Annotated in this window: 81 protein-coding genes, 1 tRNA gene and 1 pseudogene; 22 read left to right on the top strand and 61 right to left on the bottom strand. The window is 36.0% G+C overall.

The window, feature by feature from the left end:
* The first annotated feature begins 639 nt into the window (after nucleotides 1-639).
* Nucleotides 640-1,746, top strand: a complete 1,107-nt coding sequence (locus F5ESL0261_RS00405; RefSeq protein ID WP_122051753.1) for a serine hydrolase — start codon at nucleotides 640-642, stop codon at nucleotides 1,744-1,746.
* A 180-nt stretch (nucleotides 1,747-1,926) separates the two neighbouring features.
* Here the strand turns inward: F5ESL0261_RS00405 and F5ESL0261_RS00400 are convergent, their stop codons facing one another.
* Nucleotides 1,927-4,767 (bottom strand): DUF3427 domain-containing protein, encoded by a 2,841-nt coding sequence (locus F5ESL0261_RS00400; protein ID WP_122051752.1) that lies wholly within the window; start codon nucleotides 4,765-4,767, stop codon nucleotides 1,927-1,929.
* A gap of 73 nt (nucleotides 4,768-4,840) precedes the next feature.
* Complete coding sequence (locus tag F5ESL0261_RS00395; protein ID WP_122051751.1) at nucleotides 4,841-5,668, bottom strand: exodeoxyribonuclease III; 828 nt, start codon at nucleotides 5,666-5,668, stop codon at nucleotides 4,841-4,843.
* A 326-nt stretch (nucleotides 5,669-5,994) separates the two neighbouring features.
* Here F5ESL0261_RS00395 and F5ESL0261_RS00390 point away from each other — a divergent pair, with 326 nt between their 5' ends.
* Nucleotides 5,995-7,005 carry a D-2-hydroxyacid dehydrogenase gene (locus F5ESL0261_RS00390; protein ID WP_034978727.1) on the top strand — a complete coding sequence of 337 codons (1,011 nt, stop codon included), beginning with the start codon at nucleotides 5,995-5,997 and terminating at the stop codon, nucleotides 7,003-7,005.
* 89 nt (nucleotides 7,006-7,094) lie between these two features.
* On the opposite strand, the gene proC is transcribed toward F5ESL0261_RS00390, so the two are convergent.
* From proC to F5ESL0261_RS00375, 3 genes are all read right to left on the bottom strand, one after another.
* Nucleotides 7,095-7,862 (bottom strand): pyrroline-5-carboxylate reductase, encoded by a 768-nt coding sequence (proC, locus tag F5ESL0261_RS00385; protein WP_158595172.1) that lies wholly within the window; start codon nucleotides 7,860-7,862, stop codon nucleotides 7,095-7,097.
* 13 nt (nucleotides 7,863-7,875) lie between these two features.
* Complete coding sequence (locus F5ESL0261_RS00380) at nucleotides 7,876-8,739, bottom strand: aldo/keto reductase (RefSeq protein ID WP_046331391.1); 864 nt, start codon at nucleotides 8,737-8,739, stop codon at nucleotides 7,876-7,878.
* A 64-nt stretch (nucleotides 8,740-8,803) separates the two neighbouring features.
* On the bottom strand, nucleotides 8,804-9,514 hold the full coding sequence (locus F5ESL0261_RS00375) for a YjjG family noncanonical pyrimidine nucleotidase (protein WP_122051749.1): 711 nt from the start codon (nucleotides 9,512-9,514) through the stop codon (nucleotides 8,804-8,806).
* A 193-nt stretch (nucleotides 9,515-9,707) separates the two neighbouring features.
* Between F5ESL0261_RS00375 and F5ESL0261_RS00370 the strand changes: the two genes are divergently transcribed.
* From F5ESL0261_RS00370 to F5ESL0261_RS00345, 6 genes are all read left to right on the top strand, one after another.
* On the top strand, nucleotides 9,708-9,893 hold the full coding sequence (locus F5ESL0261_RS00370; RefSeq protein ID WP_034978719.1) for a hypothetical protein: 186 nt from the start codon (nucleotides 9,708-9,710) through the stop codon (nucleotides 9,891-9,893).
* 258 nt (nucleotides 9,894-10,151) lie between these two features.
* Complete coding sequence (gene nrdJ / locus F5ESL0261_RS00365; protein WP_122051748.1) at nucleotides 10,152-12,386, top strand: ribonucleoside-triphosphate reductase, adenosylcobalamin-dependent; 2,235 nt, start codon at nucleotides 10,152-10,154, stop codon at nucleotides 12,384-12,386.
* A gap of 23 nt (nucleotides 12,387-12,409) precedes the next feature.
* Complete coding sequence (locus tag F5ESL0261_RS00360; RefSeq protein ID WP_122051747.1) at nucleotides 12,410-12,796, top strand: DUF4430 domain-containing protein; 387 nt, start codon at nucleotides 12,410-12,412, stop codon at nucleotides 12,794-12,796.
* 74 nt (nucleotides 12,797-12,870) lie between these two features.
* Entirely contained in the window at nucleotides 12,871-13,263 is a 393-nt protein-coding gene (locus tag F5ESL0261_RS00355) for a DUF4430 domain-containing protein (protein ID WP_122051746.1), read from the top strand.
* Nucleotides 13,264-13,271: 8 nt separating this feature from the next.
* Nucleotides 13,272-13,790 (top strand): ECF transporter S component, encoded by a 519-nt coding sequence (locus F5ESL0261_RS00350; RefSeq protein ID WP_045927323.1) that lies wholly within the window; start codon nucleotides 13,272-13,274, stop codon nucleotides 13,788-13,790.
* Nucleotides 13,787-14,329, top strand: a complete 543-nt coding sequence (locus F5ESL0261_RS00345; RefSeq protein WP_046331384.1) for a cob(I)yrinic acid a,c-diamide adenosyltransferase — start codon at nucleotides 13,787-13,789, stop codon at nucleotides 14,327-14,329. Before F5ESL0261_RS00350 ends, F5ESL0261_RS00345 begins: the two co-directional genes overlap by 4 nt.
* Before the next feature lie 76 nt (nucleotides 14,330-14,405).
* Here F5ESL0261_RS00345 and F5ESL0261_RS00340 read toward each other — a convergent pair whose 3' ends face one another.
* Complete coding sequence (locus F5ESL0261_RS00340) at nucleotides 14,406-15,269, bottom strand: NAD(P)-dependent oxidoreductase (RefSeq protein ID WP_109585680.1); 864 nt, start codon at nucleotides 15,267-15,269, stop codon at nucleotides 14,406-14,408.
* Nucleotides 15,270-15,715: 446 nt separating this feature from the next.
* On the opposite strand from F5ESL0261_RS00340, the gene F5ESL0261_RS00335 reads away from it, so the two are divergent.
* The gene (locus tag F5ESL0261_RS00335) at nucleotides 15,716-17,461 is read left to right on the top strand and encodes a 1-deoxy-D-xylulose-5-phosphate synthase (protein WP_122051745.1); all 1,746 of its coding nucleotides are present in this window, start codon (nucleotides 15,716-15,718) and stop codon (nucleotides 17,459-17,461) included.
* A gap of 33 nt (nucleotides 17,462-17,494) precedes the next feature.
* Nucleotides 17,495-18,361 carry an alpha/beta hydrolase gene (locus tag F5ESL0261_RS00330; protein ID WP_122051744.1) on the top strand — a complete coding sequence of 289 codons (867 nt, stop codon included), beginning with the start codon at nucleotides 17,495-17,497 and terminating at the stop codon, nucleotides 18,359-18,361.
* Nucleotides 18,362-18,366: 5 nt separating this feature from the next.
* Here F5ESL0261_RS00330 and F5ESL0261_RS00325 read toward each other — a convergent pair whose 3' ends face one another.
* Nucleotides 18,367-18,720 carry a MerR family transcriptional regulator gene (locus F5ESL0261_RS00325; protein WP_045927319.1) on the bottom strand — a complete coding sequence of 118 codons (354 nt, stop codon included), beginning with the start codon at nucleotides 18,718-18,720 and terminating at the stop codon, nucleotides 18,367-18,369.
* A gap of 290 nt (nucleotides 18,721-19,010) precedes the next feature.
* Between F5ESL0261_RS00325 and F5ESL0261_RS00320 the strand changes: the two genes are divergently transcribed.
* On the top strand, nucleotides 19,011-19,889 hold the full coding sequence (locus F5ESL0261_RS00320; protein ID WP_122051743.1) for a LysR family transcriptional regulator: 879 nt from the start codon (nucleotides 19,011-19,013) through the stop codon (nucleotides 19,887-19,889).
* Nucleotides 19,890-19,975: 86 nt separating this feature from the next.
* Here the strand turns inward: F5ESL0261_RS00320 and F5ESL0261_RS00315 are convergent, their stop codons facing one another.
* From F5ESL0261_RS00315 to F5ESL0261_RS00265, 11 genes are all read right to left on the bottom strand, one after another.
* Nucleotides 19,976-20,755: an ABC-2 family transporter protein gene (locus F5ESL0261_RS00315; RefSeq protein ID WP_199699930.1), complete on the bottom strand. Its 780-nt coding sequence runs from the start codon at nucleotides 20,753-20,755 to the stop codon at nucleotides 19,976-19,978.
* Nucleotides 20,755-21,525, bottom strand: coding sequence for an ABC-2 family transporter protein (locus F5ESL0261_RS00310; RefSeq protein WP_122051741.1), 771 nt, complete (start codon nucleotides 21,523-21,525; stop codon nucleotides 20,755-20,757). The genes F5ESL0261_RS00315 and F5ESL0261_RS00310 overlap by 1 nt, the downstream gene beginning before the upstream one ends.
* Nucleotides 21,522-22,469 (bottom strand): ATP-binding cassette domain-containing protein, encoded by a 948-nt coding sequence (locus F5ESL0261_RS00305; protein ID WP_122051740.1) that lies wholly within the window; start codon nucleotides 22,467-22,469, stop codon nucleotides 21,522-21,524. The genes F5ESL0261_RS00310 and F5ESL0261_RS00305 overlap by 4 nt, the downstream gene beginning before the upstream one ends.
* Nucleotides 22,470-22,602: 133 nt before the next feature.
* Nucleotides 22,603-23,496 carry an EamA family transporter gene (locus tag F5ESL0261_RS00300; protein ID WP_045928682.1) on the bottom strand — a complete coding sequence of 298 codons (894 nt, stop codon included), beginning with the start codon at nucleotides 23,494-23,496 and terminating at the stop codon, nucleotides 22,603-22,605.
* Between the two features lie 280 nt (nucleotides 23,497-23,776).
* A complete protein-coding gene (locus F5ESL0261_RS00295; protein WP_122051739.1) occupies nucleotides 23,777-25,000 on the bottom strand; it encodes an ABC transporter permease in 1,224 nt (407 codons plus the stop codon).
* A complete protein-coding gene (locus F5ESL0261_RS00290) occupies nucleotides 24,993-25,889 on the bottom strand; it encodes an ABC transporter ATP-binding protein (protein ID WP_122051738.1) in 897 nt (298 codons plus the stop codon). Before F5ESL0261_RS00290 ends, F5ESL0261_RS00295 begins: the two co-directional genes overlap by 8 nt.
* A 220-nt stretch (nucleotides 25,890-26,109) precedes the next feature.
* A complete protein-coding gene (locus F5ESL0261_RS00285) occupies nucleotides 26,110-26,787 on the bottom strand; it encodes an NAD(P)H-binding protein (RefSeq protein ID WP_122051737.1) in 678 nt (225 codons plus the stop codon).
* A 108-nt stretch (nucleotides 26,788-26,895) separates the two neighbouring features.
* The gene (locus F5ESL0261_RS00280; protein ID WP_122051736.1) at nucleotides 26,896-28,341 is read right to left on the bottom strand and encodes a glycoside hydrolase family 1 protein; all 1,446 of its coding nucleotides are present in this window, start codon (nucleotides 28,339-28,341) and stop codon (nucleotides 26,896-26,898) included.
* The gene (locus tag F5ESL0261_RS00275) at nucleotides 28,334-28,678 is read right to left on the bottom strand and encodes a PTS lactose/cellobiose transporter subunit IIA (protein WP_122051735.1); all 345 of its coding nucleotides are present in this window, start codon (nucleotides 28,676-28,678) and stop codon (nucleotides 28,334-28,336) included. Before F5ESL0261_RS00275 ends, F5ESL0261_RS00280 begins: the two co-directional genes overlap by 8 nt.
* A gap of 8 nt (nucleotides 28,679-28,686) precedes the next feature.
* Entirely contained in the window at nucleotides 28,687-29,925 is a 1,239-nt protein-coding gene (locus F5ESL0261_RS00270) for a PTS sugar transporter subunit IIC (protein WP_122051734.1), read from the bottom strand.
* A gap of 15 nt (nucleotides 29,926-29,940) precedes the next feature.
* Nucleotides 29,941-30,261, bottom strand: coding sequence for a PTS sugar transporter subunit IIB (locus F5ESL0261_RS00265; protein ID WP_045927300.1), 321 nt, complete (start codon nucleotides 30,259-30,261; stop codon nucleotides 29,941-29,943).
* Nucleotides 30,262-30,463: 202 nt separating this feature from the next.
* On the opposite strand from F5ESL0261_RS00265, the gene F5ESL0261_RS00260 reads away from it, so the two are divergent.
* A complete protein-coding gene (locus tag F5ESL0261_RS00260; protein ID WP_122051733.1) occupies nucleotides 30,464-32,359 on the top strand; it encodes a transcription antiterminator in 1,896 nt (631 codons plus the stop codon).
* A gap of 104 nt (nucleotides 32,360-32,463) precedes the next feature.
* Here the strand turns inward: F5ESL0261_RS00260 and F5ESL0261_RS00255 are convergent, their stop codons facing one another.
* The gene (locus F5ESL0261_RS00255; RefSeq protein WP_122051732.1) at nucleotides 32,464-34,443 is read right to left on the bottom strand and encodes a PTS glucose transporter subunit IIABC; all 1,980 of its coding nucleotides are present in this window, start codon (nucleotides 34,441-34,443) and stop codon (nucleotides 32,464-32,466) included.
* 208 nt (nucleotides 34,444-34,651) lie between these two features.
* Here F5ESL0261_RS00255 and treR point away from each other — a divergent pair, with 208 nt between their 5' ends.
* Nucleotides 34,652-35,383: a trehalose operon repressor gene (gene treR / locus F5ESL0261_RS00250; RefSeq protein ID WP_122051731.1), complete on the top strand. Its 732-nt coding sequence runs from the start codon at nucleotides 34,652-34,654 to the stop codon at nucleotides 35,381-35,383.
* Nucleotides 35,380-37,032, top strand: a complete 1,653-nt coding sequence (gene treC / locus F5ESL0261_RS00245) for an alpha,alpha-phosphotrehalase (RefSeq protein WP_122051730.1) — start codon at nucleotides 35,380-35,382, stop codon at nucleotides 37,030-37,032. The genes treR and treC overlap by 4 nt, the downstream gene beginning before the upstream one ends.
* Before the next feature lie 54 nt (nucleotides 37,033-37,086).
* Here the strand turns inward: treC and F5ESL0261_RS00240 are convergent, their stop codons facing one another.
* Nucleotides 37,087-37,980 carry a LysR family transcriptional regulator gene (locus tag F5ESL0261_RS00240; protein ID WP_122051729.1) on the bottom strand — a complete coding sequence of 298 codons (894 nt, stop codon included), beginning with the start codon at nucleotides 37,978-37,980 and terminating at the stop codon, nucleotides 37,087-37,089.
* A 120-nt stretch (nucleotides 37,981-38,100) separates the two neighbouring features.
* Between F5ESL0261_RS00240 and F5ESL0261_RS00235 the strand changes: the two genes are divergently transcribed.
* Nucleotides 38,101-39,906 (top strand): FAD-dependent oxidoreductase, encoded by a 1,806-nt coding sequence (locus tag F5ESL0261_RS00235; RefSeq protein WP_122051728.1) that lies wholly within the window; start codon nucleotides 38,101-38,103, stop codon nucleotides 39,904-39,906.
* Nucleotides 39,907-39,917: 11 nt separating this feature from the next.
* On the top strand, nucleotides 39,918-41,729 hold the full coding sequence (locus tag F5ESL0261_RS00230; RefSeq protein WP_122051727.1) for an FAD-binding protein: 1,812 nt from the start codon (nucleotides 39,918-39,920) through the stop codon (nucleotides 41,727-41,729).
* 315 nt (nucleotides 41,730-42,044) lie between these two features.
* Here F5ESL0261_RS00230 and F5ESL0261_RS10245 read toward each other — a convergent pair whose 3' ends face one another.
* The 4 genes from F5ESL0261_RS10245 to F5ESL0261_RS00220 form a co-directional block, all read right to left on the bottom strand.
* Nucleotides 42,045-42,176: a hypothetical protein gene (locus tag F5ESL0261_RS10245; protein WP_255409662.1), complete on the bottom strand. Its 132-nt coding sequence runs from the start codon at nucleotides 42,174-42,176 to the stop codon at nucleotides 42,045-42,047.
* Between the two features lie 34 nt (nucleotides 42,177-42,210).
* A complete protein-coding gene (locus F5ESL0261_RS10240) occupies nucleotides 42,211-42,342 on the bottom strand; it encodes a hypothetical protein (RefSeq protein ID WP_255409661.1) in 132 nt (43 codons plus the stop codon).
* 139 nt (nucleotides 42,343-42,481) lie between these two features.
* Complete coding sequence (locus tag F5ESL0261_RS00225) at nucleotides 42,482-42,748, bottom strand: DUF2087 domain-containing protein (protein ID WP_158595171.1); 267 nt, start codon at nucleotides 42,746-42,748, stop codon at nucleotides 42,482-42,484.
* A complete protein-coding gene (locus F5ESL0261_RS00220; RefSeq protein WP_122051725.1) occupies nucleotides 42,738-44,336 on the bottom strand; it encodes an ABC transporter ATP-binding protein in 1,599 nt (532 codons plus the stop codon). Before F5ESL0261_RS00220 ends, F5ESL0261_RS00225 begins: the two co-directional genes overlap by 11 nt.
* 140 nt (nucleotides 44,337-44,476) lie before the next feature.
* On the opposite strand from F5ESL0261_RS00220, the gene F5ESL0261_RS00215 reads away from it, so the two are divergent.
* On the top strand, nucleotides 44,477-45,322 hold the full coding sequence (locus F5ESL0261_RS00215; RefSeq protein WP_122051724.1) for an Rgg/GadR/MutR family transcriptional regulator: 846 nt from the start codon (nucleotides 44,477-44,479) through the stop codon (nucleotides 45,320-45,322).
* Here F5ESL0261_RS00215 and F5ESL0261_RS00210 read toward each other — a convergent pair.
* From F5ESL0261_RS00210 to F5ESL0261_RS00170, 9 genes are all read right to left on the bottom strand, one after another.
* A complete protein-coding gene (locus F5ESL0261_RS00210) occupies nucleotides 45,319-46,188 on the bottom strand; it encodes an ABC transporter ATP-binding protein (protein ID WP_122051723.1) in 870 nt (289 codons plus the stop codon). The genes F5ESL0261_RS00215 and F5ESL0261_RS00210 overlap by 4 nt on opposite strands.
* Before the next feature lies 1 nt (nucleotide 46,189).
* The gene (locus F5ESL0261_RS00205) at nucleotides 46,190-47,452 is read right to left on the bottom strand and encodes a tellurium resistance protein TerC (RefSeq protein WP_122051722.1); all 1,263 of its coding nucleotides are present in this window, start codon (nucleotides 47,450-47,452) and stop codon (nucleotides 46,190-46,192) included.
* Nucleotides 47,449-48,567 carry an ABC transporter permease gene (locus F5ESL0261_RS00200; protein WP_122051721.1) on the bottom strand — a complete coding sequence of 373 codons (1,119 nt, stop codon included), beginning with the start codon at nucleotides 48,565-48,567 and terminating at the stop codon, nucleotides 47,449-47,451. The genes F5ESL0261_RS00205 and F5ESL0261_RS00200 overlap by 4 nt, the downstream gene beginning before the upstream one ends.
* A 346-nt stretch (nucleotides 48,568-48,913) precedes the next feature.
* Complete coding sequence (locus F5ESL0261_RS00195; protein WP_122051720.1) at nucleotides 48,914-50,380, bottom strand: DUF4874 domain-containing protein; 1,467 nt, start codon at nucleotides 50,378-50,380, stop codon at nucleotides 48,914-48,916.
* Between the two features lie 14 nt (nucleotides 50,381-50,394).
* A complete protein-coding gene (locus F5ESL0261_RS00190) occupies nucleotides 50,395-51,822 on the bottom strand; it encodes a DUF4874 domain-containing protein (RefSeq protein WP_122051719.1) in 1,428 nt (475 codons plus the stop codon).
* A 14-nt stretch (nucleotides 51,823-51,836) separates the two neighbouring features.
* A complete protein-coding gene (locus F5ESL0261_RS00185; RefSeq protein WP_122051718.1) occupies nucleotides 51,837-52,847 on the bottom strand; it encodes a LacI family DNA-binding transcriptional regulator in 1,011 nt (336 codons plus the stop codon).
* A 266-nt stretch (nucleotides 52,848-53,113) separates the two neighbouring features.
* The gene (locus F5ESL0261_RS00180; protein WP_045927286.1) at nucleotides 53,114-53,947 is read right to left on the bottom strand and encodes a PTS system mannose/fructose/sorbose family transporter subunit IID; all 834 of its coding nucleotides are present in this window, start codon (nucleotides 53,945-53,947) and stop codon (nucleotides 53,114-53,116) included.
* Nucleotides 53,937-54,770: a PTS sugar transporter subunit IIC gene (locus tag F5ESL0261_RS00175; RefSeq protein WP_122051717.1), complete on the bottom strand. Its 834-nt coding sequence runs from the start codon at nucleotides 54,768-54,770 to the stop codon at nucleotides 53,937-53,939. The genes F5ESL0261_RS00180 and F5ESL0261_RS00175 overlap by 11 nt, the downstream gene beginning before the upstream one ends.
* 2 nt (nucleotides 54,771-54,772) lie before the next feature.
* Nucleotides 54,773-55,264: a PTS sugar transporter subunit IIB gene (locus tag F5ESL0261_RS00170; protein ID WP_045927284.1), complete on the bottom strand. Its 492-nt coding sequence runs from the start codon at nucleotides 55,262-55,264 to the stop codon at nucleotides 54,773-54,775.
* Nucleotides 55,265-55,430: 166 nt separating this feature from the next.
* Here F5ESL0261_RS00170 and F5ESL0261_RS00165 point away from each other — a divergent pair, with 166 nt between their 5' ends.
* Nucleotides 55,431-55,823 (top strand): hypothetical protein, encoded by a 393-nt coding sequence (locus F5ESL0261_RS00165; RefSeq protein ID WP_046331355.1) that lies wholly within the window; start codon nucleotides 55,431-55,433, stop codon nucleotides 55,821-55,823.
* A gap of 109 nt (nucleotides 55,824-55,932) precedes the next feature.
* On the opposite strand, the gene F5ESL0261_RS00160 is transcribed toward F5ESL0261_RS00165, so the two are convergent.
* From F5ESL0261_RS00160 to F5ESL0261_RS00140, 5 genes are all read right to left on the bottom strand, one after another.
* On the bottom strand, nucleotides 55,933-57,504 hold the full coding sequence (locus tag F5ESL0261_RS00160; RefSeq protein WP_122051716.1) for an ABC transporter ATP-binding protein: 1,572 nt from the start codon (nucleotides 57,502-57,504) through the stop codon (nucleotides 55,933-55,935).
* A gap of 187 nt (nucleotides 57,505-57,691) precedes the next feature.
* Entirely contained in the window at nucleotides 57,692-58,150 is a 459-nt protein-coding gene (locus tag F5ESL0261_RS00155) for a hypothetical protein (RefSeq protein WP_122051715.1), read from the bottom strand.
* Nucleotides 58,137-58,352, bottom strand: a complete 216-nt coding sequence (locus F5ESL0261_RS00150) for a helix-turn-helix transcriptional regulator (protein WP_122051714.1) — start codon at nucleotides 58,350-58,352, stop codon at nucleotides 58,137-58,139. Before F5ESL0261_RS00150 ends, F5ESL0261_RS00155 begins: the two co-directional genes overlap by 14 nt.
* A 125-nt stretch (nucleotides 58,353-58,477) precedes the next feature.
* Nucleotides 58,478-59,434: an NAD(P)-dependent oxidoreductase gene (locus F5ESL0261_RS00145; RefSeq protein WP_122051713.1), complete on the bottom strand. Its 957-nt coding sequence runs from the start codon at nucleotides 59,432-59,434 to the stop codon at nucleotides 58,478-58,480.
* A 290-nt stretch (nucleotides 59,435-59,724) separates the two neighbouring features.
* Nucleotides 59,725-59,940, bottom strand: a complete 216-nt coding sequence (locus tag F5ESL0261_RS00140; RefSeq protein WP_045927272.1) for a hypothetical protein — start codon at nucleotides 59,938-59,940, stop codon at nucleotides 59,725-59,727.
* A gap of 284 nt (nucleotides 59,941-60,224) precedes the next feature.
* Here F5ESL0261_RS00140 and F5ESL0261_RS00135 point away from each other — a divergent pair, with 284 nt between their 5' ends.
* A complete protein-coding gene (locus tag F5ESL0261_RS00135; RefSeq protein WP_122051712.1) occupies nucleotides 60,225-60,773 on the top strand; it encodes a hypothetical protein in 549 nt (182 codons plus the stop codon).
* A gap of 84 nt (nucleotides 60,774-60,857) precedes the next feature.
* Here the strand turns inward: F5ESL0261_RS00135 and F5ESL0261_RS00130 are convergent, their stop codons facing one another.
* The 9 genes and pseudogenes from F5ESL0261_RS00130 to F5ESL0261_RS00090 all read right to left on the bottom strand — a co-directional run bounded on the left by F5ESL0261_RS00130 (nucleotide 60,858) and on the right by F5ESL0261_RS00090 (nucleotide 70,403).
* Entirely contained in the window at nucleotides 60,858-61,577 is a 720-nt protein-coding gene (locus F5ESL0261_RS00130; RefSeq protein WP_122051711.1) for a MurR/RpiR family transcriptional regulator, read from the bottom strand.
* A gap of 27 nt (nucleotides 61,578-61,604) precedes the next feature.
* Entirely contained in the window at nucleotides 61,605-62,909 is a 1,305-nt protein-coding gene (gene celB / locus F5ESL0261_RS00125) for a PTS cellobiose transporter subunit IIC (protein ID WP_034978658.1), read from the bottom strand.
* Between the two features lie 539 nt (nucleotides 62,910-63,448).
* Nucleotides 63,449-64,372, bottom strand: coding sequence for a type II toxin-antitoxin system antitoxin SocA domain-containing protein (locus F5ESL0261_RS00120; protein WP_122051710.1), 924 nt, complete (start codon nucleotides 64,370-64,372; stop codon nucleotides 63,449-63,451).
* A 13-nt stretch (nucleotides 64,373-64,385) separates the two neighbouring features.
* Entirely contained in the window at nucleotides 64,386-64,676 is a 291-nt protein-coding gene (locus F5ESL0261_RS00115; protein ID WP_122051709.1) for a type II toxin-antitoxin system MqsR family toxin, read from the bottom strand.
* A 278-nt stretch (nucleotides 64,677-64,954) separates the two neighbouring features.
* Complete coding sequence (locus F5ESL0261_RS00110) at nucleotides 64,955-65,227, bottom strand: hypothetical protein (RefSeq protein WP_109585641.1); 273 nt, start codon at nucleotides 65,225-65,227, stop codon at nucleotides 64,955-64,957.
* 140 nt (nucleotides 65,228-65,367) lie between these two features.
* Nucleotides 65,368-65,874: pseudogene (locus tag F5ESL0261_RS00105) on the bottom strand (ATP-binding cassette domain-containing protein); the annotation flags it as partial.
* A gap of 64 nt (nucleotides 65,875-65,938) precedes the next feature.
* Complete coding sequence (locus tag F5ESL0261_RS00100; RefSeq protein ID WP_233560877.1) at nucleotides 65,939-66,991, bottom strand: Fic family protein; 1,053 nt, start codon at nucleotides 66,989-66,991, stop codon at nucleotides 65,939-65,941.
* A 225-nt stretch (nucleotides 66,992-67,216) separates the two neighbouring features.
* On the bottom strand, nucleotides 67,217-67,504 hold the full coding sequence (locus F5ESL0261_RS00095) for a hypothetical protein (RefSeq protein ID WP_199699929.1): 288 nt from the start codon (nucleotides 67,502-67,504) through the stop codon (nucleotides 67,217-67,219).
* Nucleotides 67,505-68,411: 907 nt separating this feature from the next.
* Nucleotides 68,412-70,403, bottom strand: a complete 1,992-nt coding sequence (locus F5ESL0261_RS00090; protein ID WP_122051708.1) for a DUF262 domain-containing protein — start codon at nucleotides 70,401-70,403, stop codon at nucleotides 68,412-68,414.
* A gap of 765 nt (nucleotides 70,404-71,168) precedes the next feature.
* Here F5ESL0261_RS00090 and F5ESL0261_RS00085 point away from each other — a divergent pair.
* Entirely contained in the window at nucleotides 71,169-71,543 is a 375-nt protein-coding gene (locus F5ESL0261_RS00085) for a hypothetical protein (RefSeq protein ID WP_122051707.1), read from the top strand.
* A gap of 252 nt (nucleotides 71,544-71,795) precedes the next feature.
* Here F5ESL0261_RS00085 and F5ESL0261_RS00080 read toward each other — a convergent pair.
* Nucleotides 71,796-71,868 (bottom strand) — tRNA-Thr (locus F5ESL0261_RS00080).
* A gap of 154 nt (nucleotides 71,869-72,022) precedes the next feature.
* On the opposite strand from F5ESL0261_RS00080, the gene F5ESL0261_RS00075 reads away from it, so the two are divergent.
* Nucleotides 72,023-72,724 carry an MgtC/SapB family protein gene (locus tag F5ESL0261_RS00075; RefSeq protein ID WP_122051706.1) on the top strand — a complete coding sequence of 234 codons (702 nt, stop codon included), beginning with the start codon at nucleotides 72,023-72,025 and terminating at the stop codon, nucleotides 72,722-72,724.
* 117 nt (nucleotides 72,725-72,841) lie between these two features.
* Nucleotides 72,842-74,041, top strand: a complete 1,200-nt coding sequence (locus tag F5ESL0261_RS00070) for a DUF2974 domain-containing protein (RefSeq protein ID WP_045927258.1) — start codon at nucleotides 72,842-72,844, stop codon at nucleotides 74,039-74,041.
* A 77-nt stretch (nucleotides 74,042-74,118) separates the two neighbouring features.
* On the opposite strand, the gene F5ESL0261_RS00065 is transcribed toward F5ESL0261_RS00070, so the two are convergent.
* From F5ESL0261_RS00065 to dnaA, 13 genes are all read right to left on the bottom strand, one after another.
* Complete coding sequence (locus F5ESL0261_RS00065; protein ID WP_122051705.1) at nucleotides 74,119-74,277, bottom strand: CsbD family protein; 159 nt, start codon at nucleotides 74,275-74,277, stop codon at nucleotides 74,119-74,121.
* 168 nt (nucleotides 74,278-74,445) lie between these two features.
* A complete protein-coding gene (dnaB, locus tag F5ESL0261_RS00060; RefSeq protein WP_109585633.1) occupies nucleotides 74,446-75,825 on the bottom strand; it encodes a replicative DNA helicase in 1,380 nt (459 codons plus the stop codon).
* 36 nt (nucleotides 75,826-75,861) lie between these two features.
* Nucleotides 75,862-76,317, bottom strand: coding sequence for a 50S ribosomal protein L9 (gene rplI / locus F5ESL0261_RS00055; RefSeq protein WP_034978644.1), 456 nt, complete (start codon nucleotides 76,315-76,317; stop codon nucleotides 75,862-75,864).
* A gap of 12 nt (nucleotides 76,318-76,329) precedes the next feature.
* Complete coding sequence (locus F5ESL0261_RS00050; protein WP_122051704.1) at nucleotides 76,330-78,351, bottom strand: DHH family phosphoesterase; 2,022 nt, start codon at nucleotides 78,349-78,351, stop codon at nucleotides 76,330-76,332.
* 251 nt (nucleotides 78,352-78,602) lie between these two features.
* Nucleotides 78,603-78,845 carry a 30S ribosomal protein S18 gene (gene rpsR, locus F5ESL0261_RS00045; protein WP_034978630.1) on the bottom strand — a complete coding sequence of 81 codons (243 nt, stop codon included), beginning with the start codon at nucleotides 78,843-78,845 and terminating at the stop codon, nucleotides 78,603-78,605.
* Nucleotides 78,846-78,867: 22 nt separating this feature from the next.
* Entirely contained in the window at nucleotides 78,868-79,389 is a 522-nt protein-coding gene (gene ssb, locus F5ESL0261_RS00040; protein ID WP_045927255.1) for a single-stranded DNA-binding protein, read from the bottom strand.
* Nucleotides 79,390-79,443: 54 nt separating this feature from the next.
* On the bottom strand, nucleotides 79,444-79,737 hold the full coding sequence (gene rpsF, locus F5ESL0261_RS00035) for a 30S ribosomal protein S6 (protein ID WP_034978626.1): 294 nt from the start codon (nucleotides 79,735-79,737) through the stop codon (nucleotides 79,444-79,446).
* 201 nt (nucleotides 79,738-79,938) lie between these two features.
* Nucleotides 79,939-82,425: a DNA gyrase subunit A gene (gyrA, locus tag F5ESL0261_RS00030; protein ID WP_122051703.1), complete on the bottom strand. Its 2,487-nt coding sequence runs from the start codon at nucleotides 82,423-82,425 to the stop codon at nucleotides 79,939-79,941.
* A gap of 9 nt (nucleotides 82,426-82,434) precedes the next feature.
* Complete coding sequence (gyrB, locus tag F5ESL0261_RS00025; RefSeq protein WP_122051702.1) at nucleotides 82,435-84,399, bottom strand: DNA topoisomerase (ATP-hydrolyzing) subunit B; 1,965 nt, start codon at nucleotides 84,397-84,399, stop codon at nucleotides 82,435-82,437.
* Complete coding sequence (recF, locus tag F5ESL0261_RS00020; RefSeq protein ID WP_122051701.1) at nucleotides 84,389-85,528, bottom strand: DNA replication/repair protein RecF; 1,140 nt, start codon at nucleotides 85,526-85,528, stop codon at nucleotides 84,389-84,391. Before recF ends, gyrB begins: the two co-directional genes overlap by 11 nt.
* 5 nt (nucleotides 85,529-85,533) lie before the next feature.
* Nucleotides 85,534-85,743 (bottom strand): S4 domain-containing protein YaaA, encoded by a 210-nt coding sequence (gene yaaA, locus F5ESL0261_RS00015; RefSeq protein WP_109585629.1) that lies wholly within the window; start codon nucleotides 85,741-85,743, stop codon nucleotides 85,534-85,536.
* Nucleotides 85,744-85,970: 227 nt separating this feature from the next.
* Nucleotides 85,971-87,101, bottom strand: a complete 1,131-nt coding sequence (dnaN, locus tag F5ESL0261_RS00010; RefSeq protein ID WP_122051700.1) for a DNA polymerase III subunit beta — start codon at nucleotides 87,099-87,101, stop codon at nucleotides 85,971-85,973.
* A gap of 172 nt (nucleotides 87,102-87,273) precedes the next feature.
* Nucleotides 87,274-88,641: chromosomal replication initiator protein DnaA (dnaA, locus tag F5ESL0261_RS00005; RefSeq protein ID WP_052697024.1), on the bottom strand; the 1,368-nt coding region annotated here is incomplete at its 5' end.

Below are 88,641 nucleotides of genomic sequence, written 5' to 3'. Positions count from 1 at the left end.
TCGGATTTATTTGCTTGCGAAATTGACTTCGCTCTTTTGTTTTGGGTTCTGTTAAACCCGCACATTTTTGCGAAAACATTGTTCAGTTTTCAAGGTACTACCTGCTGCCTTCTTTAAAACAGCTTTTTTATTTTCCCAGATTCACGCGCTTTTGTCAAGCACTTTTTTCTGGAACCTGTTTGCCGTCTTCCCCGACAGCGTTTATTATCTTACTAAAGCAGCTCGCTTTTGTCAACTGCTTTTGCTCGATTTTTTGTGCTGCCTCTTAGGCCTCTTGCCTTGCGGCTCATTGCCCGACGACAGTTATTAATACTAGCAATTATTTTTGCCTTTTGCAAGTCTTTTTTATCATTTTTTCTGTTAAAACCAAAAAGCCTTAACTATCTGGCACTTTTAAGAAAAAGTAAAACCTCTTTTTCCAAATATTTCATTCGCATTACCCTTGGTATTCTTTTGTGAGAGTTTTAAATGGTTAAAAGCACCACTTTTCAATGTCATAATAAAACAAAGTATTTTCAGACGAATTACAAACGTTATCTAAATTTAATCTTTTCGTATTCCCCAAATTAATTTTAAAGTCTTATAATACTACTATATTTTAAGGAGAAAAGAATTATTTTGAAGCATAAATTTATTACAATGGTGGCTTCCCTAGTTATTGCTGCCTCGCCTTTAGTTACTGCAACCAGTCAGGTTAGTGCAGCAACTGCCACTAATAATAAGCAGACTGAAATGTACAATTTTGTTAGAGATACTTTTAAAAAGCACAATGTTCGTGGCATAGTCACAGTAGTACAAAACGGGGTTCCACAAACAATCAGCTACGGTTATGCCTGGTATGGCAAAAGAATTGGTAATGGCAGCAGCAAAATTGTTTATCCCACCGCTTCACTGCAAAAAGTAATTACTGGTGCAATGATAGTTCAACTAATTAATGAAACCAAGGGCACCAAAGACGAATTTACTCAATACACCAAAATATCTCGCTGGTACCCTAACCTCAAGAATGCCGATAATATTACTTTAGGAAATCTACTGACCCATACTTCTGGAATTATGGCTACTAAAACAGAAATAGACAGAGGCTATAATTATTCAGAAGACAATGCTATTAACTGGGTGGTTAATAATATCAATGCCTCAGCATCTGACATAATAGGTAATTATCACTACAATAATAGTAACTATATTTTACTCACCGGTATCATTAGGCAAGTTACAGGCAAGTCTTACGAAGATAACTTGCAAACCCGCATTATTGATAAGCTAAATTTGAAAAATACTTATCTTTACCAAAACATCCCTAAGAAAATGACTGATCCAATTTCATACTATTCAAATGGGAGTAAGAACTATCAAAAAGCAACTTATCTCAAAAAAAGCTTGGTTTCACAAATTCCTGGTGCTGGCAATCTTTTTACTACCACAGCAGAATATTACAAGATTCAGGTGGGCTTAACAGACGGCACAGTTTTAAATAAAGATGATTTCTATTATTTGACTCACCTAAAAAGCAAAGTAGTTAACTATTCAGGTGGAATGTACCTATACAATAATGATAATATTAGAAACGCCTATGGCAGCTTTAAGGGACAGCATTTTGGCACCTGGGTGCAGCTAACTGCTGATAATCAAAATGGAATTGTTATGTTTTTAAATCAAACTAACGATAATGAAAATGATCAAAAAGATGTAGGATACGAAATCCTGAAACGTATCAAACCTAATACTTTTGTAGAGCGCTAGGTTTTTATCAAAAAATTAGCTAAAGTGATTTCCTACTTACATATCAAAAGGACTAATAAATCAGCATTTATCAACGTGATTTGTTGGTCCTTTGTTTTGTAATAATCCTTTAAATATTTAAAAATATTACTTTCTTTTCTAACTCAAAAAGTCTAAGAAGTTCAACTCTTAGACTTTTTCTTATTCATCAAATAGTAGCTCATACATTTTTGTACTCAATGGCTTTTCTAGCAGCAAGTTCATCCCTACCGCAGCTTTTTTCTTTGGCCCCAGTAATTCTTCCTTGACCGTATCCTTTTGAATATCTACCTGTCCTAAATAGTAAAATTGCTTGCCAATCGCATCGCTCTTCTTAACAAAAAGCAACAGCTTCATCTGCGGAGTATTAAGCAGCCTTTGAACTTCATCTGATTCTAGATGACGGGGCGATCTCGTATACCAGCGCAAACAGCGACCGTCTTCTAGCGTATTATGGTACAAAGCATTGCGCTTTTTAGTCGAATCTTTTTGATAAGTAATAAAAATAGGCGTTTCGTTTTCGTCTACACGATAGCCATACATAGGTGCGGAAACATCTTTGGGCCAGTTTAACAACCGACAAACATCTTTACGATCATATTGCTGGTAAAGGGTAAATTGTTTGTGATTGTCATAGTCTTGATTAAGTGCCAAACCCGTTTTAATCACATCTCTAAATAATTTCCTAAAAGTTTCATTTTGGTTAAGAGATAGTGCCAATATTGGTGCTAATGAATAGTCAAACAAATCAATTTTGACTATAAGGGGTTGACCGCCATACTGGTCTTTTTTCGTTGTCTTGCCTTGTTTGATGTCAAAAAAGTTCAAAGAAAGAATATCTTCTACTGAAGTCAGGACCTTTTCATTAACGTAAGCACCATAATCATGCAAGACTTGCTCAAATTCTTCTTGACTAACCTGCTTTTTTTCTAAAAGCAGCTGCAATAGTATTAGTTCATGTGGTCTTTTCCCATTTAATAATTCCTTGGTAACAAAAGACAAAACGCCATCTTCATAATCACTTAGCTTCACAGGTTCACCCATTTTAATCAAGAAGCCGCCATAATGCTCAAGACTATGATTATTGGCAAAAACCATGGGAGAAGTTGAGCCATAACGGTAAAAATCAAATAACAGGGGCGGACGTCCTATCTTTTGCGCTAGTTCTTGGTAAGACTGCCGTAATTCTTTAATGCTGTCCAATTTAATCTTATCAAGCGAAGCCAAAATTTGGGCAGAAGCAATTTGACTAAAGTTAATTGTTGAAACATCGATAAAACTGGGGAGTACGCTTTCCTCGCGTGCCTTATCCTGCGAGCGGCTGTCATCCTGATTTAAAGCAATTGGAATTAAATAATTATTTTTATAGTTACCAATAAAGTCGATGACCGTGACATAATCTTTACCGGGATATTTACGCAAACCGCGACCCAGCTGCTGGATAAAAACAATACTGGACTGCGTATTGCGCAACATAATTATCTGATTTAAAGCTGGAATATCAATTCCTTCATTAAAAAGGTCAACCGTAATAATGTAGTCAATTTTGCCTTGTTGCAGCTGGTTGACAACTTGCAGTCTTCTTTTTTCACTGTCTTCATTAGTTAAAGCGATAGCGGGATGCTCACGGTCTGAAAAAGCCTGCGCTAATTGACGCGCTTCTTCTTGGCGACTGCAAAAAACCAGCCCTTTGGCTTGTGAACCGCAGTAGCCATAGTAATCCAACTGTTTTAAAACATAATCAACACGCTCTGGCGCAAGCAGTCTGCGCAAGTTGGTAGTTTCGTCAATCGTTGCACCATCTACTTCATAGTCCTCAACGCCAACATAATGAAAAGGTGCAAGCATCTTTTCTTCCAGTGCTTCACGCAAGCGGATCTCATAGGCTAAATTATAATCAAATAAGCGGTAAACATCCTGATCATCCATTCTTTCCGGCGTAGCAGTCATCCCCAGCCAAAATTGTGGCTTAAACTTGGCAAAAATACGCTGATAACTTGGTGCAGCCGCCCGGTGAGCCTCATCAATCAAAATGTAATCGAAAGTTGTTGCCTCCAAGCTGTCAAGTATATCTGTCTGGCTTAAAGTTTGCACTGTAGCAAAAACATATTTGCAGTCAATCTGATGCTTATGTCCTGTTAATAGCCCATAATCAGATGACTGGCCACCAATCACTTGGTAAAAACTTTTTAAAGCCTTTTTGGCAATTTGCTCGCGGTGGACAACATAAAGAAATTTATGAGGCTTAAAGTCTTTGACTGCAAATGCTCCCAAATACGTTTTGCCTGTTCCTGTTGCTGAAACTACCAGGCCGCGTTTTTGCCCGCTATCAATTAGTCCTTTTAACTCATGCAAAGCTTCTTTTTGCATTTCATTAGGTACAATTTTAGCTTTTTCATTTAATTGAGCCCCTGATTGCGACTGTGGTTTTACCCAATTTTGTTCATATTCTGCTATCCAACTTTCAGATAAGGGCATACTGTTTCTTTTTAATTCATGTAACTGCTGGGCAATCTGCACAGTTAATGTAGCATTATTCTTTGAGCTAATCTTCAAAGCCCACTCACAGTTACTGAGCAAAGCTGCCCGGGTAAAATTAGCGCTGCCGATAACTAAAGTCTGCCAATCTTCGTGTTCAAAAAGATAGCCTTTAGCATGAAAACCGTTTTTAGAGGTGATTTTAACGCTTAAATTGGGAATTTTTAACAATTCACGGAAAACTTTAGGGTTGTTAAATCCTAAGTAGTCACCTGTAATTAAAGTACCCGTAATATTTCTTTTAGCCAAATCAGCCATGACTACTTTAAACGGAACAAGCATGTCTTGAGTAATAAAAGCCACTGCCCAGGTAAAACTGTGGCAGCTAAGAAGCTCTTGACGCAGCGTCAGCCAGATATTCTCCTGTTTGTTATTTTGCAACAGTTTTGGTCCTAATAATTCATGTCCTGGATAGCTGGGATCATACAAACCGTTAAGAATGGCATCCTGCAAAGGCTCATTCATTCAACATCACCTCAAAGCTATTTTACACAAAAGAAAAAGAAACCCAACCCTTTGGATCTCTTTTTATTACTATTTATAAATCTATTTCCAATAAAATTGGGCAGTGATCGGCGCGCTCCCCAGTATCCATCATCTCGGAACGCTTGACCTTATCAGCAATTCTATTGCTTGTCAGCCAATAATCAATTCTCCAGCCTGAATTATTAGCCTTAGCAGTCCTTACACGTTGAGCCCACCAAGAGTAAACTCCCTCAACGTTGCCATTTATTTTTCTAAAGGTATCGGTGAAGCCGGCCTTAAGCATTTTAGTAAAATCTGCTCGCTCTTCATCTGTAAAACCGGCAGAATGATGGTTTGTATCCGGATGTTTCAGGTCAATTTCATGGTGGGCACAATTATAATCTCCACTAGCTAATACCGGTTTTTCCTGATCCAACTTTTGCAAATACGCGATATATTTTTCATCCCATACTTGCCGTTCACTCAAGCGCTTTAGACCATTACCTGAGTTTGGCGTATAAACTTGGGTCACAAAATACTCAGGAAACTCCAAAGTAATAATTCTGCCTTCATGATCCATTGGCTCTGGTGCACCAATCACAGGATAAGTTACTTTAGGCTTAAGTTCTTTTTTGTATAAAAACATAGTACCGGCATATCCTTTACGAGCTGGTTCTTCTGATGAGCGCCATACTATATCATATTCTGGAAACTCCTTGGTTAATATTTCCAAGTGTTTTTTGGTAGGTCCAGTTGAGCGCAATTTTGTTTCCTGGATTGCGACAATATCGGCATTTTGAGCATGTATTTTTTCTAAAACCTGGCGTGTTGCCACGGCACGTGAGGAAGTTCCTGTTAAAGCTGCATTAAGTGAATCAATATTCCACGAAATTAAGATCATTTTCTTCTCCTTATTAATCATTTCTTTCATTATATAGTTTTTTCACAGGGACTCAAAATTTCTATGATTTTTATCAGTATTATTTTTTACCAACTTGCACGTAATGCCATTAAATTTGCTGTTATATTTTTCACTACCTTAGAAAAAAATATTTGTAATTTTTTTGTTTTGCTATAATCCCTTTTGCAACATAAATGTAAGCGATTACCGATATAGCAGTATTTTTTAAAAAATAATTTTTTCACATTTTTATATTTTTCAATCACGTTAAGCAAGTGTATAATAGCACAAGAGACAACAATAATAATCTTTGGAGGTTAGATTTTATGACTAAAATTTATGCTTACGCCATTCGTAAAGATGAAGAACCATATGTACATGAATGGAAGGAAGCTCACAAGGATGTTGATGTTGATTTCACTGATCAACTTCTCACCCCTGAAACGGCTGAATTAGCTAAAGGTGCTGATGGTGTTGTAACTTACCAGCAACTGGATTACAAGGCTGATACTATTGAGGCATTAGACAAATTAGGTATTCACAACTGGTCAATCCGTAACGTTGGTATTGACAATATTGACCTAAAGAAAGCTAAGGAATTAGGCTTTAAGATCACTAATGTTCCGGTATACTCACCAGATGCCATCGCTGAACACGCTGCTATTCAAGCTGCCAGAGTTTTGCGCCAAGACAAGGTTATGGACGAAAAAGTTGCTAAGCATGATCTGCGCTGGGCACCTACAATTGGTCGCGAAGTACGTGACCAAACTGTTGGTGTTGTAGGTACTGGTCATATTGGTCAAGTATTCATGAGAATTATGGAAGGCTTTGGCGCTAAGGTTATTGCCTACGATATCTTCAAGAACCCAGAATTAGAAAAGAAGGGTTACTACGTTGATGACTTAGATGAACTTTACGCTAAGTCTGACGTTATTTCACTTCACGTTCCTGATACTCCAGAAAATGTTCACATGATTAACGATGATTCAATTAAGAAGATGAAGGATGGCGTTGTTATTGTCAACGTTTCCCGTGGACCATTAGTTGATACGGATGCAATTGTTCGTGGTCTTGACTCAGGTAAAGTTTTTGGCTTCGTAATGGATACTTACGAAAATGAAGTTGGTATTTTCAACAGTGACTTCAGTGGTAAGGACTTTCCTGACAAACGTTTAGCTGACTTGATTGCACGGCCAAATGTTTTGGTAACTCCACATACAGCCTTTTACACTACTCATGCTGTTCGTAACATGGTTATCAAGGCTTTCGACAACAACTTGAAGCTAATTAAGGGTGAAAAAGCTGATACTCCAGTTGATTTAGACAAAGAGTTTTAGTCTCTAAACTTATTTTCCCTTCTTAAATACACTTTATTGTCAAAAAAGACATCAGATAAATTTATCTGATGTCTTTTTAATTGATTATTTTAATTAGCAGAAGCATTTATTGCCTGAATCAGCGCGTTCCTAAACCCTTCTTCTTCAAGTTTAGTTACGCCTCTAATTGTCGAACCGCCTGGCGTAGTAACTTCATCTTTTAACTCTTCGGGCAATTTTTTACTAGCGAGTGCTAACTTACTTGTGCCTAAAAGCATCTGGTTAATGATTTCGTATGATTCGGCTCGGTTAACTCCATTCTGTACTGCGGCATCACTTAGAGCTTCAACCATTAAATCAACATAGGCAGGTGTGCAACCAGCTACAGTACCATATATGCCCAACAGATTTTCAGGTACAACGTAAACAGTTCCCATTTGGGTAAAAATATTTTTGACAGTAGTGATTACTGCCGGCTTTTCATCAGGTATAAAGCTGGCAACTGTAATACCTGCACCGATTTGTACCGGTGTATTGGGCACTATTTTGCCAAAAGAAGTTTCTGCTGGCAGCTTTTGATTAATTTGAGTCAGATCACCACCGCCAGTTGACAGGATAATGCCGTGATATTTTTGCCCTAAATTTTTGATGATTGTTTCAGTGGCAGATCCGCCTACCGCTACTATAACTGCTTGACAAGCATTAAAGTCCTCATAATTATTAATCAAGCTTAAGTGACGTTCAGCTGCCATTTTTTGCGCAGTGTGATGGCGTCCACCGTCAAAAACATAAATGTCTTCACTAGGATTTTGGGCATTCAACAAGCCCTCAATAATTGCAGAGCCAATTTTACCAGCTCCAATAAAGCCAATTTTCATCAACAAGCACCTTTTAAAAATCTGTTTGGTCTGGATCATTTGCTACTTGGGCTGCTCCATGCAAACCATCAAGTTTTGCCATATCAGCCGCAGTAATAGTAAAGTCAAAGACCTGCAAATTAGCTTCAAGGCGTTCGCGGTGAACTGATTTTGGTAGCGGAACAAAACCATGTTGCAATGACCAGCGTAATAAAACTTGTGCTGGGCTTTTATCATAATGTTGTGCAATAGAAACTACCGTATCATTGGCAAACAAACCACCTCTACCTAGTGGCGAATATGCCTCGCTTAGAATACCAAGTTCTTTATTATAAGCCGTTACGTCTTCTTCCATATCACTAGGGTTGAGATAAATTTGATTAACAGCAGGACGAATCTTAGCGGTTTTTAGAAGCTCATCCAGGTGCTTACGTCTAAAGTTAGAAACGCCAATTGCGCGAATTTTTCCTGCTTGAACTGCCTCTTCCATTGCTTGCCAGCTTTCCGCATTCAATTCAGCCCAGTGATCACGCACTGGGGCCGGATTAGGCCAATGGATCAAGTACAAATCAAGATAATCTAAATCCAGTTTAGTTAAACTTTCATCAATTGCTGCTTTAGTTTTCTGGTAACCGTGATGATCATTCCACAACTTAGTCGTCACAAATAAGTCACGCCTGTTCACTCCACTTCGTTTAATGCCCCGACCAATGCTTTCCTCATTGCCGTAGGCAGCAGCAGTATCAATTAAGCGATAACCGAGACTCAGCGCATCCTCAACGGTTTTTTGAGCAACTTCACCATCAGGAGTTTGCCAAGTTCCCAGTCCGATAACTGGGATTTTGACGCCATTATTTAATTCATAAGTGTCATTTAAAGATTGAATTTTGCTAGTCATAATTTTTCACCTCTCACCACTATTATACCGAACTGAGCTATACTTCTACAGCAAAAAATAGCAATTACTGCGGCTGTTTTTGAAAGTCGCTTTTTAGTAAAGTTACAAATTGCGGATAAGTGGTTACTTCATATAGCGGATGCAGGTTCATCTTATTCTTGCGCCTGCGGTGGTTATACCAAATACTGTCAAAACCATATTTTTCTGCTCCTAATATGTCTGACTGCAGTCCGTCACCAAAAAAGACTGTATCTTCAGGACCAATATTGGTGTGAGCAAAAAAGTAATCAAAAATCCGAGTATCAGGCTTAGAAAAACCAGCTTCTTGCGATGTCACAATTAAGGAAAAATAATCCTTAATTCCCGCTAATTGTAAACGATGCCTTTGCATAAAGGTCTCACCGTTGCTTAAAACCGTCAAGCAATAATTTTGTTTACGGGCATACCGCAAAGTATCCGTAACTCCCGGCAGCAACTTGTACGACTCACCAAAATAAGAGCGATATTCATTCATTATTGCTAAGCCATCAACTGTAATACCCAAATTTTCTTTAATAAAATTGGTAAAAGCCATTCTACTCAGCTGCTCATAATTGATCTTGCCTTGTTCCAGCTTACGCCACAGTCCTTGATTATATGCATGGTAATCACGTTGCATCTCTTCAGTTAGCTGCCAGTGATGTGCTTTAAAGAGACTATGCAATGCAAAACTTTCCGTGGCAGCAAAGTCAATCAAAGTATCATCAACATCAAAAATTATTTGTTTATAACGCAAGCAATTTCTTCCTCTCCAAATATCCCTAAGAATATAATGCGTATTCACTAAAATTAGTGTGGAGATTCATTATAACAATATTTCACTGATAAAGAACATAATTAACTATTTTTAAATTTTGTTTACATTGCTACTGCTATTTCAAAAAATAAGATATAATATCCCTTAATTTAAGCAAAAGGAGTGATTGGGCATGTTTACATTATTATTGATTTTGTTTCTCATTTGGCTTTTGGTCAAAATGGGAATTGGGATTGTCAAAATCCTATTTTTCCTTTTAGCTTGTGCTCTTGCTTTCTTTTTCTTAATTCACTTATTCATTCCTGCAATTATTTTTCTGGGCTTAATCTTCCTTTTCTTCGCAGCAGTCAGGCATTAGTTTTACTTTAAAAAAATAAAGATATATTCAAGCATAATAAGTACTAGATTCAACTTATTGTGCTTTTTTGTTGCTCTGAATTCTATATGTTTTTTTATTACCCTCTATAACTTACTCGCACATCATTTAATGCTTTTCTCTTGTGTTTGAGAGTAAACTTTGCTCTAGAAAATACAAGATATTGTGGTATAGTTCTAATTGTAGCCATAGATGATGTGTCTGTGGAACAATTTGCTAGTTTAAGGAGTAACTTTGAATATGAAAAATACGAGCATAACCTTAGATCAGGGTTACATTGATCAAGTGAAACAAAATGTCACTCCCCATTGGGGAGAGCTTGGCTGGGTTACTTATAAAAGGACCTATGCCAGATGGCTTCCTGAAAAAAATCGTTCCGAAAATTGGGACGAAACGGTTAAACGCGTAATCGAGGGCAACATTAATTTGGATCCCCGTCTTAAAGATTCTCCTTCGACAGAAGTAGTCAACGAATTAACAAACGAAGCTAAGGATTTATTTAAACTGGTTTACGGCCTTGGCGCAACGCCTTCTGGTCGTAATCTGTGGGTTTCTGGTACAGATTACCAAAAGCGCAATGGTGACTCTTTGAATAATTGCTGGTTCATAGCTATTCGTCCGCAAAAATACGGTGACAGTCATATAGTTCCAGATTATTTAAATCAAGATCAAGAAGCAGTTTCAATGCCTTTTTCATTTCTTTTTGACGAATCAATGAAAGGCGGCGGCGTTGGCTTTTCTGTTGTCCAAGATAATATTAGAAAGATTCCTGCAGTTGATAATAAAATTGACTTGACAGTCGTGATTAACAAAAAGAGTGCCTCATACGCAGATTCAATTAAGCTGGGTGCAACGGACAAAGACGAATGGATCAAGCAAAACGATGGTAAATCAGATTATATTTATTATAATTTGCCCGATACCCGTGAAGGCTGGGTTTTAGCTAACGCTCGCTTAATCGACGTGCACTTTAACCAAACCAATTCTGAAAATAAGACCAAACTGGTACTCGACATCAGCAGAATTCGTCCTTACGGAGCTAAGATTCACGGCTTTGGCGGTACAGCTTCTGGTCCTATGCCGTTAGTGGAAATGTTTTTCGATATTAACAACATTATTAACAACCGGGTCGGCGGCAATTTAACTTCTGTTGATTGTACTGACATTTGCAACTTAATTGGTAAAACAGTCGTTGCCGGCAACGTAAGAAGATCAGCAGAACTGGCTTTAGGCACTAGTACTGATCAAGACTTTATCGCTATGAAACAGGATAAAGATAAACTCTACCACCACCGCTGGGCCTCAAATAACAGTGTGGCAATTGATTCTAACTTTGATGAATATGAACCAATTGCTAACGGCATCAGAGAAAACGGTGAGCCTGGAATAGTTAACCTTGACTTATCTCGTAATTACGGCCGGATCATTGACGGTTATCAAAAAGATATTGACGGTGATGTTGAAGGTACTAACCCTTGTGGAGAAATTTCCCTGGGTAACGGTGAACCTTGCAACCTGTTCGAAGTATTTCCATATATTGCAGAACAAGAAAATTGGGATCTGAAAGACGTTTTCAGATTAGCGACTCGCTACGCCAAACGTGTAACCTTTAGCGACTATGACTGGGAAATTTCCCGTAACATCATTTATAAGAACCGGAGAATTGGTGTTTCCATGTCAGGTATCCAAGACTGGCTGTTAAACGATTTGGGTCACCGCGTTGTTACCGGCTTTGAAGACAGTATTGATGAAGAAACTGGTGCAAAAATCAAGAAACCAATTTACGATCCTCAGGGAATTAAAATGGTTACTGCTGCCTACCAAGCAGTCATTGCTGCTGATAAAGAATACAGTAAGACTTTAAACTGCAACGAATCAATCAAGCACACTACCGTTAAGCCTTCAGGCACTGTTGCCAAATTAGCTGGAGCTTCTGAAGGTATGCACTTCCACTATGCCGGTTACCTCATTCAAAGAATCAGGTTCCAAGCTTCTGATCCCCTGCTTAAAGCACTGGACGCCTGTGGTTACTACTCAGAACCTGATATTTATTCACCAAACACAACGTGTGTTGAATTTCCATTACGTGCTGCTCACGCTGATAGTAAAAACTTCGCTTCGGCTGGCACAGTTTCAATTGAAGAACAGTTTGCTACGCAAGCATTCCTGCAAACTTACTGGTCAGATAATGCAGTTAGTTGTACTGTTACTTTCCAAAGCGATGAAGGTGACAAGATTACTTCACTCTTTAAGCAATACCGTCATGTAATTAAGTCAACTTCACTGTTGCCATACTATGGCGGCTCACTCAAGCAAGCGCCAAAAGAACCGATCGATAAAGAAAAATACGAAGAAAGAAAAGCCCAGATTACTGGTGATGTCGCTCAAGTCTTTGCTGAGCAAAATGATGATCAAAAAGACTTGGAGTTAGTTGACCAAACTGACTGTGAATCCGGTGCATGTCCTGTTAAATAATTTGAGTAGGCGAAATTATAATTATGAAAAAAAGCAAGCTGCCAATAATTGCTAGTGTTGCAACCATTTTTGCCTTTACTTTATCCGGTTGCCAGAACAATCAGACCCAGCAAAAGCCCAAAACAAACCATAATATTTCTGTTAGCTATGTTTTAGCTACGAAAAAAGATACAGAAAAAAAGACAGTCAAAGTGCCTAAAAAGTCTACTGTTATGACTGGTTTGAAAAAGGCCTGGAAGGTAGACAGCAATAAAGGCTTCATTACTGCAATTGATGGTAAAAAACAAAATGCCAAAAAGAAAATATACTGGACTTACACCGTTAACGGAAAATATGCCACAAAAGGTGCTAACCAGCAAAAAGTCGCAAGTAACGATAAAGTCAAATTTACTTTAGCCAAAATGAAGTAAAAAGTCCGTGCAAGCGACTAAGTACGAAATATTTTAGTGCTTGCACAAAAAATTTATAGATTGGGAGTTTTTATATGAAAAAAAGCAAATTATCTGTTTTAACCGGAATTGCCACTATTTTTACCTTTACGTTTGCAGGCTATGAAACAACCCAAAACGTCCAGCAGGTTGATGCCAGTAGCAAGATTAAAGTCACTTATACTCTGAAAGTACACAACAAGACTTACAAAAAGAAGACTGTTAAATTGCCGAAGCACTCAACAGTAATGCGCGGTTTAAGAAAGTGCTGGAAAGTAAAGAGTACGAATGGTTTTATTACTTCTATTGCTGGTAAGAGCCAAAAACCAAGTAAAAAAATCTATTGGACCTACAGAATTAATGGTAAGTTCGCCCAAAAAGGCGCAGCAATCCAAAAATTAGCAAACAAAGACAAGGTTAAATTTACTTTAGCAAAAACTAGCTTTTAAAGTTTGCTATGGTACGTAATTCAACCAAGAAGTTAGCATTACTAGCGATTTTAACCGCCATGTGCGTGGCACTAAGAATTTTTAAGATTATACCTGTACCTAATGTCCAACCAGTGACTGATATCTTAATGATTGTAACTTTAAATATTGGTTTTGGTTTTGGCTTTGCCTTAGCTCTTTTAACCATGGTCGTCTCCAACATTTACTTAGGCTTTGGCATCTGGACTGTATCACAGGTTTTAGCTTACGGCGGTTGCGTTTTAACCGTTGCTTTGCTAGGTAAATTTACACCGCTTAAGAAACACTTTACTTTACAATTAATTCTCGCCGTTTTTCTTGGCTGGGAATATGGCTGCTTTGTCGACTTCGGTATGTCTATTTTTGGTGGTTTTAACGCCTTTTTAGCATATTGGGCCGGCAGTCTAGTCTTTGACACTTATCATGCAATTGGTGATTTAGTATTTTATCCCATTTTATACAAACCACTAAACATTGCTCTAGATCATTATAAACGGAGGCTGTTATGACAATTAAAATTTATACCAAGGTCGGCGATCAAGGTTTCACTAAACAGGTTACCGGTAAAATGGTTCCTAAATATGATTTGCAAATTGTCGCCGTTGGTGATATTGATGAGCTTGATTCATATCTCGGAGTTGTAATTGCCAACTTGTCTGCCAAATGTCAAAAATTGCATGATCCTTTACAGAATCTGCAACGTGACCTATATGAGCTTGAAAGTGATATTGTTGTCAAAAGGCATGAAGAAATTACGACAGAAAAAGTGGAGAATTTAGAAAAAGAAATCGACAACCTCAATGAACAAATTCCTAAAACAACCCATTTCATTCTACCTGGCGGTTCGGTTACTGCTACACATCTGCATTATGCACGTACAGTGGCCAGACGAGCAGAACGCTCAATGGCTAAGTTGAACGCTGAGGAGCAAAAACTTGCTCCTGCTTGTTTAAAATATATCAATCGCCTGTCAGATTATCTTTTTATCTTAGCGCGCTACGCCAACGTCTTAGATGGTGTGCCAGAGGTCAAAAGTAAAATCAAATAATCTTACTCATATTAAAAAAGCGGAGTAGTTTCAATTACGAAACTATTCCGTTTTTAGTTTATTTAAAATTAATACTTTACTGCCACCACAGTTTGATCAATCCCTGTGTACCTAGGTCGCCTAAATGCTTTTCATCAACCAAAATCTCATATAACTTTTTAGCTTCTTCAGTAGCAGGTAATTCAATTTTCATTTCTTTAGCTGTCTCTAAAGCAATGCGTAAATCTTTCAAAAAATGTTTACTGAAAAAGCCTGGGGTATAGTCACCTTTTAAAACTCTCGGACCGTAATTACTTAGACTCCAGTTAGCAGCACTACCCGCACCGACGGTTTTGAGAACTGTTTCTAGGTCAAGGCCGGCCTTTTTGGCATAAACAAGCATTTCTGTCATACCAGTCATCGTACCTGCAATCATAATTTGGTTTGCCATTTTGGTATTCTGACCTGCACCAGCTGGTCCAAAATAGTGAACTTGCTTGCCGAAATCCTTAAAAACAGGTTCCAAGTTTTGATAAGCAGATTCATCTCCACCAACCATGATGGTCAAGGTACCATTTTTAGCGCCCAGGTCACCACCAGAAACAGGAGCATCCAGTACTTTAGCACCCTGCTTTTCACCTGCAGCAAATATTTTTTGTGCTAAAGCTGGTTTTGAGGTTGTCATATCAACCAGGTTTTTGCCTTTGACATCAGCCTGCAAAATGCCGTTATCGCCGAAATAAACTTGTTCAACATCTTTCGGAAAACCTACAATTGTAAAAATCGTGTCTGCATGTTCAACAACAGCTTTAGGATTTTCACACCAAGTAGCACCTTGAGCAACTAAATTATCCGTCTTGCTTTTTGTCCGGTTATAGACCCATAACTGATGACCGGCTTTCAACAAATTAAGACAAATTGCATTGCCCATTACGCCAGTGCCAATAAAACCTATTTTCATCATCAACATCTCCCTTATAAAAACGTTTTCTCGACAACTTAATCATACCACTAACTTATCTTTAATAAGCAAGTTTTTTATTTATTTAGGTTTTCGTTAACAAATATTTTGGCCTGGGTACCATATTCCGGCATCGCCCAACAATGTAAAATTTTTAACTGCCTTTTTACCTATTAGCAAATTGCTTTTCAAATCATAAATCGGGATTAAATCAATTGCAAATGCACCTAGTAATTATAGTTTAAACAGTGCCATATCATTTTTAAATAAAAAATTTTAGTTTGCTATTTGACTTAACCTTAACATTAAGTACTACAATTTTAATAATTATAAAATTTTATGTTGCAGGTGAGAGCAATTCACACAATTGTTAGCTCACTCTCACAGGAAAGTATTTTATAATTATTAATAAAGATTGAATAAATTAGTGCAGGAGGCACTTGATAATGAACAAACATGAAGATTTTTTACTAAACCAGATTGCCGGACCCAAAGATCTTAAAAAATTAAGTATCTCTGAAATGGAAAAATTAGCCCAGGAAATTAGAACTTTAATTTTAGAAAAAGATGCAGCTGAAGGCGGACACCTTGGTCCCGACTTAGGAATTGTGGAGGCCACAATTGCCTACCATTATGTCTTTAATGCACCCGAAGACAAAATTATTTGGGACGTTTCGCACCAAACATATCCCCATAAAATGTTAACAGGACGGGCACAGGCCTGGCTTGATCCCGACCACTATGAAGACGTTACTCCATATTCTAATCCGGACGAAAGTCCTTATGATTATTACTCAATCGGTCACACTTCAACTTCTATTGCCCTAGCCACAGGCATGGCTAAGGCGCGTGACTTAATGGGCAAACATGAAAACATCATGGCTTTGATCGGTGACGGTTCCATGACTGGCGGACTCGCCTTTGAAGGTTTAAACAATGCCGCAATTGAAAAACATAACTTGGTAGTTGTAGTTAATGATAATCAATGGTCAATTGATGAAAATGTTGGCGGCTTAGTGATTGCTCTAAAGAAATTACGTGATTCAAACGGTCAGACAGCAGAAAATCCCTTTACAGCTATGGGCTTTGATTACCGCTATGTTGCAGACGGTAATAACCTTGCTGATATGATTGCCGCTTTTAAGGCAGTTAAAGACGTTGACCACCCAATTTTATTACACATTAATACGCTTAAAGGCAAAGGCTATAAGCCAGCAGTTCTTGATGAAGAAGCTCACCACTGGGTCTCACCGTTTAATTTAGAAAACGATCAGCCACTTGCTCCAGAAAGTCAGGGTTCTACTACCAATTCAGTTGCTCTTGATGTGATTAAAAATGAGATTAAAGCAGGAAAAAATGTCATGGCCATAGATGCCGCCATTCCGGGTGTCTTTGACCTTGATGATTTTAAAAACGAATTTCCAGATCATTACACTGACGTTGGTATTGCTGAACAAGAGTCAGTTGCTTTTGCCACTGGGTTTGCCAAAGAAGGTGGCATTCCAGTTCTAATGGAAAATTCTACTTTCCTACAACGTGCTTTTGACCAACTTTCTCACGATACGGCTGCCAATGATCTGCCTGTCGTAATGTTAGTTGCGGGAGGACGAATTTCTAATCAATCTAAGACACACTTGGGCATCTTTGACCAAGTAATGATTTCTAATTTACCTAATTGGATTTACTTAGCTCCTACTACGCTAGAAGAAGAAAAAGCAATGATTAAGTGGGCAATTAACCAAAGAAAACACCCCGTTGCTATTAAAATGCCGGCCAATGTGCCAGACTCAGACGAACAAACAGTAGCGACTGATTATTCAGAAATTAAGTATCAAGTTAAACCAGGTAAAGATGTGGCAGTTTTGGCACTAGGAGATTTTTATCAATTAGGTAAAGACGTGGCAACTAAATTAGGAGCTACCCTAGTTAATCCACTCTCTGCCAATATTTTGGACAAACAAGCACTGAACCAGTTAGCAGCTAATCACCAATTAATTGTTACTCTTGAAGATAACTCTCTAGATGGTGGTTTTGGTCAAAAAGTGGCATCCTACCTTGGTAAAACCAAAGTTAAAGTACTTAATTACGGTCAAAACCGCGTTTATACTGACCAAACTCCAGTTAAAGAAATTTACCAGCAAAATCATTTAACTATTGAGCAAATTGTGGCGGATGTGCAACAGAATTTATAATTGCAAACTATGGCTGCAAGGGGCTGATTAATAATGACCAGAAAGCGTAAGGCCATTCTTTTTAGTACATTAATAATAGTCATACTGCTATCAAGCATTTACTTTTTAAAAAATAATTACCAAAAAGAAAATGGTGCCAGTATTCGCATCGATACGCCAACACTTTTTGTACATGGCTGGGGCAGCAGTTACCATGCTGAAGAAAGCATGGTCGCTTATGCCCAAAAACAGCATGCTACTAATTCTGTTATTCGTGCCGATGTTAGCTCTAATGGTAAAGTCACCTTAATAGGGACAATAAAAAAGCGGGCCAAAAACCCGGTAGTTGAAGTCAACCTCCAAAATAATAAGAGCATTTTGGCTGGAACAAATAATCAAATTGCTGCCATGAACAAAAGCAACAATTATATTAAAGACGTAATTAATGCACTGCAAAAAAGGTATCGTTTTAATTGCATCAATTTAGTAGGACATTCAATGGGTAATTTACAAATTGCCTATTACTTGCGCAATAATGCCACTAATTCGCACATGCCTCACTTAAATAAACAGGTTTCAATTGCCGGTCATTATAATGGCTATCTTGGAGAACAAGGGGCACCAAATAAAACTGTCTTAAATCGCGCTGGCAAACCGCAAAAAATGAGTGCAGGCTACCGCGAACTTCTAAGTTTGAGAAAAAAATTTCCTCAAAATGCTGACGTCTTGAATATCTATGGTGATATGGGGTCTGGCAGTGATGGTGACGTTACCGTTAACTCTGCCCGTTCTTACCGTTACTTAGTCAGTAAACGCGCCCGTTCATATCAGGAAAAAGAAATTAGAGGTTCTCGCGCTCAACACAGTAAACTACACGAAAATACTAAGGTTGACCGTTTATTAGTTAACTTTCTCTGGTAATTAGCTTATTGTATTTTACCTTGGTCGTATAAACTAATCTTATTTTTCAAACGAACAATAGTAGCCTGAATGTTCTGATCTTGCTTTTCTAACCTATGCAATTCTTTGACTAAAATTTGCCGTCTGGGTTTCTTAGTATCACTGCCCTGCTGCATCAATTTAGTATATTCCAGCAAATCATTAACTGGAATTTTAACTTGACGCATGCACTTAATAAAACTAATCCAGGTAAGATCTTTTTCTTCATAGTTTCTAACCCCGTGCTCTTTTTTGACTTCAGGTATCAGACCCATTTTTTCATAATACCTGAGTGTTACAGGGGTTAATTCTACCTTTTCTGCTACTTCTGATATTTTCATTATTGTTCCTCTTTTCGATAATTAAACTTAGATCTAAGTTTAAGTCTTATCTAAAAAAATATTGAGTTAAACACAGCGATTGTTCTTGCTTGTTTTATCTAATATTGATTGAAAAGTAACCTATAGTTAATAGTTATAGGCGCTTTTTATCTTTCGATTTTACCGATTAGTTAAAATTTTAGTCATACTACTTTTTTATGTAAAATACTTTTTAAACATGATCTTGTATAACTTGTTTGCATTAAAGGGACTTTTTAGCGGCAAAAACAATTTAGCAAGGAGAAGATAATATGGAACTAAGAGTTTTAAATTACTTTGTAGCCGTGGCTCAAGAAGGCAATATGACCCGTGCTGCCAGAAAGCTGCTTATCTCCCAGCCAGCTTTATCAAGGCAAATTGCTGAACTAGAAGCTGAACTTGGCGTTAAATTGTTTAGCCGTAAGTCGCGGCATTTAGCTTTAACTCCAGCAGGTCATTATTTACTTGAACAGGCACAGGAAATTTTAGACTTATCTGCTAAAACCAAAAGAAATCTAACAAAAGCTTCTTTTATTAGTGGCGACTTGACCATCGCTGCGGGAGAAAGCCTCGGGATGCAGCGGGTCATGAATGTGGTCAGCGCAATTATTAAAGAGCACCCTTCTGTTAAAATTCACCTATTAAGTGGAGACTACAGTTATGCCGAACGCAAGCTAGATAACAGGACGGTTGACTTTGCAGTCATTATCGGAAACGTTCCTTTAGCTAATTACGCCTCTTTAACCTTACCCGAAAGAGATACTTGGGGAATTTTAATGCCCGCTAATGATCCTTTAGCGCAAAAAGCAGTGATCAAACCAGTAGATTTACAAGGACGTTCTTTATTAAATTCACAGCAAGCGCAAAAAATGCACCTTTTTCAAAACTGGCTAGGAAATTATTATGATTCAGTCAATTTTATTGGCAGTTATAATTTAAATTTTAACGGTACTTTGATGGTTAAGAATCATGCCGCATTAATGCTTACTTTAGATAAATTAGCTGATACGTCTAAAGATTCGGGCATTACGTTTAGAAAATTACAGCCAGAGTTGCAGCAAGCTATCAGGGTGGTTTGGAAACACGGTGTTAATTTATCACCAGTCGCAGAATTATTTTTAAAATTATTGCAGGAATCAATTTTTGAGTAATAGGATTTAATGCAATAAAATGAAAAGAAAAAGAATTTCAGAGACTTAAAAAGCCCTGTAGCCATAAACTACAGAGCTTTTTAGTGTTAACTGCCAGTACTTTGGTATTTTTGTAAAAATACCCGCCATAACTGATAAATTATGACAAAAAAGAATACACAGGCGCCAGGAATTAATAGCAACCAGATCCACTCATGTTTAACTGCAATTTTTTCTTGTGGAATTGAAGCAACCCAGCCGATTGGCAAGATAAAAGTCATAATTATCCTTAAAACCGACGAATAGATCGCTAACGGGTATTTACTCATGTCAAAAAAGTCAAATGTTGTTTCTGCCAAGTTGGCTAAACCATTAGAAAGTAGTGCAACTATATTACCTAATACGGCCAATCCCAAAAAGATGAGCGAAGTAAAAAGTGAGATAAAAATAAACATGACCGTGATATACCACGGATTATGCAACTGCATATCCACAATTATCAACAACAAAAGCGCAACAATTAAATCGCCCCACGCATCTTCATCGACTCGTTCATTAACAAGCTGAAATAAAGGATTGACGGGTTTAATTAAGATTGTATCTAAGCGCCCGTCATGAATATAATCCGAAATGTTGAGTGCATTGATAAAAAAGCAGCGAAAAATAGCAAAAGCTAAAGTTGCCAAGGCATAAGTTAAAAGCAGCTGTGCAAAACTATAGCCTTTAATGCGGGGCACAATATTAAAAATAAATCTTAAAGCGAGGATATTAAGCAAGTTTTGAATGATCATCCCTGCTAGCGCAAAATAAAAGTCCAGGTCATAAACAGCAAGTGATTTTAAATTTACTTTTAAATAAGTGGCTAACAATTTTAAATATCTCATTATTACCCTCCTTGAATCACAGTTGAAACAACGGAGCGCTTAAACAAGAATTTAAAAAGCACGTTGAACAGGATAATGTAGAAAAGCTGGATCAAAACTACTTGAATAAATAAACTCCACGATGGCTTTTGTGCCAGCATTCCTACTGCACCAAATGAATATTGAAATGGCAAATAAGCGGCCAACTTTTTGATCACTGCCGGATAAAAATTGGCCGGAAAAATATTGCCAGCTAATACCAATAGTATTGCTTCTTTAAAAGTGGAGATGCCCCAAATACTATAAGTGTAAAAAGAAAATGTCCCTAAAAGCAGTTCCAGTTCAAAATACAATAAATACGCCAAAGTGGTTGTTACTAAGACCATTAAAATTGTGCTCACTGCAATTTGAAAATTCAGAATCCATAAACAAACTAATAAATCCACTGTACCAATCACTGCAAATTTGACAACTGAATAGCCAATGCTTTCCCACAGTAGCTGCGTTGCAAATGCTACTGGTTTTAACAGGTCAAGTGCAATATCACCAGAACGAACTTTATCATTCACATCGTAGCTGGTTTTAGGAAAAAGCACGGTCAAAAGCTGCATTAATACCAAATAACTAATTGTTTGTTTAAATTCACCGTTTGGCTTGCCAGTTAGAACAGCTTGCCACAAAAAATACTGTACGGTAAGCGAAATTAAAGATGAAAACAGCCAGAAAATCAAAGCATATTTTGAGGCTAGACCTTTTTTTATTCCTATTTTAATGAGCATTAGCCTATATTTCATTGCTGCACCTCCTGCTGTTTGAGGTGCGCCAATAAATATGCCAATTTACTGCTCTTAACTTCAATATTGGCAACTGGGATGCGGGCAGTAATTGTACTTAACACTTCTTTCAGATTTTCTTGCTTAATGCCTGCAATCTGGTATGAACCGTTTTTAAGCTGCATCATGTTGGGCCATTGCTTAATTAAATCAGCACTTAATTTATCTGCACTGGTAAACGTGACCGTTGCGGGCACATCTAATTCTGCTAGTTGTAGACTACTTTGATCTAATACCAACTGACCTTTATTCAAAATTAAAATGCGTGAGCATACTTTGGCTACTTCATCGAGATCGTGCGAAGTGAAAATGATCGTTTTGTCAGTTAATTGTTGTAAAAATTGCGTGATGCTATTTTTAGTCAGAACGTCAAGTCCAATTGTGGGTTCATCTAAAATAACCAGTTCAGGATCGTGAATAAGAGCTGCAATAAATTCAGCCTTCATCCTTTGACCCAAACTAAGGGTGCGCACCGGTTGCGTTAAAAACTCGGTAGCCTGCAACATCCGCGCTAACTTTGTTACCCGTTTGGTAAAAATATCCTCCGGTACTTGATATATTTCACGGTTGAGTTTGAAGGTGTCTATTGCGGGCAAGTCCCAGCGTAATTGGCTTTTTTGCCCGAATACTACTCCTATTTTAGCCGCATTTTTTTGTCTGTTATTAAGCGGATCTCTACCAAAAGTCTTGATACTGCCGCCATCAGGCTGCAAAATACCTAAAATCATTTTGATCAAAGTCGACTTACCGGAACCATTTAACCCCACCAAGCCAACATGATCTCCTTGATGAATTTCTAGAGAAACGTTTTTTACTGCGTCAAAAATGCGATATTCTTTGTGAAACAGCTTAGCTGCTTTCACCTTACGATACCGTTTCGCCAGGTTCTTGGTTTCAATTATCATTAATTATTCCCCAATACTTAATTCAGAGTGAAGGTTTCATCCCCAAATAAAAACCAGCACTCACCTTGAACCGGCGTTTCCAAATCATAGCGCCATTATAGCGCTTAATTCTTATTTTTCCAAACTCCTGCAGTTACTTTGAAAACAAAGCCAAGATAAAAATGGCCACAATTACCAAGATATCTGCAAATTTCATCTTTTCTTTAAGGAAAATATCGCCAAAGATGACGCTGTATAAAGAGGTCATGTTTAAAAAGATCCAGGCAATGCTTGAGTTGGGTGAAGACGTTGCCAAAGTATAAGTTACTTGCGCTAAAAGAGTCAAAACCGCCCGAGAACCATAAATCAGATAAACCTTGCCTTTAAGATTTTCAGCGCTGATTTTAAGAGTTCTATTTTTATAAATAAAAGTAATTAGGGTAATTAAACAGCGCACATAAATTGTCATGATAGTAAAAAAGACCAGATCAATCGGTTTGATTAGGCCTTTAGTTAATAACGGTGAAAGTGCAGCTTGAATAATCAATAAGGGCGCAATTACGGCAAAAGTCGTCAACAGGTTTTTCAAATTTAAATTATTGTGGCGCTGCTCGAAAACAATATAAATAACTACTATTACAGTGGAAATAATAGAAACTAAATATGAAGATTTGCTAAAGTAACCCATAGTCAGCAAAATGGCCAAAGGAATAAAAAGATCGGTCACCTTGCTCAAAAGCACAGACTGCATAATTGAAACTTTTTTGAACACATAGCTGTAACCATAGGCAACTATCTGCGCCAAAAAAGCATATAAAAGGACTTTAATAAGATAGTTGTTGGTTATTCTGGGACTGGGAAAACTGTGCAGGACGTAAATCAGGAAGAAAGTCACTAAAACCGAACTACAAATATTGTTTAAAAAGTTCACATCAATTGAGCTTTGCTTCCGATACCCCATTTGGTAACGGTCAATAACTGATATTATTCCCCTGGAAAATGAAGAAATAGTGGCAAAAATAATCAACCAAATATTACTGATAATCATGCTTCCTCCGAATGACAAATTTTGTTTAAAACTATTATTAATATTTTGGTCTTTGCAGCCACAATTAAAAAGTCAGAGAAATAGTTATTACCAGTAACTAGACATTGTTCAGTTACTAAAATCCAGCCATTGGACATACAAAGTTTAAATGTATTCAAATGATATCCACTAACGACTAATCATAAAAATACAGTATTTGGTTTGAATAGTACTTTATTATACATCAAGTTTAACATTCAAAAAAGACAAGGATTTTTTCACCCCAGTCTTTTTATATTATTTACGCTTTACTATATGCCAGTCCTCGTTTTAATCTCTTCCAAAAGCTGGTATCTTCAGTTTGCAAAATTACGCCTTGATAGATTTTACTAATGTATATTGTCAAGCCAATAATACTTACTATTAAAATTACCAGCGACAGAATAACTTCCATATTACCCACATGACCATTAATTATCCGAATTGGCATCATGAATGAAGAAAAGAATGGCACATAGGATAATACTTGTGGCAGAATTTGTTCGGGGTTAGAAATAAAGGCAAGCGACAGGAAAAAAGCAATAAGGGAAATCATCGTAGTGCCTTGAGCAGCTTTTGAAGAATCTTCTGGCTTGGCTACTAAAGCCCCTGAAAAGGCTGCTAATATCGTATAAATAATTACACCCAGAATCAGGAAAATGAGATTGACATTTACCAAATTGCCTAGAATTTTATTTATTACTACCTGGTTGTCATGCATGAAAGACGCCGTAATTTTTGCATGTAAAGCCCAGCGGTAAGTGGCCCAGCCGCCAACAATATAGATTAAAAGCTGCGTAATAATTACACCAAAAATACCCAGAATTTTGCCTAAGAAATATTTTGCCGCAGTTGTACTGGAGAAAATGATTTCCATAATCTTCGTACCCTTTTCAGAAGCTATTTCTTGAGCTGTAATGCTACTGTAGGAAAGCAAAACCATGTAAACGACCATAATCACTATAATTAATGACACCATTTTAGCCAGTTTATCGCCCAGCTGCTTTTTCTGGAGGATCTCACTATACTGCGGTTGCTGTTGTAAGGCCTTAAGCTGATGTGGTGCTAATTGCGCCTTTTGCAAATTCAGTTGACTCTGCAAGACTTGTAAATAACTTTTTACTTTAGGCTTCAATTCATCATCAATGGGTGACGCTCCGTGATAAATGGCCTTAACCTGCTTTTTTTGCGTTTCAAATACCAGGTAACCATCAATCTTTTCTTTTTTGACAGCCTTTTTAGCAGATTCAGCGGTTTTAATTTTAGCATCAACATATTTATCATTGTTTTTAATAAAGTTTTGGCGAACTTGCTCATTGGAACTGATAACTGCAATCTGGCTGTCTGGATCAGAACTAGCACCGATAGCTCCTCCTAAAGCACTACATCCAATTATGAAAAATGGTCCTAAAATTAAAAGCAGAAAAGACCAAGACTTAACTTGATGCCAATAAGTTTGCAGTGTTACGGTCCATAATTTATTCATGTTGTTCACCAGCTTTCATTCTAAATATTTCGTCAAGTGTTGGTGGTTGTTGCCGAAACTCTTCAACATATTCGCCATTTGTCAAAGCGTCAAAGACTTCCGGACCGCTGTTTTCATCGTCAATCCGCAAGAGATATTGGCCATGCGCTTTCTTTTCCACTTTTTTAACGTGAGGGAGCTGCTGTAATTCTGCAAGCGACTTAGTAGTTTTGCAGTAAATTTCCGTTTTACCAAATGAGTCACGAACAGCGTCAACTGTACCACTTAAAACAACTTGTCCCTTTTTCAACATGATCAAACTATCGCAGATTTCTTCAACGTTTGACATATCGTGACTGGAAAAGATAATTGCTGCATTATTCTTTTTAGCATCTAAAACTGCGTTTTTAAGCAAATCTGCATTTACCGGATCCAAACCACTAAAGGGCTCATCCAAAATAATTAACTGGGGCTGATGAATTAAAGTACAAATTAACTGCACTTTCTGCTGATTACCCTTCGAAAGTGTTTTTATTTTGTCACTTTTCTTACCCTGCACATCAAAGCGTTTCAGCCAGTCAACAATTTGCGGTTTTATCTCTTTTGCAGGGCGGCTTTTTAGCTGCGCCAAATAAATAATTTGCTGCTCAATAGTCATTTTGGGTAGTAAACTGCGTTCTTCGGGCAAATAGCCTATCGTATCAAAAGTTTTTTCAGTAATGGGCTGATCTTCCCAGGAAATTTTTCCGTCGTAATGAAGAAAATTTAAAATACTGTGAAAAGTGGTGGTTTTTCCTGCGCCATTTTGACCAATCAAACCCATGATTTCACCAGGCTGAATGGTAAAGTTAACGTCTTTAAGAGCCTGAAAATCACCAAAGCGCTTACTTAAATGCTCTACTTTTAGCATAGCTCCCTCCTTTATTCTAATAACAATATAAGCAGATTTTACCATATGCACTAATATAAGCGAAATAGTTTTTTAATTTAAGCAGACTTAAAGCAACAATATTTGCAATACTACTTTCATTCATCTTTTACTGAGTTTTAGCTCAAAGTAAAAAGACTAATAAATCACGTTAACAAAACATTAATTTATTAGCCTATTAAAATTTTTGATCAAAATATTTTTACTGGAAGTTTGTAATTGCCTGTGCAATAGGTACTGAGCCATTAGCAATATCAAATTCCTTTTGGTGTAATTTTCCCGTTAAAATAATGTCAGCAACTGTTCGGGCCACATCTTGACGAGTAATTGTCATATCTGCAATAGAATCAGTAAAATGACTTGCCACTTTGATCTTTCCCGTTCCCTTTTGATTAGTCAGTGCCACTGGCCGCAAAATTGTATAGTCGAGTGAACTGTGCAATAACCACTGATCAGCATAATATTTTGCCGCATAGTAATAATTTTGCGGGCCTGCTGCCGGCGCATTATCCGACCAAAAGCTGCGATCGTCAGATTTAATTGCACTAATCATGATAAAACGGTGAACGCTAGTTTCTTTTGCCGCATTAATTGCTTTGACTGCTCCATCAAGGTCAATCATCATCGTTGCATCAGCACCGGTTTTGCCACCTGAACCCGCCGCAAATACAACTACATCGACCGTTTGCATTACTTTTACCAATTGCCCTTGCGGGCCTGCTAGATCAACAAATGCAGTAGTAATTCCCTTTTCTTGATAGGCTTTTTCCTGCTCATGGGAGCGCAAACCGGCAATGACCTGGCAAGTCGTACTTTCTTGTAGCATTTTTACCAATAATTGCCCAATCTGTCCGTGAGCACCAATTATCAGAACTTTCATTTTATAATCACTCCAACTTTGATAGTCTCTTTATATATTTTAGCTAGATAAATTATTAAAACACAAAAACTGATACAACTTTAAAAAATCGTATCAGTTATACTTTTACTATTTATCTTCGTTAAACAAAAATGTACCACGAGTATCAATTACTTTACGATACCAGTAAAAAGAATCTTTAGGAATTAATTGACCTGAACCATTGCCAAAGTCATCGTAATCTACAAATATAAATCCATATCGCTTACTCATTTCTGCTGTTCCAGCACTAATAATGTCAAAAGGCGCCCAAGAGCAGTATGCAAATATTTCTGCACCATCATTAATTGCTTTCAACAAGGCAATTAAATGTTCATTAGTATAATCTATTCGATAAGAATCATGCACTTTTTTATCTTTCGTTAAAACGTCATTATAACCAAACCCATTTTCACCGATCATCATTGGCAAATGATATCTATCCCAATAAGCTGAAATATGTTCATATAAACCATTAGGGTTAATACCCCATCCCCACTCGTTGGCTTTAATATATGGATTCTTTTCAACTTCTGCAGGTTCCATTGAGTCTTTAGTTGCATCAACTGTATTTGTATAATAATAACTAACACAGAGAAAGTCAGCAGTATTATCTTTAATTACTTCCAAGTCTCCTTCTTTTATCTGAAGATCAATATTATTATCTTTAAAATAATTTAAAATAAACTGCGGATATTCTCCGCGAATTGGCACATCACCAAAGTAATACTGCAAGCGATTTCTCTTGAACGCCAATAAACTGTCTTGCGGTGAAGGAGTCATCGGATCCACCAATGAATCTGCTAGCATTACACCCATTTTCAAGCTATTATCAAGCTCATGTGCATATTTAGTTACCATAGCCGAAGCTACAAATTCATGGTGAACTGCTTGATATTTAGCTTCTTGATAATTATCAACCTTGTCCATCAATATTCCTAATGAAGCAAACGCTTCAAAATGAATCAGATTAATTTGGTTAATGACTATCCAGTGCTTTACTTGCTTATGATACCTATCAAGTATAACTTTGCTATAATTTACAAACAATTTGATTAATTTACGGTTATACCAGCCTCCATATTTTTGTACTAAATTCAACGGCAATTCATAATGATTAATTGTAACAATTGGCTCAATTCCCTTTTTCAGCATGTAATCAAACAAATTATCATAGAATTGAAGCCCTTTTTCGTTTGGACTATCTTCATCCCCATTAGGGAAGATTCTTGTCCATGCAATCGAAAGGCGTAAAGTCTGACAATGCATTTTGGCTAGTTCATCAATATATTCTTGATAGCGTTCATAAAAATGAACTCCTTGCCGTTTAGGATAATAGTAATCACCCTCAATATATTTCTTTAAGGTTTCTGAATCCATATCATTAAAATGTAAGTCCGTTTTTGGGACGTTCGGTAAATAAGGCTGTATGTCAGCGGTACTCAGTCCTTTACCGTCCTGTTCAAATGCTCCTTCCGCTTGATTAGCGGCTATTGCCCCGCCAAACATAAATGAATCTGGAAAAATTTTATTCATTACTATCTTCCTTTCTTGATAAAAATATTTTTAATAATTCAATTAACTTTTCATCACAATTAATCTCACTAGAAATAGTCATTAAAGTGTCCTGTGCGTGTGCAAATAATGGGGAGTATTTATAATCTACGCCGCTAGCTTCACTTTGAATAATATGTGTTTGTGAATTATGTGCCTCCGTTATTTCTTTATGTGCTAATTCCATTTTTTTACTTGCCTTTGTAAATTCAGCCTTTTTTGCACATTCAAAAGCTTCGTCTGCATAATTTCTAGCATTACCAGCGGACATAATTATTTTCATCGATACTGAAATCAATTCTTGAGATTTATCTTCCATTCTTCCACCTAACTTTCTTGATGGCTTTCTTCCTCTACTAATTGGTGATCATAAACTTTAAAAAATGGATACCAGGTTGCTAAATAAACTATAAATAAAACAACATACCAAATTACAGCTCTTAGATCTTCTGTAATCATTACCGAAGAAAATGGAGCAGGAATTTGTCCAATTTGAATCATTTTTGAAGGAATATTTAACCAGTGCAATCTCATTACAATCCAAACAATTAATGGTCCAGTAATAGCATTAATCCATGTAGGTATCATTAATATTGGCGTCATAACAACAGGAGTCGAGAACATAATCGGTTCATTAATGTTAAAAATTGAGGGAATAATACAGATTCTGCCAATAGATTTTAAACGAGTTGACTTAGCAAACAGCATCAATACATTTAAGGCTAATGTAGCACCTAATCCCCCCATAGTGATTAAAGCACTAGTATACATTACTTCACTAGTAGATATATTTGTCGCTGGCTTTCCTGCAGCAACAGCGGCTATATTAGCAGTAATCCCAGCCATAAATATTGGTGTTGAAACAGCATTAAATGACCATGCAGAAATTCCCAAAGTATACAAGAATGTTGGTATTAAGCTTAATAATAAAAATCCTGGTAACGTTTGACCAAAGCTCTGCAAGGGACTGAATATTAAATTAATCAACTTAAAAGGATCAATATAATAAACAAAAACAATAACACTAAATAATATGACATTCATCAAAATTGGAATAATAGTATTGATCCACCCCACTACAAAGTCAGGTACACTTGAATTTTCTAATAAATGTAACTTACTCCACAAATGGAATATTAAAGCAACGATTAGACCCGTTAACATACCTACAAATAGGCCTGTTGCACCAAAGCGACTAAATTCAACACTAAAAATGCCCTTAGAGGTAATTTTAGGACTGATTGCAATTAAGAAGACAGTTATAGCTGTTAATCCAGCCGTTTGTAAATATTGTGGATGATTTAGTTTTTCCATCGCTTCACTGGCAATTAGATATGAAATTAATATACCTAACATACCAAAAGTAAAATTAGAAATATTACTTAAATCTGGTAAGGCAGGAATATAAGAACGAAAAACGTTATAAAGAAAAATCAAAGATCCCGCTAAGATAAAAGGAATAATTTTTTGCATTGAATCAGCAATGGTTGCAACCCAAGGCTTATTTACAAATTTTTTCATTGAAGGGGCAGCTTTGTTAGAAAGCCAGTCAATAATATTGTTCATAATTGATAATTTCTCCTATTTCTTAAACAACGTTTTCTGAATAAATTCAATTAAGCCTCGTCCATCAATCATTCCGTAAATTTTTTCAGGAATGACTTCTACTGGAACTTGGTACGGTTGGGCTTCTTTTCTAAAAGTTTCTAACTTTTGAGAATAATGCGGCCCAATCAGCAATCCATCAATAGAAGATAAAAATGATGAAACTTCTGTTTCACTTCGTGCTTCTATCTGATAATTTATACCTAATTTCTTAGCTGCTTTACGTGCACTAGTAGCTAAAAAGCCACTGGACATTCCCATACCACAGACCAATAAAATTCTTTTTGACTCGGACATGTAAATTTCTCCTCTATAAGTAATATGATTATCCAACAAGTTTTATTATCATAATACTTAAATATTTTTTCTTCTTATTTTTTTCCAGCAAAGAGGAAATTACTAATTTCCTAAGTCACAGAAAAAATAGAGTTGACATGATAATTTTTTAATATAAGAATATAAGTTATTGGAGTTTAAAATCAGTTAAGGGAGGTTAAACATGCAGGATAAGTTAAGCGATCTTATTAAAGTTCTTTTAGATTCAGAATCTGCGGTTACCAGTAAAGATTTGGCAAATGAATTACAGGTTTCAGATCGCACAATAAGAAACTATATTCAAGAAATCAATGGCTTAAATGATAATAATATTATTTCCGCCAATGGTTCCGGCTATTATATTTCTGATAGATTAGCTATTACAGAGCTGTTACGCGTTAGTTTGAAAGTTGGATCACATATACCACAAAATAATGAAGAAAGATTTACTTATATAGTTCAAAAATTACTGCGAAATAATTCTTTGGACACATTTAACCTGGCAAATGAACTTTACATTTCATACTCTACATTGAAAAGATCACTTAATTATATTAATAAAAGATTAGATCAGTGGAATGTTAAAATTATCTCTGCTCATGATCAACTATATTTGTCTGGAAAAGAAAGCAATAAAAGGAAACTGTTCAGCTACTTAATCTATCGAGAAAATACTGGAAATCTATTAAATAGCAACTATTTAGAAAAATATTTTGGTAAAGAAACCTCTTCTAAGTTACAATCAATGGTCGATAAAGTGATCAAAAAGTATGAATTACAAGTTAATGAGTTTTCATACAATAATTTGTTATTACACTTATTGGTTCTTATCTCAAGATTGTCTATGGGCAAAACTATTAATCATTCCGTTGCTACTGACAACGCTGAAATTGGGCCATATACTATTGAATTAGCAAAAGCAATTAAAAAGAGCTTCTCAACCGATCTGACCTCTCCAGAAATTAGAGAAATTGATATTTTATTTAAAACCCATACAAATTTGTATTCAAAAATTCAGAGTAAAAATATTTCCAATAAAACTTTAATGAAAAATATTAATATAATTACCAAAAAGGTAAAAAACATGTATTTAGTTGATCTTAGTTCTATTAAATTTGTTCAACCTTTTGCGATTTATTTATATAATCTACTTTATCGTTTAAGACATAATTTTGTTCACTATAATCCTATAAAAACAAATATCAGCAATAATTTCCCTTTAATTTATGACATTGCAACTTATGTTGCATTCTTAATTGATAAACTTTGGGAAGTCAAAGTTCCTGAAGATGAAATCAGTTTTATTGCTCTTCCTATTGGTGCAGAAATTGAACGTCAAAAGCATAATCCGGAAAAGTTAAGGACTGTACTCATAGTTCCCAGCTATTTGATGTTCAGAGAACAAATACATGATTTTTTTAGGCGTAATTTTACCAAGGATATTACAATTGTGAAGGAAACTGATAAGATTGATAATAAAGATGATTTTGAATCTTATGATCTCATTTTCTTTATCATGCTCCCAGACATTAAAAGTAACATAAACCCCAAGTGCGTCTTTCTTAGTCCATTTGATCTAAATAAACAAAAATTAAAAATTCAAACTGCTATTGATAAAGCTACCTTAAACAGAAAAAAAGAAATGTTTAAGTCTAAAGCTTTATCTTTTTTTTCAAAAGATTTGTTTTGGAATGTCAGCGAAAAAATGGCAAAAGAAGAATTAATCAAAAAAATATATCATAAAATGAAATTGTTGGGCATCGTCAATAAAACATTTTATGATGAAATCCTGCAAAGAGAATCAATGGGCCCTACGGCATTCAATAATGTAGCTATAATTCATCCCATGAATTATGATTCTTTTCAAACTAAGGTAGCAGTTGTTTTATCTAAAGGAGGAATAAAATGGGATAACAAAATTGTAAATATGGTTTTCATGATTTCAATCTCAAAACAGTACAAGGATGATTTTCGCAATATATATGAAAATTTAATAGATTTTCTTTCTAATAAGAATACGTTTGCCCAAGTTCTTAATGCCCAAAGTATTGATGAGTTTTACAAAGATCTATTATTATAAAATATAAAATCAATCAAAAAAGTGCTCCTGATAATTAGATTATATGTCTAACTATTTAGAAGCACTTTAACTATATAAATTTATTTACCTTTTAAAGTCTTTAATTATAAATCAGCTAAATTCTTCTTCTTGGGAGCATTCTTAGGACTATCAGCGTCATTCTCCTTATAGCCAAAGAAGTAAGTTAAAGCAAATGCTGCAATAATAGTAACAATAGAAGCAATCCAGAAGTTCAACAGGTTATTAGGATTGCCTTGTCCGGCTTTAGGAACAAAGGATGGAAAACCAATCAAGCTACCAGTAAAACCATACATATCAACTTTAAGCAGACCGTTGACCAGGCCACCAATGGCAGCACCGAGGCTGGAAGTCATAAATACACGACCATACTTTAAGTTAACACCGTACATTGCCGGTTCAGTAATACCAACAGCGGCGGAAATAGCTGCACTAAGGGAGAGGCCCTTTAGGTCAGGATTGTGCTTAGTCTTAAACCAAACTGCAAGAGCGCCAGCACCTTGTGCAATCATCGTTACTGAAACAATACCGTTTAAAATACTATGTCCCGTTGCAGCAATATCATTCGCAATAATTGGCACTACTGCCCAGTGCAGTCCGAAGATAACCAGTATCTGGTAAAGACCACCGATAATGAGACCAGAAAGTGCAGTGTTGACTGTTAGTAACCATTGCAATACTTTGGCAATTCCCGTAGAAATAAATGAAATTACAGGACCCACAATAATTAAGACCGTCATCCCTACTAAAAAGATTTCTACTAAAGGAGTAAAAATTTGTCTTAATGTGACTGGCATCCACTTTTTAATCCATGGTTCAATCTTAGCAGCCATCCAAGCCGCAAAAATCATTGGGAAAATCGAATAAGTATATTGCGGAATATGAATTGGAATACCAAAGAAGTTGGCATTAATACCTACACCAGCTAGAAAGTAACTGAATTTACCGCTGGCATAAATTTTTACTAAATCAGGGTAGATCAGAAAGCCACCGATAATAGAAACAACTACAGGATTAGAACCTAATCTTTGAGCAGCAGTAAAGCCGACAATTAAAGGCAGGAAGTAAAACGACGCATCTCCCATCGCATTGATAATAGTGTATGTTGGAGAAGCCGTAGACATGTGGCAAAAGTTAGTCAAGATGTTAAGAATACCTTTTAACATACCACTGGCGGCCAGCAAACCAATTACAGGCATCATAGAACCGGTAATTACGCCTATTAACTGGAAGAAACCATTTTTAATCTTGCCACCAAGAGATTGGTTAGCTGCTGGAGCTGGAGCAGCAGGTGCAGGCTCACCTTGTCCGGCATATTCAGGCCCGAGTAGCTTAATTAGTTCATCGTAAACATCTTCTACCGTTTGCCCAATAACTATTTGATATTGGTTATTAGCACGGGTAACATCTATTACACCTTTAATATTATTAACCTCGTCATCCTGCGGAATACTATCATCATTTAAGGTAAAGCGCAGACGGGTAAAGCAGTGCATAACGCTTTTAACATTATCAGCGCCACCAACCGCCTTAACAATTTCACGTGCCGTAGTTTGGTATTTATTTTCATTTTTGTTAGCTGCAGCTGGTGCTGCTTTAGCTTGTTTCAACGTGATAGTGGCTGCAATTTCACCAGCAGCTTTAGTGCCCAGAGCAAGATCGATACCAGCTAAAACATCAGCGGTATTAGTAATTGCCAAAATCACTGTATCATCTTTTTGGGCATCTTTAATCGCTTGCAGATCCATTGTCCCCAGTTGCTGGCCAGCTTTTACTTCAGAGCCGGCTGCCACTTGCAAATCAAACGGCTTGCCATCAAGTTCAACGGTATCTATACCTAGGTGAATCATCACTTCCACACCATCCGCAGTTTGCAAACCAAGTGCGTGCTTTGTTTCGGCAACCATTACCACCTTCCCAGTTACAGGCGAAACTATTTCTCCTGCGCTGGGTTTAACGGCAAATCCTTCACCTAGCTTCTTCTGAGAAAAAACCGGATCATTAACATCCTCCAGGTTAATGACCTCACCGGCAACAGGTGCCAGTATTTTAATCGTACTACTCATATTTTAGCCTCCAGAAAATTACAACATAAAAGGTCAGTCACATATACTGATAACGCTTTCCTTAAAATTATAGTTCTTGTATAGACAGGTGTCAATAAATTGCTTATTATGTTGTTGTAACAAAAATTTTTTTATTTTTTATTGGTCTAGACAGGTAAAAAATAAACGTAAGGTGGTATGATTAGTGTTAAAAGGTGGATAACTAATAATGAGAGCTAAATATTTACAAATAGCAGCGGATCTAACAAATAAAATAAAGCACAAACAATATGTTGTCGGTGATTTTTTACCGAGTGAGCCTGCTCTGTCAGAGCTTTATAATGTTTCACGTGAAACAATTAGAAAAGCTTTAAACGAACTCTTAGATGCTGGCATAATTCAAAAAATAAAAGGAAAGGGCTCAGTAGTTATTAATGCAGCAAGGATTGCCTTCCCTATTTCTGATATTGAATCTTTTGACGAACTGAACAAGCAAAAGCAAATGCATGCTGCAACGAAAATATTGGCCTTAGAAGATGCCCAGATGCCTTTTATAATCCGTAAACATTTATCCTTAACAGAAACTGCCGCAACATATGTAGCCCGTTTACGGTTAATTAATCAGGAGCCAATAGTAGTTGACGAAGATTATATTTTAAAAAAATATGTACCTGACATATCAGCTAGCCAGGCAAAAAGTTCTTTATACCACTATTTTGAACATGATTTAGGACTTGAAATCGATTATGCCACTAAAACTATTACTGTAGAACCGGCAAGTAAAAATGTAATGGCGCAGTTGCACCTTACCGATACTAACTTAGTGGTGGTTGTGCGTAGTTTAACTTATTTGAAAGATACATCTTTTTTTCAGTACACTATTTCGCAACACCGGCCCGACAAATTTAAATTTGTAGACTTTGCCCATAGAAAAGCACAAAATGGAGGACTTATATTATGAGTTTAGCTGACAAAGTAATTTATCAAATTTATCCTAAATCTTTTTACGACAGTGACGGTGATGGTATCGGAGATTTAAGGGGAATTATCGAGAAAATCCCCTACTTAAAAAAACTAAATATCGATATGATCTGGTTTAATCCCTTTTTTGTGTCTCCTCAAAACGATAATGGCTATGACATCGCAAATTATTACGAAATCGATCCATTATTTGGCACAATGGCCGATTTCGAAGAATTAGTCGCTAAGCTTGCGCAAAACCACATTGGTGTGATGCTCGACATGGTTTTAAATCATTGTTCCACCGATCACATTTGGTTTAAAAAGGCGTTAGCTGGAGACGAATATTATCAAAAATTTTTCTACATTAGAGAGCCTAAAGCAGATGGCAGTTTACCTAACAATTGGACATCTAAGTTTGGTGGGCCAGCCTGGGCCCCATTTGGCAAAACCGGCAAGTATTACCTTCATTTATATGACAAAACTCAAGCTGACCTCGACTGGCATAATCCTGCAGTTAGAAAAGAACTATTTAAGGTCGTTAATTTTTGGCGTGACAAAGGGGTCAAAGGCTTTCGTTTTGACGTGATTAATGTTATTGGCAAAGATGAAAAACTCACTGATGCGCCTAAAAACACTGCTAGCAAGTTAATGTATACAGACCAGCCGATAGTGCACCAATATCTAAAAGAATTAAATCAAAAAACTTTTGGTCAGGAGCCAGATGCGATTACTGTGGGAGAAATGTCCTCAACAACTGTTGCCAATTCCGTTGCTTACACTAGAAAAGATAATCACGAATTATCAATGGTTTTCACATTTCATCATCTAAAAGTTGATTATCAAAATGGTCAGAAATGGACCAAAATACCTTTTGACTTTTCCGCTTTAAAAAATGCTCTTAATAAATGGCAGATTGGAATGAGTCAAGGTGGTGGCTGGAATGCCCTGTTTTGGAATAATCACGACCAGCCATGGGCGCTGAGCCGTTTTGGTGATCCCATTCATTTTCGGGAAAAATCCGCTGAAATGCTGGCTACCGTAATGCACTTATTACGCGGCACCCCTTATATTTATCAGGGCGAAGAAATTGGCATGATCAATCCTAATTACCAAAAAATCACGGATTATGTCGATGTCGAAACACTCAATGCTTATGATGAACTTAAAAAGGAGGGCTTAAGTGACGCCAAAGCTCTGGCAATTATTCAGGCAAAGTCTCGCGATAATAGCAGAACGCCAATGCATTGGGATAACACCGTTAACGCAGGCTTTACTACTGGAACTCCGTGGCTAAAGCCAAAAGATCAAGAACAAATTAACGTTGTGGCTGAACTTGATCATGGTGAAATTTTCCCATATTATCAAAAACTGATTTACTTAAGAAAACATTATCCTATCATCCCTAAGGGAAGCTATGAACCCATTGACTTGAACCATCCACAAATTTTTGCTTATTGCAGACTTTACCAAGGACAAACCTTACTAGTAGTTAACAATTTTTATGGTCAAAAAGTGACGTACGGTTTACCTGCTTCTTATAAAGGGCAAAAAGCACAAACTCTAATTAGCAACTACGATAAAAATTTACAAGAGGTGCCTGAAACTTTAGCTTTACAACCATATGAATCACTGGCTTTATTAATATAGCTTAATGCAAAAAGAAAGACTGACCTGTCAGCCTTTCTTTTTATATTTTCTGTACTAGTTAAAATCAAAGTTAAATTCTTGAATAAACTTGATAAACTGGTAAACAATTCTTTTTTCATTATTTTTCTGCGTAATGGCTACTAAATCAACTTGTGGCTCCCAATCAAGAGGAACATAAACAGAATTTTCATTCAAATGAGGATAGAGGCAATACAGTCCGAAAGCAATGCCCTGCTCAGCTTTAATTAAAATATTAAGAGCAGATAGATCATTAACATATGTAATATGCATTTGATTATTTATATGCATTACTTTATTTTGTAAATTAATTAGATCCTCTGCTGCCCAATTGTTATCAAGAAAAAGCATTTTTTCATTTTGGAAATCCTCTAATTCAAGTTTATTCTTCTGACATAAAGGATTCTTTTCAGGAACAATTGCCTTAAATGTCTCAGTCTCAATATGATAACTTTTTATATTATTTAAATCTGCTGCATCCCGTCCCGTAGTGATAATAACATCTATTTCTCCCGATAAGACTTGTTGCTTCAATTCGTTGTGATTCAAACTAATAATTGAAAACTTAGCTTTGGGATACATTTGCTGAAAATTTTTAATCCAGATTGGAATGTACATATCATTAAAAGGTGTATATGAGTAGCCTATTATTATTTTATAATTATCAGCCAAGTCTTTCTTTTGAATATCTTGTACAGCTGAATAGTAGTTATTAATTAGAGGTCTGATTTTTTGGTAAAAAGCTTTGCCGTCTTGAGTAACATTTACATAACGTTTATTACGATTAAATAGTTTTACACCAATTTCATTTTCAATTGCCTTAATATCATGAGAAACCGTCGGTTGAGTCACATGAAGTGCTTTTGCTGTTCTAGTATAATTGCGAGTTTCAACTAAATTAATAAAAGCTTCTAATTTTTTTATATCCATTTTTTCTTATAAATAATTTCTATTATTAATAACTGATATTGATTTCACTTATAAGTATAAATAAAATATACTAATTCCGAAAGCGATAACAATAAAATTTAATATTTTAGAGGTAAAACTATGAGTCAATATAGCGCAGAAGAAAAAGGCTTTCACGGCATAATTAAAGCTGTGATTGACGTTGATGAAAATAAAAACAAAATTAAGCAGATTTGGGCTGAAAATGTTACGCCGAATACGGTAGGTGCAGCGGGAATTGCAACTTGGCTGGAAAAAGCCAATGAAGAAAATTCCGTTGAAGTTGACGCAATTTCAGGTGCTTCAATTTCAACCGGTGCTTTAAGAAAGGCTGCTATCAAGGCTGCTAATGAAGCAGGAATAAAGACAAAAGCCGATGTAGATGCTGTATCGGGTGCCTCGCAACCTGATTCTCACACAAAAGAAAACGGTATTCCTGAGATTGCAAATTATCCGTTACTTAAAGAAACAGTTACCGATTATGATGTAGACGAATATGACGGTGAATATGATTTAATTGTCGTAGGCTCCGGTGGTGCCGGTCTAGCCGCTGCTGCTACAGCCGCAGAAAATCACGCTTCTGTGATGGTAATTGAAAAGCAAGGCATCGCTGGTGGTACAACTAACTATTCCGGAGGTGTCATTCAAGCAGCGGGTACGGAATTACAAAAAGAATCTACTAAATATCAAAATGATTCTCCTGAAAATCATGAGCAGGAATATTTAAAAGCAGGTGAAGGTCGTGTTTACCAAGATTTAGTACATGATTTTACTCAAAATTCTCCAAAAAATATTGAGTGGCTGGCCAATATGGGTATTAAATGGACGAATGTCTACGGACACACTGAGATTCCTTATGCTAAAGATCATTTTGCGGATCGGATTCATGTTTATGAAAATGGCGGTGCCAGTGGCAACGGTATTATTTTAACCCAACATCTCCTCAAATATGCTTTAAAACAAGGAGCAGAAATTACTTATAATACTGCTGTAATAGGATTAATTACGGCTGGAGATGGCAGTGAGCGCAAGGTTATTGGTGTTGTTAGTGAAGGAAAAGACCATCAGCTTAAATATTTAAAAGCACGCCGTGGAGTTATTCTGGCAACAGCCTCGATTGACCAAAATGTAGCATTAGCTAAGGACTTGAGTCCTCAACATTATGAAGATGTTAAAGCTCATCATTGCTGGTCTGTCTTAACAGATCAAGGTGATGGCATTGTGATGGGCATGGCAATTGGTGCAGCCGTTACCGGCTTTGGCGGAACAATTGATTTTGATGCCAGAACCGGCAATGGTACTGATGACCGTGTTCCTACAATCCCTTCAATTTTTGTTAATGGCAATGGCTTAAGATTTGTTAACGAAGATGCAACTTATGCTTATGAATTCCGGGCAATTTTCAACCAGGAAAAGCAACTAGACAAACCAACTTATCAGATTTTTGGTGCAGATTCTATTAATGAAAAAACTAGTCCATGGAACCCAGAATCACTAGAGAGCGATGTCAAAAGCGGTTTGGTAGTTAAAGCCGATTCACTCGAAGAATTAGCAGACAAAATTAATGTTCCTAAAGCAAACCTTGTTAACAGCGTTAATACTTGGAATAAAAATGCCGCTAATGGCGCGGATCCAGAATACAATAGAACAAATGGTGTAAGACCATTTTCCGGACCTTACTACGCATACCGCAACACTCCAGGCAATTTAGGCGCTTTAGGTGGACTAAAGATTAATAAGAAATGCAACGTACTTGATGTTTATAATCAACCTATTACGGGCTTGTACGCAGCAGGACTAAATGCCGGCGGCTGGCTTGGCTCATACTATCCTGGTTCTGGTACAGCTATCGGTGGCATCGTTCATCAAGGCCGGCGTGCAGCAAAGTCAGTATTAGGGTTAGAATAAAGGATTTAAAAATGCTAACAACACAAATTAACAATTTCAAATGGCAGGCAGATTTTGATGTTATAGTTATTGGTTTTGGAGGAGCTGGTGCTACTGCTGCAAGGTTCGCTGCTGACAACAATTGCAAAGTGCTTTTAACAGATGTTGCACCCGTTGGCCACGAAGGTGGTAATACTCGTTATTGTGGACAAATGATTGCAGGTACTAAAAGCAAATCTTCTTATCAAAAATACTATTCCAAAATGACAGCACCCTTTGATCTTAATCAAAAAATCATAGATACTTTTGTTGATGGCGTAGCTGATATGCCTAATTACTTAAAAAAATACCTTCATGTTGAACCTTTCAGCTTTTTAGCACATCCAGACAGACCAGCAGTTCAATCGGTCAAAGGAGATTTCCCTGATTATCCTGACTATCCGGGAGCTTCCGACTATGACTTATACACTGTACATGATGGGCAGCAAATTGAAGACGGAGCTTTGTGGAAAGTACTCAGAAATGAGGTCATGAAACGCCTTGATCGTATTACCATTTGGTATGAATCTCCGGCTATTCACTTAATGCAAGACTCAACCGGCAAAGTCATAGGAGCAGTGATCAACAGACATGGACAAGAAGTATATGTCCACGCCAAAAAAGGTGTTGTTCTCACAGCCGGGGGTTTTGAAAACGATCCTAAACGAATTCAGGATTACTTAGGTGTTCCTAAAATGGTGCCAATGGGTACTCTATATAATAAGGGAGATTCTGTCAATTTAAGTATTGAAGTTGGTGCTGATCAATGGCATACCAGTGTTTACAATGGCGGTGGCTTATATCACGGTTTGACTTATGCAGTTGCAAATGGCCAGCGTGGCCTTTTAGCATACACTTGGCCGGAACTATACACAGGCAGCATTTTTGTTGTAGGTAATGATGGTACACGTTACTTTGCAGAAGACCAGCATTCTAAAGCCGGCTATCTGTTTATTCATGGCTTTGGCAGACACCCATATTTGACTACACAATCTTGGATTATTTTTGATCAAAAGCAAAAAGCCAAATTGGAAAAATTACAGGATGGTGCATTACAATCTGCTTTAAATAAAGCAATTACAGCCTCCTCTATTAGTGAACTTGCCGCAAAACTTAATTTTAATTCAACCATTTTTAACAACACAGTTAAGGACTTTAACGAACTTGCAAAATTAGGTAAGGATTATTCATTTAGCAGAAATGGCCAGACAATGACCCCACTTGATGATGGACAAATATACGCAATTAAGTTGCAGCCTGCAGCTTTAAACACTCAGGGAGGTCCACGCAGAAACGAAAAAGCTAAGGTTTTAAAGCCAGATGGCTCGGCAATTAAGGGCTTATATAGTGCTGGCGAAGCCGGTAGCATAACCACTAATCAATATCAAGCTGGTCAAGATGTTGCAGAGTTGTTGATATTCGGTAAAATTGCTGGAGAAAATGTCGCTCAAGAACCAGGAGAAAAAGTAGAAAATGTTGCCCCACTTGACCCTAAAATTCTAGCTAGTGACGAACAAACAGAAAACTACCAGCTTGGTGCGAATCAGTTTCTTGGTAAAAGTGATCAGGGCATGGGAAATGAGTTTGTGGTCAAAGTAACAATGGATAAAAATAACCAAAATATCCAAGATATCAATGTCATCAAACAAAGTGAAACTAAAGAAATTGGCCAAAAAATCATTAAACCTTTGCTTCACAACATTATTGGATCCAATTCAACCAATGTTGACGCGGTTTCTGGGGCTTCGCTGACCTCGAAAGCTGTTAAAAGCGCTGTAGATGACGCATTAGCAAAAATTAAATAATATAATTTCTTTATAAATTCTAAAAATTAAAATAACCACTTTTACTTCAATTAAAAGTAAAGTGGTTATTTTGATATTAGCTAGCAAGTAGAAGCACTTTACAACTACGGCCATTACCCTCTTTAAATGATTGTATGAAGTTTATTCATCTAGTAATTTAAATAGTCTGCTTCTAAGCTTACTTGTTTGGACTGACCATGAATAATGTCTTTGATATTTTTCTCTGCATAATCAAAGCGTGAATGATCGAAAAATTTATAGCCGTTTTTTTGAAAATTACCAGGGTGATATTTACCTGCCAAATCGTATATACCGTTAAATATAATTTTGCTTATTTTTCATTACACCATTGTCATATAGTGTATCTTTAATCCAGTCACTCATCGCTGCCCTACCAAATTTCCATAATTTCTTTAACTTCCTCTGGGTCTGGGTTAAGAACTCCATCTGATACGCTTTCAACATCTTTTTTAATTGGGTCTTAACCTTCTAGATGACTAGCCACAATAACTCCTCTTAGCTCAAAATACATAGCTTTATCAGACACATAAACGCCCTGAATAGTTTGTTTTTCACCGTTAATATCAAGTTTATATTCTTTGGACTGTAACATATTTAATAGATCGCCAGCTCTTTAATTTAAATAGATTGCAAAAGCATTAAGCACTCTTACTGACTAGTTTTCAGATGATTTAGCTACATTAATATCCCAAAATTTATCCTTCAATTGCTGACATACATTATTTGTTTTTTTAATTTTCTTCATTTAGCCAGTAAATTCGACCATCATCCGTTCTCTTTAAAAGATGATTTTCAATTAAATCTCGCCTTCTGGTAACATAATCAGCCACATAACGCATTAAAATTAAATTTACTTCCTGCTCAGAATATTTTTTTGCTGGTTCAAATTTAGTTGCCAAATATTGTAAAATCAACAGCCGGTTTTTAGCCTTACCAGGCCAAACTTTAACAACTCCATCATTATCAACATAGCGCATTAATACTTCTTTATTCTTCATTTTCTCCATTTAAATTAATTATCCGATCAAACAACGACTTTTCAGCGGCAGAAATTTTATGAGCCACTTCAATTACCGCTAAATTAGGCTTTTTTAATAACGTTTTATGAATTGCAAGTGACAGTTCTGGGTCAAGCGCGCTAGTAGCTTCATCAGCGAGCAATACTGGCCGTTCAGAGAGAAAAGCACGTGCAATTTCAATTCTTTGGATTTGTCCTCCGGATAAATTTGCCCCCTTTTCACCAACCTGATAATCCCAGCCTTTTTCATCCACGAGTTCAGTTAGTCCCGCCGATTCAACTGCTTTAGCCAAATTTGCTGGAGAAACTTTCCGCCCCAGTAAAATATTAAATTTGATTGTATCATCAAAGATAAACGGCTTTTGGTTAACGTAACTGAAATTATCGTGGGCTTTGGTCCAGTTGCCAGTGACATCTTCACCATCAATATAAACATGACCTTCACTAGGTTTAATTTTACCTAACATTAAATTTAACAACGTAGTCTTTCCCCAACCACTAGGTGCCATGAGCAAGATTTTTTCATTAGGTGCTACAGCAAGATTAAGATGAGTGAAAATTTCTCTGCCACCTTGACTGTATGTTGTATCTTCAACTTTCAAACCAGTAAATTTACCAGTTTTTGCATTTTTAGTACTGTCAGCTGAAAAAGACAGAGCCTGCTCTACTTTATCCCACATTGGTTTAGTAGACTTGATTGCATTCAATTGTTCAAAAATATTAACTATCGGGTTAATAAATTGATTGGATAGTTGCACTATCATAATTAAGGTACCAACACCGATCTGTCCTTGCAGCATTAAGATGGCACCTACTAGAAACGGTAAAATAAAGCTAAAAATATCTGCAAAAGCCATAATGACTTCTCCCGCTGCAGCTTGTGTGAAGTTTAAGTTCTTTAATGCTTCTTCCATTCTTTTGGCACTATTAACCACTTTACTAATAGTCGAACTTTGGGCATCGTATAAGCCGACAGTCTGCGCTCCGTTTAACCCGTCATTCACACTCTGAGTGTATGCGATGTTATTTGTCTCCCAAACTTTTGCTTTTGCTTGAATTGTTTTGGTAAAAGCCCTTTGCACTAGTCCAGGAATTAAAGTAGTTACCATAAAAATTAAAGTTAAAATCCAGGAATTGATTAAACCAACTACTACTGATAGCAAAAAAGATACTAATTCTGCAATGATCATTAATTCATTTGTAGTCTTAGACGTCTCAATCTGTTTAAGATCGTTCGTCATCAGACTTAAACCATCCTTTTGTGAGTCACTGCGTTGTTCAATCAAGTAGCTCATCGTTTTGTCTTTAAGATAAACATTGACATCCTGAATAATAGCGTACTTGATATAACGGTATACAAAATTAGACAACATAATAATTAAGATTGTTGCAGCACCAATGCCGGCAATTCTAATTAAATTGCCGCTGTCGCCTTGACGATATTGCGCTGCATTTAACATGATCTTAGTGACATATGCAATTACCACATTGCCAAATGCCATTACTATTGCTAAAAGTGTGTAGGCAACGAGTTTCCATTTAGGTGCAAATTTTAATGAAGATTGCATTTTTCTACTCCTTCTTTATTATTAAAACGGTTAAGATATTTTTTTGATTAAACATATTAAAGCATGAATTATTTTTCTCGCTTTTTTATTTCTCATATATGAGAAAAAAGTGCATAATATCTTAAAAAGGACGAAATAACATGCAGTCAGGGAATGAATTTAAACAATTGCGAAAAATGCAGCATATTACCCTTAAAGAAGCTGCCGCAGGCATTTGTTCCATTCAAATGCTTTCTCGCTGGGAAAATAATCAAGGACACATGGATTTTAACCGGGTGTTAAAACTGTGCGAAAGAATTAGTTTATCCGCAACTGAATATATTGCGCTTGCTAAACTCGACCCAAAGGATCATATTGCGCTTATTTTAGAAGAGTCTTGGAGTAACCACGACAGAGATTATTTGGAAAAACTGGCTCAAGCGGCATTAAATAAATATCAGTCAAGTCAAGATCCTTTTGACCTTGACTATGCAGCAATCGCCTGCAGTTTGTATTATAAAACTTCACAACACAACATCTTTCCTATAGCCCAGCAAAATGAATTAAACCACCAATTAAGTAAGATAACTGTTTGGGGTCATGAATTTCTCTCACTTTTTGCCAATGTTATCCCTATTATTAGTCCCAGAATCATTTACCAAATCTCTGTTCAGGTTATCAGTAATATTTCTTTTATTAAAAAAGCAGGAGAAGGTACATTTCATTTTGGTATAGCAGCTCTATTTGAAGCTGTAATTGGTTTAATTACAAATAGTCAGTTTAAATTTGCAGATAAACTGCTAACACGAATAAACCAGATTGACTTACCAGATAACGAAATGTTGTTAATTGTTGGGCGCAAATTTTTAAATGCAATTCTTACATTCCACAATACTGTCAATGATGAAGCAGCTGTCTCAATCATTCATTTTTTAACTAATATGGACATGCAAACTACGGCTGCTTATTTTCTGCAAATATTAAATCAGGTTAAAGCTTTAAACTAATCATAAAATTTATTAAATAAGTCTTCGATATCAATTCTTTCAACTGCGTATTGAATATCGGCTTGCACTAGGTTTACTAGCAGCTGAGTCAGCTTATCCTGCTCAATTTTTTCTAGAGGAACTAATATCAGGTTATTAGGCAAAGTTTCGTAATCATAATTGGCTAGCAACTTAGTCGTTTCAGGGGTAGACTGCATCTTTAAATACCGTTTATTTTGCTTTTTATTGTCTAGATCTTCAATAATGTGTCCCTTACCCATAAACAAGACCCTGTCAGCATACTGCTGCAAGTTAGACAAAAGGTGTGAAGCCATAATGATCAACTTGTTTTCATCCTTTAGTTTAAGAAGCATCTGTGAAATTAAAGCTACGTTCTGCGGATCAAGTCCATTCATTACTTCATCTAACAACATTACAGGAGAATCAGCTGCTACTACCATTGCAAAACAAAGTCGCTGTTTCATCCCCAAAGAATAAGTCTGCACCTTCTTATCCACGTAATTTCCCATTTGCAAGTCACTAATTATTTGCTCAACGGGCTTTTCAGAATTGTGCCAAAGATCAGCGTATAAATTAAGATGATCTCGTCCAGTCATAAAGGGAAACAGGTCGCTTTGTTCAGGAAACGAGCAGATTTCCTGGTGTAATTTAATCGTGTCTTTTTGTGTTTGATAACGTGTATTTTCATATTCAACAAACCCTTTTTGCGGCGTCAGATTATGCAAAATAACGTTGATCAAGGTCGACTTCCCCGTACCATTAGGCGCTACGAGACCAACGATCTCGCCCTGCTTAAATTCCAAGTTAACATCGTCTAAAACAACGTTCTTTCCAAATGCCAATGTGACATCTTTTATTTTTAACATTTTAATCACCTCGTCTAACTAAAGGGATGCTTTTAATTTGCGTGAACAAAAACAGTAAAATTTCAATGACAAGTGCCAGACAAATGAGTGGCCCTAAGCCAGCAGTAAAGCCCCATCCGGGTGCATCCATCAAATAAGCCAAGTTACCGGTAATACTGTCACCGATAGAAAAGTAAGTCATAGGCCATTTTTCCAAAAACGGGTAAACAAAACCCATACCCAATGAGAAGTAAAGCATCTTCGCACTGATAGCAAACAAACTGCTAAGCATGCCGGCAACATATTCGTTACGCAAAACGATTGATAGCAGAATTGTCAACCTGATAAAGATAAATGAAATAATGATTGCAAAAATGATAAACTGCAAATAATACATACCTAGTGTTTCAGTCCTAAAGGTTGCTTTGAAGTTTATTTTGCCTAAATAATCAACAGTATTTAGTCTTAATGATCCCAAACCATATCTAGGTGCTATACAAAGAAGAGCAATTATCCCGGCTACTACAAAGTCAAGCAAAACCCCTACTTCAACAACTCCAGTTTTCAACCATAAAATGGTACGTTTACTTAAAGGAATATTTTCCAAGACCGTATAATATTTCCTGTCATTAGTCACAATGTCTGCAGCAAAGAAACAAACTATCACTACCATGATTAAGACTGTCCAGCCAGAAAGTGAGTTTTGAATTACTTGTAAGGCTGTGCGTTCTTCCAAAATATTTTTATTCAGCTCTGTTTGCTTATCCTTTTTACCGGCTAAAAGTGCGTTATACAAGTGATACGTCCGTTGATAGCCAAAATGACCATCCTGCTTAAAATTATCATTTTGATTGTACGCAGCTGGATACAAAAAGTTTTGGTTACCTTCTACAAAGATTAACTCGTCAATATATTGATAACGAGCACTGGCGTTTTTAGCATAAGCATCCCAGTCTTTTTTCTTTATAGCAAGCAATATTTTTTTATCATAAGATAAGACCTGTGGGTAAGTACTGACTGCGTCCACTGCCCCTTTGCTAGGAATAGAATAATAACCTGGCTTCTTGGAATAAGCAATCTCTTGCATGGCCACTTTCAGAAAGGCTGTATCATCAATATATTCCTTTCTGATAGGCTTGGCATCGACCTGTTCAATTACCTGACGGTTAGGCACACTGACCAGACTAAAATATAAAGACATAATCACAGTAGCAATAAACAATCCAATATTTTTGGGATTAACCAAAAAAGCCTTCAACTGAAAGAGGAAATAACGCCATTTCATCGTGCAATACCTCCTTTATTAACCAGGTGTCTGAACCAGATGATCAAAATAAATGACCAAACTAATAGGATACAGCCGCTGGTGACAAGGTTTAGCCCTGCAAATCCTGTTTTACTTGCCACAGTGCCATTAAGCACATCATTAACATTTAAATATGCAGATGGCAGCCAAGCAATAAATTTAAGCATTTTAGCAGGCAAATACGTTAATACATATAGAGCAATACCAATAAAGGTAGTGAGATATACATTTTTAGTCAACTGGTTAAGAAGTAAAGTTAAACTGGTCACAAATACTACCAATATTGCGGCATAAAATAAAAAGAGCAAACAATCTAGCCAGACAGGGATTGCTATTATTTTATTAAAGTAAAAAACGTTAGGGTAATTTAAACTGCGAAAGCCATTTCGTAAGCCGGCAAAAAGATATGCACCAACTAGTCCAATAAGTAAAGGACCCAAGGCTAAAGCCAAATTGATCATGGTTTTGCCTTTAACCTCATCTTCTACACGATAAGGGATATTGCGTAAAACCGTATCATGATCCAACTTAACCATCCACACATCATTAGAAATAAGCAAAATATAAAAGAAAATAAAAATAGCCACAAAATTGAGAATATAGATTAAATAAGTTGCTGATGCCTTTGAATTCATAACTGCAGGTATATGATGACGATAAAGATATTTATAGGTAACTAATTTTTGATGCAATTGATACTTGGGTGGAACGTTCAATGTGCTGGCGCCCAGATAATTATTATGGTAGCCATCTAACATGGTTTGAAATAACGTGATCGATCCGTCTAAATAAGTTTGGGGATCACTTAAAACTTCCCCATTTTGCAAACTGAAAATACAACCTTCCTGGGCATTTAAATTGTCATAAGTCTCTTTATATTCTTGTTTGCGTAATAAACTGCTGTCAAAATAACTGATATTAACCTCAAGAGAATCATAGTATGAGCGCCACTGACGGTAGTTATCTCCCAAGTTTTGAGCTTCAACCACTAGTACAAAGAGAACCATGAATAAAACCAAAGTGCTCATTAACAGAATGTTTTTCTTTGATTTGCGTGCAATATTAAAATTTGCCTTGAAATAAGTTCCTTTCATGGAAATGCCTGCCCGATTTACTAAAAATGAAAAGTAATTAACAATGATTTTATCATATTTTATTTAGCTTTATTATAGCTAAAAACAATAACTGCATTACTTTGCAAATATATTTTCAATTGTATAGTTTGTTTATTTTTAAAATAAAGCTAATTTATTGTACGCTATTTATAATAACAAATTTATAAACACTATAATATTTGCAATGAACTCAGCACAATTGCATCAACGATAATTGGAATTAAGAAAACAGGTGAATTTAGCCTTTAATTTTTATCATAAATAAAAAAACCGATAAATCATCGTTTAAAGCGTAATTTATTGGTTTTTGTCTTTTTACAACTATTTATTTAAGCGTCAGCAAATAATTATACCCATCATCAAAATCTATATTGTTTGCCAGGCGGTTTCCCGTATTACTGTAACCAGTAAATTTAAAGGCTAAATATTTTGCCTGACTGACTAAGGTTTTATCTATCTGCCATTTGATTGGTAAAATTTGCAAAGACTGCAAATGAGCAATATCAGTTACGTCCTTAGCAGCCACTACATTTTTAGATTCATCCAGTAATACTAGTTCTGCGTTATTAATTAAAACTGGAGCAGCCAGGCCATAATTAGTTAGATTAACTTGATAGTCAATATTCTGCCCATCTGCTTGATAGCTAATATCTTTAACTGCTAAGCGATAACCCAGATAATCCCTAATATATTCATACCAAGAACGACTTATTTCATTATCATTAGTATCTTTAAACCATGATTTTTGATATGGTAATTTATATTGGTCTAAAAGTGCAGGCGTTACTAGTTGCCGTTTCCAAGCACTCAAAGAATAGTCTTTGCCATCTTCTTTGTAATTATGAGCTATACTCAATGAAGTAAAATGATGAACTGCAAGACGGTGAGCAATCAGTGGTGCAGAAATTAACTGACCGTTATTGTCTGATGCATTGGCAGAACCCCAAATCATTTCACCGTCAACCGGTACAGTCTGAGATTGTTCTGCCATCGCCTTCCATTCAGCAGAATTAGGGTCTGCACCTGCAGTATTCCACACATGAGGGCGACCAATCAAGTAATCATCATGAAATCCAACTCTTTGCCAGTCAGAACTCTGGGGATCAACATTTCGTGACTTGATATTGTAATATCTGACTTGGATAAATAAATCTTTAGGAGTATTGGCTAATAATGCCTGCAGAATTGCTTTTTCATTCATACGGCTACGGGCTCCGCTGTCCCATTCTCCCCAAGCTCCAATAAATCCAGCTTGTAAATTAGCTATTTGATCACGATGCTGAGCAATCCAGGGAGCTAGTTGCTTAATATGTGCAACCACTTGCTCAGTTGTAGGTTCCTGAGATTTGGGATGAGCATCATCCCAAATATAGGCAAAACGTAATACAGCCTGTAAATGGTTTTGCTTCAACTTTTGGAAATATTGATCCATATTATTAAAGGCAGTTTGATCTAGTGGCTTATCTTTATAATCAGTCAGATAAAAGTATACTTGTGCAAGTCGCGGATTATCATCAGCAAATGTAGCTATCGCATTTTGCATTTGCGCTATTCCTGTTTTATCCGCATTACCCCATAGTCCCATGCCGGTTTTAACATTTAAATTTAACTCTAAGCGAAAGCCACGATCGCTATTGTTAACCATTTCTTGATTTTGCTGCTCTGTTAGAGGCTTTTCTTCATATTCAGAAATAGTTGCAGCCTTAACTGAACACAAATTTTGCTGATTTTGAAATAAAAGTAACCCTAAAAATGCAGTTATTAAAGTTAGCTTTTTAAATATTTTTTTCATGAGTTATTCCCCAGTTACAATTTAAACCAATTAATACCATCTGCCCACTGACAAACATTGGCAAGACGTGCTGTGCTGTTATTAGTAGCCTGCAGCCTAACTCCGACTTTATCAGGTTGATTATGTTTTATTAACGGGATAACCGTATTTATTTCTCGGTTAGTTTGTAAAGCACTTTTTTCAACGAAAGCCTTACCAATAATATTCTGCTGTTGATCTACAGCAAATAACTCTATTTGTTTCAAAGCCAGAGGAGCGGCGAAGCCGGTATTCTTCAGTGTGAGATAAACGGCAGCATTTAAAGTGGAGTTATAACTAATTTGTTTAACTTCTAAACGGTAGCCTAAATAATCTCGCAAATATTCAAAATAATTACGTTCAATTGTCTGATTCTTTTGATCCAAAAACCATGATTTTTGATACGGCCAATGCTTTTTATCTAATAAATCAGGCGTAACAGGAACATGCTTCCAATATTCAAATGAGCCCATTTGAGGAAATTTAAGCCCCTCTGGTTTGCCAGTTCTTTTTAATTCATTTTCTAAGGTCACATTATAATATGAATTAGTTTTTATCTCATGGTAATTATGCGCAATACTTAAGGTAGTAAAATGATTTTCAACCATTCTTTGTGTGGTCAATTCAGGATCTACGTATTTTGTTTTTAAATACATAGGATTGGCAAATAGCCAGATACTTTCGCCATCAACGATTGTCGTTTTTGAATCTCTTATTAATTGTTGATACTCATTCGAATCATGATTTTTACCCGCTGTATTCCACTCGTGTCCAATACCAATTAAAAAGTCATCGTGAAAACCAATTCGTTGTTCATTCTCTTTTTCAGCAACACCTATATTACGATTTTTTATATTTAAATAACGTACCTGTACAGTTAGATCTTGAGGAGAATTTAACAGCAAACTATGTAAAATTGCTGATTCATCAGTTGTCTCACGAGCATGGGCAGACCATTCTCCCCAAGGTCCAATAATGCCTGCCTGTAAGGCATGAATTTGCTTGCGATGTTCGTGGAGCCAGCCAGATAACTGTTCCAAGTGCTGCTCTACTCTCTGCACACTAGGAGCCTGTCTATAAGGCCTTTTATCTTCAGAAACATAAGCAAAACGAAGCAATGCTTTTAAATTTAATTTAGCCAGTTCCTCAAAAAATGCACTCATATGGTTAAAAGCTTGTGCATCCAGTGGATCATGCTGGTAACCTGTTAAGTAAAAATAGACTTGTACTATTTGTGGCTGATCGTCTGTATACAGTGATGCTTCTCTTTTTAACGCAGCAATAGCATCTTCATCCGCATATTCATATATGCTCTTACCCGTTTTTACATCCAAATAAACTTCAAAGCGAAAACCGCGATCAGGGTTTGTGAGTAAAATCTTCGTTTGATCTCCACTTAACTGCTTAGGATAATAATTTTCCATTTTTTCCTCCCAAACTAATTACCAGTACTTTCTCGCAAAATTAGTTTAACTTCCAGTAGCGTAGTAGCAGCACGCGCCTTATTTTCTAATATATCTTCTCTAATTAAATGGACAGCAGTTGTACCTAGGTCCTTTTCCGGAACTGAAACTGATGACAGTCTTGGAATGTAATATTTAGACATCTGAATATTATCGAATCCAATAATATGATAATCTGCTGGAGCACGAAAACCTTTTGTGTACAATTCTCTCATTATTCCAATTGCTATTTGGTCATTTCCAGCCAAAATTCCCTTAGGAAAAATAGGTAATTGGACAATTTGTTTACCTGCTTGAACGCCATCTTCAATACTCCAACCAGAAGTACTGATTGAGCATTCATCCTGATCATGCAGCTTCATCCACTCTCGGTAACAATTTAAGCGAACTTCACCTTTTGCCAGAGTCTTTTCTCCTTGCAAGTTAGTCATATAACGCGGACCGCCAACATATACGATATTAGTTTGGGCAAACTTTTCAAGTTGTGCTAAAGCTTCTTTTACCCCGGCAGTTAAATTAGCATTGACTAGTTTTACGGAATTATTTTTATATCTTGCCTCAATAATTACAATATTAGAGTTCAATTTTTTTAATTCAGTAATGGCTGATTCGGACAGACTACCGATAACAATCACGCCGTCCCAATAATATAGTCCGTCCCAAAATGAATTATCCAAAGATTTATTCAAATAGTAGATCGAACTTAACGTCATTTTCTCTTTTTTAAGTTCTTCAATAATCCCCTGCTTTACTTGCTGATAATACGTATATTCTGCTACTTGGTCTAAATTCATAGTTGTCAGCACGCCAATGACGGGACTCTTTTTACTTTTATTTTTTGTATGATAATTTAACTTTTTAGTAGCTGCCAAAACTTTTAAACGCGTTTGATCAGTTACACTTAGGGAAGCGTCATTATTTAAAATTCGTGAAACTGTACCAGCCGAAACACCTGCTAACTGAGCTACCTGTCTGATATTAGCCATTTTATTTTCTCATCTTTCATATTTGGTTATTATAACAGGTGCTATTAAAATTCGTTTTAAAAATATAAACTTTAGAACCTGATAATCTAAACACAATCTGCTATTACAGCATTTTTGCAATTATGCTATCAAATATTTTTTGTAAATCAAAGAAAATACGGTTGTATCATTATTGTCAATACATCCGCGTTTTCTCAATTTACCCGCTTAATTTTGCAACAGGCTTTTTTCAGCAGATAATCTGATTATATTTAAATTTCTATGTTTTATGCAACAACTTTTAAATTGAATAAAATAATAGCCAGTATTAGAACAAACCAAGTTGCTCTAGTAGAGTTCATATGTTTACGATCAAGTAGCCAATAAATAAAGGCAACTAGTAAAACTGGCAGTAGGGATGGCATAATTTGATTAAAAATATCCTGCAGCTTCATCGAAACTTTTCCAGCTCTAAAGATAAACGGGATTTTTAAAGTAATAACAGTTGGAATCAAAGCTCCTACAACCGTCACTCCTAGCAGGGTTGCTGAATCAGTCAATGCGTTAAGCTTAGAGCTCATTGAAGTAACCAGGTTGACCCCTTGTTTATAGGCAAATGGCATCCAAGTATAAGCCCAAATGTAGATAACGCCTAATGCAACCATCCATAAAATAGCACCAAACGGGTTGCCTTTAAGAGCCATGTATGATGCAATCGCACCAAAAATAGTGGATTGAACGGTACCTAATAAGGTGTCACCTACAGCAGCAAATGGTCCCATAAGTCCAGTTTTAATACCTCTTACACCATCAACTGAATCAATTCCCTCTTTTTCTTCCAGAGCAATGTCGACACCTTGGATAATGGAGCCCATATGCGGACTGGTATTAAAGTACTCAGACTGCACACGCATCATTTTCTTCATATCTTCAGGCTTATCACCATATAACTTACGTAAAATTGGCATTTGTGAACCAACATAGCCTGGAGCCATCATAGTTTCGTAGTTCCAGCTTAGTGCGGAGGTAAAAATCCAGCGTAAGTTAGCGCTACGAATATCTTTTTTAGTTAACTTATGACTCTGTGTTGTCGTAGTTTTTTCAGTAGTATTATTCTTCATCACCGGTAATTACTCCTTTATCATCAACACCCATTTCAGCAGCTTTTTCTGTATCTAAGCCATTGCTACCGCTACCAGACTGGTTTTTGTCATGAATGATAGAATTATAATGATTAATGGCAAAGCCGACTCCGACAAGTGCAACACCAAGCATCGGTACGTTTAAATAAGCAGCGGCTACAAAGCCAAAAATCATGTATGCACCAAATTTCTTAATAGGCAAGTAATGCATTAAGATAGCAATACCAACTGCTGGTAACATAGTTCCGGCAGATTTTAATCCACCCATTAGCCACTGTGGCATATAGTTCAGTACATTTTTGACAAATGCTTCACCAAAAATCAACACTAACAGTACAGGAACCGATCTTGAAAGCCCCCACGGAATAGCCCCATAAAGACTATTTCGTACAACAACTTTATCATCGTTACGATCGATTGCCTTATCTATTCTGTGTGCAAAATAGGTATTAGCAAAACGAGCCAAAATATCAAGTTGCACCATCAATAGACCCACTGGAATAGCAACACCAATACCATAGTTAATGCCTTTTCCTGAAATATGCGCAATTGCAGTACCTATGATTGCTCCGGTGGCATAATCAGGAATCGAAGCACCACCAAAGGTACCGACACCTAATATCATTAACTGCAATGTTGCTCCTACGGCCAAACCTAATTTCATATCACCAACAATTAGTCCTGCAATTAATCCAGCGTTAACTGGGTTACCAAAACCAATACCAACTGTGATAATTTCATTGATTTGGAAGAAAGCAAACAAAGACAGCAAAATTATTTGAACTACACTCAATGAATTCATTATTATTTCTCCATCCGTTTATTTAATTCAGACATAAAGTCTTCTCTAGGATCGTTGGGCACCATCTGGTGATAAAGCTTTACTCCCCGAGCATCAAGTTCCTTAAAAGCCTTTATTTCTTCGTCATTAACTCCCACGCTCTTGAACAATTGCAGTCTGCCTTCACCACTTGGCAAGTTACCAACATTAACTTCTTTAATTGGTACACCTGCGTCGACCATCTTAACCAGAGCCTCTGGTTCACGAGTAATAATAAATATTTTTTGGTCAGCATAGCGTCCTTGAACAATATTGTTACTTGCACGATCTGGTGGCAAAATACTTAAAGCTGCTTGAGTGGGACGAGCTAATTTTAAAGCTGTTTTTTCCAAGTCATCCTTAGATACTTTATCGCCAACGACCATTAAGCGTTCTGCACCTAATTGCCCAGTCCATACACGAGCCACTTGACCATGAATCAAACGGCTATCAACTCTCACATTAACTAACTGCACAATTCATTACCTCCTTCTTGTTATCGCTTACATTTACTTACACCAAAATTATAGTTTATATATTTTGTTTTGTAAACATAATTTTTTTTAGTAAACAAGATTGACATTAACCTGTTTTATTAATAAGCTAATCTTAAACATCTATTATTAAAGAAAGTGTAACGGTATGATTACAGTTCAACGATCAAAAAGTAATATTTCAATGGGCAAACCCACAACTGTAATAGTTAACGGTTTAAGAGTAGGAGGTATTGCGGCTGGCTATGCTTTAAAATTAAATTTAAAAAAAGGGGACACGCTGCAACTAACTCAAGGCCTACTAAATCGCTCAGCCAAAATGATTATTAATAATACTGACGCTCATTATAAAGTTATTCCGAATCCAAAATCAGCAGGCTTAATAGCTGTCATGATTGCTGCTTTATTATTAATTCCGCCTATGATTAAAAGCTATGTCCCTTTTTCACAAAATGTTTCAGCAATTATTATCTTTTTAATCTTTTTGTTTATTGAATTAATTTTTAATTTCCGGAGTGGTTTACTTATCGAAGAAATTTAATTAAGTGTCAGCAAATGTTGCAGTTTTAACTTTTATATGCAAAAAAGCTTATTTTCTTTTTCAGAAAGTAAGCTTTTTGTTAACTATGACTCTTTTCGAAATATAAATTCTAGATATAATTATTGAAATCAATTACAGCATCATAACGCTTCAATTCTGCTGGTTCATAATGGTGAATAACCTCAATGAAAGTGAAGTCTGAATCAAACAAGTAATCATGAATTGCTTGAGAAGTTGCCTTATCTAATGAGGCATTGACTTCGTCCAGTAATAAAATTGGTCGTTTGGCTAAGATAGCCCTTGCCAGTTCAATTCGCGCTAATTGCCCGCCAGATAATTGATCCGCATTATCACCTAATTGATAGTCAAAGCCTTTTTCTTTAACCAGCTGTCCCAGTTCTAAATGATTACAAACTTCCGTGACTTCTTCTAAGGGGAGGTCTGTACCCAAAGTAAGGTTAAACCATAATGAGTCGGCAAAGATGACCGCGCTTTGACTTGAATAGGCAAACAGGTTAGTAAAAGAGCCCGGTTGTACTGCTTTTTGATTAAGCAACTCTTCTTGTGCTTGGCCGTAATCGCCATACATTAAATATTGGAGCATGGTGGATTTACCAGAACCAGACGGTCCAATGACCGCAACTTTTTGTCCTTTTGAAACTGCAAAATTAATTTGACTAGCTAATTCTTTATCCTGCCGTTTTAAAGTCAGATTTTTCACTTCTAATTGCTTAAAGTCATCAGTAGCAACACCGTTTTGCGGCTTTTGCTCACCTTTAGCAATAAATTGATTGATCTTGTTAACGATACCCTTAGTGGTAGATAAATTGTTTCGTTCATTTAAAATTTGCAAGATAGGATTAACAAAAGAATTAGAAAGCTGAGTGATCGCAAATAATGCTCCTAATGTTATTTGACCATTGACTACCAATAATGTCCCAAAAGCAAATGGTAGTAGAAAGGCACTGGCAATCGCAATAATATTAAGGTAAGTATTAGTATTATTATTCAGCACATTCATTTTGGCCAGTTTTTCTTCCAGACGTTCAACCGCACGCTTATTTTGCTTAACAGCATTGTCTTGCTTGCCGTATAAATTAAAAGTTCCAGTACCAGCTAAAATATTTTTGGTTTGGCTGACATACTTGTCGTTAGCCTTAGTCCAATCACCTGAAGCCTTTTGAATTGGTTTTTGGAAAAAGTTGGACACAACTGTAGGGATTGCTGAGCCCACGAAATAAATCAAGGTAACAAACCAATTTAAATATAAAGCATAACCCAGCGCCAAAATAACGGTATAAGTATAGATCAGAATTTCAATTTCAGCTTCATAACGATTAGTTTCTAATAACTTAAAGTCGTTAGTTAAAAAACCTAAATTAGCACTATCTTCTTCTTTATTTAGCAGCATTCCCTTTAACACTTTAGTTCTCAACTTAGTGTTAATCTGCTTAACTGCATCGGTTTTTAAGTAATTAAATAGTAAGCCTGAAATTAAGATTAAAGTCAGCGCTACTATGATCTGCGTCACTAAAGAAGGTAAGACTGAAAATTGTCTCTTAGTTGCCATATTAATCAAATTACTAAGCATATAAGCAGCAAAGATATTTAAAGTACTGTATATCAAACCGAAAACATTGAGCCAAAAGAATTTTAAATGTGAATAGTTATGGTAAATCATTATTTTTCTCCCCCAGTTTTGTTAATAATTTTTTCATTCATTAAAGATGATAAATTAATTAAACTTGAGAAGAACCGTGATTACAATACTATTTGACTAAGAGGTCACTATCAGGAAAGCAAGTGGAAAAAATTTTGTACTAAAATGCAAAGTTGCTTGGATATTATTTAGCAGTATTTATGTCTCATCAGTTTCTAAGTTCATTGGTAATACCTATAATCATTTCGATTAATAATAATAAGTTCCATAAGACGCTTAAAGTAGCGGCAATGGTTGTCAATATTATGACCGGTGTCGTAAAGCCTTGAGCTTCATACATGAACGCTGCGCTAGTTATAAAGACCAGGCTCAGAATATAAATTAGCCAGTTAGCTATTTTATACATTTGGTGATCAGTTTTTACTACAATAAACTCATCACGCTCGTCTTCATCATCTTTATCTGTACCCACAGTTTTGGCTTTATAATAAAGATAAAAAGCAAAACTAATAGCAAAAACTGCATAAATAATATTTTTCGGTATATCGGTTTGCCTGCGGTGCTGCAGAACCTCTAAGCTAATCAGCACCAGCTCAAGAAGTGCTAAAAATGTAAAAAAGCATGCTGCTAAATAATATTTGATCTTTCTTTTCTTATTCTTCTTCATTTTTTATATATTCCTGTAAACAAAATAAGGTTTCAATATCGGTCCTAAAAACTTGCGCTAGTTTATACGCCAAGATAAGCGAGGGTTTGTATTTACCGTTTTCTACTGAGATAATCGTTCGTTCAGTGACACCCACTTTGACAGCAAGTTCACGTTGCGTTAAGTGCAGCTTTTTTCTATTTTCTTTAACTAAATTTGTGATAATCTCACCTTCTTAACAATATGAAGTTAGCTTCATGTAGTTAACTTCATATTTTATTACAGTAAAAGAAAAAAGCCAAGCAAAAACCTGGTTTTTATTCATGATTATTTTTACTAATTAAAAAATTACTTATTAACTTGATTTAATGGTTTATGATCCCGTAAATATGAAATGAGATTTTGTGAAGCCTCAGCAGCAATATTCGTGCGGGCAGACAGTGTTCCTGAACCTGCATGAGGTGACAAAATTACATTATCCAGTTCGCACAAAGCTTGTGGCACCTTGGGTTCAGTTTCATAAACATCTAAACCTGCTCCAGCAATGTCCCCATTTTGCAATGCGGCAATTAAATCATTTTGTTTAATTAGCTTACCTCGGGCGACATTGATAATATAAGCTGTCTTTTTCATTTGCTTAAATACTTGAGCATCGAAAACGCCAGTCGTAGAAGGAGTTGCCGGAGCGTGCAGGGTAATCACATCTGCTGTTTTAACAAGAGTAGCAAAATCGACATAATGAACATTCTTTTTTGCTTCTTCTTGAGAACTTAACTGATGTCTGTTATGATAGATAACTTTCATGCCAAAGACTTGAGCGTACTTGGCTACTTCAGAGCCGATACGCCCCATACCGTAAATACCAAGCGTTTTTCCCTGGAGTCCCGTCCCCATATTTTCCGGTTTAGAAACATCAACCCATTTTTCAGCGCGAATGGTTTTATCATAAAAATGCAAACGTCTCATAGTTGCTAGAATTAGGGCAAAAGTCATTTCAGCGGTGGGAATAAGAACGCTTTTAGGACAATTGGCAACAACAATTCCTTTTTGCTTTGCATAGTCAATGTCAATTTTGTCATAGCCAACGCCACTAGCAGAAATAATTTTTAAGTTAGTTCCGGCATCAATTAATTCACGGTCAGCCTGTGTCCCCATGAGTATCAGACCTTCATACTCAGATAGGTGTGCTAAAACCCAGGCTCTACCTTCTTTTTCTGGTTTACGGGTCACAGCAAAGTTTTTTCTTAACTCCGTTAAACCAGCTTCTGGCATTCTTCCTGTTACTAAAACTTTTATGTTACTCATATTCTAACCCTCCCTTAGTTTGTAAGCTTTTTTCTCTTGCTTAATCATTATCTAAAAAGCTTTAAATTGAATTTTCACGTTAATGCTAATTATACTTTAGTATTTGTCTTTCATCAAAAAAGCCTGACAATATTTAAATCTTGTCAGGTATTTTCTCTTGTATATTTTCTGTTAGATTTATTAATTGCAGTGGCACTTTTTTAGAAATGTGTGCAAGATTTTTAAAAAGACTATTAGTAACTACATATATAATTTGACCTTATTTAATGATGCCATAATCTTTTTTAATTTTATTTATCTTGCGTTAACTTAAGAATTGCACTGACGGCTGATGCTGCAATAGCTGCTACAATCAACCAGCCAAGGGCATTTCGCGGTCTGTTATAGGTAATAATCGGTCCCATACTCCACAACTGATTTTTAGCGATGGCTACAGCAAAAATACCAATCACGACAAGCCACAAAACAATTGCTAACACCATAGTTAGTCTTTGAATATTTTTCATTATTATTTTCTCCCGCATAAAAAATTATTTTGACTATTTTTCTAGCATCACGTACTGGACTTATATCTGTTTTAGCACAAAGCAGGAGTTAATTTTCTTAAAAAATACTTAATTTATAGTATATAAATTTTTGCTTGTTTGCCTAAATCTATATTCAACTTACTAACAGAATGATCCATTGCGCACATAAATGAGCTGGTCAAAGCTAAAAAATATCAGTACTATTTTTTATTATTAATGGGCAGTATATAATGGACAGTAGTAGTAATAATTGGGAGGTAAAAATGAAATTTAAGAAAAAAATCATTACATTATTAGAACTAATTAGTGTGGTTGCCGGTTTTGGTATAGCGTATAATTCTGTAAGTACTGTGCAAGCAAAAACCAATACAACCACTTTTCCCAAAAAGATGCGTGGAACCTGGTACGCTTATTTCAATAAGAAGAAAATCTTGAAAAAGACTTTTACTAAAAATAAGGAAATCACTTACGATACAAAGGGCAAACACATACGCTACTTACACAAACAACCTAAGGTTTTTCCTGAATCTAGTAAAAAGAATAAAAACTGGATTTATCGTTCTGAAACCACAAAAGTTAAAGGTCATACGTGGTACGGCATAAACAGGATAACCATGCAACCAGACTCAACAGGCGAATACTACAGTGTAGCCAAGTTAAAAGGAAATTCGGTTTTGGGATATGCTATCGCACATGGAGACACTTTTGAAAGTGAAGACGTTCATTGGTATCGCAGCCCTAAATTAGCTAAAAAGTTCAAGAAAACTCACTATAAAGACTTTGACTTTAAAATCGTCTATAATTTAGATTAATGATTTAAAACTACTAACAAAAAACAGTTAGAAGTAATTCCTGTGTTATTATTTCTAACTGTTTTATTATGTTTAATATAAAATTTATTGTCCTGTAGTGTTTAGCGCCCGCGATAATCGTTCAAGCAAATATACAACTGGAACCTGAGTAGTTAAATTAATAGTTTGACCGATAATTTTAAATTCTAGATGATAAGCAAAGTTTAAATCCGACAAATGCGCAATCGTATTATCTTCATTATTAGTAATACTGACAATTGTTGCACCTAATTGCCGAAAATTTTTTACCTGATCAATAGTCGGCTGACCCTCACCACTTACTGAGAGCACAATAACAGTTTTACCATGAAATAAATCCCGGCTTAGCTCTACTGGATAATAGGGATCACCAATTGCAAAAGCATTTCGCCCATTATTAACAAACTGGCGGGCACCATATTCACACAAGTCACCAGAGGATCCTATTCCAAAAAAGATAAAATCTTTTGTCTTGCTTGCAATTTTTTTGAAATGAGCAATCTTTTTGTCATAATCGGTTAAAAAATCTTGCGAAAAATAATATTGTGCCTGATAAGTAATATCATCAACTACTTTATTTCTGTTCAACTCTTCTTTAATTTCATTTTGTAAATCGTAATAATGTTTATAGCCTAAAGCTTTTAAGGTTCGTACTACAGAAGCAGGTGAAACGGACAGAATACCAGCAAGCTCACGTAAAGTAATATCTTTTACTTCCTTTTTATTAGCTACAATATAATTGTATATTTGCAATTGTGTTGCTGTCAGTTTCTGCTTTGTATGCATTTTTATACCTCAATTTAGATTTTTAATTTAAGCTTTTGCCTGCTCCATTTCTTTTTCAGCTTTTAGTTTAGCATTATCCATGCTCTTAAAGAAGCCATAATATATCAATGTATCCATTACGATATTAAACAATTGCATCACTCCGCCGGAAATATGTCCCGTGGAAAGAATTCCGGATAAAATTGGCGGTGTTGTCCAAGGTGGATATATTCCAATCGTTTTAGCTACCCAGCCCATTTTCATTGCAGTGTAAGTTGCAATAATATTGGCCATTGGCGCTAAGATAAATGGAATAATGATACGATAATTTAATACAATAGGTGTACCAAAGACCACCGGCTCGTTAATGTTAAAAATAGCTGGACCGATTGAAATTTTCCCCAATGCCTTCATTTCTTGGTCTTTAGCAACAAAAACCATTAAAATAACAAAACCGAGTGTAGCACCACAACCACCTATTCGGACAAAATTATCAAAAAAAGTTTTGGTAATAATATTAGGAAGGGGCTTGTTGGCCTTAAAAGCCGTGTAGTTTACGCTTAATGCAGCATATAATACTGGGTCAATAACACCAGAAATTGCGTTAGCACCATGAATACCAAAGAACCATAGTATACATACTACTAATTCAATTACGATCGCACCGCCTAAAGTATTGGTAACTTTGCTCATTGGTGCTTGTAAGAAGAAAGTAATCACATTTGGGATGCTCTTCATTGGAGTAGCTTCAACTCCAAGTCTGATTAACCAAACTACAAATAATGAGATTGCTCCCGGAAATAGTGCAGCAAATGAATTGCTTACGGCTGGCGGGACAGAATCTGGCATTTTAAAGACCAAATTTTTATGCATCAACCAAACATACAAGTCAGTAACAAATAACCCAACTAGCAATGCGGTAAATAACCCTGATGAATCAAATTGATTCAGAGGGATTAGCAATCCGCCATCTTTTCCAACTTGCATTGGAATTGTTAAGATAAAAGCTCCTATCGCTACAATCATTGCTGAAAATGGATCAATATTTTTATAGCTTCTGGCCAAACTGTATGAAATACCGGCTACAGCCACTAACCCCATAATATGAAATGACGCATTGGTAATATACTGTACTACATTAGACCAATTTGGACCGAAAATACTGGCCATAAAGTCCAAATAGCCTTTAACGGGAAACTGACCAATAATCATAAAAATTGAACCAATAATGATCATTGGTACAGCAGCTGTCATCCCATCACGCAACGCTACCATGTGTCTGGCACTAGATATTTTGTTAAAAAAAGGAATCAATTTTTCGTTAAGAAAATTATTTTCTTTTTTCTCAGACATTTTCCACACTCCTACTACTAGTTTAAAAGCAATTATGCAATCGCTTACATATAAATATAGTCATTTTGTTTCAAAAAGTCAACTTTTTTATGAAACACGTTTCAAAAAAGGCTCTAAAAATTTAATAATTATTGCTCGCAAAAAATTATAGAGTTTAAATGAATGATATTATATTTTCACTATTAAGCATGCTTGAAATTTTAATTTTTTCTAATTCGTTTTTGGCGGCATTATTTCCTATTAACTGCAGCTATAGCTACTGACTGTTTAGCAACTTTTTAAGACCAAAAAATCTGTTTTTTTACATTGCTTAAGGCTCTTCTGCCTTCTACAGCAATTCTTGCACAAGACTAATTTATTCATATTATAGTATTGGATATGAAAAAAGAGACCTTGTAAACAAGACCTCTTCTCTGAATTTCAAGCAGCCTCTTTTAAGGCGGTTAGCTCAGTTATATGTTAAGCAAAAGACTGATACTACAACTCAATAAATGTATTGAGCCCCAAATTAGGACACTTATTATTTATTTTTTCTTAAACTATTCTTCTACTCCTCGTTTAAATGAATCAAAAATCAACTGATCTTTAATTATCTCTCGATCAGGAGTTAAATCCCATGGTGATCCAGGTCGATGAGTCTTCTTACTTAATCGAGCAGCATTGTAATTAATGTAATCCTCATTAACCTTATCTAATAAATCGACAATCTCACTATCTTTAGAAACCAGGTTATAGTCATCCATGGCCTCTTTGTCTGGTTTACCAATATCTAAAACACGCTTACCATTAAACTTTTTATGTACTTCAGTTATTACTGGACCATATTGTAAATGAATAATAGGAGAAGAAAACAGTCTACTTCTAGTTTTAGCTAAAAATCTACCATATGCAAAATAGAGAAGCTTATTGACTTTCATTTGCGTTAATGGATCAATATTCAAATCATTATCCCGCTCAAAATAATTTTCAACTCGAAACCAATTGGCTAACTGCACAGCAGTGAATCTAGGTTGCTCAGGTTGTGATTCCACAATACTATCACTATGGTTCAAATAGGAATTAACTTTTGCTATCAATTCATCAGAATATTTATTCTTCTCATCAGAAATATATTGTTCAAGTACATTATCGCTCTTTATGAGAGCTTTTAACAACCTATTATTAGCCTTTGTTGGAAATGCACCCGCTTCGTAAAGAGCAATCGTATTTGGACTTAATCCAGTTAATTCTGCTAAATTACGTTGTGTTAATCCAACTTTAGCTCGATATTGTTTTATTTCTTTTGGTGACAATAGACCCATTTCGTCACGATATTTTTGACGGGCAATTTCAGCAGCTTGATCATCTAATGCCTTATCTGGAATCAGTTCATTGGTTTTACTGTCAAAAAGGGCTGGTGCTGTTACTGTATACTTATGTCCATTAATAGTATAAATAGTAGTGAAATCCTTTTGGTAAGCCATATAACCCCCTCCTTTAATAATCAAGATGGAAACTAATAAATACTACTTTTTGATTATCTTCAGTAAACACGAATTTTATATAGTAAGCTTGTCCATCGCTTGTTTTAAATACCCAGACAAATTGTAATAAGTTACTTCTATTCGGTTCATGTTTAACAAAATCACTGATCGACAACTGTTTAACTATTTCTTTCGCCAAAGTCACTGAAACTGGCATTGCCATTTTGTCTCTTCTTCGGACCATTTGAAAATGATCATGCTTTACCAAGAATTTTAGCCTCGCTAATGCCTCAGCAACTTCCATTACAAACCTCCAAGTATCATTTCTACGTTATTATAGCATCTACTACTAATCAGTAGCAACTAGCAAATATTATACTTTGTAGTTCTATACAGGTTCGAAAAAAAGAGGAGATAGAGACAACGTTGCCCTATCTCTTCTACGACTCTATAATTTATCCTGTTGGCGACCTCAACTTCAACTTTAAGTATAAAAAAGCAGATAAAAATATTGTCATACTTCTATCTGCTTCCTATTTAGGATGTTTGGCAAAGAGCCGTTATATTTATAATCAATACTACTTAACAAGAAGCATTATTTTTTCTTTTCTTCAAAAAACGAGTTATTTCTGTATATATAGCAATGACCATAACTACAGATACATAAATCGTACCCAACATGATTTCTGTGAACCAAAAATCCTTTATTGCGCTTGCCTCATGGACTCCAAAAATCATTGTGCCAAAACTATAATATGCAGAAAAAAGTGTGATCAAAATCAGTCCGACCACTATAATCAGTAATAAACTTGTTAGCCAATCTAAAAACTTTTTAATAGAATTCAAACTTGTCACACCTTCCATTTCGCTAGAGTATATAGCAAATACTTACTTAAAATAGTTTAATTTCAAAGTTTGCTGCTGCTCTTAATTTCGACTTTGCTTACTAAAATACTTTAATTGTAGCAAAATGCGCTTTTTAGACCAAATCGAATTTAGATATAAGCCTCTTTTTGTAAATTATACATATTGTGATAATCAGCATTATTCCTGATTAATTTTTCGTGTGCATCAAAGCCCAGAACTCTGCCATTTTGTAAAAAGAGAATCTTATCCGCATATTTCACGGCTGACAAGCGATGAGTTACAAAAATAATTGTTTTGCCTTTGTTTTCTGCCAAAAAATGCTGGTAAATTTCATTTTCACTTTTTGCATCCAAAGCCGCAGTAGGTTCATCTAATAACTCCACTTGAGCATTAGTATACATGTCCCGTGCAAGTGCTATTCTTTGCCACTGTCCTCCTGAAAGTTCTGTACCATTGGCAAATTCCTTACTTAAAATTGTATTTAAGTCGATCTTTTTATCTTTAAGCAATGCTTCTAAAACTGCCTTCTTCATCGCAGCTTTAATTCTTGCGTTATCGCCTGGACGAAAAACTGCTACATTGTCGGCCAAACTCAACTTAAATTTGGAATAGTCCTGAAAAGTTGCAGATAAATTTTATCGGTAATTTGCGGTGCAAAGTAATTAAATTTTGCACCGATTGTTTGTTTATTACACTGCTTTAGTCATTGGCAATATAGCGACTTGCTTTTCCTTTGCCTACTAAACCTATTTTTCCTTCTTTGCGCAACCTAGCTAAAGCATGTTTAATAGTACTTTCACCATATTGAGGCACTAAATTCATTAGTTCCTGTCTAGATAGCGGTTTTAAACTATTAATAATTTTACTCAATAGCAATAATTCCGGATTCTTTTCCGTATCACTAGTGATGTCAATTCGTGAATCTAATTCACGGTAAGCTTGCAAAACGATACTCAAAAAGTAGTCAACATATGGTCCATAATTGTTTTCATTATTAATCCATGCTTTACCTGAACTTTCTAGCAAAGTCCAGTAATATTGCGCCTTGGTTTTTTCAATTAAACGTTCCAAACTAATATACTTACCAACTCCGAAACCTAATTGTTGTAATTCAAGTAACATTAACAAGCGTGACATTCTGCCATTGCCATCTCTAAATGGGTGAATTGATACAAAGTCCAACATAAATGCTGCCACTAGTATTAATGGTGGGAGGGAATTATCACAAATTGCATTATTATAGGTTTCACATAAACTTTGGACTAATTCAGGTGTGATATATGCTGGTGGTGGAGTAAAGCGAGTTTCTTTATGACCATCTGCAAAGGTAGTAATAATTTCATTATCAATGTCCTTAAATTGACCGCCCCAGTTGCTTTCAGTAAAATCGAACAATTGTTTATGCAATGCCAATATATTATTAGGCGTAATCTTGATATATTTATAATTATCATGAATTACTGCTAAAACATCACGATAGCCAGAGATCTCTTCTTCACTCCGATTTTTCGGAGTCGTTTTTTGCTTCATTAATTTCTTAAGCCGTGCATCACTTGTTGCAATTCCTTCAATTCGATTTGATGAGTCTGTACTCTCAATCTTTGCGACCACTAACAGCTTATTCATTATGTCTTTCGCTTTTAAGGAGATATGATCCGTTTTACCTTTCAACTCATAGATCAGATTTAGTTTTTCAATCATCTTCGTGGTTACTTTCAAACCATTTAAAGTTTGATAATCAAAAACTTTCAAAATATTACGCCTCCTTTATAAACTAGTTTCTTTTCACATATTCTATACCAAGTATCAGTGTATTTAAAAATTTATCAGTGCAAAATTTAATTATTTTGCACCGTAAATTTGTTTATTGCACCGAAAGCATATATTATTGCACACAAAAAATTAGCCTTAACTTATCTGCGTGAAATGCTGATAATCAAGGCTAATCAGATCAAATGATTCTTCTGAATAAGACTATTATTCAAGCTCACATTGCCATATAGTCATCTGTTTTTTTATCTTTTTTAAAAAATAAAAGGCGAGCATAAAAAATAATATAAAAATCAAATACGAAATTAACACTTCCCATGTTAATGAAAAAGTAGTGTTTAAGGAATGCTCATTCATAGTTGTAATTATTTTCAGTCCTAATGCGGTAGTCTTGATACCTGAACTGTTAATACTAAACAGCTCTATAATATAATCAATCATAAATGCAACCAGATATATACTACTTCCAGCATCAAAGGCTTTATAATAATTCATGATTTTTCACACCCCTTTTTAAAACGAAGATTAAAATAATTAACAAAAAGGAAGTTTATGTATAGTAACCTGATTTTTACAATAAACGATGTCAGAATAACTATCACACTTGCTATAAGCTAAAAAATATACTTTCATCACACTACCATAAGCTTTCGGTACAAAAATCCTAAAATAAATAAAATGAAAGCCCATTGGCAGTATTAACCCATATAACACGTTACTAGTTATAAAATTTGTACCAACTATTATTTATAAATTTATATTTATTTAATAATATCATTAAACAAGTCTTAAATAAACAAAATAAAATTAACAATAATACTATTAATTCAGCTAGTGACAGCATATTTTTATTAATATAATTATATCTATTGGCTACTGGATTGAAAAATATAAGTAAGTAACTATCTACTTGATTATGATATTGCTACTCCAAATAAGCCTAATTTTTAAAGTGAATTATTTTGTTAAATATCGTCTTTTCCTTAGGAATAAGATGATGCGCTACTTCAACAACTTTTCAAAGATATTCATGCAAAAAAGTATTATGAATTTTCCTTGAAAGTACCGGATCAAGCGAAGTTGTTACTTCATTTGCTAACACAACTGAGCGCCTATAGAATAAGGCTCTAGCAATCTCTATTCTGAACTTAAAGAATTTCTTGATATACAGCGTTTTTACCACGCACCGTATATCTTTAATAAACAAAAATTAACCTTAACTTACCAGCAAAAACACTGATATTTCAAGATTATTTTACCAATTCTATTCTTCTAAATGGACTAGAACCTTAGAGGCTTATGATTCTTAATTTTATTAAACAAATATTTCTAACTATGTATCAAAAAAGCTTATGATTGCATTTGTGGAACGAATAAGAAATTCAACATTAATAAAACAAAATTATTGTTTATTTATATCCACTTTCCCTAATCCAATAAATTCGATTCTTTTATCTCTAGGAATTTGAATCCCCCAATGTTCGTTAATGAAATTGACTATTTCTAATCCTCTATTTTTTATTTCTTTTATAGTCCATTGTTCATTACTAGCTACTCTTTGCTCATCTATAGTTCCAAATTTGTAACCCACATGTCCATGTTCCTTTTTATCTTTAAAAGACTTGTTACCAATTTTTTCATTCTTTTTATTATTTATTACAAGTAAATTACCCAAAGAATTTTTAATTCTAACTTTTTCAGTTCGGGTATACTTACTGAAAAAAGTATTCCAGTTATTACTTTTATTATTCTTCTCGGGATATATATGTTCAATAGATGGCATGCCATCACTATCATTTCCAAAATATAGGTTATTAACAAATTCAAGATTCAATGATTCCTTAGCCTTTTTATATAGATCAAGTATATACTCCGAAATGATATATTTAGTTGGAACAGTAACTATATTATGTTCTTTATACCATCCATTCCTAGATAATTCATCACATAATTTCGAAATACACGTTTTAAATTCGTCAGATCTAAGAAATTTTTCAATATCTTTATCAAAATTATTATAATTATCAAGCAAATCGTCAAAACTCAACTTATAATTTAAAACTCCAACTGATATACTAGTAGGACTAGCATCACATAATGAATATATAAAATATAATCGTTCTAACCTTTTCAAAAAGCCTTTACGTTTTGCATTATCATTTGTTGTCAAGAAGTAATAAAGAGATAGTACTTTCCAATCCCCTAGTGGACTTCTAAATCTTCCATAAGTAATATCATTTTGTAGCTTTAACTTCATAAAATAAATACGAATTTGTTTATCAAAATCAGGATTAACATTATTATCCATAGGATAATTAAAAGAATACCAATATTTCATGCTTTTATTAAGACTGCTAACATAATCAAATATATCATCTGGCTTTATTTTATTATTTTCAATGTTACCGACTGTAAAATATTCATCTAATAAAAAATGCCTCAATCCATCTCTATAATATCTTCTTATTATCATTTGCTGTTTACTATGGTGCTTGAAAAAATATGTAATCGTATGAGCTGTAAGAAAAGCATCATCTGATAACATCTTTTCAGGTTTTTTACCAAGATAATCATATAATTGCTTCCAACATTCATTTATTTGTTTTCGTACAGCCTCACCATTTATCTTGTACTTACTATCAAAGCGGGTACTTAAATAAATCAATCTATTTTTTAATAATTCTAAAGTTGATAATTGTTTTCCTCTATTATTCATAGTTTCAAATGTCACAAAGACATTAATTTCATGGTCTATCTGATAAATATTAAATAATATTTTTGTTGTCAACTTCAAATAAAGTCGTTGAATTTGATTAAATGATAACTTATCAAGTTTATCAATAAAAAAAGAAAATGCATCTTTTAAATTTTGATTATATTTATTATTCTTTATAATTACATTATATGTATTTAACCCTAAAATCTTACTTTTAAAAAATGCATCACTAGAGTTTTTATCGTCATATCCAAACAAAACAGTATAATCTTTTTTAGAGTCGCCTTTATATTTTACTAAAAAAGTTTTTCTAATATCATCAATACTATAAATATTAATTACTTTTCTTTTATTTTTATTCATATTTTTAACTATTGCAGATATTAATATAATTATGCTAGTAAGTCTTTGCTGTCCATCAACAACATATAGTGGCGTATATCCTCCAAGATCTACAATCCAGGAATCATTTGGCAATACATCAGCGTAATCTTTGCGTTCAATTTTATCTGTAGTAATAACACCCATATAATAAGAGCTTGAAATATCAAAATTTATGATATCATTCCAAAAAGCAGAGATTTCGCTTTTGGTCCAAGCAAATCCTCGTTGATAGTCCGGTATCCTATATATAGTGTTATTAAATAATTCATACAAAGAATTTAATTGCTTTTCCATATAATTATTCCTTTCAATGACAATATTTTTTACAAAAAGTAAACTAGTTAACCAATATTATATATTCTACCTTTATAAAACTTTAATAACTTTACTATACTCTTATTTTTCTTATTTGGAAAACTAGTATTAAATTTAGGTATTAAATTTATTTAATATTATTAATTCATAACCAAATCTGACATTTCGATATTTTTATCTTTGTCTACATACACATAGGTTTTCATAAACATCTTGACTGTATGACAAATACGACTTGCTGCTCACGGATAAGACATTCTTGGAGTATTGCCTAATTTCGTTGCTACCGTATGCAGACAAGTGTACATGCTAATAATTTAAACTTTCGCTATCAATGCCCGCTTTCTTGCATATCTCTTTCAACATATCGTTCACACTATATTGAACTATTGGATAGTCTAATATACACAAACGATAATCTTTAATATTCAACATGATCAAATCATTTTTATTAGCCATATCATGCTCAAAAAAAATCTATTTAGACAATGTTTAAACTTCTCCAATAACTGTAAAAGTGGTTCAGGAAGGGGTAAGGTTAGTCTAAATTCTCCTTTAGGCCTAATCTTCAAATGAACATTAAACTGTTTCTCTTTTTCATTCCATGAATTATTATTCTGAAAACTTTATACTTACCATCAGTGACTAAATTAGACCATTTAAGGACTTGAATTTCTTGTGGTCACATACCAGTTTACAAAGCAATTAAAATTGCAATTTTAGCAGTCCAATAACTGACACTAGTTGTATTTAATTGCCGATAAATTTCCGCTTCAATCTTTTAAAGACGTTAAAGAATTTTGGATTGAGAAGTTTAATTTTCTTTACACTGATACTGATTTCAAAGAAAAACTTATAGGTTCAACTAATGAAGAATTTATTGTATTAGTCACTAGAAGAATTGAAAAACAACACAACTTAGAATCCGAACGAAGAAATACAGAAGTTCTTATAGAATTTGTCGATAAGTTTTCTGAAAACACTAATCATGATGTTGCTAAATGGCAAAGTGGATCTATAAGTAAAAAAGAAGTAATTAAAAATCTAGATATTAGGCTAAAACATCTTACTAATTTTATTCAACATTCAGGTTTTGGAAACATAGATAAGTCTGAGTAATAATACTCGGGCTTTTGTTATATCTACTTCTTGCCACACGGAAACATATCTTATAAATGCTGTTATACCAATATTTAATGCGAATCAAAAACATCTTTACCACACAGAAATTATCAAATTCTATTTTTGTAGTAGTTGTGTGGCAAAAGTTAAATATTAACAACTTTGCATAAGTATCAACTAAAAGTCAAAAAAAGCCCTTTATTAAGATATTTATAGAATCTCAATAATAGACTTCTTAAAGCTTATTTATGCTGACTAGAGGATTCGAACCTCCGACCTCATCATTACTAATGACGTGCTCTGCCAACTGAGCTAAGTCAGCATTGTCATATCTCGACAACGATATTAATTAAAACATATTCTATAAGTTTACGCAAGCATTTTTTGACTTTTTCCCAGTTTTTGTGATAACTAATATTTAGCGCGCTTTTTTAAGAGTATAATATAAGAATAGATTTAGAAATGGAGTGGATGTAATGGCAAATTTAGCATCGATTAGTGCACAACTCCCATGGCTATTAAGAATTGTAGTAGCTTCTTTGTGCGGTGCATTGATCGGTTATGAACGTGCGATTCAAAGAAAAAGTGCCGGAGTGCGGACACATATTGTAGTTGCCTTTTCTTCCGCGCTATTTATGATAGTTTCAAAGTATGGTTTTGGCGATTTATTAAAAATGTCAGACGTTGCTTTGGACCCTTCCAGAATTGCTGCGCAAATAGTTTCAGGTATTTCATTTATTGGCGCCGGAACGATTTTAATTAAAAAGCAACAGATTTCCGGTTTGACAACTGCTGCTGGTATCTGGGCAACAGCTGCTATCGGGATGGCAATTGGTTCTGGTTTATACTTTATTGGCATATTAGCAACTGCCTTGCTCTTTGTTATCCAGATGATGTTTCACGATGATACCATAATTGATAAAATCATCATGCATATCAGGTTTAATATCCAGATAGAAGCCGTTAATAAGCCTGATATCCTGCACATAATTGAACAGGAGCTTGAGACAAATCATGTTGAAAATGTTTCCGTAAAAATACTTTTTGTCAGCGATGAAAGAATCATCTTTTTTGTAGATGGTATTATTAACAATAATATTGATGAAAACGATATCATTATGGCTCTGCGCAAGTATCCTGACATCAAGCGCATCAGTTATGCCAGTATAGATAAATAAAGCAAGTTACTTTTTAAGCAATAGTTAATTCTATTGTTTTTTTTGCATAATTTTTATCTTAACTGAGCAAACTCACTACAATATTGATATAAACTTTTTTGTGAAAGGAGAATTTATATGGCTGGACCACTTGATTATTTACGCTGGCGTGGTGACTTAAGCTTTTCAGAAAAACCATTTAACAGTGTTGATGCTTCGCTATTGTCATCCATAGCTTATTTACCAGCTGATAGTTCTGCCACTGGTCATACTTTAGGAGAGGTAGCTGAAAAACTGTATAAGCTGCCCTCTTTTCAACATCAAATGTATGCCGAAACTGCAACCGAGGTTATGTTATTACCAGAAAGTCCTAGAATTGGCAACATTAAAATTCTGGACTGGACTGACAGACTGGAAAAAGAACCGCATCCCTTGCAATTTACTGCTGTCACCTTTTTTATTGATTCAAACACCATAGCCATTGCTTTTCGGGGAACCGACGGCACCATGATCGGTCTAAATGAAGATATGGGCATGAATTATTTACCGGAAATTTATGGTCAAGAAGTGGCCGCTAAATATCTTACTGAAATTGCACATAAGTTTAGTGAACAGCAAATTTACCTCTTAGGTCATTCAAAAGGAGGCAATTTTGCTCAATTTGCTTTAAGTGCAGTTAGCCCTGAAATACAAAAACGGGTAATAAAAGCGATTAGCTTTGATGGACCGGGCTTTTTCCATAAAGTGTACACGAGTCCCGGCTTCACTGCTTCTATGCCTAAAATGAAAACCTACATCCCTCAAGGCTCAATCTTTGGTGCAATGCTGGACCATCCTGAACAAGTACTGGTTGTTAAAAGTACGGTGCCTATGCGCAACCAACATGATCCGCGCCGCTGGTCAGTAGGGCGCGACAGTTTTACCCTGGCTGACGGGTTATCGTCAGGCAGTCGTGTTATCAGACACGCTCTTATTAATTTTAATAATTCAATCCCTGATCAAGAAAGAAGCGATGCTTTTTCTGATCTTTTCGAGGCATTTGAAAATTACGATATTGATGAATTACACCAGCTAACCAGTAATAAAATAGTAGGAACTTATCGCTTTGGCCGCGCCTTTTTATCCTTGGAATCCGAAGAAAGAAAATTGCTGACACAGGTACTAAGCAACATCTGGAATTCATATAAAAAGAACATGACTCTACCATTGATGAACAGCAACTATGAACTTTATCCTAAAAGTAATGATTCTAATAAGGCTCCAGTCTTTTATGAATTTTACGATCCGGAACGTCCCAATATTAAGTTGCCAAAAAGCATCCAGCGTAAATTACGGTAAATTGTTTCATGTGTAACCCAAAAAAAGAGGCTGAGAAAACATTTAGTTTTCCAGCCTCTTTTTAACTAATTAAATAATTATTTGTTCATTTTATCCTTAACATCATCGACTTTGTCTTTGACGTTTTCAGTAGCTTCTTGAGCTTTGTCTTTGACATCACCGGCAGCTTGTTGAACTTTGCCTTTGACTTCTTTAGCTTTACCAGCTACTTTATCTTTAAAACCTTTATCAGCCATTTTAATCGGTCCTTTCCCAAAAAATTAGCGAAATTTTGCTATTCACACCTTAATAGTACAATTTAGTAGAAATATTGTCATTAAAAACGCCTTATTTTTTGTTAAAATATAGTATAAATCAAAAAGCCATAGTGTTTTCCTTTAAAACACCGTGGCTTTTATTAATTTCTATTCGTTAGGTTGATCATGACTATAATCGAGGTTCGAAAAGCGATTATAGGGTTTAGAAAACATTAATTTCACTGTTCCCCTGCTACCAGAACGGTTCTTTTCAATGATAACTTCCACTTCACCGTTATCATCTTCAGCTGATACCTCTTTATTTTCTTCGCCCTCTTCTTCATCACGGTAATAATCATCACGATAAAGAAAGGAGACAATATCGGCATCCTGCTCAATTGAACCTGACTCACGAATATCGGACAAAACTGGTCTTTTATCCTGTCTCTGTTCAACTGAACGCGATAATTGCGATAAGGCAATAACCGGCACATGAAGTTCTTTAGCCAGTTTCTTCAATTGCCGTGAAATAGCGGAAACCTCCTGCTGGCGTGATTCACTGTGCGGACCTTCAATCAACTGCAAGTAGTCAATGACAATTAAGCCTAAATTGCCTTTTTCTTTAGCTAAGCGGCGAGATTGAGCCCTGATTTCACTCATCTTAATACCCGGAGTGTCATCAATATAAATATTAGCTGTTGCTAAAGAACCCGATGCCGCAACCAGCTTAGGCCACTCATCTTCGTCCAGTTGGCCAGTCCGCAAGTGCTGCGAATTAATTAATCCTTCTGAAGCCAGCATTCTTTGCACTAACTGTTCTCCACTCATTTCCAAGGAAAACATTGCCACAGTTTTATCAGTATGCAAACCAACATACTGGGCAACATTAAGCGCAAAGGAAGTCTTTCCCACTCCGGGACGAGCAGCCACAATTACCAGTTCATCATCATGAAAACCCGTAGTCATTTTATCCAGCTCGACAAAACCAGTAGGCAAACCGGTAACCATATTGCCATCTTCAGGAATATTGTTAATTTCATCAATCGTGGAATTAACAATATCCTTGATGTTACGAAAACCATTCGCATTATTTTCCGATGAGACATTCATAATCTCGCTTTCGGCGTTATCTAAAATATCAGTAACATCATCGGAGTCCTGCATTGCATTCGTAATAATTTTTTGACTGGCAGAAATAAGCCGCCGCAATAATGCTTTGCGGTGTACAATTTTAGCATAATAAGTGACATGAGCAGCCGTCGGAGTCGCCATGGCTAGCTCAGAAACATAAGCAATGCCGCCAATATCATCAAGCTGATTTTTCTTAGTCAGTTCATCCTGCAGCGTTAACGGATCAATTGCATCCTCACGGTCAGATAAATCAAGCATAGCCTGGAAAACCAACTGATTTGCTCTCTTATAAAAATCATCCGGCTGAACCTCAGCACTGGCATCAGCGATTGCAGCAGGATCTATAAAAATTGCGCCCAGAACCGCTTTTTCAGCTTCATCGTCATGCGGTATCTGCTGTGAGACAATATTATCCATTAATCACGCCCACTTTTTTCAGAATTCAACTAAAGGCTAATCCTGTTCAGTAACATGGACGCGGATTTTTCCTTCTACGCCCTTAAATAACTTAACTGGTACATTGGTGTAGCCCAACGATTTAATTGGTTCAGGCAGGTTTAATTTGCGTTTATCAATCTTAATACCAAATTGCTTTTCTAAGCCCTCGACAATTTTTTTACCAGAAATCGAGCCAAATAATCTAGAATCTGAACCGGCCTTAGACTTAAAGTTAACTACTGTTTCATCCTTATCTAGTTCGGTCTTGATTTTTTCAGCTTCAGCTTTTTCAGCTTCATAAGTCGCTTTTTCGTTAGCAGCAACTCTTTCCAAAGTATGCATATTTGCTTTAGTAGCAGCTTTGGCTAATCCCCTCTTAAATAAAAAGTTTTGGGCATAACCATCAGGAACATTTTTAACTTCACCGCGTTTGCCCCGGCCTTTAACATCTTTAGTAAAAATAACTTTCATTGTGCTCTCCTTTTATTCATTTTCTTGTTCATAAGTATCTACCGCATCCATCAATTTGGCAAGTGCCTCCTTAACAGATATCCCTTTAATTTGGGTAGCTGCATTAGACAAATGGCCACCGCCGCCAAGTTTCTCCATAATTAACTGGACATTAATATCACCCATTGAACGGGCAGATATACCAATTGTGTCCTTATTCCGCCTGGTGATTGCAAAGCTGGCTTCAACATTTTCTAAATCAAGAGCCGTATCTGCTGCTTGAGCCGTGATGATAGGATCAATTTCCTTGTCATCTGGACCGCATAAAACAGCCATTTTGGGCTTGATCATTTTTAAGCTGCTGACCAAACGAGTACGCTGCAAGAAACTGTCTATATCTTCTTTCAGCAGTTCACTGACACCCATCGTGCTTGCACCGATCGACCGCAAGTAACTGGCAGCATCAAACGTCCGAGTACCAGTACGCAAAGAAAATTCTTTCGAATCAACCGTAATTCCCGCCAGCATTGCCGTAGCATCAAGGTCAGTTAACACGCGCTTGCCGGAACTTGGTTGCTGATATTCCACCATTTCAGTTACCAGCTCACAGGCCGATGAGGCATAAGGTTCAACATACGTCAGCATTGGATTTTCAGGAAATTCTTCACCGCGACGGTGGTGATCAATAACAATAATTCTATCCCTTAACCGATCATATAATTCTTTCGCATAAGTAATAGAGTATTTCGAGTGATCAACCATAACCAACATGGACTTGTCAGTCACTGCTTCCAAGGCATCCCCAGGAGCAATAAAAATATCATTATCTCCCTTTACCTTTTCCATTTTAGCAACTAAACGGCTGACATCATAATTGGTTTTATTAACATCTAAGACAAAATTTGCCTTCACATGGTGCAGACGAGCGATTTTAACAACGCCAATGCCACTGCCGATTGAGTCCATGTCAGGGCTGGCATGGCCAACTACAAAAACGCGGTCTGCCTCTTTAAACAGCTCACTAATCGCCTGTGAAACCATTCTGGCTCTAACTCTGGTTCTTTTCTCCATCGGATTCGATTTACCACCAAAGAAACGAGCAGCCTTGCCTGGTTGACTGAGAACAACTTGATCGCCGCCCCTGCCAAGCGCAAGGTCAAGGTTTGACTGTGCTTGATCAGCTAACTCGGTAATCAAGCTGCTGCCAAAAGCAATACCAATTGATAAAGTTAAAGGCGTATTATTACGACTGGTTTCCAAACGCATTTTATCCAAAACAGAAAACTTGTCTTTTTCCATTTTAACCAAATCTTGCATGTGCAGTAACAACAAAAAGTGATCTTCATCAATACGCTTAAGATAGGCATTAAAATTTTTAGCATAATCACTCAAAGTATTCTGAACATATGCACTAGTAGTCGTTAGCTCCTGATCATGCATTGTTTCGCTTAATTCATCGTAGTTATCAATAAAAATCTGGCCAATGGCCAATAATTCATTATTGTATCTTTCTTCGATTTTGGCATAACGCGTAATATCAAGTAAATAAACAACACCGAGATTGTCCTGAATAACCATTTCAAATTGATGACCATCCCAATTTACTACATGATTCTCAGCTGTTTTGGCCTTCAATGATTCATCAATCAATTTATCTAGTTCAGGATCAACAGAAGCAATTGTATGTCCAATCAAATCTTCATTTTTTAAATAAAGCTGCAGGTAAGGATTAGCCCACTGAATTTGCCGATCCTTATCATAAAGTAAAATGCCGAGTGGCATTTTAATCATTGCCTCTTGCTCGCTGCGCTTAATCCGGTAAGACAAACTAACAGCAAAATTATTAGCATTGCCAGCTAAGATATATGCACCATAAACAACACATGCTACAGTCAAAATAAAGATCAAAACCATGGCCAAGCCAAATAATGGGTTCATAATCATTGCCACGATACTACCCAAAAGCGATAACGCTAAAATAATAATGACTGAGGCCGTGAGCCTGGAATCTTTAATAAAAGCAGGAAATTCAAGCTTACGTAAAAAATCTTTCATGTAAGGTCCTTCCTAAAATAATGTATAATACATCATTATTATTATACATTGTATTCTCTGGATAAGAAACTAGGCAATATTCAGGTTTTAACTATCCTCTTACTTGCAAAAATTACACTCTTTATACTGTTGCTATGATATTTCATTTTAAATCTTACGAAGCAAAAAGCACCAAGCCATTATCAGCTTGATGCTTTTATCTTTTTCACTTTACAACCAATATTAGTGCAAAGCTATTTTTTATTTAGTTACTAGTCTTCAGTAACAAATGGCAACAAGCCCATAATGCGAGCTCTTTCAATTGCCTTAGCTACCTTACGTTGATTCTTAGCGCTGGTGCCAGTGACACGACGTGGTAAGATTTTACCTCTTTCAGAGATAAAACGTTTCAACAAATCAACGTCCTTGTAGTCAACGTAATCAATATGGTTGGCAGCAATGTAGTCAACCTTACGACGACGATGAGCGCCGCCGCTTCTTCTTTGTTGAGCCATATCCTAGGTCCTTTCTGTTAATTTAGAATGGTAAATCATCATCAGAAATATCAATGGTATCACCTGAACCTGCAAATGGATCCTGAGTATCATCTGGTCCATTATTAGCGGAGTTATTCTGGTTAGATGCTCCCATGTTAGGGGTATTATTAGTATTCTGATTACCAAAATTGCCATTATTATTTGGTGTATAACCACCATTTTGACCACGGGCTTCACGATCTTTACGTGATTCAAGCAATGCAAAGTTGTCAACGACAACTTCTGTTACATATACTCTTTGCCCATCTTTATTATCGTAACTTCTGGTTTGAATTCGGCCATCAATACCAACAAGTGAACCTTTAGACGTAAAATTACAGAAATTTTCCGCAGCTTTGCGCCAAATGACACAACTGATAAAATCTGCACCTCTCTCGCCTTGTGCGTTTGTATATTGACGATCTACAGCAAGAGTAAACGTAGCAACCGAGATTCCGCTCCCAGTAGTACGCAATTCAGGATCACGTGTTAAACGGCCAACAAGTACAACTCGATTAATCATACTTTAGGTCCTTCCTTTCCTAAATCACGAAAACGATAAAGTTTTTGTTATTAATTATCCAACTTTAACGGTCATTGAACGTAAAACAGCAGTATCAATCTTGGACAAACGGTCAAATTCGTTAACTGCGTCAGCATTATCAGCAGTGAAAGTCATAACGTGATATAATCCCTCACGATATTTATTAATTTCATATGCGAAATGACGCTTTTCCCAGTCTTTTGACTCAACCATCGTACCACCGTTATCAGTAATAACCTTATCATAGTTTTCAACTAATGCCTTTTTTGATTCTTCATCAATGTCAGGCTTGATAATATAAGTTATTTCGTACTTAGTAGTTGTCATACTAGTGCACCTCCTTCTGGACTAAATGGTTCTTGCTAAAAATCAAGAACAAGGAGTAATTTTATTACTCGCAATCTCTAATTCTAGCACATAAACAAAAAATTACCAAACTATCTTCACGTGATCCAATAAGAAATTTTTATTTCTTACTAGTAAGTACGTAAAATAATCTGATAATTTTTAAAAGTTTTGATTTAGTAATTAATCTTGCTCTTCGTCAGTTTCTTCTGAAGCTGCTACTTCCTGGTCTTCTTCAGCAGGAACAATTGCAAGACTGGCAACTTTATTGTTGTCATTAACTTTAATCAAGCGTACACCAAGAGTGCTGCGACCTGTTTGAGAGACGTCATTTGTCTTGAAGCGAATCATGATGCCATCATCAGTGATAACCATAATATCCTGACTGCCATCAATCACTGTTACTCCTGACAATGGACCATTTTTCTCGGTAATATTTGCGGTTTTAATACCTTTACCGCCACGACCCTTTGTTGGATATTCAGAAGCCGCTGTTCTCTTGCCATAGCCTTTTTCAGAAATGACCAAGACTTCATCACTATTCTTAACGACCCCAGAACCAACAACATAATCACTTTCACGCAAATTAATTCCGCGAACACCGGCAGCAGTTCGACCCATTGATCTAACAGTTTTTTCATTAAAGCGTACTGCATAACCTAAGTGAGTGCCGATTAAAATATCCTGACTGCCATCTGTAGCCAAAACGTTATTCAACTCGTCGCCATCGCGCAATGTCAATGCAATTAGGCCGCTGTTGCGGATGTTACCAAATTCACTGACATGAGTACGTTTGACCGTTCCCATCTTCGTAATAAAAAACAGGTACTGGTCATCGGCATCTTCAGGAATATTGACAATCGTCTGGATCTTCTCGCCCTTTTCCAGTTGTAACAAGTTGACTATTGGCAATCCTTTGGCAGTACGGCCAAATTCTGGAATTTCATAGGCTTTCTTAGAATAAACTTTGCCCTTGTTGGTAAAGAACAGCAACGTATCATGCGTGCTTGAGTAAATTAAGTTGGCAATGAAGTCGCCATCTTTAACGCCCATGCCTTTAATACCTTTGCCGCCACGATTTTGGGTCTTAAATTCAGTAATTGGCATCCGCTTAATGTAGCCGCTATGGGTTAAAGTTAATAAAACATCTTGTTTTTCAATTAAATCTTCATCTTCAATTGAAACAACTTCACTGGCGCCAATTTTAGTCCGGCGAGCATCGCCAAAGCGCTTTTGAATATCCAGCAGTTCATTATAAATGATCTCATTAATTCGCTCTGGTTTTGCCAAAATATCTTTATAATCAGCAATCTTGGCTTGTAGTTCTTTGTATTCAGCCTCAACCTTGTCACGTTCCAGTCCGGTTAACCGTACCAGTCTCATGTCTAAAATAGCTTGTGACTGCTTGTCATCAAGACCAAAACGACTGATTAAAGCAGCTTTTGCAATATCACTTGATTGACTCTGACGAATTATATGGACAATTTCGTCAATATGATCAAGAGCAATCTGCAGACCTTCAAGAATATGAGCCCGAGCCTCAGCCTTTTCCAACTCAAACTTAGTTCTGCGAGTAACAACATCTTCTTGGTGTTCCAAGTAATATTGCAACATTTGCTTGAGGCTGAGAAAGTGCGGTGCACCATCGACAATTGCTACCATATTCATGCCAAAATTAGCCTGCATTTGGGTCAGCTTAAACAAGTTATTCAAAACCACACTGGCACTGGCATCACGGCGAATATCAATAGTAATTCTCATCCCCGTTTGATCTGATTCATCACGCACACCGGTAATGCCATCAATTGTCTTCGCACGCGCTAAATCAGCAATTTTCTTAACCAGTTCTGCTTTATTGACCAAGTATGGTATTTCAGTAACAGCTATTCTTTCACGGCCACTTTTTTCAGTTTCGATATTAGTATTAGCACGAACAACGATATTGCCACGACCAGTTTCATAGGCGCGATAAATGCCGCCGCGACCCATGATGGTACCACCTGTAGGAAAATCTGGACCCGGGATTGCCTTCATTAGTTCTTTAGTAGTGACATCAGGATTGTTCATTAGCATGTGCAGTCCCTTAATCACTTCTGATAAATTGTGCGGCGGAATGTTGGTAGTCATACCAACCGCAATACCACTAGTACCGTTAACTAATAAGTTTGGTATTCTAGCCGGCAGAACTACTGGTTCATTTTCAGAATCATCATAATTACGTTGCCAATCAACAGTGTTTTTATTGATATCGCGCAGCATTTCAACCGCAATTTTGCTCATGCGCGCCTCAGTATAACGCATTGCGGCCGGCTCATCACCATCAACTGAACCAAAGTTGCCGTGACCATCGACAAGCATATAGCGGTAGCTGAAATCTTGTGCCATATGAGCCATCGCTAAATAAATTGAGGAATCACCGTGAGGATGAAACTTGCCCATAACTTCCCCAACGATTCTGGCTGATTTTTTGTATGGTTTATCTGGTGTAACTCCTAGTTCACTCATGCCATATAGAATCCGGCGTTGAACCGGCTTCAAGCCATCGCGTACATCGGGTAAAGCCCTTGCCACAATAACGGACATGGCATAATCCAGGAATGAACTATTCATTACGCTGGTCAAATCAACGTTTCTTATTCTGTGATCCTGACCTTGATTGTCGTTATCCATTTAAACCTCCTATGCATCCAAGTTTTCAACGTATTTAGCGTTAGTTTCAATAAAATTGCGCCGTGGTCCTACTTCATTGCCCATTAGCAATTCAAACACCTCATCGGCATTTTTAGCATATTCTGGGCTGACACGGTCGAGTCTTCTATTTTCAGGATTCATGGTTGTATCCCACAGTTGTTCCGGATCCATTTCACCTAGTCCCTTATAACGCTGTACCAGTGGCTTAGGACTTGGTTGTAAACTCCCCAAATAGTCATGCAATTCTTCATCGGTATCTAAATATCTGACGACTTTGCCTTGGCGCACTTGATATAGAGGCGGACGTGCAATATAAACGTAGCCTTTTTCAATCATCGGACGCATGTAGTTATAAAAGAGGGTTAAGAGCAAGGTCCGAATATGGGCCCCATCGACATCGGCATCTGTCATAATGATTAACTTATGATAACGAGCCTTAGAAACATCAAAGTCTGCACCAAAACCGGTACCTAAAGCTGTAAAAAGTGACCGAATTTCTTGGTTAGCCAAAATACGATCCATTGAAGCTTTTTCAACGTTCAAAATTTTACCTCTAATTGGCAAAATTGCCTGAGTTAATCTTGAACGTCCTTGTTTAGCTGAACCACCGGCAGAATTACCCTCAACTATGAATAATTCAGAAATGCTGGGGTCATTACTTGTGTTGTCAGCTAACTTACCAGGCAGATTGGCAATTTCCAGTCCTGATTTTTTACGTGTAACCTCACGAGCGCGTTTAGCAGCTGTCCGAGCACGTTCAGCTAACTGGGCCTTTTCAACAATTTTGCGACCAACCTGCGGATTTTCCATTAAGAAACGGTTGAAGGTTTCCGAAAACGCGTGATCAACAGCTGTTCGAGCGTCTGAATTTCCTAATTTAGTCTTGGTCTGACCTTCAAATTGGGGGTTAGGGTGTTTAACAGAAACTACAGCGGTCATTCCTTCCCGAATATCCTCTCCGGAAAGATTATCATCACTATCCTTTAATAGCTTAGTCTTATGAGCATAATCATTAACTACCCTAGTTAATGCTGTCTTAAATCCTGCCTCGTGCATTCCGCCTTCATAAGTATGAATGTTGTTGGCAAAGGTCATTAACGTTGTTTTATAGCCTTTTGTATATTGCAAAGATACTTCAACGTTAATATCGTTGTCGTTACCTTCGACATAGATTGGTTCATCGAATAATACTTCTGTATCACGGTTTAAGAATGACACATATTCCTGAATACCACCTTCATAGTGGTAAACATCGGTTTCTGCGCTATCTTTTCTTTTGTCAGTAAAGGTTAACTTCAACCCTTTGTTTAAAAAAGCCAATTCACGAATGCGATTTTTGAGAATTTTATCATCAAAAGAAGTGGTTTCAGTAAAAATATCTGGATCTGGGAAAAAGTGTACTATAGTACCATGTTGAGATAAGGGCACGCTTCCAATCATTTTCATTTCATCAACTACGCGACCACGACTGAAGTCAATAAAATACTTTTTCCCGTCACGCATTGTTGTAACGTCAAGTTTAGTTGACAATGCATTGACAACAGAAGCACCAACCCCGTGCAAACCGCCAGATACTTTGTAGCCGCCACCACCAAATTTACCGCCTGCATGCAAGACAGTAAAAACAGTTTCAAGAGCTGGCCGCCCAGTTTTCTTTTCAATATCTACCGGAATACCACGTCCATCATCCTGAACAGTGACACTGCCATCTTCATTAATAGTAACTTCAATCTTACTGGCAAAACCGGCTAGACTTTCATCGATACCATTATCAATTATTTCCCACACTAAATGGTGTAATCCCTGAGAACTGGTTGAGCCAATATACATTCCTGGACGTTTACGAACTGCTTCAAGTCCGCCTAAGACTTGAATCTGACTGGCATTATATTTATCGGCTTCTTTTTCGTATTGCTTAATTTGATTAAGATTTTCTTTGTTATTATCTGCCATGCAATTTCCCCTCTTCTAAATAAATTTGTCCAGATTTTATGCGGTATATTTTCGGCTTTTTAATTATTTCCCAGGAAATACCCTCAAGATCTGTTGTTGTAATAAATGTTTGCGTTTTGCCGTGGATGTAGTTAAGTAGAGCACTTTGACGGTTATGATCAAGCTCACTCATTACATCATCGAGTAGTAATAATGGATACTCGTCAGTTATCTGGTGCACAAGTTGTATTTCTGCTAGTTTGATGCTAAGTGCTATAGTTCTTTGTTGTCCTTGGGAACCATACAAATGTGCATTTTTTCCATCAAGCTCAAATTCAATGTCATCCCTGTGAGGTCCACTCAATGTCGTACCTTTGAGAATTTCAACCTTTTTATTTTTCTGAAAATTATTTAATACTTTATGGTAAACTTCTTCGACACTGTCTTTTGCAGAAATTTCCTTTACTGATGGTCGATAAATTACCTTCAGTTTCTCTGCACTGGTACTAATATGCGCATATGCGTCTCTAGCATATTGGTCTAGGTAGTTTAAAAATTGAAAACGGCGAACAATTACCTCTGCAGCCACACCTGCCAGCTGATCTGATAAGACTTCTAAAAACATAGTGTCATGAGCTTCGCCCTTGGCTAACTGCTTTAAATAATTGTTTTTTTGCTGCAAAACCTGCTTATACTTGCCCGCAAAATAGAGATATTCTGCACTAATTTGACCAAACTCTTGATCCATAAAGCGTCGTCTTAAATTAGGAGCACCCTTAATCAGGTCTAAATCTTCCGGAGAAAATAAAATAGCATTCAGCTCGCCAACATATTTAGATAATTTTGCTTGTTCAACTCGATTAACCCAAACTTTTTTGCCCTTGGTAGTAATTAGAACCCGTAAGGACAAATCAACTTGACTTTTATAAATGTGCCCGGAAACATTGGCATAATCTTTACCAAAAGCAATTAGTTCTTTGTCATTACTTGTCCGGTGAGACCGTGTTAAAGCCAAAAAATAAATTGCTTCAAGCAGATTAGTTTTGCCTTGAGCATTTTGTCCTATAAAAATATTGACATTAGGATCAAAATCAACCTCAAATTGTTGTAAATTGCGGTAATTTTGGGCAATAAAATGCTTGAGATACATTAAAGCTACCGCAATTCGTAAGTTTCTTGATTAACTTCAAGCTTATCGCCAGGACGTAACTTCTTACCCCGTCGATTTTCCTTTATTCCGTTTAATAAAACAGGATTATCCTGCAAATACCACTTAGCCTGACCACCAGAAGAAATGATACTTTCTTTTTTTAAAAATTGACCCAGAGTAATATATTCACTCGTTAACTTTATTTCTTTGATCATAACCACCTTCGCCACTTTAAATACCTATAATAAGTATATTCGTTTCACAAACAAAAAACAACTAAAAGCCCATATAAAGCCATATAAACGGATTTTTCCAAAATAAACAATTCATAGTGATCGACATTAAAAATAAACCAGCAAGCTTTTTCGGTTGATTACAAAAATTTGACTACAAAAAAAGTCATCAAATGATGACTTTTTATCTTTTGTAGTTTTGACAATGATTAAAATGTTCTAACTGGTGTAATTAATTGAACAAAATCAATATCAGTTTTATCTGGATTGACAGTAAATGGACGCAGTGGTTGCGTGAAATCCATAATGACAGAATCTGTTACTGAAGCTTTTAGTGCGTCTCGCAGGTAATCCGGGTTGAACGAAATCTTTAGATTGTTACCTTCAAGTTTCTTAAAACTAACGTCTTCTTCCACATTACCAATTTCTGCTGACTCACCGGACAATTTTGCACTTTGTTTTTCGGTATCTAGCGTTAAATCGACCACATTATTGCGTCCTGCATGTGTCAACAGACTTGCCCGGTCTAATGCACTCGAAAGTTCCATTAAATCAAATTCTACAGTTGTTGTACTGTCAGTCGGAATTAAGCGCTCAGTATCAGGATAACTACCTTCAAGTAAGCGTGAATAAAACAGAATGTTGCCAATCTCAAAAAGTACTTGATTTTCACCAGGACAAACTTTAATTTCCGGATCGGTTTCACCAATAATTCGTGCTAATTCAAGTAAACTTTTTCCAGGTATAATCAGATCCGTTTTAGCTTGCGGTCCATTTTCCAAAGTCAATGCTCGACTAGATAATCTGTGTGAGTCTGTTGCTACAGCATGGATTTTGTCTGGACTAAAAGTAAAGTGTACTCCAGTTAACACTAAACGGCTTTCCTGTGTCGCAACTGCAAATTGGGTTTCGTTGATTATTTCACGAAAAGTTTTCCCCGAAATAACAAAAGAGGACTCGTCTGGAATTTCCGGTAATCTTGGATAGTTATTGGCATCTAAACCATTGATAGTAAATTCACTGTTTTCAGAAATAATTTGTGTTTGAAAACTTTCTTTAACTTCTAATGAAAATTCCTTTCCTGGCAACCGTCTGATAATTTCACTGAAAAAACGAGCTGGTAAAACGATTGAACCGGTTGATGCAACTGTTAAGTCTTCACTTACCGGTATTTTAATCTCGATTGAAATATCAGTGTCACTGCCTGTTAGAAGTAATTCATCTTCAGTCAGATTAATTTTAATTCCACTAAGAATAGGAATAGTTGCTCTTGAAGAAATTGCGTGCATTACGTTGTTTAAATTGTCTAAGAAAAGATTTCTGTTTACTGTAAATTTCATTTGGTGCCTCCTGTTATTTTGTCTGTTTCCTTTATATTAATTATATATTTAATTAGTAGTATTAGTAGGTCCTGTGATTTCTGTTGAAAAGTTACACAGTTCTTAAAATAACGTAATTATTACGGTTAAGAAGATGTGAACAAGTTCGTTACTTATCCACAATTAATAACTTTTAGTGATCAAGCATTTGTTTTAAATCAAATACTGCAGTTTTGATATCAGCATTTGTTTTAATTTCCCGACTGATTTTTTCGTAAGCATGCATCACTGTTGTATGATCTTTGCCACCGAATTCCTGTCCGATTTTGGGAAGACTGGAATCTGTCAATTCGCGTGATAAATACATTGCAATTTGTCTGGGAACAACGATCTGTCTAACGCGCTTTTTTCCTTTCAATTCATAGGTTGAAGTCTGGAAATAGTTAGCAACAACTTCTTGAATTTTAGAAATTTGCAGTCCCTGATTCTTTTGAACTAGTTTGAGATCTGCCAAGGCTTCTCTAGCCAAATTAACATTGATATCTTCATGTTCAATTGTGGCATGTGCCTGAACTTTTACCAGAGCCCCTTCAAGTTCACGAATATTAGTATCAACTTGGGAAGCTATATAGTCGAGTGTATTATCATCTATTATTAGATTCTCAGCCTCTGCTTTTTTACGTAAAATCGCGATGCGCGTTTCCAAATCAGGTGGGGTAATTTCGACTTGCAAACCCCAAGTAAATCTTGATACCAGTCTTTCTGATAGGTCAGGAATTTCAGTAGGAAGGCGATCACTCGTCATGACTATTTGCTTTTGATCATTGTAGAGAGTCTCAAAAGTATGGAAAAATTCTTCTTGAATACCCTCTTTTTTAGCGAAAAACTGAATATCATCTACAAGCAACAAATCGCAAGTGCGATATTTTGCACGAAATTGATCTTGAGTTTTGTTTTTGATTGAGTTTATAAAATCATTAACAAAAGTTTCGCTTTGAATATAAACGACTTTGGCATTGGGACGCTCTGCCAGCATTTGATGTCCGATAGCTTGCATCAAGTGCGTCTTTCCAAGCCCTACGCCACCAAAAATAAAAAGAGGGTTGTAAAAACTGCCCGGACTGTCAGCAACGGCCAAGGCTGCACCCGCGGCCAATTTATTGCCTTCACCCTGAACGAAATTATCGAAGGTGTACTTTTCGTTAAGCTTAAGATTACGGACAAATGCATTTTCCATTTGAGGTCGTGCACTTTCTGACATTGAGTCTGTTTTTGGCTTAGGTGTTACAAGGCGCTCAGTACTGTTGTCACCTTCAATTTGAAAAACCGGCATGACTTCAATATTGGCATAGCCGTAGGCAGATTGAATCAGTTGTGAGGCCAAATTTTTTTCCCAATACCCCTTGGTTACGGGATTTTGCACGGCAATTTTTAGTTCATGAGTTTCCTTATTATAGGAAATTGGTCTTGTATTTTTAAACCATGCGTTATAAGCAACTTCATTAAAATGTTCACGCATCTCGCTATTAAAATGATGCCAAAATTTATTAATGTCAAACAA

It is taken from the genome of Lactobacillus sp. ESL0261, from assembly GCF_003693025.1.
Taxonomy (GTDB): domain Bacteria; phylum Bacillota; class Bacilli; order Lactobacillales; family Lactobacillaceae; genus Lactobacillus; species Lactobacillus kullabergensis.
This window is presented reverse-complemented; position numbering and strand designations above follow the sequence as displayed.

Excerpts from the sequence above, each read along its gene's own strand:
- F5ESL0261_RS00140 (WP_045927272.1), bottom strand. The coding sequence starts at position 59,940 with ATGAAAAATATTCAAAGACTAACTATGGTGTTAGCAATTGTTTTGTGG.
- F5ESL0261_RS00300 (WP_045928682.1), bottom strand. The coding sequence starts at position 23,496 with ATGATTATCAGTAATATTTGGTTGATTATTTTTGCCACTATTTCTTCA.
- F5ESL0261_RS00330 (WP_122051744.1), top strand. The coding sequence starts at position 17,495 with ATGACCAGAAAGCGTAAGGCCATTCTTTTTAGTACATTAATAATAGTC.
- F5ESL0261_RS00275 (WP_122051735.1), bottom strand. The coding sequence starts at position 28,678 with ATGGAAGATAAATCTCAAGAATTGATTTCAGTATCGATGAAAATAATT.
- F5ESL0261_RS00235 (WP_122051728.1), top strand. The coding sequence starts at position 38,101 with ATGAGTCAATATAGCGCAGAAGAAAAAGGCTTTCACGGCATAATTAAA.
- F5ESL0261_RS00155 (WP_122051715.1), bottom strand. The coding sequence starts at position 58,150 with ATGAAGAAGAATAAGAAAAGAAAGATCAAATATTATTTAGCAGCATGC.
- F5ESL0261_RS00405 (WP_122051753.1), top strand. The coding sequence starts at position 640 with ATGGTGGCTTCCCTAGTTATTGCTGCCTCGCCTTTAGTTACTGCAACC.
- F5ESL0261_RS00255 (WP_122051732.1), bottom strand. The coding sequence starts at position 34,443 with ATGAGTAGTACGATTAAAATACTGGCACCTGTTGCCGGTGAGGTCATT.
- F5ESL0261_RS00400 (WP_122051752.1), bottom strand. The coding sequence starts at position 4,767 with ATGAATGAGCCTTTGCAGGATGCCATTCTTAACGGTTTGTATGATCCC.
- F5ESL0261_RS10245 (WP_255409662.1), bottom strand. The coding sequence starts at position 42,176 with ATGGAGTTCTTAACCCAGACCCAGAGGAAGTTAAAGAAATTATGGAAA.
- gyrA (WP_122051703.1), bottom strand. The coding sequence starts at position 82,425 with ATGGATAACGACAATCAAGGTCAGGATCACAGAATAAGAAACGTTGAT.
- F5ESL0261_RS00230 (WP_122051727.1), top strand. The coding sequence starts at position 39,918 with ATGCTAACAACACAAATTAACAATTTCAAATGGCAGGCAGATTTTGAT.
- F5ESL0261_RS00160 (WP_122051716.1), bottom strand. The coding sequence starts at position 57,504 with ATGATTTACCATAACTATTCACATTTAAAATTCTTTTGGCTCAATGTT.
- F5ESL0261_RS00390 (WP_034978727.1), top strand. The coding sequence starts at position 5,995 with ATGACTAAAATTTATGCTTACGCCATTCGTAAAGATGAAGAACCATAT.
- F5ESL0261_RS00200 (WP_122051721.1), bottom strand. The coding sequence starts at position 48,567 with ATGAAAGGAACTTATTTCAAGGCAAATTTTAATATTGCACGCAAATCA.
- recF (WP_122051701.1), bottom strand. The coding sequence starts at position 85,528 with ATGTATCTCAAGCATTTTATTGCCCAAAATTACCGCAATTTACAACAA.
- rpsF (WP_034978626.1), bottom strand. The coding sequence starts at position 79,737 with ATGACAACTACTAAGTACGAAATAACTTATATTATCAAGCCTGACATT.
- treC (WP_122051730.1), top strand. The coding sequence starts at position 35,380 with ATGAGTTTAGCTGACAAAGTAATTTATCAAATTTATCCTAAATCTTTT.
- F5ESL0261_RS00145 (WP_122051713.1), bottom strand. The coding sequence starts at position 59,434 with ATGAGTAACATAAAAGTTTTAGTAACAGGAAGAATGCCAGAAGCTGGT.
- F5ESL0261_RS00070 (WP_045927258.1), top strand. The coding sequence starts at position 72,842 with ATGGCTGGACCACTTGATTATTTACGCTGGCGTGGTGACTTAAGCTTT.
- yaaA (WP_109585629.1), bottom strand. The coding sequence starts at position 85,743 with ATGATCAAAGAAATAAAGTTAACGAGTGAATATATTACTCTGGGTCAA.
- F5ESL0261_RS00185 (WP_122051718.1), bottom strand. The coding sequence starts at position 52,847 with ATGGCTAATATCAGACAGGTAGCTCAGTTAGCAGGTGTTTCGGCTGGT.
- ssb (WP_045927255.1), bottom strand. The coding sequence starts at position 79,389 with ATGATTAATCGAGTTGTACTTGTTGGCCGTTTAACACGTGATCCTGAA.
- F5ESL0261_RS00180 (WP_045927286.1), bottom strand. The coding sequence starts at position 53,947 with ATGAAGAATAATACTACTGAAAAAACTACGACAACACAGAGTCATAAG.
- F5ESL0261_RS00265 (WP_045927300.1), bottom strand. The coding sequence starts at position 30,261 with ATGTCCGAGTCAAAAAGAATTTTATTGGTCTGTGGTATGGGAATGTCC.
- F5ESL0261_RS00195 (WP_122051720.1), bottom strand. The coding sequence starts at position 50,380 with ATGAAAAAAATATTTAAAAAGCTAACTTTAATAACTGCATTTTTAGGG.
- F5ESL0261_RS00305 (WP_122051740.1), bottom strand. The coding sequence starts at position 22,469 with ATGATAATTGAAACCAAGAACCTGGCGAAACGGTATCGTAAGGTGAAA.
- F5ESL0261_RS00270 (WP_122051734.1), bottom strand. The coding sequence starts at position 29,925 with ATGAACAATATTATTGACTGGCTTTCTAACAAAGCTGCCCCTTCAATG.
- F5ESL0261_RS00320 (WP_122051743.1), top strand. The coding sequence starts at position 19,011 with ATGGAACTAAGAGTTTTAAATTACTTTGTAGCCGTGGCTCAAGAAGGC.
- F5ESL0261_RS00120 (WP_122051710.1), bottom strand. The coding sequence starts at position 64,372 with ATGGCTTACCAAAAGGATTTCACTACTATTTATACTATTAATGGACAT.
- F5ESL0261_RS00175 (WP_122051717.1), bottom strand. The coding sequence starts at position 54,770 with ATGAATTCATTGAGTGTAGTTCAAATAATTTTGCTGTCTTTGTTTGCT.
- F5ESL0261_RS00360 (WP_122051747.1), top strand. The coding sequence starts at position 12,410 with ATGAAAAAAAGCAAGCTGCCAATAATTGCTAGTGTTGCAACCATTTTT.
- F5ESL0261_RS00050 (WP_122051704.1), bottom strand. The coding sequence starts at position 78,351 with ATGAAAGATTTTTTACGTAAGCTTGAATTTCCTGCTTTTATTAAAGAT.
- F5ESL0261_RS00325 (WP_045927319.1), bottom strand. The coding sequence starts at position 18,720 with ATGAAAATATCAGAAGTAGCAGAAAAGGTAGAATTAACCCCTGTAACA.
- F5ESL0261_RS00210 (WP_122051723.1), bottom strand. The coding sequence starts at position 46,188 with ATGTTAAAAATAAAAGATGTCACATTGGCATTTGGAAAGAACGTTGTT.
- F5ESL0261_RS00205 (WP_122051722.1), bottom strand. The coding sequence starts at position 47,452 with ATGAAATGGCGTTATTTCCTCTTTCAGTTGAAGGCTTTTTTGGTTAAT.
- proC (WP_158595172.1), bottom strand. The coding sequence starts at position 7,862 with ATGAAAATTGGCTTTATTGGAGCTGGTAAAATTGGCTCTGCAATTATT.
- F5ESL0261_RS00135 (WP_122051712.1), top strand. The coding sequence starts at position 60,225 with ATGAAATTTAAGAAAAAAATCATTACATTATTAGAACTAATTAGTGTG.
- F5ESL0261_RS00310 (WP_122051741.1), bottom strand. The coding sequence starts at position 21,525 with ATGAAATATAGGCTAATGCTCATTAAAATAGGAATAAAAAAAGGTCTA.
- celB (WP_034978658.1), bottom strand. The coding sequence starts at position 62,909 with ATGTCTGAGAAAAAAGAAAATAATTTTCTTAACGAAAAATTGATTCCT.
- dnaB (WP_109585633.1), bottom strand. The coding sequence starts at position 75,825 with ATGGATAATATTGTCTCACAGCAGATACCGCATGACGATGAAGCTGAA.
- F5ESL0261_RS00340 (WP_109585680.1), bottom strand. The coding sequence starts at position 15,269 with ATGAAAATAGGTTTTATTGGCACTGGCGTAATGGGCAATGCAATTTGT.
- gyrB (WP_122051702.1), bottom strand. The coding sequence starts at position 84,399 with ATGGCAGATAATAACAAAGAAAATCTTAATCAAATTAAGCAATACGAA.
- F5ESL0261_RS00380 (WP_046331391.1), bottom strand. The coding sequence starts at position 8,739 with ATGACTAGCAAAATTCAATCTTTAAATGACACTTATGAATTAAATAAT.
- F5ESL0261_RS00165 (WP_046331355.1), top strand. The coding sequence starts at position 55,431 with ATGATTACAGTTCAACGATCAAAAAGTAATATTTCAATGGGCAAACCC.
- F5ESL0261_RS00240 (WP_122051729.1), bottom strand. The coding sequence starts at position 37,980 with ATGGATATAAAAAAATTAGAAGCTTTTATTAATTTAGTTGAAACTCGC.
- F5ESL0261_RS00280 (WP_122051736.1), bottom strand. The coding sequence starts at position 28,341 with ATGAATAAAATTTTTCCAGATTCATTTATGTTTGGCGGGGCAATAGCC.
- F5ESL0261_RS00220 (WP_122051725.1), bottom strand. The coding sequence starts at position 44,336 with ATGCAATCTTCATTAAAATTTGCACCTAAATGGAAACTCGTTGCCTAC.
- F5ESL0261_RS00130 (WP_122051711.1), bottom strand. The coding sequence starts at position 61,577 with ATGCATACAAAGCAGAAACTGACAGCAACACAATTGCAAATATACAAT.
- F5ESL0261_RS00215 (WP_122051724.1), top strand. The coding sequence starts at position 44,477 with ATGCAGTCAGGGAATGAATTTAAACAATTGCGAAAAATGCAGCATATT.
- F5ESL0261_RS00370 (WP_034978719.1), top strand. The coding sequence starts at position 9,708 with ATGTTTACATTATTATTGATTTTGTTTCTCATTTGGCTTTTGGTCAAA.
- nrdJ (WP_122051748.1), top strand. The coding sequence starts at position 10,152 with ATGAAAAATACGAGCATAACCTTAGATCAGGGTTACATTGATCAAGTG.
- treR (WP_122051731.1), top strand. The coding sequence starts at position 34,652 with ATGAGAGCTAAATATTTACAAATAGCAGCGGATCTAACAAATAAAATA.
- F5ESL0261_RS00065 (WP_122051705.1), bottom strand. The coding sequence starts at position 74,277 with ATGGCTGATAAAGGTTTTAAAGATAAAGTAGCTGGTAAAGCTAAAGAA.
- F5ESL0261_RS00225 (WP_158595171.1), bottom strand. The coding sequence starts at position 42,748 with ATGAAGAATAAAGAAGTATTAATGCGCTATGTTGATAATGATGGAGTT.
- F5ESL0261_RS00075 (WP_122051706.1), top strand. The coding sequence starts at position 72,023 with ATGGCAAATTTAGCATCGATTAGTGCACAACTCCCATGGCTATTAAGA.
- F5ESL0261_RS00260 (WP_122051733.1), top strand. The coding sequence starts at position 30,464 with ATGCAGGATAAGTTAAGCGATCTTATTAAAGTTCTTTTAGATTCAGAA.
- F5ESL0261_RS00190 (WP_122051719.1), bottom strand. The coding sequence starts at position 51,822 with ATGGAAAATTATTATCCTAAGCAGTTAAGTGGAGATCAAACGAAGATT.
- dnaN (WP_122051700.1), bottom strand. The coding sequence starts at position 87,101 with ATGAAATTTACAGTAAACAGAAATCTTTTCTTAGACAATTTAAACAAC.
- F5ESL0261_RS00395 (WP_122051751.1), bottom strand. The coding sequence starts at position 5,668 with ATGATCTTAATTTCGTGGAATATTGATTCACTTAATGCAGCTTTAACA.
- F5ESL0261_RS10240 (WP_255409661.1), bottom strand. The coding sequence starts at position 42,342 with ATGTTACAGTCCAAAGAATATAAACTTGATATTAACGGTGAAAAACAA.
- F5ESL0261_RS00095 (WP_199699929.1), bottom strand. The coding sequence starts at position 67,504 with ATGAATTATTATAAAGCCTTTGATGCTGGAAGTAGTATATATCTGGTT.
- F5ESL0261_RS00115 (WP_122051709.1), bottom strand. The coding sequence starts at position 64,676 with ATGGAAGTTGCTGAGGCATTAGCGAGGCTAAAATTCTTGGTAAAGCAT.
- rpsR (WP_034978630.1), bottom strand. The coding sequence starts at position 78,845 with ATGGCTCAACAAAGAAGAAGCGGCGGCGCTCATCGTCGTCGTAAGGTT.
- F5ESL0261_RS00090 (WP_122051708.1), bottom strand. The coding sequence starts at position 70,403 with ATGGAAAAGCAATTAAATTCTTTGTATGAATTATTTAATAACACTATA.
- F5ESL0261_RS00290 (WP_122051738.1), bottom strand. The coding sequence starts at position 25,889 with ATGCTAAAAGTAGAGCATTTAAGTAAGCGCTTTGGTGATTTTCAGGCT.
- rplI (WP_034978644.1), bottom strand. The coding sequence starts at position 76,317 with ATGAAAGTTATTTTTACTAAAGATGTTAAAGGCCGGGGCAAACGCGGT.
- F5ESL0261_RS00335 (WP_122051745.1), top strand. The coding sequence starts at position 15,716 with ATGAACAAACATGAAGATTTTTTACTAAACCAGATTGCCGGACCCAAA.
- F5ESL0261_RS00295 (WP_122051739.1), bottom strand. The coding sequence starts at position 25,000 with ATGAATAAATTATGGACCGTAACACTGCAAACTTATTGGCATCAAGTT.
- F5ESL0261_RS00355 (WP_122051746.1), top strand. The coding sequence starts at position 12,871 with ATGAAAAAAAGCAAATTATCTGTTTTAACCGGAATTGCCACTATTTTT.
- F5ESL0261_RS00350 (WP_045927323.1), top strand. The coding sequence starts at position 13,272 with ATGGTACGTAATTCAACCAAGAAGTTAGCATTACTAGCGATTTTAACC.
- F5ESL0261_RS00345 (WP_046331384.1), top strand. The coding sequence starts at position 13,787 with ATGACAATTAAAATTTATACCAAGGTCGGCGATCAAGGTTTCACTAAA.
- F5ESL0261_RS00285 (WP_122051737.1), bottom strand. The coding sequence starts at position 26,787 with ATGAAAGTTCTGATAATTGGTGCTCACGGACAGATTGGGCAATTATTG.